General features: G+C 71.0%; 90 protein-coding genes and 1 riboswitch (1 of these 91 cut by a window edge). Of the genes, 48 read left to right on the top strand and 42 right to left on the bottom strand.

Annotated features, from left to right (window positions below; all coding sequences use genetic code 11):
- Positions 1–95: 95 nt before the first annotated feature.
- The gene (locus tag AB0959_RS13090; protein ID WP_366826440.1) at positions 96–1,565 is read right to left on the bottom strand and encodes a trehalose-6-phosphate synthase; all 1,470 of its coding nucleotides are present in this window, start codon (positions 1,563–1,565) and stop codon (positions 96–98) included.
- A 150-nt stretch (positions 1,566–1,715) separates the two neighbouring features.
- Positions 1,716–2,687 carry a glucosyl-3-phosphoglycerate synthase gene (locus AB0959_RS13085; RefSeq protein WP_366826439.1) on the bottom strand — a complete coding sequence of 324 codons (972 nt, stop codon included), beginning with the start codon at positions 2,685–2,687 and terminating at the stop codon, positions 1,716–1,718.
- Positions 2,688–2,865: 178 nt separating this feature from the next.
- A riboswitch (SAM riboswitch) is annotated at positions 2,866–3,012 on the top strand.
- Positions 3,013–3,030: 18 nt separating this feature from the next.
- On the opposite strand from AB0959_RS13085, the gene thrC reads away from it, so the two are divergent.
- The 5 genes from thrC to AB0959_RS13060 all read left to right on the top strand — a co-directional run bounded on the left by thrC (position 3,031) and on the right by AB0959_RS13060 (position 8,815).
- Entirely contained in the window at positions 3,031–4,335 is a 1,305-nt protein-coding gene (gene thrC / locus AB0959_RS13080) for a threonine synthase (protein WP_366826438.1), read from the top strand.
- 106 nt (positions 4,336–4,441) lie between these two features.
- Positions 4,442–4,717, top strand: coding sequence for a MoaD/ThiS family protein (locus AB0959_RS13075; RefSeq protein ID WP_119103018.1), 276 nt, complete (start codon positions 4,442–4,444; stop codon positions 4,715–4,717).
- 462 nt (positions 4,718–5,179) lie between these two features.
- Positions 5,180–5,386 (top strand): cold-shock protein, encoded by a 207-nt coding sequence (locus AB0959_RS13070; protein WP_007382895.1) that lies wholly within the window; start codon positions 5,180–5,182, stop codon positions 5,384–5,386.
- Positions 5,387–5,831: 445 nt separating this feature from the next.
- Positions 5,832–7,454, top strand: coding sequence for a chaperonin GroEL (groL, locus tag AB0959_RS13065; RefSeq protein ID WP_366826436.1), 1,623 nt, complete (start codon positions 5,832–5,834; stop codon positions 7,452–7,454).
- A gap of 236 nt (positions 7,455–7,690) precedes the next feature.
- Entirely contained in the window at positions 7,691–8,815 is a 1,125-nt protein-coding gene (locus tag AB0959_RS13060) for an NADH:flavin oxidoreductase (protein ID WP_366826435.1), read from the top strand.
- A 163-nt stretch (positions 8,816–8,978) separates the two neighbouring features.
- Here AB0959_RS13060 and AB0959_RS13055 read toward each other — a convergent pair whose 3' ends face one another.
- Positions 8,979–9,446: an SRPBCC family protein gene (locus tag AB0959_RS13055; protein ID WP_366826434.1), complete on the bottom strand. Its 468-nt coding sequence runs from the start codon at positions 9,444–9,446 to the stop codon at positions 8,979–8,981.
- Positions 9,447–9,711: 265 nt separating this feature from the next.
- Here AB0959_RS13055 and AB0959_RS13050 point away from each other — a divergent pair, with 265 nt between their 5' ends.
- From AB0959_RS13050 to AB0959_RS13040, 3 genes are all read left to right on the top strand, one after another.
- Positions 9,712–10,566 (top strand): LLM class flavin-dependent oxidoreductase, encoded by an 855-nt coding sequence (locus AB0959_RS13050; protein WP_366826433.1) that lies wholly within the window; start codon positions 9,712–9,714, stop codon positions 10,564–10,566.
- Between the two features lie 100 nt (positions 10,567–10,666).
- Positions 10,667–11,350, top strand: coding sequence for a class I SAM-dependent methyltransferase (locus tag AB0959_RS13045; protein ID WP_366826432.1), 684 nt, complete (start codon positions 10,667–10,669; stop codon positions 11,348–11,350).
- A 256-nt stretch (positions 11,351–11,606) separates the two neighbouring features.
- Complete coding sequence (locus tag AB0959_RS13040; protein ID WP_366826456.1) at positions 11,607–13,091, top strand: subtype B tannase; 1,485 nt, start codon at positions 11,607–11,609, stop codon at positions 13,089–13,091.
- Between the two features lie 88 nt (positions 13,092–13,179).
- On the opposite strand, the gene AB0959_RS13035 is transcribed toward AB0959_RS13040, so the two are convergent.
- Entirely contained in the window at positions 13,180–14,508 is a 1,329-nt protein-coding gene (locus AB0959_RS13035) for a PLP-dependent aminotransferase family protein (protein ID WP_366826431.1), read from the bottom strand.
- Between the two features lie 142 nt (positions 14,509–14,650).
- Here AB0959_RS13035 and AB0959_RS13030 point away from each other — a divergent pair, with 142 nt between their 5' ends.
- Complete coding sequence (locus AB0959_RS13030; protein WP_366826430.1) at positions 14,651–15,469, top strand: alpha/beta fold hydrolase; 819 nt, start codon at positions 14,651–14,653, stop codon at positions 15,467–15,469.
- A gap of 189 nt (positions 15,470–15,658) precedes the next feature.
- Here AB0959_RS13030 and AB0959_RS13025 read toward each other — a convergent pair whose 3' ends face one another.
- The 4 genes from AB0959_RS13025 to AB0959_RS13010 all read right to left on the bottom strand — a co-directional run bounded on the left by AB0959_RS13025 (position 15,659) and on the right by AB0959_RS13010 (position 17,885).
- Positions 15,659–16,198 (bottom strand): DinB family protein, encoded by a 540-nt coding sequence (locus AB0959_RS13025; RefSeq protein WP_366826429.1) that lies wholly within the window; start codon positions 16,196–16,198, stop codon positions 15,659–15,661.
- A 61-nt stretch (positions 16,199–16,259) separates the two neighbouring features.
- A complete protein-coding gene (locus tag AB0959_RS13020; RefSeq protein ID WP_366826428.1) occupies positions 16,260–16,799 on the bottom strand; it encodes a GNAT family N-acetyltransferase in 540 nt (179 codons plus the stop codon).
- Positions 16,799–17,062, bottom strand: coding sequence for a DUF397 domain-containing protein (locus AB0959_RS13015; RefSeq protein WP_366826427.1), 264 nt, complete (start codon positions 17,060–17,062; stop codon positions 16,799–16,801). The genes AB0959_RS13020 and AB0959_RS13015 overlap by 1 nt, the downstream gene beginning before the upstream one ends.
- On the bottom strand, positions 17,046–17,885 hold the full coding sequence (locus AB0959_RS13010) for a helix-turn-helix transcriptional regulator (protein ID WP_366826426.1): 840 nt from the start codon (positions 17,883–17,885) through the stop codon (positions 17,046–17,048). The genes AB0959_RS13015 and AB0959_RS13010 overlap by 17 nt, the downstream gene beginning before the upstream one ends.
- A 113-nt stretch (positions 17,886–17,998) precedes the next feature.
- Here AB0959_RS13010 and AB0959_RS13005 point away from each other — a divergent pair, with 113 nt between their 5' ends.
- The 3 genes from AB0959_RS13005 to AB0959_RS12995 are packed head-to-tail and all read left to right on the top strand — an operon-like array spanning position 17,999 to position 19,354.
- The gene (locus AB0959_RS13005; RefSeq protein ID WP_366826425.1) at positions 17,999–18,406 is read left to right on the top strand and encodes a hypothetical protein; all 408 of its coding nucleotides are present in this window, start codon (positions 17,999–18,001) and stop codon (positions 18,404–18,406) included.
- 41 nt (positions 18,407–18,447) lie between these two features.
- Entirely contained in the window at positions 18,448–18,888 is a 441-nt protein-coding gene (locus tag AB0959_RS13000) for a metalloregulator ArsR/SmtB family transcription factor (protein ID WP_366826424.1), read from the top strand.
- The gene (locus AB0959_RS12995; RefSeq protein WP_366826423.1) at positions 18,857–19,354 is read left to right on the top strand and encodes an SRPBCC domain-containing protein; all 498 of its coding nucleotides are present in this window, start codon (positions 18,857–18,859) and stop codon (positions 19,352–19,354) included. The genes AB0959_RS13000 and AB0959_RS12995 overlap by 32 nt, the downstream gene beginning before the upstream one ends.
- A gap of 84 nt (positions 19,355–19,438) precedes the next feature.
- Here the strand turns inward: AB0959_RS12995 and AB0959_RS12990 are convergent, their stop codons facing one another.
- Positions 19,439–21,994, bottom strand: a complete 2,556-nt coding sequence (locus AB0959_RS12990) for a discoidin domain-containing protein (RefSeq protein ID WP_366826422.1) — start codon at positions 21,992–21,994, stop codon at positions 19,439–19,441.
- 158 nt (positions 21,995–22,152) lie between these two features.
- A complete protein-coding gene (locus AB0959_RS12985) occupies positions 22,153–22,731 on the bottom strand; it encodes a hypothetical protein (RefSeq protein WP_366826455.1) in 579 nt (192 codons plus the stop codon).
- 159 nt (positions 22,732–22,890) lie between these two features.
- Here AB0959_RS12985 and AB0959_RS12980 point away from each other — a divergent pair, with 159 nt between their 5' ends.
- Positions 22,891–23,622: a hypothetical protein gene (locus tag AB0959_RS12980; RefSeq protein WP_366826421.1), complete on the top strand. Its 732-nt coding sequence runs from the start codon at positions 22,891–22,893 to the stop codon at positions 23,620–23,622.
- Positions 23,623–23,652: 30 nt separating this feature from the next.
- Here the strand turns inward: AB0959_RS12980 and murQ are convergent, their stop codons facing one another.
- Together murQ and AB0959_RS12970 are read right to left on the bottom strand one after the other, a co-directional pair.
- Complete coding sequence (gene murQ / locus AB0959_RS12975) at positions 23,653–24,603, bottom strand: N-acetylmuramic acid 6-phosphate etherase (RefSeq protein ID WP_366826420.1); 951 nt, start codon at positions 24,601–24,603, stop codon at positions 23,653–23,655.
- Positions 24,604–24,804: 201 nt separating this feature from the next.
- Positions 24,805–25,728 (bottom strand): MurR/RpiR family transcriptional regulator, encoded by a 924-nt coding sequence (locus AB0959_RS12970; RefSeq protein ID WP_366826419.1) that lies wholly within the window; start codon positions 25,726–25,728, stop codon positions 24,805–24,807.
- Between the two features lie 60 nt (positions 25,729–25,788).
- Between AB0959_RS12970 and AB0959_RS12965 the strand changes: the two genes are divergently transcribed.
- Together AB0959_RS12965 and AB0959_RS12960 are read left to right on the top strand one after the other, a co-directional pair.
- On the top strand, positions 25,789–26,232 hold the full coding sequence (locus tag AB0959_RS12965) for a hypothetical protein (RefSeq protein WP_366826418.1): 444 nt from the start codon (positions 25,789–25,791) through the stop codon (positions 26,230–26,232).
- Positions 26,229–26,501: a DUF4031 domain-containing protein gene (locus AB0959_RS12960; protein WP_366826417.1), complete on the top strand. Its 273-nt coding sequence runs from the start codon at positions 26,229–26,231 to the stop codon at positions 26,499–26,501. The genes AB0959_RS12965 and AB0959_RS12960 overlap by 4 nt, the downstream gene beginning before the upstream one ends.
- A gap of 34 nt (positions 26,502–26,535) precedes the next feature.
- Here the strand turns inward: AB0959_RS12960 and AB0959_RS12955 are convergent, their stop codons facing one another.
- From AB0959_RS12955 to AB0959_RS12945, 3 genes are all read right to left on the bottom strand, one after another.
- Positions 26,536–27,645, bottom strand: coding sequence for a GNAT family N-acetyltransferase (locus AB0959_RS12955; protein ID WP_366826416.1), 1,110 nt, complete (start codon positions 27,643–27,645; stop codon positions 26,536–26,538).
- 20 nt (positions 27,646–27,665) lie between these two features.
- Entirely contained in the window at positions 27,666–28,913 is a 1,248-nt protein-coding gene (locus tag AB0959_RS12950; protein WP_366826454.1) for a Cmx/CmrA family chloramphenicol efflux MFS transporter, read from the bottom strand.
- Between the two features lie 87 nt (positions 28,914–29,000).
- Positions 29,001–29,720 (bottom strand): hypothetical protein, encoded by a 720-nt coding sequence (locus AB0959_RS12945; protein ID WP_366826415.1) that lies wholly within the window; start codon positions 29,718–29,720, stop codon positions 29,001–29,003.
- Between the two features lie 68 nt (positions 29,721–29,788).
- Here AB0959_RS12945 and AB0959_RS12940 point away from each other — a divergent pair, with 68 nt between their 5' ends.
- The 3 genes from AB0959_RS12940 to AB0959_RS12930 all read left to right on the top strand — a co-directional run bounded on the left by AB0959_RS12940 (position 29,789) and on the right by AB0959_RS12930 (position 31,653).
- Complete coding sequence (locus AB0959_RS12940) at positions 29,789–30,466, top strand: maleylpyruvate isomerase family mycothiol-dependent enzyme (protein WP_366826414.1); 678 nt, start codon at positions 29,789–29,791, stop codon at positions 30,464–30,466.
- Positions 30,467–30,534: 68 nt separating this feature from the next.
- Positions 30,535–31,224, top strand: a complete 690-nt coding sequence (locus AB0959_RS12935; RefSeq protein ID WP_366826413.1) for a copper homeostasis protein CutC — start codon at positions 30,535–30,537, stop codon at positions 31,222–31,224.
- 36 nt (positions 31,225–31,260) lie between these two features.
- The gene (locus tag AB0959_RS12930; protein WP_366826453.1) at positions 31,261–31,653 is read left to right on the top strand and encodes a signal peptidase I; all 393 of its coding nucleotides are present in this window, start codon (positions 31,261–31,263) and stop codon (positions 31,651–31,653) included.
- A gap of 82 nt (positions 31,654–31,735) precedes the next feature.
- Here the strand turns inward: AB0959_RS12930 and AB0959_RS12925 are convergent, their stop codons facing one another.
- The gene (locus tag AB0959_RS12925; protein WP_366826412.1) at positions 31,736–33,847 is read right to left on the bottom strand and encodes an ATP-binding domain-containing protein; all 2,112 of its coding nucleotides are present in this window, start codon (positions 33,845–33,847) and stop codon (positions 31,736–31,738) included.
- 425 nt (positions 33,848–34,272) lie between these two features.
- Here AB0959_RS12925 and AB0959_RS12920 point away from each other — a divergent pair, with 425 nt between their 5' ends.
- Positions 34,273–34,464, top strand: coding sequence for a hypothetical protein (locus AB0959_RS12920; protein WP_366826411.1), 192 nt, complete (start codon positions 34,273–34,275; stop codon positions 34,462–34,464).
- Positions 34,465–34,534: 70 nt separating this feature from the next.
- Here the strand turns inward: AB0959_RS12920 and AB0959_RS12915 are convergent, their stop codons facing one another.
- Positions 34,535–36,178, bottom strand: coding sequence for a DNA repair helicase XPB (locus AB0959_RS12915; protein ID WP_366826410.1), 1,644 nt, complete (start codon positions 36,176–36,178; stop codon positions 34,535–34,537).
- A 264-nt stretch (positions 36,179–36,442) separates the two neighbouring features.
- Between AB0959_RS12915 and istB the strand changes: the two genes are divergently transcribed.
- A complete protein-coding gene (gene istB / locus AB0959_RS12910) occupies positions 36,443–37,672 on the top strand; it encodes an IS21-like element helper ATPase IstB (protein WP_366826409.1) in 1,230 nt (409 codons plus the stop codon).
- Here the strand turns inward: istB and AB0959_RS12905 are convergent.
- Both AB0959_RS12905 and AB0959_RS12900 read right to left on the bottom strand, forming a co-directional pair.
- The gene (locus tag AB0959_RS12905) at positions 37,650–37,868 is read right to left on the bottom strand and encodes a hypothetical protein (protein ID WP_366826408.1); all 219 of its coding nucleotides are present in this window, start codon (positions 37,866–37,868) and stop codon (positions 37,650–37,652) included. The two genes, istB and AB0959_RS12905, sit on opposite strands and share 23 nt — an antisense overlap.
- 168 nt (positions 37,869–38,036) lie before the next feature.
- Positions 38,037–40,706: a helicase-associated domain-containing protein gene (locus AB0959_RS12900; RefSeq protein WP_366826407.1), complete on the bottom strand. Its 2,670-nt coding sequence runs from the start codon at positions 40,704–40,706 to the stop codon at positions 38,037–38,039.
- 228 nt (positions 40,707–40,934) lie between these two features.
- On the opposite strand from AB0959_RS12900, the gene AB0959_RS12895 reads away from it, so the two are divergent.
- Positions 40,935–42,002 (top strand): hypothetical protein, encoded by a 1,068-nt coding sequence (locus AB0959_RS12895; protein ID WP_366826406.1) that lies wholly within the window; start codon positions 40,935–40,937, stop codon positions 42,000–42,002.
- 37 nt (positions 42,003–42,039) lie between these two features.
- Here AB0959_RS12895 and AB0959_RS12890 read toward each other — a convergent pair whose 3' ends face one another.
- Both AB0959_RS12890 and AB0959_RS12885 read right to left on the bottom strand, forming a co-directional pair.
- The gene (locus AB0959_RS12890; RefSeq protein ID WP_366826405.1) at positions 42,040–43,095 is read right to left on the bottom strand and encodes an iron ABC transporter permease; all 1,056 of its coding nucleotides are present in this window, start codon (positions 43,093–43,095) and stop codon (positions 42,040–42,042) included.
- Positions 43,092–44,087: an iron ABC transporter permease gene (locus tag AB0959_RS12885; protein WP_366826404.1), complete on the bottom strand. Its 996-nt coding sequence runs from the start codon at positions 44,085–44,087 to the stop codon at positions 43,092–43,094. Before AB0959_RS12885 ends, AB0959_RS12890 begins: the two co-directional genes overlap by 4 nt.
- A gap of 111 nt (positions 44,088–44,198) precedes the next feature.
- Between AB0959_RS12885 and AB0959_RS12880 the strand changes: the two genes are divergently transcribed.
- Positions 44,199–44,855, top strand: coding sequence for a haloacid dehalogenase-like hydrolase (locus AB0959_RS12880; RefSeq protein WP_366826403.1), 657 nt, complete (start codon positions 44,199–44,201; stop codon positions 44,853–44,855).
- Here AB0959_RS12880 and AB0959_RS12875 read toward each other — a convergent pair.
- Positions 44,837–45,166 (bottom strand): hypothetical protein, encoded by a 330-nt coding sequence (locus tag AB0959_RS12875; protein WP_366826402.1) that lies wholly within the window; start codon positions 45,164–45,166, stop codon positions 44,837–44,839. The genes AB0959_RS12880 and AB0959_RS12875 overlap by 19 nt on opposite strands.
- 194 nt (positions 45,167–45,360) lie before the next feature.
- Between AB0959_RS12875 and AB0959_RS12870 the strand changes: the two genes are divergently transcribed.
- Positions 45,361–45,744: a cold-shock protein gene (locus tag AB0959_RS12870; protein ID WP_366826401.1), complete on the top strand. Its 384-nt coding sequence runs from the start codon at positions 45,361–45,363 to the stop codon at positions 45,742–45,744.
- Positions 45,745–45,763: 19 nt separating this feature from the next.
- Complete coding sequence (locus tag AB0959_RS12865) at positions 45,764–46,375, top strand: hypothetical protein (RefSeq protein ID WP_366826400.1); 612 nt, start codon at positions 45,764–45,766, stop codon at positions 46,373–46,375.
- On the opposite strand, the gene AB0959_RS12860 is transcribed toward AB0959_RS12865, so the two are convergent.
- From AB0959_RS12860 to AB0959_RS12845, 4 genes are all read right to left on the bottom strand, one after another.
- Complete coding sequence (locus tag AB0959_RS12860; RefSeq protein ID WP_366826452.1) at positions 46,263–47,090, bottom strand: 1,4-dihydroxy-6-naphthoate synthase; 828 nt, start codon at positions 47,088–47,090, stop codon at positions 46,263–46,265. The two genes, AB0959_RS12865 and AB0959_RS12860, sit on opposite strands and share 113 nt — an antisense overlap.
- A 64-nt stretch (positions 47,091–47,154) precedes the next feature.
- Positions 47,155–47,856, bottom strand: a complete 702-nt coding sequence (locus AB0959_RS12855) for a futalosine hydrolase (protein WP_366826399.1) — start codon at positions 47,854–47,856, stop codon at positions 47,155–47,157.
- A gap of 26 nt (positions 47,857–47,882) precedes the next feature.
- Positions 47,883–48,356, bottom strand: a complete 474-nt coding sequence (locus tag AB0959_RS12850; protein WP_366826398.1) for a DUF2771 domain-containing protein — start codon at positions 48,354–48,356, stop codon at positions 47,883–47,885.
- Between the two features lie 92 nt (positions 48,357–48,448).
- Positions 48,449–49,885, bottom strand: a complete 1,437-nt coding sequence (locus AB0959_RS12845; RefSeq protein ID WP_366826397.1) for an MFS transporter — start codon at positions 49,883–49,885, stop codon at positions 48,449–48,451.
- A gap of 461 nt (positions 49,886–50,346) precedes the next feature.
- On the opposite strand from AB0959_RS12845, the gene AB0959_RS12840 reads away from it, so the two are divergent.
- The 3 genes from AB0959_RS12840 to AB0959_RS12830 all read left to right on the top strand — a co-directional run bounded on the left by AB0959_RS12840 (position 50,347) and on the right by AB0959_RS12830 (position 55,749).
- Positions 50,347–51,273: a DUF3027 domain-containing protein gene (locus AB0959_RS12840; protein ID WP_366826396.1), complete on the top strand. Its 927-nt coding sequence runs from the start codon at positions 50,347–50,349 to the stop codon at positions 51,271–51,273.
- Between the two features lie 272 nt (positions 51,274–51,545).
- Positions 51,546–54,680, top strand: a complete 3,135-nt coding sequence (locus tag AB0959_RS12835) for a molecular chaperone Hsp90 (protein WP_366826395.1) — start codon at positions 51,546–51,548, stop codon at positions 54,678–54,680.
- 223 nt (positions 54,681–54,903) lie between these two features.
- Positions 54,904–55,749, top strand: coding sequence for a DUF5707 domain-containing protein (locus AB0959_RS12830; RefSeq protein ID WP_366826394.1), 846 nt, complete (start codon positions 54,904–54,906; stop codon positions 55,747–55,749).
- 67 nt (positions 55,750–55,816) lie between these two features.
- On the opposite strand, the gene AB0959_RS12825 is transcribed toward AB0959_RS12830, so the two are convergent.
- On the bottom strand, positions 55,817–58,228 hold the full coding sequence (locus tag AB0959_RS12825; protein WP_366826393.1) for an HAD-IC family P-type ATPase: 2,412 nt from the start codon (positions 58,226–58,228) through the stop codon (positions 55,817–55,819).
- A gap of 485 nt (positions 58,229–58,713) precedes the next feature.
- Between AB0959_RS12825 and AB0959_RS12820 the strand changes: the two genes are divergently transcribed.
- The 3 genes from AB0959_RS12820 (at position 58,714) to AB0959_RS12810 (ending at position 61,887) form a co-directional block, all read left to right on the top strand.
- Entirely contained in the window at positions 58,714–60,261 is a 1,548-nt protein-coding gene (locus AB0959_RS12820; RefSeq protein WP_366826392.1) for a VCBS repeat-containing protein, read from the top strand.
- Positions 60,262–60,671: 410 nt separating this feature from the next.
- The gene (locus AB0959_RS12815; protein ID WP_366826391.1) at positions 60,672–61,253 is read left to right on the top strand and encodes a hypothetical protein; all 582 of its coding nucleotides are present in this window, start codon (positions 60,672–60,674) and stop codon (positions 61,251–61,253) included.
- A gap of 22 nt (positions 61,254–61,275) precedes the next feature.
- Positions 61,276–61,887: a hypothetical protein gene (locus AB0959_RS12810; RefSeq protein WP_366826390.1), complete on the top strand. Its 612-nt coding sequence runs from the start codon at positions 61,276–61,278 to the stop codon at positions 61,885–61,887.
- A gap of 395 nt (positions 61,888–62,282) precedes the next feature.
- Here the strand turns inward: AB0959_RS12810 and AB0959_RS12805 are convergent, their stop codons facing one another.
- A complete protein-coding gene (locus AB0959_RS12805; RefSeq protein ID WP_366826389.1) occupies positions 62,283–62,579 on the bottom strand; it encodes a winged helix-turn-helix domain-containing protein in 297 nt (98 codons plus the stop codon).
- A 178-nt stretch (positions 62,580–62,757) separates the two neighbouring features.
- Between AB0959_RS12805 and AB0959_RS12800 the strand changes: the two genes are divergently transcribed.
- Positions 62,758–63,111 carry a hypothetical protein gene (locus AB0959_RS12800; RefSeq protein ID WP_366826388.1) on the top strand — a complete coding sequence of 118 codons (354 nt, stop codon included), beginning with the start codon at positions 62,758–62,760 and terminating at the stop codon, positions 63,109–63,111.
- A complete protein-coding gene (locus tag AB0959_RS12795) occupies positions 63,111–63,446 on the top strand; it encodes a hypothetical protein (protein WP_366826387.1) in 336 nt (111 codons plus the stop codon). Before AB0959_RS12800 ends, AB0959_RS12795 begins: the two co-directional genes overlap by 1 nt.
- Positions 63,447–63,664: 218 nt before the next feature.
- Here the strand turns inward: AB0959_RS12795 and AB0959_RS12790 are convergent, their stop codons facing one another.
- Positions 63,665–65,965: a protein kinase gene (locus tag AB0959_RS12790; RefSeq protein ID WP_366826386.1), complete on the bottom strand. Its 2,301-nt coding sequence runs from the start codon at positions 65,963–65,965 to the stop codon at positions 63,665–63,667.
- A gap of 147 nt (positions 65,966–66,112) precedes the next feature.
- Positions 66,113–66,469, bottom strand: coding sequence for a DUF2530 domain-containing protein (locus tag AB0959_RS12785; protein ID WP_366826385.1), 357 nt, complete (start codon positions 66,467–66,469; stop codon positions 66,113–66,115).
- A gap of 185 nt (positions 66,470–66,654) precedes the next feature.
- Between AB0959_RS12785 and AB0959_RS12780 the strand changes: the two genes are divergently transcribed.
- Positions 66,655–68,112, top strand: a complete 1,458-nt coding sequence (locus AB0959_RS12780) for an NCS2 family permease (RefSeq protein ID WP_366826384.1) — start codon at positions 66,655–66,657, stop codon at positions 68,110–68,112.
- A gap of 93 nt (positions 68,113–68,205) precedes the next feature.
- On the opposite strand, the gene AB0959_RS12775 is transcribed toward AB0959_RS12780, so the two are convergent.
- Complete coding sequence (locus AB0959_RS12775) at positions 68,206–68,388, bottom strand: ribbon-helix-helix protein, CopG family (RefSeq protein WP_366826383.1); 183 nt, start codon at positions 68,386–68,388, stop codon at positions 68,206–68,208.
- Between the two features lie 165 nt (positions 68,389–68,553).
- Here AB0959_RS12775 and AB0959_RS12770 point away from each other — a divergent pair, with 165 nt between their 5' ends.
- The 3 genes from AB0959_RS12770 to thpR all read left to right on the top strand — a co-directional run bounded on the left by AB0959_RS12770 (position 68,554) and on the right by thpR (position 71,457).
- The gene (locus AB0959_RS12770) at positions 68,554–68,991 is read left to right on the top strand and encodes a MarR family transcriptional regulator (RefSeq protein WP_366826382.1); all 438 of its coding nucleotides are present in this window, start codon (positions 68,554–68,556) and stop codon (positions 68,989–68,991) included.
- A gap of 455 nt (positions 68,992–69,446) precedes the next feature.
- The gene (locus AB0959_RS12765) at positions 69,447–70,838 is read left to right on the top strand and encodes an MFS transporter (protein ID WP_366826451.1); all 1,392 of its coding nucleotides are present in this window, start codon (positions 69,447–69,449) and stop codon (positions 70,836–70,838) included.
- A gap of 46 nt (positions 70,839–70,884) precedes the next feature.
- A complete protein-coding gene (gene thpR / locus AB0959_RS12760; RefSeq protein ID WP_366826450.1) occupies positions 70,885–71,457 on the top strand; it encodes an RNA 2',3'-cyclic phosphodiesterase in 573 nt (190 codons plus the stop codon).
- A 205-nt stretch (positions 71,458–71,662) separates the two neighbouring features.
- On the opposite strand, the gene AB0959_RS12755 is transcribed toward thpR, so the two are convergent.
- Positions 71,663–72,664: an aldo/keto reductase gene (locus AB0959_RS12755; protein ID WP_366826449.1), complete on the bottom strand. Its 1,002-nt coding sequence runs from the start codon at positions 72,662–72,664 to the stop codon at positions 71,663–71,665.
- A 208-nt stretch (positions 72,665–72,872) separates the two neighbouring features.
- Between AB0959_RS12755 and AB0959_RS12750 the strand changes: the two genes are divergently transcribed.
- Entirely contained in the window at positions 72,873–75,653 is a 2,781-nt protein-coding gene (locus tag AB0959_RS12750) for a DUF6185 family protein (RefSeq protein ID WP_366826381.1), read from the top strand.
- 18 nt (positions 75,654–75,671) lie between these two features.
- On the opposite strand, the gene AB0959_RS12745 is transcribed toward AB0959_RS12750, so the two are convergent.
- Entirely contained in the window at positions 75,672–76,199 is a 528-nt protein-coding gene (locus AB0959_RS12745) for a Uma2 family endonuclease (protein ID WP_366826380.1), read from the bottom strand.
- A 231-nt stretch (positions 76,200–76,430) separates the two neighbouring features.
- Between AB0959_RS12745 and AB0959_RS12740 the strand changes: the two genes are divergently transcribed.
- Positions 76,431–77,204: a methyltransferase domain-containing protein gene (locus AB0959_RS12740; protein ID WP_366826379.1), complete on the top strand. Its 774-nt coding sequence runs from the start codon at positions 76,431–76,433 to the stop codon at positions 77,202–77,204.
- A gap of 1 nt (position 77,205) precedes the next feature.
- On the opposite strand, the gene AB0959_RS12735 is transcribed toward AB0959_RS12740, so the two are convergent.
- Complete coding sequence (locus tag AB0959_RS12735; protein WP_366826378.1) at positions 77,206–77,880, bottom strand: GDSL-type esterase/lipase family protein; 675 nt, start codon at positions 77,878–77,880, stop codon at positions 77,206–77,208.
- A 199-nt stretch (positions 77,881–78,079) separates the two neighbouring features.
- Between AB0959_RS12735 and AB0959_RS12730 the strand changes: the two genes are divergently transcribed.
- Positions 78,080–79,069: a WD40 repeat domain-containing protein gene (locus AB0959_RS12730; RefSeq protein WP_366826377.1), complete on the top strand. Its 990-nt coding sequence runs from the start codon at positions 78,080–78,082 to the stop codon at positions 79,067–79,069.
- A 38-nt stretch (positions 79,070–79,107) separates the two neighbouring features.
- On the opposite strand, the gene AB0959_RS12725 is transcribed toward AB0959_RS12730, so the two are convergent.
- Positions 79,108–79,884, bottom strand: a complete 777-nt coding sequence (locus AB0959_RS12725; protein WP_366826376.1) for a TetR/AcrR family transcriptional regulator — start codon at positions 79,882–79,884, stop codon at positions 79,108–79,110.
- Between the two features lie 161 nt (positions 79,885–80,045).
- Between AB0959_RS12725 and AB0959_RS12720 the strand changes: the two genes are divergently transcribed.
- The 3 genes from AB0959_RS12720 (at position 80,046) to AB0959_RS12710 (ending at position 83,587) form a co-directional block, all read left to right on the top strand.
- Positions 80,046–81,026, top strand: coding sequence for an ATP-binding cassette domain-containing protein (locus AB0959_RS12720; protein ID WP_366826448.1), 981 nt, complete (start codon positions 80,046–80,048; stop codon positions 81,024–81,026).
- Positions 81,023–81,844, top strand: coding sequence for an ABC transporter permease (locus AB0959_RS12715; RefSeq protein ID WP_366826375.1), 822 nt, complete (start codon positions 81,023–81,025; stop codon positions 81,842–81,844). The genes AB0959_RS12720 and AB0959_RS12715 overlap by 4 nt, the downstream gene beginning before the upstream one ends.
- 189 nt (positions 81,845–82,033) lie before the next feature.
- A complete protein-coding gene (locus AB0959_RS12710) occupies positions 82,034–83,587 on the top strand; it encodes a cellulase family glycosylhydrolase (protein ID WP_366826374.1) in 1,554 nt (517 codons plus the stop codon).
- A 70-nt stretch (positions 83,588–83,657) separates the two neighbouring features.
- Here the strand turns inward: AB0959_RS12710 and AB0959_RS12705 are convergent, their stop codons facing one another.
- Positions 83,658–83,951, bottom strand: coding sequence for a winged helix-turn-helix domain-containing protein (locus AB0959_RS12705; protein ID WP_366826373.1), 294 nt, complete (start codon positions 83,949–83,951; stop codon positions 83,658–83,660).
- A gap of 170 nt (positions 83,952–84,121) precedes the next feature.
- Here AB0959_RS12705 and AB0959_RS12700 point away from each other — a divergent pair, with 170 nt between their 5' ends.
- A complete protein-coding gene (locus tag AB0959_RS12700; protein ID WP_366826372.1) occupies positions 84,122–84,475 on the top strand; it encodes a hypothetical protein in 354 nt (117 codons plus the stop codon).
- Positions 84,475–84,816 (top strand): hypothetical protein, encoded by a 342-nt coding sequence (locus AB0959_RS12695; protein WP_366826371.1) that lies wholly within the window; start codon positions 84,475–84,477, stop codon positions 84,814–84,816. Before AB0959_RS12700 ends, AB0959_RS12695 begins: the two co-directional genes overlap by 1 nt.
- A 100-nt stretch (positions 84,817–84,916) precedes the next feature.
- Here AB0959_RS12695 and serC read toward each other — a convergent pair whose 3' ends face one another.
- A complete protein-coding gene (gene serC / locus AB0959_RS12690) occupies positions 84,917–86,035 on the bottom strand; it encodes a phosphoserine transaminase (protein ID WP_366826370.1) in 1,119 nt (372 codons plus the stop codon).
- A gap of 219 nt (positions 86,036–86,254) precedes the next feature.
- Between serC and AB0959_RS12685 the strand changes: the two genes are divergently transcribed.
- Both AB0959_RS12685 and AB0959_RS12680 read left to right on the top strand, forming a co-directional pair.
- Positions 86,255–86,917: an RNA polymerase sigma factor gene (locus AB0959_RS12685; protein ID WP_366826369.1), complete on the top strand. Its 663-nt coding sequence runs from the start codon at positions 86,255–86,257 to the stop codon at positions 86,915–86,917.
- A complete protein-coding gene (locus AB0959_RS12680) occupies positions 86,914–87,567 on the top strand; it encodes a hypothetical protein (RefSeq protein ID WP_366826368.1) in 654 nt (217 codons plus the stop codon). Before AB0959_RS12685 ends, AB0959_RS12680 begins: the two co-directional genes overlap by 4 nt.
- A gap of 52 nt (positions 87,568–87,619) precedes the next feature.
- Here AB0959_RS12680 and AB0959_RS12675 read toward each other — a convergent pair whose 3' ends face one another.
- The 5 genes from AB0959_RS12675 to AB0959_RS12655 form a co-directional block, all read right to left on the bottom strand.
- Complete coding sequence (locus tag AB0959_RS12675) at positions 87,620–88,876, bottom strand: cytochrome P450 (RefSeq protein ID WP_366826367.1); 1,257 nt, start codon at positions 88,874–88,876, stop codon at positions 87,620–87,622.
- Positions 88,873–90,117, bottom strand: coding sequence for a cytochrome P450 (locus tag AB0959_RS12670; protein ID WP_366826447.1), 1,245 nt, complete (start codon positions 90,115–90,117; stop codon positions 88,873–88,875). The genes AB0959_RS12675 and AB0959_RS12670 overlap by 4 nt, the downstream gene beginning before the upstream one ends.
- A 64-nt stretch (positions 90,118–90,181) precedes the next feature.
- Positions 90,182–90,529, bottom strand: a complete 348-nt coding sequence (locus AB0959_RS12665) for a DUF742 domain-containing protein (protein ID WP_366826366.1) — start codon at positions 90,527–90,529, stop codon at positions 90,182–90,184.
- Positions 90,526–91,005 carry a roadblock/LC7 domain-containing protein gene (locus AB0959_RS12660; RefSeq protein WP_366826365.1) on the bottom strand — a complete coding sequence of 160 codons (480 nt, stop codon included), beginning with the start codon at positions 91,003–91,005 and terminating at the stop codon, positions 90,526–90,528. The genes AB0959_RS12665 and AB0959_RS12660 overlap by 4 nt, the downstream gene beginning before the upstream one ends.
- Positions 91,002–92,867, bottom strand: coding sequence for an ATP-binding protein (locus tag AB0959_RS12655; RefSeq protein WP_366826364.1), 1,866 nt, complete (start codon positions 92,865–92,867; stop codon positions 91,002–91,004). The genes AB0959_RS12660 and AB0959_RS12655 overlap by 4 nt, the downstream gene beginning before the upstream one ends.
- Before the next feature lie 255 nt (positions 92,868–93,122).
- On the opposite strand from AB0959_RS12655, the gene AB0959_RS12650 reads away from it, so the two are divergent.
- Complete coding sequence (locus AB0959_RS12650) at positions 93,123–96,149, top strand: FAD-binding and (Fe-S)-binding domain-containing protein (protein WP_366826362.1); 3,027 nt, start codon at positions 93,123–93,125, stop codon at positions 96,147–96,149.
- A gap of 14 nt (positions 96,150–96,163) precedes the next feature.
- A protein-coding gene (locus AB0959_RS12645) for a metallophosphoesterase family protein (protein WP_366826446.1) crosses the window boundary here: on the top strand, positions 96,164–96,812 show its 5' portion. The gene runs 86 nt beyond the window's last position; the window shows 649 of its 735 coding nt (coding positions 1–649); its start codon is at positions 96,164–96,166; the stop codon falls past the right edge of the window.

The following is a 96,812-nucleotide window of genomic DNA, read 5'->3' as shown; positions in this document are numbered from 1 at the left end:
GGCTGTATTTTTCAGCCCCTCCGGCGTTTGAGGAGCGGGGTCCGGGGCGGAGCCCCGGGGATGGGACGGGTAGGGGCGGCGGGGGCGAGGAAAAGCTAGTCGTCCAGCGCGTGCAGCTGGTCCAGGAACCACCGCGTCGGCGGCAGCGCCGTCGCCGCGGCAGCGAGCCGCTTCATACGCTCTCCCCGCTCACCCACCGGCAGCGACAACGCCTCGTGCAGAGCCCGCGCCGTCCCCACGATGTCGTACGGGTTGACCACCACCGCGTCCTCGCCCAGCTCCTCGTACGCCCCCGCCTCCCGCGACAGCACCAGCGCGCACCCCTCGTCGGAGACGACCGGCACCTCCTTCGCGACCAGGTTCATCCCGTCCCGGATGGGGTTCACGAGCGCCACGTCGGCCAGCCGGTACGCCGCCAGCGAGCGCGCGAAGTCGTCCTTGAGGTGGAGGACGACCGGAGTCCAGTCCGCCGTGCCGTAACGGGAGTTGATCGCTTCCGCGACCCGCCGCACCTCGTCCATGTAGTCCCGGTACACCTTGAGGTCCTGCCGGGACGGGTACGCCAGCGCCACATGGACGACCCGCTCCCGCCACGACGGCTCGTCCTCCAGCAACTGCCCGTACGCCAGCAGCCCCCGCACGATGTTCTTGGACAGCTCGGTGCGGTCCACCCGCACGATCGAGCGGCGCGGGCTCCCGTCCGGCGCCGTACCGATCTGCTCCCGCAGCGAGATCATCCGCTCGTCCACGTCGGCCTCGTGCGCCCGCCCGCGCAGGAAGTCCGCGTCGGCTCCCAGACCGTGGACCCCGATCCGCGTCCCCGACGGGATGCCGGGTCCGAGCACGGCGTGACAGCAGTCCGTGAACGCGTCCGCCCAGCGCTGCGTCAGGAACGCCGCCCGGTCCGCGCCGAGGATGCCGCCCAGTACCTTCGCGGCGATGTCGTCGGGCAGCATCCGGAAGTACTCCGGGGGCGCCCACGGCGTGTGCGAGAAGTGGCCGATGCGCAGGTCGGGACGAAGTTCGCGCAGCATCCGCGGAACCAGGACCAGGTGGTAGTCCTGGACCAGCACCGCCGCGCCCTCGCCCGCCTCCTCGGCCAGCGCCTCGGCGAACGCCCGGTTGTACGTCTCGTACGACGCCCACTGCCGCCGGAACTCCGCGTCGAAGACCGGCTCCAGGGGCGTCTGGTACAGCATGTGGTGCACGAACCAGAGCACCGAGTTCGCGATGCCGTTGTACGCGTCCGCGTGGGTGGCGGCGTCGATGTCGAGCATCCGTACGCCGGCCTCTCCCGCCCGTCGCCCACCACCGCCCTTCTGCGGAGGGGCCTCCGGCCCCGCCCCTACGATTCCGCGCCGTACGGCCTCACGGTCGCCCTCGCTCAGCGCCGAGCACACCCACACCGCGCCGGCCTCCGGCCCGATCGCCGACAGTCCGGAGACCAGGCCGCCTCCGCCGCGCTTGGCGGTGAGCTCGCCGGTCGTCTCGTCCAGGGCGTAGGAGACCGGGCCGCGGTTGGACGCGACGAGGATGGGGGCGCCGTTGGTGGAAGCGGTGGCCATGCTCGTCAACTTAGCCCTCCGGGGAACCGCTCAAACGTGCGGTGCCGCCGCGTGGCCCACGGTGCCCAAGAGCTCGGGGGGAACTGTTGTTGCGCGGGTGCCGGTTCGTCGTGGCTTGTCGCGCCGTTCCCCGCGCCCCTGACGGGGCGCTCACGCCGCCTTTCGTTCCACGTACTCCTCGATCTCCGTCATCGGCGGCCGCTCCTCCGTGTCCACCGAGTACGTGCGCGGCTCGAAGCCCTCCGCGCCCCGTTCGAACTGGGTCAGGGCCGGGCGGATCAGGTGGCCCCGGGCCAGGCGGAGCTGGGCCGTGCGGTAGATCGCGGCGGACATGCGGCCGAGGGCCTGGCCGTCCTGGTGGCGGTGCTTGCGGACGCCGACGTCGACCTGGGCGAGGGCGTCCAGGCCCACCAGGTGGAGGGCGTCGACCAGCATGCCGAGCTCCACCCCGTAGCCGACGGGGAAGGGCAGCCGCTCCAGCAGGCTGCGCCGGGCCGCGTACTCGCCGCCCAGGGGCTGGACGAAGCCCGCGAGCTGTGGCCAGTGCATGTTGAGCAGGGGGCGGGCCATGAGTTCGGTGACCCGGCCGCCCTGGCCCGCGGTCTTGCCGGAGGCGAGCGAATCCAACTCAGTGCCGAGCGGGCGGTCGTACATCGCCTTGACCAGGTCGACGCCCGGGTCGGTGAGCAGCGGGCCCACGATGCCCAGGACGAAGTCCGACGAGAACTCCTTCAGGTCCGCGTCGACGAAGCAGACGACATCCCCGCGGGTGACCAGCAGGGAGCGCCAGAGGACCTCGCCCTTGCCGGGCACGGCCGGGATGCGGGGGAGGATCTCGTCCCGGTGCACCACCGTCGCGCCCGCGGCGGCGGCCACCTCCGAGGTGCGGTCCGTCGATCCCGAGTCAACGACGACGATCTCGTCGACGAGGGGGACCTGGGCCATGAGGTCGTGGCGGATGACGGCGACGATCTCGCCGACCGTCTCCTCCTCGTTGAGCGCGGGCAGCACGACACTCACCGACTGGCCCGAGGAACGTTTGGCGGCCAGGACGCGGTGGAGCGGGCGATCGGTCACGGACCAGGAGCGGGTGCTCAGCCAGCGTTCGACTTCGTTCAGCACGGTCTGCGGCTCCTCACTCTTCGACCACGGTAACTCTTCGTGTGATCCATCTCGCGGTGCGGACGGCTATCTCAACTCTCCTGGCCTTCGGTTACAGTCTTGAGCAAGGCGGATGACCATCGCATTGCGGGGTCGCCGTCGCGTTCCACGATCAACAACCGCGTACACAACCGCATACCGCTCATCCAGAGGGGCAGAGGGACACGGCCCGATGAAGCCCCGGCAACCCTCCAGCCGGTCTGACCACGTTGATGTGGTGAGGCTCCCGGCTTGGGAAGGTGCCAAATCCGTCTCACGGCGAGATGCGTCGTGAGGAAGATGAGGAGAAAGGGCCTCCCCTCACATGGCTGCACAGACTGTTGCAACCGGATCCACCGATTCCGACACCTCCGCCGCCTCCGCCGTGGACCTCGGTCCCGCCGCGGCCCTGAGCTGCCGCGAGTGCGGTCACCGCGTGCCCCTCGGCCCGGTCTTCGCCTGCGTGGAGTGTTTCGGCCCGCTCGAGATCGCGTACGACTTCTCCTCCTACGACACGGAGGAGCTCCGCAAGCGCATCGAGGCGGGTCCCGCGAACATCTGGCGCTACGCGCCCCTGCTGCCCGTCCCCGCCGACGTGGCCGGCAAGCCCAACCTCAACCCCGGCTGGACCGAGCTCGTCAAGGCCGACAACCTGGCGCGCGAGCTCGGCGTGACCGGCGGGCTGTACGTGAAGGACGACTCCGGCAACCCGACGCACTCCTTCAAGGACCGGGTCGTCGCCCAGGCCCTGGAGGCCGCGCGGGCTTTCGGCTTCACCACCCTGTCCTGCTCCTCGACCGGCAACCTCGCCGGCGCCGTGGGGGCCGCCGCCGCGCGCGCCGGATTCCGCTCCTGCGTCTTCATCCCGCACGACCTGGAGCAGGGCAAGGTCGTCATGGCCGCCGTCTACGGCGGTGAGCTCGTCGGCATCGAGGGCAACTACGACGACGTGAACCGCTTCTGCTCCGAGCTCATCGGCGACCCGGCCGGTGAGGGCTGGGGCTTCGTCAACGTCAACCTGCGGCCGTACTACGCGGAGGGCTCCAAGACGCTGGCGTACGAGATCTGCGAGCAGCTGGGGTGGAAGCTCCCCGACCAGATCGTCGTGCCCATCGCCTCCGGGTCCCAGCTCACGAAGATCGACAAGGGTCTGCAGGAGCTGATCAAGCTCGGGCTCGTCGAGGACAAGCCGTACAAGATCTTCGGTGCGCAGGCCGAGGGCTGCTCGCCGGTGTCCGTCGCCTACAAGGCCGGTCACGACGTCGTCCGGCCGCAGAAGCCGGACACCATCGCCAAGTCGCTCGCCATCGGCAACCCGGCGGACGGTCCGTACGTTCTCGACATCGCCCGGCGGACGGGCGGCGCCGTGGAGGACGTGACGGATGAGCAGATCGTGGACGCGATCAAGCTGCTCGCGCGGACGGAGGGCATCTTCGCGGAGACCGCCGGTGGTGTGACCGTCGGTGTCACGAAGAAGCTGATCGAGAACGGTGTGCTGGACCCGGCCCTGACCACGGTCGTCCTCAACACCGGTGACGGTCTCAAGACGCTGGACGCCGTTGCCGGTACGGGGGTGACGGCGACCATTCGTCCCAACCTGGACTCGTTCCGTGAGGCCGGCCTCGCGTAAGTTTTCATGCTGCGGGCCGGTGGGGGCTGGTCGCGCAGTGCCTCGCGCCCCTTTCGGGGCGCGCCCCCCTCAGCCACAGCAGTACCCCACCGGGAGGTCCCACCCCATGAGCGTCAACGTCCGCATCCCCACCATCCTGCGTACCTACACCGGCGGTCAGGCCGAGGTGGCTGCCGAGGGGGCGACCCTCGCCGAGGTCATCGCCGACCTGGAGAAGAACCACACCGGTATCGCGGCCCGGGTCCTGGACGACCAGGGCAAGCTGCGCAGGTTCGTGAACGTGTACGTGAACGACGACGACGTCCGCTTCGAGCAGGGGCTGGAGACGGCGACCCCGGACGGGGCCGGCGTGTCCATCATTCCGGCCGTCGCCGGCGGCTGAGAGAACCGGTTGACCGACCGATTATTACCTTCGGTAACATTGGTTACCGAGAGTTCATCGAATGGCCCCCTCCGTGAGAGAAGCGGAGGGGGCCATTCTCTATGGTTGAGCACGGTACAGTTGGGGAACCCGGTTCGATTCACGCTCCCGATTCCCGCCGGGTGCATATGAGTTCTTGCCGCGCGCCCGCTATGAAGTAGCCAAAGTGGGCGAGGCTTTTGCGCCTTATGTTCCTTTTATGGGGCCCGACTTGCCCCGAATTCGGGCGAATTCTCCGTACATTCCCGACCGGTCGTGTCCAGATTTCTCGTCCGATTGACCTGTTGCAGACGGCAGTTGGACAGATACATTCAGCCGCGGTCGACGCGTTCCGGCGCACACCCCCAACCGTTGGGGGGTGAGGTCTGACCCGGATCCGCGAAGTGTGGGTCTGCGCAAGGGCCAGTAATAGGGGAGTTAGGCATGGCTCAGGGCACCGTCAAGTGGTTCAACGCGGAGAAGGGGTACGGCTTCATCGCGGTCGACGGTGGTGCGGATGTATTCGTCCACTACAGCGCTATCCAGATGGACGGTTACCGCACCCTGGAGGAGGGCCAGCGGGTCGAGTTCGAGATCTCGCAGGGTCAGAAGGGGCCGCAGGCGGACATGGTCCGGCTGGCGACCGGCTGAAGCACGCGCCGACTGAAACAGCAGCGACGCACTTCGTTTTTCTTCGAAGGGCTCGTGCCTTATGGGGAGTTGATCCCCTGGGTACGGGCCCTTCGGCCTGTCCGGGGTCGTGGGGCCGGTCGTGGACGGAGGGGTGGGTGGAGGGGTGGGCGCACGCGGGCGCACGGGTGCGTTCACCTGCGGATCATCCTCAGGCGCTTGCGCCCACCCGTCACCCGACCACCGCCCCTCAAGGAGCTCGCTACGCGAGCGCACCTTGCACTCGGGTGGGTCGAGTGCTAATCATTGGCGTTAGCACTCTGAAGGTGAGAGTGACAACGAAGGACCGGGTCGGTGAGGCCCGCAGGTCAAGTGGGGCAAGGAACCACGAGGCCCGCGAGCCGTCCGTCGCGGGCGCGGGCGCGGTCCGAAGGAATCACCCCCAGTCCTGGAGGGACCACTTCACATGGCCAAGATCATCGCGTTCGACGAGGAGGCACGGCGCGGCCTCGAGCGCGGCATGAACCAGCTCGCGGACGCCGTCAAGGTGACGCTCGGCCCCAAGGGTCGCAACGTCGTCCTCGAGAAGAAGTGGGGCGCCCCCACGATCACCAACGATGGTGTGTCCATCGCCAAGGAGATCGAGCTCGAGGACCCGTACGAGAAGATCGGCGCCGAGCTGGTCAAGGAAGTCGCCAAGAAGACGGACGACGTCGCCGGTGACGGTACGACCACCGCGACCGTTCTCGCCCAGGCCCTGGTCAAGGAGGGCCTGCGCAACGTAGCCGCCGGCGCCAACCCCATGGCCCTCAAGCGCGGCATCGAGAAGGCCGTCGAGGCCGTCTCCGGTGCGCTGCTCGAGCAGGCGAAGGATGTCGAGACCAAGGAGCAGATCGCCTCCACGGCCTCCATCTCCGCCGCCGACACCCAGATCGGCGAGCTCATCGCCGAGGCGATGGACAAGGTCGGCAAGGAAGGCGTCATCACCGTCGAGGAGTCCCAGACCTTCGGTCTGGAGCTGGAGCTCACCGAGGGTATGCGCTTCGACAAGGGCTACATCTCGGCGTACTTCGCCACCGACATGGAGCGTATGGAGGCGTCGCTCGACGACCCGTACATCCTGATCGCCAACTCCAAGATCGGCTCCGTCAAGGACCTGCTCCCGCTCCTGGAGAAGGTCATGCAGTCGGGCAAGCCGCTGCTGATCATCGCCGAGGACGTCGAGGGCGAGGCCCTGTCGACCCTGGTCGTCAACAAGATCCGTGGCACCTTCAAGTCCGTCGCCGTCAAGGCCCCGGGCTTCGGTGACCGCCGCAAGGCCATGCTCGGCGACATCGCCATCCTCACGGGCGGCGAGGTCATCTCCGAGGAGGTCGGCCTCAAGCTGGAGAACGCCACCCTCGACCTGCTGGGCAAGGCCCGCAAGGTGGTCATCACCAAGGACGAGACCACCATCGTCGACGGCGCCGGCTCCTCCGACCAGGTCAACGGCCGGGTGAACCAGATCCGCGCCGAGATCGAGAACAGCGACTCCGACTACGACCGCGAGAAGCTGCAGGAGCGCCTGGCGAAGCTCGCCGGCGGTGTCGCGGTCATCAAGGCCGGTGCCGCCACCGAGGTCGAGCTCAAGGAGCGCAAGCACCGCATCGAGGACGCCGTCCGCAACGCGAAGGCGGCCGTCGAGGAGGGCATCGTCGCCGGCGGTGGCGTGGCCCTGCTGCAGGCCTCCCAGGTCTTCGAGAAGCTGGAGCTCGAGGGTGACGAGGCGACCGGCGCCAACGCCGTGAAGCTCGCGCTCGAGGCCCCGCTCAAGCAGATCGCCGTGAACGGTGGTCTCGAGGGTGGCGTCGTCGTGGAGAAGGTCCGCAACCTCCAGGTCGGCCACGGCCTGAACGCCGCGACCGGTGAGTACGTCGACATGATCGCCGAGGGCATCATCGACCCGGCCAAGGTGACGCGCTCCGCGCTGCAGAACGCCGCGTCGATCGCCGCGCTGTTCCTCACCACCGAGGCCGTCATCGCCGACAAGCCGGAGAAGGCCGCCGCGCCCGCCGGTGGCGGCATGCCGGGCGGTGACATGGACTTCTGATCCGGTTATCCGGATCGGCTCCGTCCGTCCAGTACCGAGGGCGGCACTCCCTGGAGACAGGGGGTGCCGCCCTCGGGCGTGTCCGGGCTCACAGTCCAGGAGGTGGCGGTTGCGGAATGGGGTGACGCCAGGGGCGGTTGTTCTGACGGACGGTCAATGCGCATACACATACCGCCCGGAATGCGCATGCCGTGCACCCCTTCTCGACGTCCCCGATCTCTCCGAGGAGCTTCACCGTGACACTGGCCGCCTCCACCTCCCGAGCCGCCGAGATCCTGTCCCGGCCCGTCTCGATCAACGGGCTGACCGTGCCCAACCGGATCGCGATGGCGCCCATGACCCGGATGTTCTCGCCCGGAGGCATCCCCGGGGAGAACGTGGTGTCGTACTACGCGCGCCGCGCCGCCGCGGGCGTCGGGCTGATCGTCACCGAAGGCACGTACGTCGGCCACGAGTCGGCCGGGCAGAGCGACAGCGTCCCGCGCTTCCACGGCGAGGAGCAGCTCGCCGGCTGGGCGAAGGTCGCGGACGCGGTGCACGCGGCGGGCGGGACGATCGTGCCGCAGCTGTGGCACATCGGCATGGTGCGCAAGGCGGGCGAGCCCCCCTTCGCGGACGCCCCTGCGGTCGGCCCCTCCGGCCTGCGCCTCGACGGCACGCCCGGCACCGGCAAGGAGATGACGCAAGCGGACCTGGACGACGTCATCGCCGCCTTCGCCAAGTCCGCGGCCGACGCCGAGCGCATCGGCTTCGACGGCGTCGAACTGCACGGCGCCCACGGCTACCTGATCGACCAGTTCCTGTGGAAGGGGACCAACCGCCGCACCGACGCCTACGGCGGCGACCTCGTGGCGCGTACGAAGTTCGCGGCGGAGATCGCGGCGGCGGTACGGGACTCCGTGTCCCCGGACTTCCCCGTCATCTTCCGCTACTCGCAGTGGAAGCAGGAGGCGTACGACGCGAAGCTCGCCGAGACGCCGGAGGAGCTGGAGGCGCTGCTGACCCCGCTGGCCGCGGCCGGTGTGGACGCCTTCCACGCCTCCACGCGCCGCTACTGGCTCCCCGAGTTCGACGGCTCGGACCTCAACCTCGCGGGCTGGACCAAGAAGCTCACCGGCAAGCCCACCATCAGCGTCGGCTCGGTCGGCCTGGACGGCGAGTTCCTGCGCGCGTTCGCCGGTGAGGGCTCGACGGTCCGGGGCATCGACGACCTGCTGGACCGTATCGAGGCCGAGGAGTTCGACCTGGTCGCCATCGGTCGCGCCCTGCTCCAGGACCCGGAGTGGGCGGCGAAGGTGCTGGCGGGCCGCTTCGACGAGCTGGCGCCGTACGACGCGGCGTCGCTGAAGTCGCTGAGCTGAACTCCTCAGCTGAGCTGCTGGGGTGAACTCCTGAGCTGAGCTGCTGGGGTGAACTCCTGAGCTGAGCTCCTCAGCTGAGCTCCTGAGCTGAACTTCTGCGCTCAAGTCCTCAGCCGCCCGGCCCAGCCGAACTCCTCGGCTGGGCCGGGCGGCGGGAGCGGACTCAGGGTGTCCGCTTCTGCCGCTGGATGTACTCCTTGGCCTGCCGCACCTCCCCCTGGACGTCGGCGGTCAGCGGCCGTCGCAGCAGCGGTGTCGCGAGCCAGCTCAACGGGGGCCGGAACCGGAAGTTGAGGGTGCGGACGAGGCGGGTCCCGCCCTCGACCGGCGTGCACACGAAGCTGGCGTCGAAGTCCGACGCCAGCTTCGTCAGGCGGTTGGCAGGTGGCGGGGCGAGTTCGATGTCGACGCGGTGACCCGGGGTCAGCCGCGCCCGCGCCACTGTCTTCGGCGCCGGGAGGCCGACCAGTCTGGGCCGGAACGCGAACTCCAGAAGGTCCCCTTCGCGCCGGGTCCACAGCACGGGGCGGAGCTTGCGGTCCACCAGCGCGTACCGCTCGACGTCCATCACGAAGTCGAGCAACTCGTCGGGCGTACACGGAAAGATCTCGGTGACTTCGACCGTGAGCATGCGTTCACGCTAGTGGCCCTCACCGCGATCGTGAACAGCCGCAGGCGGTCTGTTCCCTGACTCTCCTGTCTCCCCTCCGACTTAATTCGATCGCCGGAGGCGGGAGCACCGGGATACCGTGAGCGGACTCCGGCGCCACGCTCCCCAGAACGACGCCGCAGAACGGGAGCGGGCGGGCGCGCACACGGTTCATCGGCCGGTGCGTGACCCAAGGAGGGGCGGCAGCGACTTCCGCATGCCCTTCGCCTCTCTCAGGAGTTCCGCCGTGAACATCGGCCTCGGCCTTCCCATCGACAACCCCAACGCCCTGCTGACCTGGGCCCGTCAAGCCGACGCGAGCCCCTTCACCACCCTCGGGCTGCTCGACCGCGTCGTCTACGACAACCCCGAACCCCTGGTGACCCTGGCCGTCCTCGCCGGGGCGACCACCCGCGTCCGCGTCCAGACCGAAGTCCTGCTCGCCCCGCACCACAACACCGCGATCCTCGCCAAGCAGACCGCCACGCTCGACCGTCTCTCGGGCGGCCGCTTCACCCTCGGCATCGGCGTCGGCGGGCGGGAGGACGACTGCCGGGTCACGGGCACCGACCTACGGCGCCGAGGCCGTCGCCTCGACGAACAGATGGAGTCGTTGCGCTGGACCTGGGCGGGCCGGCCCTACGCGGAGGGCGTCGGTCCCATCGGCCCCCTGCCCGCCACCCCCGGCGGCCCCGAGGTCCTCTTCGGCGGCTTCGCTCCCGCAGCGCTCGAACGCGTCGCACGCTGGGGCGACGGTTTCCTCGGCGCGGCCCTGCCTCCGGCACACATGGACCGGCTCTTCCGCGACGTGGAGAAGGCCTGGCAGAAGCACGAACGGCCGGGACGGCCCCGGCTGGTCGCCCAGGCCAACGTCGCGGTGGGCGAGTCGTCGATGATCGACGACGCCCGCGCCAACCTCCTGCGCTACTACGCCTTCACGGGCCGCGCGGACTACATGGCCGACGGCCTGCTCACGAGCGCGGAGGCGGTTCGGGACACCGTCGCCGGGTTCGCCGGGATCGGGGCGGACGAAGTGATCCTGTACTGCTGGTCCTCGGACGTGGACCAGGTCGCGCGGCTGGCGGATGTGGTGTTCGGGTAGGCGCTGAGCCGCCCACGACGTGCGGGGGCGGCCCGTCGGCGTGGTCCTCCGGTGGTGGACGGCGGCCCGTCGGCGTGTCCTCCTCTGGTGGACTGGCCGTATGACCGAGCTGAAGCACCGCCTCCTCCAGGCCCTGCACCGCTTCAACGCCGCGCACCCCTGGGACCACAACGCGCACTACCACCGCTGGATCCTGCGCCAGTTGCCGCGGCGCTTCGATCGGGCGCTGGATGTCGGGTGCGGGAGTGGCGATCTGGCGCGGCTGCTGGCGGGGAGGGCACGGGAGGTGCACGGGATCGACGCCGATCCGGGGATCGTGGAGCGGGCGCGGGAGTTGACTCCGTCGGGCTCCTCGGCTGCTCCCGTGGCCTTCAGCGTGGCGGACGCGCTGGACGGGGGGCCTGGCGGGTCGTACGACGTCATCACCTGCGTTGCCGTGCTCCACCACCTGCCGCTGAGTGAGACGCTCACGCGCTTCCGGGGACAACTGAGGCCTGGTGGAACGCTGGTGGTGGTCGGTCTGGCTCGTGAGGAGAGCTTCGTGGACCATCTGCTCAGCCTCGCCTCCGTTCCGGCGAACGCCGTCGTCGGTTGGGTCAAGAGCAGGGGGCGTGCGGTGGCGCGGCCGGTCTCGATGACCGCCGTGACGCGGGCGGCGGAGACGGGCTTCGGTGACATCGTCCGGGAGGCGCGGCGTGTGCTGCCCGGCGCTCGGCTTCGGCGCCGGATGTTCTGGCGGTACACGCTCGTCTGGCGCGCACAAGATTTACGCCAAAATTGCTGACAATTTTGTGGGCGATTAGCGCGGTTCGCAGGTGGGGAGGGCGGAACGGAGGTGGTCGGGCCAGCTGGGGCGGGTGGCCGGTTCCCCGCGCTGTCGCCGGGACACAAAGGAGGTCTTAAGAAACGGCTGGTGCACTGGCGGCGTGCCCGCGTCCAGCGGGGCCGCGCCCAACTGCGCACGAGCAAACGGTTGTTGTCCGGCTGCTCGAACGAGTCGCGAAGACAGGAGACGTGAAGTGAAGCGTAGGACAGTGGTCATGGGGCTCAGCGCGACCGCAGCGATACCGGCGGTCGGATTCGCCTCCGGCGCACGCGCGGCGAGCCGGGCGTCCTCGGAGTCCTCGGCGTCCCCGGACCCGTCCCTGGTCTTCGACCCCGACGCCTACACCGAGCTGACCATCGGCATCACCGACACCGAGGGCACCGCCCACGAGGTCGTCTACCACTTCCACAAGGTCGCCTCCTACGTGGCGAACCCGGTCGACGCGACCTACCAGTCCCTCAACGTCAGCGTCCCCGTGAAGATCGACGGCACGGCTGTCGACGCCTCCGGCGCCCCCATCCTCTTCGCCAACTCCGTCGGCGGATACATGCCGTCGAGCGTCGCGAACAACACCGGGATCACGGCCTCGGGCATGGGCGGCGGGACGAGCCGGCAGGCGCTCGCCCTCGCCGCCGGGTACGTCGTCGTCGAGCCGGGAGCCCGTGGCCGTACCCTCGTCGACTCGTCCGGCGTGTACTACGGCACCGCGCCGGCGGCCATCGTCGACCTCAAGGCCGCCGTACGGTACGTGAAGTTCAACAAGGGCCGGATACCGGGGAACGTGAACCGGATCGTCTCCTCCGGCGTCAGCGCGGGCGGCGCCCTGTCGTCACTGCTCGGCGCGTCGGGCGACAGCCCGCTGTACCGCCCCTACCTGGAGGAGATCGGCGCGGCCGAAGCGAGCGACGCCATCTTCGCGACGGGCGCCTGGTGCCCCATCACCGACCTGGAGCACGCCGACATGGCGTACGAGTGGTGCTGGGGAACCAACCCGCTGGGCAGCGGCGCGCAGGTCGACCAGACGATCTCCAAGGAGCTGAGGACCGCGTACGGCGACCACCTCGCCTCCCTCAAACTGCGGGCGAAGGGCTTCGGAGCCCTCACCGCCCGCAACCTGGACGACTATCTGCTGAAGACCCACATGGAGCCGTCGGCGACCCGGTACCTCGCGACCCTGTCGGACGCGGACCGCGAGACGTACCTGGCGGCCCACACCTTCATCACCTGGTCCGGCGGCCGGGCGAGCTTCTCCTGGGCCGACTTCCTCACCCACGTCGGCGCGCGCAAGAAGAACGCCCCGTCCTTCGACGCCTTCGACCTCTCCACCCCCGAGAACAACCTCTACGGCACGGGGACGACGAAGGCCCGCCACTTCACCCTCTACAGCCTCCGCCACGAGGGCGGCAGCGGCGCGCGCCTCGACGAGGACGTCCCCGCCAAGCTCCACCTCATGAACCCGATGTACCACCTCGTCGACAAGGTCAACGGCAACCGGGCCAGGCACTGGTGGATCCGCCTCGGCACGAAGGACACCGACACCTCGCACACGGTCGCCGGCAACCTCGCCGCCCGCCTGACCGGCCTGGGCGACGACGTCAACACCCTCTACTACTGGGACGCCGGACACGGCGCCGACCAGGACCCGGGCGACTTCATCCGGTGGATCGCGTCGGTGACGGGCCACCGGGGCGGGAGGTAGCTCCGGCGCCCGGCGGAGAACAACTGACGAAGCGCATCATGTCCCGTGGACAAGGCCGCAGTTGGGTGTCGGACCGTGAACGTCGAGCTCAGTCCCATCCCGCGTCGTCGGGCGTGCCGCGCGCCAGTTCCGCCAGCACGTCGAGGGCATGGGCAAGGGTGTCGGTGGGCGGGGCGGAGAGCGCGAGTCGTACGGCGTTGGGCGCGTGGCCCGGCCCGACGGCGAACGCCCCGGCGGGCGTGACCGAGATGCCCCTCCGCGCGGCGGCGGCGACGAAGGTTTCGGCCCGCCAGGGTTCCGGCAGTTCCCACCAGCAGTGATAGGCGGACGGATCCGCGCGCACCCGGAATCCCGCCAGCCGTTCGGCGGCGATCCGCTGACGAACGGCCGCGTCTTGGCGCTTGGTGCGCTCGATCTCGGCGGCGGTGCCGTCGCGGATCCACTGCGTGGCCGCGTCGAGGGCGAAGCGCGATGCCATCCACGTTCCTGAGCGGAGGGCGGAGGCGACCCTGGCCGTGAGATCCGCGGGCGTCACCAGGAAACCGAGCGTGAGGCCCGGGGCCAACCGCTTCGACAGGCTGTCGACCAGGACGGTGCGTTCGGGCGCGAGGGCGGCCAGAGGCGGCTGGTCGGGACGCAGGAAACCATAGATGCCGTCCTCGATCGCGTACACGTCCTTCTGGCCCAGCAGCGCCGCGAGTTCGGCGCGCCGTTCGTCGGGCACAGTGATGCCCAGCGGGTTGTGCAGCGTCGGCTGAAGATAGACCGCGCGCAGCGGGGGCGCGGCGGCGAGGGCGGCCGGGAGCAGCCCGGCGTCGTCCATCGCCAGCGGGACCAACGTGACACCGAGGCGTGCCGCGATGCCTTTGACCAGCGGATAGGTGAGCGTCTCGACACCGAGGCGCTCACCGGCGGGCACGAGGGCGGCGATCGCGGCGGCGATCGCCTGCCTGCCGCTTCCGGCGAAGAGCAACTGCTGCGGCTCAGGCGCCCAACCGCTGCGGGCCAACAGTGACGCGGCAGCCCGACGGGCGTTCTGCGTGCCGGCCGCCGTCATCGGCCGCAGCGACGCGCCCAACTGGCCGGAACGCAGCAGGCGCTCCAGGCCCTGCTGGAGGAGACCCGGATGTTCCGGCAGGACGGCGAAATTGAGTTCCAGATCCACTCGGGCGCCGCCGGGTTCGGCCAGCGCGGGCTCGGCGGCAGGCGCGGCCGCGCGTACGAACGTGCCCCGGCCGACCTCTCCGACGGCCAGGCCGCGCCGGATCAGCTCCTGATAGACCCGCGCGGCGGTCGAACTCGCGATGCCCCGCTGGCGCGCGAAGCGGCGCTGCGGGGCGAGTCGTTCCCCTGGGCGGAGGCGGCCGGCGGCGATGTCGGCCGCCAGACCATCGGCGATCAGGCGGTAGTCATCCACGGCACACCTTCGATTCAATTCCCATATTGCACCGAGTGCATTGTTTTCATTGAATCGAGAGATTGCACCCCATAGCCTCGAGGAGTCAAGTCGCCGCACGTGAAACAGCACGTATGACGGCGCGTTGAGGAGGGCCGGGCACATGAGCACGTGGTCTTTGGACGGGGTCACTCTCGGGTACGAGGACGAAGGTCACGGTGATCCCCTGGTATTGGTCCACGGGCATCCGTTCGACCGCACGATGTGGCGTCCGCAGGCCGAGCACTTCAGCCGGACCGGATGGCGGGTGATCACCCCGGACCTCCGGGGTTACGGCGAGAGTACGGTCGTCCCGGGAAAGACCATGCTGGAGACGTTCGCCCGCGACATCGCCGGTCTCCTCGACCACCTGGGGCTCGACCGAGTCGTCCTGGGCGGCCTGTCCATGGGCGGACAGATCGTCATGGAGTTCCACCGGCTGTTCCCGGACCGTGTCCGCGGTCTGCTGCTCGCGGACACCTTCGCCGCGGCGGAAACCGAGGAGGGCAGGAACGCGCGCTACGAGATGGCGGAGCGCCTGCTGCGGGAGGGCATGACCGGCTACGCGGGCGAGGTGCTGTCCAAGATGGTCGCGCCGCACAACATCGAGGAACTGCCCGCGGTCGCCGAGCACGTCCTGGCCATGATGTCCGGTACCGACCCCGAGGGCGCGGCGGCCGCACTGCGCGGCCGGGCCGAGCGGCCGGACTACACCGGCATGCTGCGGGACGTCGCGGTGCCGACCCTGGTCGTGGTCGGCAGCGACGACGAGTTCACCCCCGTGGGTGACGCCCGCCTCATCCACGAACGTGTACCCGGCTCCACCCTCGCGATCATCGACGGGGCGGCGCACATGCCGAACCTGGAGCGTCCGGCCGAGTTCAACGCGGCGCTCGAACGCTTCCTCGACGCGCTGTCCCACACACCCGCCACGGCCCGGTGAACCTCGCGCCTGAGGGGGCTGTGCCTTCCTCGGATGCTGTGGGCGAATGCTCCGCCGAAGGGGCGCCGAGTGGCTCGTGAGTCCCACCGACACGCCGCGTGCAGGGAGTGTCGGTGGGACTGAGAAGCCAATCGGCCTCAGGCCGCGGATTCGCCAACAGCGTCCTTCCTCGACGCGGCCCTCGGTGGGTCAGCCCATGCTCTTGGAGCCGTCCAGGGCCTCCCGGATGATGTCGGCGTGGCCCGAGTGCTGGGCGGTCTCGGCGACGATGTGCAGCAGCACCCGGCGGGCCGACCACCGTGCGTCGGCCTGGAACCACGGGGCCTTGGGCAGCGGGTGGGAGGCGTTCAGGTCGGGCAGGGAGGCGACCAGTTCGTCGGTTCCGCGGGCCACCTCGTCGTACGCGGCCAGCACACCGGCCAGCGTCTCGCCGGGCAGCATCTTGAACTCGTCGGCCCTGCGGGCCCAGTCGGCCTCGGTCATGGCGGTGAAGTCGGGCATCGCCGACGGGCCCTTCCGGATGAAGTCCGCCCAGCCGCGTTCCACCGACGTGACGTGCTTGATCAGGCCGCCGAGACAGAGCTCGCTGACGGTGGTTCGCCGACCGACCTGCTCGTCGGTGAGGTCGCGGGTGGTGAACCGCAGGAAGTGCCGCTGCTTGCCCAGCGCCTCCAGCAGGTCGGTGCGCTCGTCGATGTGCTGGCCGGTGGTGGTCAGGGTGTCGTTCATGGCGTGGGCCCTCCGTGGTTTCCCGTTCGGTCGGTAAGGCACACGCTAGGAGGCGTATAGGTCAGATCTTGTCCTCTTGGGTGCCCGGCGGGCCTCCCCAATGACTTTCTTCCTCGGCGGGTCGGAGTTTGTGGACATAGGTCAGGGCGGGGCGCCCATTGAGCCGCGTCTCGCCGGTGACGCTGAACCCGACACGGGCGAGCACGGCGCGCGACGCCGCGTTGTCGAGCGTGGCCTTGGCCCGCAGCCAGGTCAGTCCGTACCTGCCGGCGGCGAGGTCGCACACCGACCGCACGGCCCGGGTGGCGAGCCCGCGCCCCGCGGCCCGCTCCGCGATCCGGTATCCGAGCTCGGCACCGCCGTCCGCCACGTCCACCAGGTTGACGCGCCCCACCACCTCGCCCGCGGCGTCGACCAGCACGTGGAAGTAGCAGTCTCCCGCCTCCTGTTCGGCGAGCAGGGCACGCAGCCGCTCGTCGAACCGGGCGAAGTAGTCGTCACCCCGGTCAGGGATGGACGCGGCGAAGTAGGCGCGGTTGTCCCGCTCGAAGGTGAGCAGCGCGGGGACGTGGTCCGGTCGGAGCAGCTGCAGTTCCGGCACTAGTCCCGCTTGAGCTCGTCGACGAACGCGGACCAGACCTCCGCCCGGAACGCGAGCCTCGGGCCGTGGGGGTTCTTGGAGTCGCGGACGGGGATGTGGGTGGGGTGGCTGGCGGCGACTTCGAGGCAGTCGCCGCCGCTGCCGCCGCTGTACGTCGACTTGCGCCAGCGGGCGACTTCCAGGCAGTTGCCGCCGCTGCCGCCGCTGTAACTGGACTTGAACCAGACGGCCGCGTCCAGGTCGGACTCAGGGATGCTCCTCATGCTCGTAATCCTGGGCCATCGCCTCAAGCCTGGCCAGGGAGTTCTTCGGCGGGAGCGCGGAGGCCATGAGGAGTTCGTAGTTGAACCTGTTGTGCCTGACCGTGGCCGGGTCGTCCTCCAGCCGTCCGGTTCCGACAGCTTCGAAGTAGACCAGCGGGGGCGCGTCCTCGAAGTCCATCAGCTTGATGGCGCCCTCCATCGACGCGTGTGCGCCCGCGTCGAACGGCAGCACCTGCACGATGACCCGGTTCCGGCGGGCCAGGGCGGCGATGTGGCGCAAGGCCTCGGCCATGACACCGGGGCCGCCCGTCACTCGGCGCAACGCGGCTTCGTCAATCACCGCCCACAACAAAGGCTCTGTTGGACCGTCGAGGATGCACGCCCGCTCCATCCGGGCTGCTACCAACTCGTCGATCTTGTCCTCGGGCGCTGTCGGCCGATACGCACGGAAGACGGCTCGTGCGTACGCGGGTGTCTGGAGCAGCCCGGGGATCAGAAGGGGCGCGTACTCTCTGATCGCTGTGGCTTGAGCCTCCGCCTCCACCGCCTCGGCGAAGTGCTCCGGATGTTTCGACTTCGCCGCCGCCCCACAGTTCCGCTGAAAGAAGTCCTCCGTCCCCAACGCTTCGTCCAGCAATCGCGCGTACTCCCGTTGCATCCGTCGCGTACCCGCCTCCAACTGCCCGATGAACGAGCCGCTCACGAACAGTCGCAGCCCCAACTCCTCCTGGCTGAGCCCCGCTTTCTCGCGGGCGTGGCGCAGCTCGGCGCCCAGCAGGGCGCGGGGCGACGACGACGGGTCGAGGTCCTTCGGTCCTGGCATGGCAACTCCCGGTCGGACGGCTGAGGTTGTTGGGGCGCCCTGTCTGGCCAGGTTAGACGCGTTTTCGCCACTCTGTGTGGCGAACCATCAACTCAGCGTGGAGGTGCGTGGGCGTGCGGTCGACCGAAGAAGTGGTGGAGTCGTTGCGGAAGGCCCTCGTCGGCGTGGGCGTCGGGTTGCCGTCGTTGCGCGTGGACCCGGTGACCGCGGCGAGCGAGGCGCCGTTCGCCCTCGTCGATCTGGGGCGCTGCAACGTGCGTACGGCCGAGCGGCTGGCCTCGGTGCTGCGCGGGGAGGAGCCGGTGGTCGGTGCGCACGTGCTGGACCTACGGGACGGACGGGTGGGGGAAGTGATGGGGCACGTGGGCGGGCGGGTGCGGTTGCGGCCGGTCGGAGGTGGGCCCGAGTGGGACTGTCCGCCGGAGTCGGTGGGGGAGGTGCCGGTGGGGGAGGTGCTGCGGGAACGGGTGCGGCACGCCAACCGGGAGGGGCGGATCGAGAGGTCGGGGCGGTTGCCGTGACGTGTTGCCGGAGTGGGACGCGCCCGGTAACGTACAACTCAATGGTTGTACGTCAGCAGTCCACCGAGTCCACCGGGCCCAGTGACCGCGCCGATCGCCTCTTCCAGGCGCTGGCCGACGCGACGCGGCGCGAGATCGTCGCGCTCACCCTGACCGGTGCGTACTCGGTCTCGGACCTCGCCCGGAGGTTCCCGATGAGCTTCGCGGCCGTGCAGAAGCACGTGGCGGTGCTGGAGCGGGCCGGGCTGGTCACCAAGGAGCGGCAGGGCAGGGAACAGCGGGTGCGGGGCAACGCGGACGCGCTGGGTGAGGTGCACCGGTTGCTGGACCAGCTGACGGAGGTGTGGCGCGGGCGCGTCGACCGCATCGGCGCGATCCTCGCCGAGTCCGGCCCTGCTCCCGACCCCGACCCCGACCCAAGTGACCCACAGCACGGCAAGGAGCACGCTCATGACCGTGATCGACGTCCAGAAGAACCCTGAGGCCCTCACCCTGACCGTCACCGCACGGTTCGACGCACCGCCCGAGCAGGTGTGGAAGGTCTGGCAGGACCCGCGCACGCTGGAGCGGTGGTGGGGCCCGCCGACCTACCCGGCGACCGTGGTCGACCATGACCTGGCGCCCGGGGGTGCGGTCACGTACTTCATGACCGGGCCTGAGGGCGACAAGTACCACGGCTGGTGGCGCGTCCGGTCGGTCGACGCCCCGCACGGGCTGGAGTTCGAGGACGGCTTCGCCGACGACTCCGGCCGGCCCGACCCCGGCATGCCCACCACGACCGTGCGCGTACGGCTCACCGCCGAGGGCGGGGCGGCCACGGTGATGACCATCGAGAGCACCTTCTCCAGCACCGAGGACATGGAGAAGCTCGTGTCCATGGGCATGGAGGAGGGCATCTCCGCGGCGCTGGACCAGATCGACTCGATCCTGGCCGACTCCGCGGCCTAGGGTGCGGAGTCGAACGTGCTGGTCACAGCCACTCGTTGAGGGCTGCGACCAGCACGGTCGCCTCGTAGCCGGGCGCGGCGGTTCTCATTCTCCGTAGACGGAGACCTCGTAGAGCCCGCGGGACCAGTCGGCGTCCTTGCCGTGCGCGAGGTCGAACGACTTGTACACGTCGAGCTTGATGTACCGGTAGGAACCGGTCAGCTCGTGGCTCTGGTGGCCGACCCGGTTGTTCTGGGTGTTGTCGACGAGTTCCGTCCAGCGTTGTCCGTCGGTGCTGGCGGAGACGGTGTAGCGGTGGACGTTGTCGGAACCGCCGACCGTCTTGAACGAGAGCCCGATCCAGGCCAGCTTGTGGCGCCCGCCGAGGTCGACCTGCCAGGAGAAGGGGAGTCCCGCGCTCTTGTAGTACTGCTCCGTGTCGTCATAGACACTGACGTCCCAGTCCTTGCCGTCATTGGCCTCGGTGGCGTCGTAGTGCCGGTAGATCCCGGTCTTCTCCTGTTCCGGTGTGGTCTCCCAGTCGCTCTGGCTGTCGGTGGGCCCGCCGACAGCGGCGCGGACCTTGGGAGAGGCGGTCACCGGCTTGTTCAGGGAGAGCAGCTTCCAGTCCGGCTGCTCGACCTTGCCTTTCTTGGTGTCGACGTCGAGTCGCGGGGTGGGTTGGAGCCTCATCAGGCCCTCCCCGCCGTTGCCGCTGTCGTCGATGGTCAGGGGCATGGCCACGTACGTCGACTTCAGCAGGAGGTCCGGGCGCCAGCGGTCGCCGATGTACACGTAACTCGGCTTGCTGTCGGTGCCGATGTTGAGGATCTTGGTGGGCTGGGAGCCGTAGGTGGTGTTGTCGCCCACGAGTTGCAGGGGACTCCACGCCTTCTGGCCGTTGCGGTAGCCGTAGGCGTCCCGCGGCTCGCCGAAGCCCGCGTCCAGGTCCTCGGTACGCCCGTACTGGGCCTGGTTGGGGTACCAGCCGGACTGGTAGGACGTCATGAGGTACATGTATTTCCCGTTTTTGCCGCCGTGGCGGACGAGGGCGGGAGCCTCGCGGTGCTCGCCGACGTACATGTCGTACTCCTTGTCGGGCACCACGTCCGTGAAGGAGTCGTTCAGCTTCCACACCCGCATGTAGATGTGGTCCTGCGCGGTGACGAGGTAGGCCTCGCCGGTCTTCTCGTCCTGGTGGACGGTGAAGTCACGTGAGCCGTACCCGATGTTGTCGCCCTTGCGCGCGGGGGCCGGCTCCTGACCGTCCATGGTGTAGTACGTCTCCGCACCGTAGGAGGGGGAGAAGATCCGCAGCTCCTTGTAGCCGAAGGTGCCGTAGGAGCCGGGGACGCGGTTGACGACCGGTGCGAACACCGGCACGTCCGAGGCGTTCTCGGCCACCTGGTACGTCACCGACGTCACCTCACTGGCCTTGCCGTCCTTCTCGGTGATCGCCTTGACGACGGTCTGCTTGCCGGGGGCGCCGGCCAGGGATATCCGCATCCCGTCGCGGTATCTGCGGCGCTGGGTGTTGTCCGGCGCGGCCGGGTCGGACCCGTCCGTCGTGAAGTACGAGATCCCGTCGGCGGTCGCACTGGTGATGAACGCGACGTCCTGGCTGTTGACCAGCACCACCGACGGATCGGACGACTCCTTCAGCGTGGGAGACACCACCGGTGCCACCAGCTGATCGTGGGAGGTCCCCGGATCACCGATCGTGTACCGGGCCGTCATCGTGTCGGACGCCGTCGCCGTCGGGTACCGCACGATGTAGCCGCTCGTGGAGACGTTGTAGTCCTTCGCGTAGCGGTCGTACGCCGACGTGTCGAAGCCGGTCATCCGGACCGCCCTCGCCTTCACGGTGGTGTCGTGTGTGATGTCGTTCAGCTGGTACGTCCACGAGTTGCCTGCCTGGCTCGTGCCGTAGTCGTCGTCACCGACGTAGCTCAGCTTCTCGGGGGTGCGGGTGTCCGGGGCCTTGTACTGGAGGATCTTCGCCGGATAGTCGGCCTGCACCGGCTTGTAGGCGTGCTTCTTGTTCGCGGCGTCCTTGGCCGAGGTGTCGAAGTCCTCGACCGGCTGCCCGACGCGGTCGCCCATCGCCTCCGCTTCGGTGTTCCCCGCGCCGGGGCGGAAATGGCCCTTCGAGGTGATCGTGTACGGGCCGTCGATGGTGCTGGAGGTCGCCACGACGACTTCCGAGGCGGAGTAGTCCGCGGCCATCTCCCAGTGACCCCACAGCACGTACTTCTTCGTCTTCTCGTTGTAGAGCAGCTTCGGGCGCTCCACCTTCGCGTGGGTGAGGATCTTGTTGCCCCGGGTGTCCTCGGAGTCCACCGTGAGTATCTGCTTGACCTTCTGCCAGTTCTCCAGGTCCTTGGACCTGTACAGATTCAGCCCGTTGAACCGGGCGTTGCCCTGGGACTTGTCCTCTCCCACCCAGTAGTAGGTGTCTCCTCGCTTGAGGAAGCCTCCTCCGTGGGCCTCGATGGGGTCGCCGTTCGTGTCGTAGTACGTCTGACCGTTCGGGATGGCGTCGTACGGGGAGCGCGAGGTGACGCTTACGGCAGGGGAGGCCCCCGCGGCGGTGGGAAGCAGGCCGGTCAGTAAGGCGGCGGCGGTCACCACCACCGCCGCCGCCCGTCCAGGTCTGGGCATGTCGGAGTCAGATCCCCTCTGTCGTGTGCTCTGCGGGCCGGATCGGGGGGTGCCCGGACGTCATCACGTCCGACTCGTGTTTACGTAAACATGTGTCGTGAGCATGGCACTTTGGGTGGTGCCGGACAAGGGGAAGTGCCGTCCGAACGGACGCGCCGCTAGATGTTCCCCATCGGCTCGATGTCCACCCGCACCGGCTCGCCCCACACCCGCAGCACCTCGTAGTCCGTGAACTCGTGGACCAGGCGGTACGCCATCGCCGGGCGCGGGCCGCGGCGTTGGGCGGCCAGGTACAGCTCGGCCTCGTGGCGGTCGCGGCGTGGGGTGCCGCAGAGCTGCCACGCCTGGCCGTTCCACGCCTCCGGGAGCCAGCGCTGCTGGGGCTGGGGGCGGTCACCGCGTATGCCGTAACGGGACGGGGTGGGCTCCGGGGGAGCCGTGGGGCGAGCTGGTGCGTACGGGGCGTTGTCCTGGTTGCGGCGGGCCGTGCGGCGCCGGGTCTCGCAGAGGAGACAGAGGTCGGGGGCGTCCTTGTCCACCGGGCCGTTCGGGTGCTCGGCGCAGCGTGTCGTGGGCTTCGCGGTCGTGACCGTCTCGTCCAACAGGTCCAGGGCGCGCCGCAGGTCGTCCTTGACCTCGTGCAGCTTGGCGTCGGGGGTGGTGCCCGTCAGGGCTTCGCCGTGCTCGCCGAGGAGGCGCAGGGCCCGGCCCAGGGCGGTCAGTTGTGCGTGGTTCACCATGCTCGTCCCCTCCTCGGGCGGTTGGGCGGTTGGGCGGTCGGGCGGCGTCGTGTTGTCGTGCCGTCGTGATCGAGCATCGCATGCGCCACTGACAGAGAGGGGGTCAGGCGGAACTCGGTGGCCGGTGTTCCCGTGCGCCCGCTACGTTCCCACGTCATGACGACCACCGGATCCCTCGGCCGACGTCCCGCCGTGGAACTGCCCGGCGACCCCGGCATGCTGAACCTGGAGTACCGGCACAACTGCCGTGCGGCCGGGCTCGGCCCGGAGTTCGACACGTCGTACGAGTGGACCGTCTCCGTCACCGAGCTGCACCGGCGCCACAAGTGGGCGGCGCGCTCGGACGTGGTGCCCGGCCCGGAGATCGGGTCGTTCACGTTCGTCCGCTTCTGCGACGACGGCCGTGGGGGCGCGCTGTCCGCCGCCGAGGGCGACGACCTGGAGCTCTACAACACGCTGCTGGCGTTCGTCTCTTGGGACGGCGGCATCGAGGAGGCGTTCCGCGACCTGGTGCGACGGCCCACCCCGGACGTGCTCCTGCTGTTCCGGGCCCGGCTCGACAGGCCCTGGCGCGGATTCGGGCTCGGTCCGGCCCTGGCCGCCGAGGCGATCCGTACGCTCGCGCACGGCTGCGGGGCGGTCCTCGTCGCTCCCCGGATGAAGGAGGATCCGGAGGACGGTACTCCGGTCACCACCGAGTACTGGGAGCACGCGAACGCCAGGATCGCCGCCATGTGGCAGCGCGCCGGTTTCCGGCCCTACGCCGCCGCCCCGTCACTGCTCCTCCTCGACCCGAACGCCGCGGAGTACGACCGGTCGCTGGCCCGGCTGCGCGACGAGCTGACGGATCTGGCGGAGGCGTACAAGGCGGTCCACAGCACCGGATGAGCGGAAGCCCGGTCTCAGGGAGCCTCGGTCTCAGCGGGTGGTGGCCGTGTTGAGCGCCACCCGCAGATGCCCCTCGCTCTCCTCCAGGAGCCGGGCCGCCGTCGGTCCGTCGACCTCGCCGAGGATCGTGAGGATCGCGTTCTTGACCTCCCAGTCCGTCGCCGCGAGGGCCCGCTCGATCTCCTCGTCCGGTGCCCCCGTCGCCAGGGCCACGATGCGGCGGGAACGGGCGCGGAGCTTCTCGTTGGAGGCGCGGACGTCCACCATCAGGTTCCCGTACGTCTTGCCCAGGCGGATCATGGTGATCGTCGACAGCATGTTCAGGACCATCTTCTGCGCCGTGCCCGCCTTCAGCCGCGTCGAACCCGTCAGCAGCTCCGGGCCCACGACGACCTCGATGCCGTGGTCCGCGGCCGCCGCGAGCGGGCTGTTCGCGTTGCAGGACAGACCGATGGTCAGCGCCCCGCGGGCACGGGCGTACTCCACCGCGCCGACGGCGTACGGGGTGCGGCCGGACGCCGAGACGCCCACCACGGTGTCGGCCCCGGTCAGGGCGAGCGCGTCGAGCTCGTCCCGCGCCAGCTCCGCCGAGTCCTCGGCGCCCTCGATCGAGTTGACCACGGCCTCCGGCCCGCCCGCGATCAGGCCGACCACGCGGGACGGGTCCGTGTTGAAGGTCGGCGGGCACTCGGAGGCGTCCAGAACCCCCAGCCGCCCGGCGGTGCCCGCGCCCGCGTAGATCAGCCGTCCACCGCGCCCCATCCGCTCGGCGAGGGCGTCGATGGCGGCGGCGATCCGGGGCAACTGCGCGGCCACGGCACCCGGCACGGTGGCGTCCTCGTCGTTCATGAGCCGCGCGATGTCGAGGGTGGGCAGCCGGTCGATGTCGGCCAGCTCGGGGCGGAACGCCTCGGTGGTCAGGGTCTCCAACTGGGCTTTGAGGTCGGAGTGTTCGGGGGATGCGTGGGCGGGGGAGGCCATGGCGGGGGGCTCTTTCCGTGTGGTGCCATTTGTTCTGTCGGGGTGCTGCGCGCCCCTCAAGGGGCGCGGGGCTGCGTCATCGTGCGGCTCCGCCGCGATGGGGGTCCCCCCGCTCGAGCGAAGCCGAGAGTGGGGGAGCGACCAGCCACAACCAACCCGCAGATCCCCACAACACTCAGTCCTACGGCGCCGTCCTCCGGCTTACCGCTGCGCGCCCCCACTCCGATGCCGATGCGCCAACGCCTCGTACGAAGCCGACAGCGCCGGCGCAGCCCTCTCGTACGTCCGCTGCGCCACCCCGACGAACAGACAGTCCACGACCAGCAGCTGACTCGTCCGGGACGACATCGCCGCCGGCCGCAACTCGCTCTCGCGGGCCGTGGACGTGGTGAGCACATGGTCGGCGTACTGGCTGACGGGGCCGTCGGGGCGCCCGGTGACGGCGATCGTCGTCGCCCCGTGCTCGAACGCGACGCGCAGCGGCTCGATGACATCCCCCGTCGAGCCGGAGTGCGTGATCGCGATCGCCACGTCCTTGGCGGCGAGCTGCACCGCGTTGGTGACGGCGAGGTGGGGGTCGCTGTGCGCGTGGGCTATGAGCCCTATCCGCAGCAGCTTCTGGGTGAGGTCCTGGGCGACGAGCCCGGACGCGCCGACGCCGTACACGTCGACGCGCCGGGCCGCCGCCAGCGCGGTGACCGCAGCGCCGAGCTGGACCGTGTCGAGTCCGGCCGCGGTGTCGGCGAGGGTCTGCTGCTCGTCGTAGGCGAGCTTCGCGACGACGTCCGCGAGGGGGTCGTCGACCGCGATGTCGGCGGTGACGGCCGGGGCCCGGCCCGACTGCTGTTGCGCGGCGAGCCCGGCGAGCGCGAGCCGCAGGTCCCGGTAACCCGGATAGCCGAGCAGTCGGGCGGTACGGACGACCGTCGCCTCGCTGGTGCCGGTGAGCTCGGCCAGTCCGGTGACGGTGAGGGCGGCACAGCCCGCGGGGTCACCGGCGACGGCCTCGGCGACCCGCTGCATGGACCTGGTCATGGACGGGGCGAGGGTGCGCACCTTGGCCGCGAGGGCGGCGGGGGCCGGTGGTGCGCCACCTCCGAAAATTTCCTTCACGTCGTCGCTCACGTTCTGAAAGATATTTTCCGTCCCCGCGTACGGTCAAGAAGAGTGCGCACAATGGGGGGCATGGACCCCAGCAGTAATCCCGGCAGCGACCCGAGCCGTGACGCCGACAGCGATCCCAAAGGCGCCTCCGTCAGCCCCCTGGAGCAGGCGCTGCACGCCGCGCGCGCCCTCGTCCTCGCCGACCTGGTCGCGGGCGAGGTCGCCGAGGCGGACGTCGTGTCGCTGGTCGAGAACGCGGTGGTCGAGCGCCGGTGGTGGGTCGAGCAGTGGCCCGAGGGCGCGGAGTACGTGGCCGGGCTCGTCGCGCAGGACGTCCAGGACGCGCTGCTGGAACGGTACGGCCGCTGGCCCCTGTGCCCGGTGTGCGGCTCCGGCGACCCGCACGCCCTCGACGTCGAGCCCGCGCTGGGCACCGACCCCCACTGGGTGTGTCACAAGGCGGGCGTGAAGGTGGCGGCGGTGGGTTCCCTGGGATCGGCGGCCGGCGGGACGACGTCCTCGTGACGATCTACATCGACCCGCCCACCTGGCCCGGCCACGGCCGCATGTGGTCGCACCTGGTCAGCGACGAGTCGTACGACGAACTCCACGCGTTCGCCCGGAAGCTGGGCGTCCCCGAGCGCGCCTTCGAACGCGACCACTACGACATCCCGTCCCACCACTACGCGGACGCGGTGGCCGCCGGGGCCGTGGAGGTGGGCTCGAAGGAACTGGTGCGCAGGCTCACCGCGGCGGGCCTGCGCCGGCCGAAGGGGCGCGGGAACGCGACGTAGGACGGCCGCGGCGCAGAGCTTCCGCCCGGGCGCCTCAGGACCGCAGCCGCAGTTCGTAGGCGAACAGTTCCCCGTCGTCGCTCACGTCGGCACGCACGCGGTGGCTCACGTCGTCACTCACCCGCGTGAACCCCGCCCGGCCGACGACCCCCTGCGAGGCGGCGTTGTCCTTGTCCACGACCGCGAACAGCGCGCGGACGTCCTCGCGGCCGCGCGCCCAGTCGGCCAGCGCGCGCAGCGCCTCCGTCATGTAGCCGTGGCCGCGGGCCCCCTCGACGAGGTCGTAGCCGATCTCGGTGCGGCCCTCCTCGTCGGGGGCGGAGTGGAAGCCGAGGGCGCCGAGGGCGCGGCCGTCCTGGTGACGGACCAGGGCGTACATGCCCCACTCCGCGCGGAGCGTCCCCGTCTCGTACAGCCTGCAGATCATGCCTGCGCCCTCACGCGTGCCCTCGACCGGGCCGCCCTCGATCCACTCGAAGCCGCCCGTGCCGCCCGCGGCCAGGTCGGCCGCGGCGGCCGGCGTGACGCCGTGCAGGGAGAGCCGTTCGGCGGGGATGACAAGTGGGTTGCTCCACCGCCACTCGGTGACCGGGGCGCGGCCGGGCAGGTCGCCGCGGCCGGTGGCCCACAGGAGGGTGGGCCAGGGCTCGGGGCCCGGCCGGACCTGCGGGAAGAGGCGGCCGAGGATGTCCTGGCAGAGCTCGGCGGGGGGCTCGTACGTCAGGCCGAAGCCCTCGGCGATGTCGTGCGTGTGCAGCAGCACCTCCGTGACGCCCATCGCGGCGAAGCCCTCGCGGTCGGCGAAGCGGAACGGGTACGGGTGGAAGGCGCGCACGTCACGCGGTGTCGTCCGGACGGTCGCCGCGAGCAGGGCGCCCGTCGTCTCGAGCACGTCGAGCACGCCCGCCGTGTCGGTCCCGTCGTCCAGGACCAGGTAGAAGGGTACGTACGCCTCGGTCGCGCGCCCGGCCAGCTGGCCCGCGTACGCGAGGTGGGCCGACGCGACGTGCACGGCCGTCTCGCGGCAATTCCAATCGAGACGGCCGGCCTTGGTGCCCTCCCAGTCGCGGTCCACCACTGTTCGCAGCAGCGGGAGCGCGTGTCCGACGGCTTGCTGTACCTGGTCCCCGCCCATTGGTCGCATGGCGGCGAGGATAGGTGGGATCACGTGTCCGTACGTACCGGATTAACCGCCCGGTCGACCGTCGCGCGATCGGCCGTGCCGTCGGCGCCGGTGACCACGCGCGACGTGGAAGCCCTGGGAGACGTACGGCGGTGCAGGCGCAGCGAGACGGCCGTCGCGGCGATGGCCATGGCCGTGAGGCCCGCGCCCGCCCAGGCCGTGGACGCGAACCCGAACCCGGCGTCGATGACCGCGCCGCCGATCCACGGGCCGCCGCTGTTGCCGAGGTTGAAGGCGGCGGTGGTGGTGGCCCCGGCGAGCGTGGGCGCGGCGGCGGCGACGTTGAACATACGGGCGTTGAGCGCGGGCGCGGTGTAGAAGCAGGAGACGCCGAGGAGGAAGGAGAGGGTGACGGCGAGGACCGCGTACTGGCCGAGGAGCGCCAGCGCGACGAGGAGGACCGTCGAGGCGGCGGTGCCGCTGAGCAGGACGCCGAACAGGTGGGCGTCGGCGATCCGCCCGCCGATCGCGGTCCCGATCAGCGCGCCGATCCCGAAGAGCGCGAGCACGGTCGGCACCCAGCCGTCGTCGAGGCCGGCGACGTCCGTGAGCAGCGGGGCGAGGTAGCTGAACGTGCAGAAGACGCCGCCTGCGGCCAGCGCCACGACGGACACGGAGAGCCAGACCTGCGGATCGCGGTAGATCCGTGCCTCCTGCCCCAGCCGGGGCCGGTCCTCGGGCACGGGGAGCGCCGGGATGAGGAAGACCACTCCGACGAGCGCGATCGCGGTGGCGACGGCGACGGCCCAGAACGCCGACCGCCAGCCGAAGTGCTCCCCGAGGAAGGCGCCGGCCGGGACACCGAGAACATTCGCGATCGACAACCCACCGATCATCACGGCGAGCGCGCGGGCCCGGCTGCTCACCGGCACCATCGCCACGGCCACGGCGGCGCCCACCGCCCAGAACCCCGCGCAGGCCAGGGCGCTCACGATCCTGGAGGCGAACAGAATCGGGTAGTTGGGCGCGAGGGCGCCCGCGATCTGACCGAAGCCGAAGATCGTGATCAGCGTGATGAGGGTTGTACGACGGGGCAGCCGGAGTGTGGCCACGGCGAGCAGCGGCGCCCCGACGACCATCCCGATCGCGAACGCCGAGATCAGCAGTCCCGCCCGGGGGATGCTCACGCCCATGTCCTCCGCGATGGGCGGCAGCAGCCCGGAGAGCATGAACTCGCTGGTGCCGAGGGCGAACACGGAGAGGCCGAGGATGTAGACGGCGAGAGGCATGCGGGCGGGGGCGGTGTCTGAGCGGGTGCGCATGTACGAGGTCAGCCGTGGGGACGGGGACGGGCATTCCCGTCGTGCCGGTCTGTCTCAGAACCTGGCCGTGAGCCGATCGATTTCGGCCCCGAGGTTCCGGCGGGCCGGTGCCTCCCACTCCCGTTGTCCGTACGGCGTCCTGAACAGCCTTGGCAGATCGAGGAGTTGGCGCAGCACGGCCGCCCGGCCCGTGCGGAAGGCGTCGTCGGGGACGAACGAGTACTCCTCGCGAACGGCCCGCGCGTAACGGTCGTACGCCCGCGGGTCCGACGCCAGAATGGCCAGATCCGCGTCGCAGAGGACAGCCCCGTTGGTGTCGTCGTCGGCGGGGTCGTGCGTGAGGGTCAGCCGCACCAGCCGGGCGACCTCGTCCGTCCTCTCCCGCGAGACCCCGGCCTCGGGCAGCGCCCGCTCGGCGAGCCGCGCCGACCGCTCCTCGTTCTCGGACCGGTCCGGCAGGTACACCGCGTCGTGGAACCACGCCGCCAGCCGGACGGCGTCCGGGTCGTCGGCGTAGCCCTCCAAGCACTCCTCCAACTCGTCGACCCGGTCCAGCACGGCCACCAGATGGTCGACCGTGTGATACCGGCGCTGCGGCTCCGACCAGCGCTTCAGCAGGTTGTCCGCGTAGGGGTACGGATCCGGGTGGCGGGCACCCTCGCGGGCCGCGAGCAGGGTGCGCAGCCAGCGGTCGCGGAGGGAGTCGAGCCGGGCGTCGGGGGTGCCGGGGGCGTGAGAGGTGTGGGGGGTGTCAGGGGCGTCGGGGTCGGGCATGGGGTCATTGTGCTCCTGGGCCTCAAAGGTGTTGGCGCGCCCTCCGTCCGGCCGCCTAGCGTGACCCCATGAAACCGGCAGACGCACACGACGCACTGGAACGTGACCCCGAGCTCCCCGGACGACTGCTCGTCACTGAACGGGAAGCCCTGATCCCCCTTCTCCGTGCCCGGGCCGAGGAGGAGTTCGCGCTGCGGACGGCCTGTCCGGGGTGGACGGTGCGGGATGTGGTGGCGCACTGCTCGGCGGTGCTGACGCGGGTGGTGGAAAGGCGGTTCGAGGAGGGCGTGTTCAGCCCCGAGTCGAACGACCGCGACATCGCCGAGCGCGCCGACTGGCCGGTCTCCCGCGTCGTCGACGAACTGGAGAGGGGTATGACCGAAGCGGGCCCCGCCCTCGCGAAAGCAGGGGGCGTGCTGGACGCGGTCGCCCTCGGAGAGTGGATTCACGCGGGCGACGTACGCGAGGCGTTCGGCGTGCCGGGCGCGTACGCCGGTGACGGGCTCCCGTACGCCCTCACCCTTCTGGCCCACCGAGCCCGCGACAAGTCGCCCGTCCCCCTCCACGCCGATCTCGACGACACGGACGAGCCCCTGCTCCTCGGCCCTCCGGCCACCGACGCCCCGCCCGCCCGCTACCTCGGCGACGCCCCGACCCTGATCCGCCTGTACGCGGGACGGCCTCTGGTCGGCACGCGGTACGAACTGGTGGGGGTGGGGGAACGGGAGCTGAACGTTTTCGGATGAGACCCGGGTACTCTGAGATTGGACTAGACCTCTAGTCCCACGGCGAGCGGCTGTCCGAAAGGGGTCCTATGCGTACGCGTGCAGTCCTGGAGGTGATCGCCCTCGGCGTCGAGGACGCGGTCGCCGCTCAGGCCGGAGGGGCCGACCGCCTTGAGGTGGTGGCCGACATGGCCGCGGACGGGCTCACGCCGGACGCGGAGGTGGTGGCCGGGATCCGGGAGACCGTGGAGATTCCCGCCCGGGTGATGGTGCGGCTCGGGGACGGGTTCGCGGCCGGGGACGTCACCGCGCTGGTACGTGCCGCCCGGGAGCTGCGGGCCGCCGGGGCCGAGGAGTTCGTGTTCGGGTTCCTCGGGGAGGACGGCGGCCCGGACCTGGATGCCGTCGAGCGGATCGTGGACGTGCTGGACGGGTGCCCGTGGACCTTCCACCGGGCCGTCGACCGCGCCGCCGACCGTGACGCCCTGCGCAAGCAGCTCGCGGATCTGCCCGGGCTCGACACCTATCTGACCGCGGGGTCCGCCGAGGGCGTCGACGACGGGTCGCCTGTCCTGCTCGCCGAGGCCGCACGGAGAGGAGAGCCCGGGTACACCCAGCAACTCCTCGTGGGCGGCGGCCTGCGGCTGGAGCACGTCCCGGAGTTGCGTGCCGCCGGTGTCGACGCCTTTCATGTCGGGGGTGCCGTCCGGCCGGGCGGCTGGAGCGCGCCCGTCTCCGCCGACGCGGTACGGCGATGGCGTACGGCACTGGATCTCTAGCGGGTGGTGCGAATGTCGGACGACCGGGACGACCCTGTGGACGACGGCGTCTACGTGGGCAACGCGGGCAGGGACGCGGCACTGGACCGCGGATGGCTGCTCGGCCACTTCAAGCCGGTGGGCGATCCCCGGCACAGCGACGCGCTGGAGATCAAGTGGGGCGTCCACCCCCGTGGTGACGAGCGGGCCGAGTGGGTGCGGGGCGAGGAGCGCACGGCGCTGCTGGTCCTGGTCAGCGGTCGCTTCCGCGTCGAGCTTCCGGGCCGCAGCGTTCTGCTGGAACGGCAGGGCGACTACGTCGTGTGGGGCAAGGGCGTGGACCACTCCTGGGTCGCGGAGGAGGAGTCGGTGGTGCTGACCGTGCGCTGGCCGTCCGTTCCCGGATACGCGGTGCCCCAGGAGGACGAGCAGGATGCTTCGTCCGGATGAGCGTGGGGTGAAGCCGGCCGGTTCGTGCTGGTCACAGCCCCCGCGGGGGCGCGTCCCGCGTCCGGCCGGCTTCCCGTACGGCTCAGGCCAGTTGCGGTGGCAGGGGGGCCGCGTGGGTCACGATCAGGCCGGAGACCGCACGGGTGAGCGCCACATACAGGCGGCGCAGGCCGGTGCGTTCGTCGGGTTCGCCGTCGACGACCGCCTGGGGCTCGTCGAGGACCACGTAGTCGTACTCCAGGCCCTTGGCCAGCGAGGCGGGGACCAGGGTGAGGCGGGCCTCGGGGGTCGTCTCCTCGCCGGGGTCGAGGTGGGCGATGCCCGCCGCCGTCAGCGCCTCGGCGAGGGCGGGGATCCTGGCGTCGGCGGCGATGAGGCCGACCGAGCCCTCGTTGCCGAGCAACTCCTCGCAGGCAACCACCACTTCGGTGTCCGACACGATCGCACGGAGCTCGAAGAAGCCCGGGTTCTCGCGGACCGACGCCACGGGGGTCAGCCCGGGCGCGATGTGGGGGAGCAGCCGGGAGGCGTACGTGATGACGTCCGTGGGGACGCGGAAGCCGGCCGTGAGCTCCTCGACGACGGCGTCGCCCTTGCCGAGGTGGGCCAGCGCCTCCTCCCAACTCCGCGTCGCCCAGGGCGTGGTGCCCTGCGCGAGGTCGCCGAGGACGGTCGCGGAACCGGTGGTGCAGCGGCGGCCCACCGCCCGGTACTGCATGGGGGAGAGGTCCTGCGCCTCGTCGAGCACGACGTGGCCGAGCGAGTGGGTGCGCTGGACGAGGTCGGTGGCCTCGTCGATCAGTACGGCGTCGGCCGGTGACCATTTGGCGGACTTCACGCTCCGCGCCGGCCTGGCCCACAGGATCGTCTTCTGTTCGTCGTCGTTGAGGATCCCGTCCGCGTGCGCGGCCAGGAAGTCCGCGTCGGCGAGGAGGCGCAGGACCAGTTTCGCGGGGTCGACGGGCGGCCAGATCGCCTTGACGGCCGCCTTCACCGCGGAGTTGCGGGCCACGGTGTCCTGGACGCGGTCGTCCGGTGCCTCGCCCGAGCGCTCCATCTGGACGAGCACCGCGTGCGCGATCCGCTGCGGCAAGGCCTCGCGCGCGGCTCCGTAGCGGATGTCGCGCTCCAGCAACTCCCGGACGATGTCCTCCAGTTCGTACGCCGGGACGCGCCAGCGACGCGAGCCGCGCACCACGACGACCGGCTCGGTGGGCATCGTGACGTGCGAGCGGACGGCACGGCGCAGCACCTCCGCCATCCGGGCGTCGCCCTTGACGACGGCGGCGGCCGCGTCGTCCGTGCCGCGCACCTCGACGTGCGCCACGAGGTCGTCGACGGTCGCCTGCTTGACCTCCAACTCGCCGAGCGCGGGAAGGACTTGCTCGATGTAGTGGAGGAAGGAGCGGTTCGGCCCGATGACGAGGGTGCCGGTGCGGGCGAGGCGGTCACGGAAGGCGTAGAGGAGGTACGCGACGCGGTGCAGCCCGACGGCCGTCTTCCCGGTGCCGGGGCCGCCCTGCACACAGACCGTGCCGGCCAGCCCGCTGCGTACGATCTCGTCCTGCTCGGGCTGGATCGTCGCCACGATGTCGCGCATCGGGCCGACGCGCGGGCGCTCGATCTCCTGCTGGAGCAGCTTGCTGGTGGTGGCCGCCTCGGAGGGGTCGGAGAGGTGCTCGTCCTCGTACGCGGTGAGGTCGCCGCCCGTGTAGCCGAAGCGGCGGCGCAGGCCGACGTCCATGGGGTCCCGCTTGGACGCCCGGTAGAACGGCTGCGACACGGGCGCGCGCCAGTCGATGACCATGGGGTCACCGACGGCGTCGTGCACATGACGGCGCCCGATGTACAGCGTCTGATAAGCAGCCTCCGGCTGCGGGCTCTCCCCCTCCGCGCCCTCGGCCCGGTCGGCGCCCGGGGTGTGGAGGTAGTCGAGGCGGCCGAAGAACAGGGGTGTGTGGCTGAGGTCCGCGAGGGCTTTGATGCGCTCGTCGATCTGGTGCTGGAGCGCCTCCGCGTTCACCCAGTTCGCGGTGACGTCGCTGATGTCGAGCGACTCCACGTCCTCCCGCATGCTGCGGAGCGCGGCCCGGGACGAGGCTAGGTGGGAACGCTCGCGGGCGAGGGGGTCGGCGGGGTCGGCGGGATCGGTGGGGCCCTGGTCGGCCGTGAGGTCGGCGGGTCGGGTGGACACGGGTTCTGCCTCCGGGCGTGACGGTGCGTCGGCCGGTTGTGCGCGACGCGTGAGGGCGCGCGGGCCGGTCGACTGCCGTGGGACGGCGCGTGCGAATGACGCCTGTGTGGTGGTGACGGTGCCGTCCGGTTCCGGCCGGACGGCGGCACTCCGGAGAGGGAGGCGGGCAAGAGCGGAGATTGTAGGTGAGCCGGAGGGAGGGGCGCGAATGATTTTCCGGCGGCCGGGGCGATCGTGAGGATGCGCGTGGCGTCCCGCGATCTCCCGCGATCTCCCGCGATCTCAGGGATACGGACGCCGTATCCCTAGGGGATCGCCTCCGCCCGGAGGCGTACGGGAGGGCGGACCTGAGAGGTATCGGCGGGCTGCGGAGATTCCGTCCCTGGACCGACGCCGTTCGGGTGGCGCGATTCCATCATGGAGGTATGAGTGCAGCGACCTTCTCCCCGATTCCCTCCCGGCACGGTCCGCCCTCAGGCGCGACCGCCGTCGACGACCGTCATCACCGCCACTGGCTGGGCGACACGCTGCGTGCGATCAAGGTGTTCGCCGGCGCCGCCTTCGAGGTGGTCGTGATGGGTGAGTACACGGACGAGGCGGGCGTGCAGCGCCGGTGAGGCGGTGAAGCGGTGAGACACCGCCGCCTCCGCGAACCGCCCGCCTCCGTGAACCGCCGGCCCGGAGCCCTCAGCTCTCCGCCAGTAGTTCGTCCGCGTCCACGATCCGGTACGCATAGCCCTGCTCGGCCAGGAAGCGCTGGCGGTGGGCCGCGAAGTCCTGGTCGATGGTGTCGCGGGCGACCACCGAGTAGAAGTGGGCCTGGTGGCCGTCCGCCTTCGGACGGAGCACCCGGCCGAGTCGCTGGGCCTCCTCCTGCCGCGACCCGAACGTGCCGGACACCTGGATCGCGACCGTCGCCTCCGGCAGGTCGATCGAGAAGTTCGCGACCTTGGACACCACCAGCACGCTGATCTCGCCCTCACGGAACGCGTCGAACAGCTTCTCGCGCTGGGCGTTCGACGTCTCACCCTTGATCACGGGCGCGTTCAAGTGCTCGCCCAGATCGTCGAGTTGGTCGATGTACTGCCCGATGACGAGGATCTGCTGCCCGGCGAAACGGCGCACCAGCGCCTCCGTCACCTTCCGCTTCGTGTCCGTCGTCGCGCAGAAGCGGTACTTCTCCTCCGTCTCGGCCGTCGCGTACGCGAGCCGCTCGCTGTCGGTGAGGTTGACGCGGACCTCCACGCAGTCGGCCGGCGCGATGTACCCCTGCGCCTCGATCTCCTTCCACGGCGCGTCGAACCGCTTGGGCCCGATCAGGGAGAACACGTCGGACTCGCGCCCGTCCTCCCGGACCAGCGTCGCCGTAAGACCCAGCCGGCGGCGTGCCTGCAGATCGGCCGTGAACTTGAAGACCGGCGCGGGCAGCAGGTGCACCTCGTCGTAGACGATCAGACCCCAGTCACGGGAGTCGAAGAGCTCCAGATGCGGGTAGACGCCCTTCCGCTTCGTCGTCAGCACCTGGTACGTCGCGATGGTGACCGGGCGGATCTCCTTCCGCGTCCCGCTGTACTCGCCGATCTCGTCCTCGGTCAGCGAGGTCCGCTTCACCAGCTCGTGCTTCCACTGCCGGGCGGAGACGGTGTTCGTGACGAGGATGAGGGTCGTCGCCTTGGCCTGGGCCATGGACCCGGCTCCGACCAGGGTCTTTCCCGCGCCACAGGGGAGCACGACCACGCCGGACCCGCCGTGCCAGAAGTTCTCGACCGCCTGCTTCTGGTACGGGCGCAGCGCCCAGCCGTCCTCGGCCAGCTCGATGGGGTGCGCCTCGCCGTCCACGTACCCGGCGAGGTCCTCGGCCGGCCAGCCCAGCTTCAGCAGCACCTGCTTGATCTGCCCGCGCTCGGAGGGGTGCACGGCCACGGTGTCCGGGTCGATACGGGTGCCGACCAGCGGGGCGACCTTCTTCGACCGCAGGATCTCCTCCAGGACCGGGCGGTCGGTGGTGGCGAGGACGAGTCCGTGGGCCGGGTGCTTGCTGAGGGTCAGCCGGCCGTAGCGGTCCATGGTCTCCGCGACGTCCACCAGCAGCGCGTGCGGCACCGGATACCGGCTGTACTGCACCAGCGCGTCCACGACCTGCTCGGCGTCGTGCCCGGCCGCGCGCGCGTTCCACAGGCCGAGCGGGGTCACGCGGTAGGTGTGGATGTGCTCGGGGGCCCGCTCCAGCTCCGCGAACGGCGCGATCGCCCGGCGGCAGTCGTCGGCCTGCTCGTGGTCGACCTCGAGCAGGAGGGTCTTGTCGCTCTGGACGATGAGGGGACCATTCACGCGCGGCTGCCTTTCGGGATGGCCGGTTGGCCTTCTGGGTGGCCTTCGGGACGGCTCTGCTCGGCCAAACGTCCAGTGTGCCCGATCGGAAGGGTCTGCCGACATGGATGCAGGGTGACGTCCGCGTCACGTCGTATTGGATGTCTATCCACTCCAATGAGTGGCGGGAATTCAGATATGCGGCACTTGTCGCGAAGAATGGCGCACCGTGCGGGTCGCAGTCGCACAGGTCACTGCCCGTGCCGTAGCCCTGGAGTGAGCCCCTTGCCCGGTCGCAGCCAGTCCCTCGCGCCCACCACGTCCCCGACGACCGCGACGCTCGGGTACGCCCTGTTCGCGACCCGCTGGCTCCAGGCCCCGCTGTACTTCGGGCTGGTGGCGGCCCAGGGCGTGTACGTCTACAAGTTCTTCAAGGAGCTGTGGAATTTAATCCTCCGCTGCGTGACCGGGCAGGCGACCGAGACGTACGTGATGCTCGCGGTGCTCAAACTCGTCGACGTCGTCATGATCGCGAACCTGCTGATCATGGTGATCGTCGGCGGCTATGAGACCTTCGTGTCGCGCATCGGCCTCCAGGGCCACCGCGACCAGCCCGAATGGCTCTCGCACGTCAACTCCAACGTGCTGAAGGTCAAGCTCGCCACCGCCATCGTGGGCATCTCCTCCGTCCATCTGCTCCAGATGTTCGTGGACGTCCACCACACCTCGCGCCACGCCCTGCTGTGGGGCACGGTGATCCACATGGCCTTCATCGCGTCGGCGGCGATCCTGGCGTACATGTCGGGGCCGATGGCCGCGCACGGCGCGCGGGGCGCTCAGCAGGCGGTGCAGGTGCACCGCGCGGACACTCCCGAGGAGCCCTCGACGAAGGTCTTCGTCCCGGCGCAGGCCACCTCGCGCGACGACGAACCCAGCGCCGAGGACCGGCTGCGCGCCGCCGGGTTCCCCGCCCGGAAGCTGCTGGAGGACTTCGACTCCGAGCACCCCCGCGCCTTCGACCGGGAGGCCGTGGCCCGGCTCGGCAAACTGGACTTCGTCGCCGCCCGTCGCAACGTCGTCCTCGTCGGCCCGCCCGGCACCGGCAAGACGCATCTGGCGGTCGGCCTCGGGATCCGCGCCTGTCAGGCCGGGCACTCGGTGCTGTTCGCGTCCGCCGCCGAATGGGCCGCCCGGCTGGCCGGCGCCCGGGACGCCGGCCGGCTCGCCGAGGAACTCGCCGCGCTGGACGACCACCCCCTGCTGATCGTCGACGAGGTCGGCTACACCCCCTTCGGCGCGGAGACCACCGCGCTCTTCTTCCAACTGGTCGCGCACCGCTACGAGCGGGGCTCGCTGATCGTGACCGGTGACCGTCCGCTCGGCCGCTGGGACGAGATCTTCGGCGGCCCCTCCGCGCTCGCGATGGTGGACCGGCTGGCCCACCACGCCGAGTTCGTGCGGATCGACGGGGACAGCTACCGGATGCGGCGGGCTACCTCAGCGTGGGCAGAGTGAGGTTGTTGATCAGCGGTCCCTCCACGGTGACGCCCTCGGTGACCAGCGACTCGGCGGCCGCGACGGGCAGCGGCAGCGGCGCCTGAGCCGCCACGGCCCCGGGCGCGAGGGCGCCCAGCACGGCGACCGCGGCGGTCGCCGCGGTCGCGGAGGCGAGGATGGCGGCTCGGGTACGGGCGCAGGGCTTGGGGTGCATAGGGGGTGCCTTCCGGTGCTCGGGCTGAAGGTTGCGAGGGCTGGCTGCCCAGCGGCCCGGACCGCGATGCGGGATGCTCCGCAAGGTCAGCCGAGAGAGCGAACCGTGGGGCACGGCGCGCATGAAGTGGCGCCTACGCCCGGACGAGTGAGTGGCCGTCGCGCCGGCCTACAGCGCGTCGTCGGCCAGCTCCGCCACCCCGGTCACCCGGTGCAGCGGGTACGTACGAACCTCGTCGGCCGTGTGGTCGTACGCCGTGACGAAGCCGCCCTCGACGCGGACGGGGGCGATGACGCGCTGGCTGGCGCTGCCCTCGGCGTTGACGTAGCCGATCCACAGGGCCTCGCCGGTGAGGACGGCGGCCTGCATCGTGGCGAGGGTCTCGGCGGAGCTGGTGCGCGGGAGGGAGCCGTTGGGGGCGGGGGACGGCGTCCTGCGGGGAGCCGTGGACGCGAGGTCGCCCGCGCGGATGGCGCGGAGAGCGGCCAGGAGGAGGGTGTCGTCCGGGGGCGGCGGGCCGTCCGGGACGGGCTCCGGGGCCGTGCGCGGCGGGGTGCGGTGGGCGTGCGCGCGGGTGATCAGGACGTCGCCCTCGGCGGACTCGGCGGCCGGGGCGTACCCCAGGGAACGCAGGCCGTCCAGGAGGGTCGCCGGGTCCGTCTGGGCGGCCAGCACGGTCGGGGCCAGGCGGCGCAGGCGCAGGGGCGCGGACCGTTTGTCGGCGAGGATCTCGCCCAGGATCGTGTCGTCGTCGCAGCGTACGTAGGCGGAGGCCGCGCCGACCCGGAGGTGGCCGTGCCTGCGGGCCACGTCGTCGATCAGGTACGCGAGCGGCTGCGGGACCGGGGTGCGGGAGTGGGCCGTCAGGAACGCGTGCAGGTCGGAGGCCGAGCGGCCCGCGTCCAGGGCGCGGCGCACCGAGGCCGGGGTGAAGCGGTAGACGGTCGCCCCGCCCTTGGACTCCACGTCCGCCAGCACGTCGAGCGTGTCGGCCAGCGGGCGCTGCAGCGGGCCGGGCGCCACCGCCGTCAGGTCGGCCTGGAGGAGGACGTGGTCCAGGGGTTCGGGCAGGAGCGGGGCGAGCAGCTCGGCGGCGTGGAGGGCGGCCGCGGCCTGCTCGGCCGTGCCCAGGGACTCCGAGGGAGCCGTCTGGGTGTGCTGGTGGTGTGCCGGGAGCTTGTCGCCGGGCTCCTCCGGCAGGTCGGCGGCGTCGGCCGCGGCAGCCGGGGGCAGACCGAGCAGGGCCCGGCCGTGCGAGGACAGCGCGCCGCGGCCCGTGACGCCCAGCATCTCCGCCTCGGACAGGGCCCAGCGGGCGAGCCGGGAGCGCAGGTCCTGCCGCTCGTCGTCCTGCGTGGCGCGTGGCGCGGCCTGGGCGTGGGCGCCGGGTGGGCTCGGGGTCGCGCCCTGCGGGCCCCGCGGCGGGCGTTCCCAGCGCATGCGGGCGAGGACCGAGTCCGCCGTGGCCGACGTGCCCTCGGGGAGCTCGGCCAGCAGCGCGAGCACCCGGTGGCGGACCTCCGGCGCGGCCGACCGGTCGAGGCCCGGGCCCAGCGCCGACAACGTACGGTCCTTCGCGTCCCGCCCCCCGACCAGTCCCGCCGTACGGGTCGCCGTCAGCCACGCCGTGGCCAGCCGCGTCCAGCGCTCGGTGGTGGGCCGCTCCAGCCACTCGTCGTACGCGGGAGTTGCGGCGTACCGCTCGTCCGCCTCGCCGTCGGACGCCAACAGGCCTGCGGTGTAGGCGAGTTCGACCCAGAAGGCGGCGACCGGCTCGGGCACGTCGAGGGCCACGGCGGTGCGTTTGAGGTCGCGTACGCTCAGGCCGCCGGCCCGCAGCACGGCCGGGCCGCCCTCGTCCCAGTCCTTCAGGAGCTCCTCGACGGTCGCGAGCGCCGTGTACGCCTGGCCGGCCGCCGCGGCGTCCACAGCCTGTGGACGGTGCGTGGCGGCGGCCTCCAGGGGCGGGGCCAGCGGCTGCGTCTCCCGGTGCGCCCGGCCGTCCCGCAGGTGCAGGGCGACCTCGCGGGGCAGGACGACCGTGCCCGGCGCCGTCGGGACGAGCAGTCCGTGGTCCAGCAGCCAGCGCAGATGAGGGGCCGGGTGGGCGGTGACCTGGCCGTAGGGCGGGCCCCAGACCAGGCGGGTGAGCACGTCCAGCGACTCGGCGGGCGCCGTGGTCAGGAGCGCGGCCATGCGGGCGCGGTCGGTGAACAGGGCGGTGAGGGAGGTGACGGCCGAGACCGAGTCGTGGGTGGTGGGGAGGCCCGCGGTGGTGACGATCTCCTGGACGCGGCCCGGTGACATGCCGGAGGTGGCTTCGGCGACGGTCGGGCCGAGGCCGGTGGGGGACGGGTGCTGCGGGGACGGGGCGAGCAGTTCGCGGGCCGTGCGGACCAGGCGGAGACGGTCGTCCGGTCCCCAGACGAGGGCCTGCTCGCGGAGGGTGGCGAGGGCGTGGGGGAGTGCGGTGGTGACCGGTTCGTCCACCGGTTCGCTCACCGGTTCGTTCTCGTCGAGGGTGTCGTCTGAGGTGTCGTCCGAGGCGTCGTCGGGGGTGTCGCCCGCCATCAGGGCGAGCAGCGCCTCGTACGGTGCCGGGTCGGGGGCCACGGCCAGGGCCTCGGCGGTCTGGAGGGCGAAGCGGTCCAGGCGCTCCAGGGCGCGGACGACCGAGGCGCGGGTGCCGGCTCGGGTGGCGAGCTGGGTGAGGTCCGTGGGGACGGGGGTGATGAGGTCGGGGCGCGTGCGGAGGAGTGTGGACAGGGAGTGGTCGTCCCTCGTGCGGAGGGCTTCCGCCAGGGAACGGGGGGTGCGGTCCGGCTCCTCGGTGCTCATCCGTTTCACGGTACCGGGTGTGGTTCGGGTGCCGGTGGTGTGTGGGCGCCGTTACACGGGGCAGGGGTGGCAGCCCCGTGATGTTGTGGGGTACGTGCGGGTCGTTTGTGGCTGGTCGCGCAGTTCCCCGCGCCCCTTGTGGGGGGCTGCGCCCCCCACACCCCCCTGGTGGGGCGCGGTAACGTCTGTCGTGCTCGTCCGTCAACGCACCCGCCCCGGAGGGGACTCGTGGGGATTGAGAGTGATCAGGTCGTCTTCGAGTACCTGAGCCGGGTCGGAGACCTGGCCCAGCAGCGGCAGTTGCCGTCGGCGGCGCGGATGCGGCTCGTGGCGGAGTTGCGGAACGAGATCGACCGGCGGCGGTCGAAGACGACGGTGGACAGTCCGGCCGCGGTGCGCCGCATTCTCGCCCGCATCGGCACCCCGGACGAGGTCGTGACCTCCGCGGGTGGGGCCGGTGGCGGGGCGGAGGTGCCGGAGGAGCCGCGGGCCGCCGTTCCCGTCCAGCGGGAGCGGGAAGTGGAGGAGCGGCCCAAGCGGTTGCGCCGGGTCGTGCCCCGGCCGCGCCCCGCCGATCCCGCACCGCCGCCACCTCAGGACGACGGGCCCGCCCCGCCGCACCTCGCGGGACTCGACGAGCTCGGGGACAGCTCCGTACAGGCCGACTGGTGGCGGGTGGACGGCAACCCCCTGGCCCGGCCTCAGGGCGGTGTGCACGGGAGCAACTTCGACCTCGGCGACAGCGTGCCCGGCTTCGTCGGGGGTGTGGAGATCCCCGAGCTGCTGAAACCTCCTCCGAAGACGGAGAAGCCGAAACCGTCCGATGAGTCCGAGCCCCAGTCCGAGCCCGAGGCCGAGCAGGATGCGCCCAGCCTCGAAAAGGTCGAGGAGAGCGGTGGGGACGGCTCGGGCGTCCGGCGTGGCCGTCGGCGGGTGCTGCCGCGGGTGCGGCCCGGAGGTGGCTGGACCAACCCCCTGCTCCTGCTGGCCGCCGCCCTCCTCGTCGCGGGCGCCGTCGTCGGCAGTCTCCTTCCCCTCGCCCTCGGCTGGCTGATCGCCTATCTGTCCCGCCGTCTCTCCCCCAACGAGTCCAAGTGGGCCGTCCTGGGCGTCCCCGGAACGGTCGGCGCCGCCTGGATCGTCTGGCTGTGGGGCCGTACGGAGGGCAAGTGGCCCGAGCCCATCGCCGAGGGCCACATGAACGACGCGATCAGCGAGACCTGGCCCTGGGCCCTGCGTGCCGCGGCCGTCGCCTCCGCTCTCTACCTGCTCTGGCGTTCCCAGCGGTCGCGGTAACGGTCGCGGTAGGGCCCCGGCCCGGTCACGCCCGGTCTCACGCCCCCGCCGCACGCACCGTACGGCTGCGGATGATCAGCCAGATCAGGTACGGAGCCCCCACGGCGGCCGTCAGCACCCCTACGGGCAGTTCCGTGGGGGAGAAGAGGCGGCGGGCCAGCAGGTCCGCCAGGACCACGACACAGGCTCCGAGCAGGGCCGAGGAGACGAGGGGGATCTGGGGCGTGCGCGTCAGACGGCGGGCGATCTGGGGGGCCAGCAGGGCGACGAAGTCCACCGGGCCGGCCGCTCCGGTCGCCATCGAGGCCAGCACCACGCCCAGGGCCACCAGACCGAGCCGTACCCGCCCGAGCCGTACGCCCAGTGCCGTCGCCGTGTCGTCGTCGAGGCCGACCGTCCGCTGGGCGTGGGCCGCCCACACCACGGCGGGCAGCAGGAGCAGGAGTGCCAGGCCCAGGGGTTGCGCCTCGGCCCAGCCACGGCCGTTCAGCGAGCCCGTCATCCAGATCTGCGCCTGCTGGGCCACCAGGTAGTCGCCCTTGGTCATCAACAGGGTGGTGACCGAGCGGAGCGCGATCGCGCAGCCTATGCCGATCAGGACGAAGCGCGTCGCCTGGAGGCCGCCCCGCCAGGCCAGCACGTAGACGAGCGCGGCCGCGAGCAGGCCGCCCGCCACCGACAGGTACGGCAGGACCGCGTACGACGTCACCCCGAACGTCATCGCCGCCACCGTCACCGCGCTCGCGCCCTGGCTGATCCCGATGACGTCGGGGCTGGCCAGCGGGTTGCGGGCGACCGTCTGGATCAGACCGCCCGCCACACCGAACGCGGCGCCCACCAGGAGGCCCACGGCCAGGCGCGGCTCCCGCAGCGTGCCCACGATCAGTTCGGCGGACGAGGGCTGCCCCGTGAGGACCTTGAGGACCTCACCCGGGGGGACGAAGCGCTCGCCCACGCACAGGTACGCCAGGCTCGTCGCCGCCAGGAGCACGGTCAGGGCCAGGGCCACCAGCGTGGCCCTGCGGTGCAGGAGGACCGAGGTACGGCCCGCTCGTACGACCGTGTATCCGGCCGGGTCCAGGACCGACGTCATGCGGGCACCGCCCTGCTACGCACCAGGAACACCAGGAAAGGCACCCCGATCAGCGCGGTCATCACGCCCGCCGGGACCTCGGCCGGCGGGAACAGCACGCGTCCGGCCGTGTCCGCGACGAGCAGCATCGTGGGGCCGAGCAGCGCCGACAGGGGCAGCACCCAGCGGTGGGCCTGGCCGACGAGGGCGCGGGCCAGGTGCGGGACGGCGAGGCCCACGAAGGCGAGCGGGCCGGCGGCCGCCACCCCGACGCCGGTGAGGACCGTGGCGCCGAGCCCGCCCACGGCCCGTACGGTCGCGACCCGGTGCCCGAGGCCCCGCGCCACGTCGTCGCCCAGCGCGAGCGCGTCGAGCCCGCGGGCCACGGCCAGCACGAGCAGGGCGCCCGTCAGCAGGAACGGCCACACCTGCGCCGCCAGCTCCGCGTCCCGCCCGGCGAGCGAACCCACCTGCCAGAACCGGAACTCGTCCAGCGCGGAGGCCTTCGTCGTCAGCACGGCCGTCGTCACGGACACCAGCAGCGCGTTGACCGCCGCGCCGCCCAGCGCCAGCTTCACGGGGGTCGCCCCGCCGCGCCCGCTCGACGCGATCGCGAACACCACGACCGAGGCGATCCCCGCGCCCGCGAACGCGAACCAGACGTAGCCGGTGAGCGTGTGCACCCCGGCGAAGGCGATGGCCAGGACGACGCCGACCGACGCGCCCTGGCTGATGCCGAGGATCCCGGGGTCGGCGATGGGGTTGCGGGTAATGCCCTGGAGGGCGGCTCCGGCCAGCGCGAGGCCCGCCCCGACCATGAGCCCGATGAGCGTGCGGGGCAGCCGCAGGCTCCGTACGACGTCGGCGGCGTCGCTGTCCCCGCCGTGCAGCAGCGCGTCGAGCACCGCCGACGGAGCCAGGGCGCGGGCGCCGACCGCGAGGCTCAGCAGCAGCGCGAGGGCCAGCGCCACCACGGCCGCCGTCATCACGAGGACGCGTCGGGCGGCGGGCATGGGGGCTCCGGGGTGGGGGGAGGTGAGGCTTGCCTGAGTCTATGGGCCGGATGTGCGGTGACTGTGCCGGGGTGTGGACAACCCGATCAAGCGCCGCGCGGGCTGGGCACAATGACCCATATGGCCTCGACGACCTCCGCGACCACCGCGACCTCTCCCGCGCCGACCATCGGCTTCGACCTCGACATGACCCTGATCGACTCGCGCCCCGGCATCCACGCCTGCTACCAGGCGCTCTCCGAGCGGACGGGCACGTACATCGACGCCGACCTGGCGATCACCAGGCTCGGGCCGCCCCTGGAGCTGGAACTGGCGAACTGGTTCCCCGAGGAGCGGCTCGCGCCCATGGCCGACCTCTACCGTGAGATGTACCCCACGGTCGCCATCACCGCGACGCCCGCGCTGCCCGGCGCCCGCGAGGCGATCCGGGCCGTCCAGGAGGGCGGCGGCCGGGCGATCGTCGTCACCGCCAAGTACGAGCCGAACGCCAAGCTCCACCTGGAGCACCTCGGCATCGAGCCCGACGCCGTGGTCGGCGACCTGTGGGCCGAGCAGAAGGCCCTGGCGCTGCGCGAGCACGGCGCGACCGTGTACGTCGGCGACCACACCGGCGACATACGCGGCGCGCGCACGGCCGAGGCGTACTCCCTGGCCGTGGCCACGGGGCCGTTCGAGGCGGAGGCGCTGAGCGCGGCGGGCGCGGACGCCGTCCTTCCGGACCTGACCGCGTTCCCCGCCTGGCTCGCCGGCTACCGCGCGGCGGCCTGACCGTCGCTCGTGCTCGTGCTCGTGGCCGTGTTCCTGGCCGTGGCCATGCCCGTGGCCGTGGCCGTGCCCGCGCCGCGGGCACGGCGGCGGCCCGCCGCGATCGACTGGAGGACACCTGCCCCGGCGATCAGGAATCCGACGCCCATGAGCATGCTCAGTCCGAACATGTAGGTCGGGAAAGGCGTCGTTCCGAGGAACAGCGGGGCCACCGTGACGAGAGTGGCCACGGTACCGAGGAAGAACACGACGGAACCGGCACGGATCAACCTGTCACCGGGTTCGGCGGAATTCGTTTGGGTTTTGTCACGCACCCGACCAGGGTAGTTCCCAGCGCGAAGGAACAGCCGGGTGACGTCTTGTCACCGGGCCCGTGAGCATTAGCCTTGGTACCGGCGGGTCCCGGCGACCCGCTGTACTGCTATAAGAGCGGTTTCCGCACACCCGGATCACACCGAGCACACTTTTCAGACGCAGTTTCCGACGAGTAACGAGGACGAGGACAGACGTGCCTACCGGCAAGGTCAAGTGGTTCAACAGCGAGAAGGGCTTCGGCTTTCTCTCCCGCGACGACGGCGGCGATGTCTTCGTCCATTCCTCGGTCCTGCCCGCCGGAGTCGATGCTCTGAAGCCGGGCCAGCGCGTGGAGTTCGGCGTCGTCGCCGGGCAGCGCGGTGACCAGGCGCTTTCGGTGACCATCCTGGATCCGACGCCGTCGGTCGCGGCCGCGACCCGTAAGAAGCCGGACGAACTGGCCTCGATCGTCCAGGATTTGACGACCCTGCTCGAGAACATCACGCCGATGCTCGAACGGGGCCGTTACCCCGAGAAGACCGCGGGCAAGAAAATCGCCGGGCTGCTGCGCGCGGTCGCCGACCAGCTCGACGTGTGATGCCCGGGGAACGCCAGCGGTGACCGGCATACCGACCGACATACCCTCCGCCGAACTCCTGGAACGGATCAGACGGCAGCGGCGCCACACTCTGGAGCTGCTGACCGTCTGTGCCGTCGGTCTGGTGCCGTGGACGGTCCTGCTGGCGTTCACACTGCCGCACGGCTACACCGTCCGTCAGTGGCGCACCACGTGGGTCGGGTTCGACGTGCTGCTCCTGCTCGCGATGGCGGCCACGGCGCTGCTCGGCTGGCGCCGGCACCGGGCCGTCATCGTGGCGGCGGTCACAACGGGGGCGCTGCTGGCGTGCGACGCGTGGTTCGACGTGTCCCTGGCCCTCGGCACTCCGGGGGTGTGGCTGTCGGCGGCGCTCGCGGTGTGCGTGGAACTGCCCCTGGCCGGCTTCCTCATCCGGAAGGTGATGGGCATGTTGTCGCTGGCCCAGTGGCCGCCCCGCACGCCGTTGGGTGGCGGTCACCAGGAGCGGGCCGACGGGGACGGCCAGGCCGGCGGGCGGCTCAGGGGAGCACCAACGCCTCCGGCCCCAGCGCCGGCACAAGCCCCTCCGCCGCCGCCCGCGTCAGCAAGCCCCGGATCGCCGCATACCCGTCCTCACCCAGGTCCGCGGTGAACTCGTTCACGTACAGCCCGATGTGCTGATCGGCGACCGCGGGATCCATCTCCTGCGCGTGCTCCATGACATACGGCCGGGAAACCTCGGGTTCGTCCCAGGCCGCCTTCACGGACGCCCGGATCGCCTCAGTCAGTCCGGTGAGCGTCCCGGAACCCAGCGACCGCTTCGCGATGATCGCCCCCAGGGGAATCGGCAGTCCGGTCGTGCTCTCCCAGTGCTCACCCATGTCGGCGAGCTTGTGCAGCCCGTAGTTCCGGTACGTGAATCGCGCCTCGTGGATGACGAGCCCCGCGTCGACCTTCCCGTCCCGCACGGCCGGCATGATCTCGTGGAACGGCATGACGACGATCTCGCCGACCCCACCGGGCACCGTGTCCGCGGCCCACAGTCGGAAGAGCAGGTACGCCGTCGACTTCTCGGACGGGACGGCGACCGTACGGCCGGCCAGCTCGACGCCCGGCTCCCTGGTGAGCACCAGCGGTCCGCAGCCCCGGCCCAGCGCGCCCCCGCACGGCAGCAGCGCCCACTCGTCGAGGACGTACGGCAGCACCGCGTACGACACCTTCAGCACGTCGAACTCGCCGCGTTCGGCCATGCCGTTGGTGATGTCGATGTCCGCGAACGTCACGTCGAGCGCGGGGGCCCCCGGCACACGGCCGTGGGCGAGGGCGTCGAAGACGAAGGTGTCGTTCGGGCAGGGGGAGTACGCGATCTTCAGCGGATCGGCCGACGGGAGCGGTGAGTCCCGCCGTTCGTTCCGCGGTTCATGCTGCGGTTCATTCAGCGCGGTCATGTGAAGTCCAACTCTCCAGTACGGGCGCGAGCTTCCCGAATCCCTCGGTGAGTGCGGCGAGGGCGTCCCCGATGCGCCAGGCCGCCCGGTCGCGGGGGCCGACGGGGTTGGAGACGGCCCGCAGCTCCAGTACGGGCGTGCCGTGCGCGGCGGCCGCCTCGGCGACGCCGAAGCCCTCCATGGCCTCCGCGAGGGCGCGGGGGTGGCGGGCGCGCAGTTCGGCCGCGCGTGCGGCGCTGCCGGTCACCGTCGACACGGTCAGTACGGTTCCGACGAGTGCCCCCGTGGCGGCCGCGGCCTCCCGTACGAGTGATTCCGGTGGACGGTGGTGGACGGTGCCGAAGCCCAGTTCGGTGACGGGGAGGAAGCCGTCGGGCGTCTCGGCGCCCAGATCGGCGGCCGTGACGGTGTCGGCGACGACGAGGGAGCCGAGGGGCGCGTCCGGCGCGAACCCGCCCGCGATGCCGGTGGTGACGACGAGCCCGTACGGCGTGCCGCGCAGAGCCGCCGCGGTGAGCGCGGTGGCGGTGCAGGCGGCGGCCAGGGCGGGACCTACGCCGACGGCGAGGAGGTCGAACCGGTCGCCGACGCGGTGCAGCGTCGCGCCGGGAAGCGCCACCTCATCAGCCCGCGTCGCGAACGCCCCGGCCACCGCGTCCCTCTCCGCCGGGACGGCGGTGGCCACGAGTACGCGCGGCCCCGCGGCAGCGATCAGGCGTCCTTCTTGAGCTTGAACGACCACAGTCCGGTGACGTTGGTCTCGCCCTGACGGATGGAGACGACCGTGGTGTTGCCCTGGGCGCCGTACTGGGCGTTGAAGAACACGCTGCCCGGGATCGTGCGGTACGTCTTCTTGCTGGCGTCCGTCAGCGGCTGGCCGTTCATGAGGATCGTCCAGCCCTTGTCCGCGATGTCCGGGTCGACACCGAAGCGGACCGTCTCGTCCGGGTCGACGTCGATGGACTTGATGTCCTTGGACTTCAGGCACTTCGCGAGCTCTTCGGTGGAGACGGTCTTGCCGTCGTTGTAGCAGTCGGTCTCGGAGCTCACCGAGTTCTTGCCGACCGTGATGGTGGCCAGCGGGCTCGGCTTGTCGCAGGCCGACAGGGCGAGAAGGCCGGCGGACACGGCGCCGACGGTTGCCACGGCGCGACGTCGGCGCGCTTCGGAACGCAGGGAGGTCATGGCCGAAGGCTATCTGGCACGGCCGACGGCCCCTCCATGAGGGTGGCGGCGTGCCGTGCGCCACGGCACGCCACTGAGAGCCGCCCCGGTGCTCAGGCCACCCGCGATGTGGGCGTACTGCCGTGCCGGGCGGAGGAGAGCAGTCCGCGGACGGTCGTGAGCCATCCCGCGGCCACGATCGCGGCGGCCACCGAGAGGCCGAGGACCCCGTTGAGCGGCAGGACGATGCCGATGGCGCCGCCCAGGACCCAGGCCACCTGCAGCAGCGTCTCGGAGCGCGCGAACGCGGACGTACGGACCAGCTCCGGCACGTCCCGCTGGATCATCGCGTCCAGCGACAGCTTGGCGAGGGCCTGCGCGAAGCCGGCGACCGCGGCGAGGAAGGCCACGAGGACGGCACTGAAGAACACGGCCGCCGTGATCGCGGCACCCAGGACGACGGCGACGACGGTCACGATGATGATCTCGGGCGCCCGCGATTTCAGCCATGCCCCCACGGCCGTACCCAGCGCGTTGCCCGCGCCCGCCGCGACGCCCACTATCCCGAGCGACACCGCGGCACTCTGCCCGGCCATCGGGTGCTCCCGCAGCAGGAACGCCAGGAAGAAGATCAGGAACCCGGAGAGACAGCGCAGCGAGGCGTTGGCCCCGAGGCCGTGGGTCACGGCGATACCGACGGTCCGCAGCCCCGGCCGCTTCAGCGTGCTGGGGCGGTGCGGCCCGTGCAGATGCTCGGCGTCCGCGGCGAGCAGCGCCCTGTCCTCGCCCTTGGCCGAGTCGACCTTGGGCGGCAGTGAGAAGGACAGGAACATTCCGGCGATGAAGATCACGAACGCGCCGTAGAGCGGCCACCGTGGCCCGAGTGCCTGCAGCCCCGCCCCGATCGGCGCGGCCACCCCGGTGGCGAGCAGCCCGCCGAGGGTGACGCGCGAGTTGGCCTTGACGAGGGAGAACCGTGGCGGGAGCAGCCGTGGCACGACGGCACTCCTGACGACGCCGTACGCCTTGGACGCGACCAGCACGCCGAGGGCGGCCGGATACAACTCGATACTTCCCGTGACGACGGCACCGGACAGGATCAGAGCGAGCAGCGCGCGAGCGAGCATGGCCCCGGCCATGGCCGCGCGGCGACCGTGGGGGAGCCGGTCGAGCAGGGGCCCGATCACCGGGGCGAGCAACGTGAACGGCGCCATCGTGATGGCGAGGTAGAGGGCGACGCGGCCCCGGGCCTCGTCGGTGGGCACGGAGAAGAACACGGTGGACGCGAGCGCCACGGTGATCATCACATCCCCCGCGCCGTTCACCGCGTGCAGCTCGATCAGTTTCCCGAGCCCGGATTCCCCCGCGCCGTGCGCGTGTGTGGCCTTTCTGATCCCCCTCGCCGTACCGGTCACGGGGAAGCGCAGCGCATGCCCGACGGAACGGACGGCTCCGGTCACCCGGCCCGATCCGCCACTCCGGCTGCTCCCCTTGTTCCCCTTGGCCCCACCGATCCCGGTAGCACCCTGGGACGACCTCGCGGCTGCCACTCCGTCATAGTGCCCCGAGTCGGGCCGGGTAGTGCGGTTGGGGCACGGATGGCTTTCGGCGGGTCGCGTCCGTGGGCGCGGGCTGTGCCGATGTGCGGCGGCGCCGGGGGGGGTGCTGTTTGATCGGGGGTGTGGGGGCGCAGCCCCCACAGGGGCGCGGGGAACTGCGCGACAAGCCACCGATGACCCGCAGCCGGATCTACGACATGATGGGGCAGGTGCTGACCGGGGGTCCGGGGCGCAGCCCCGCGTGGAGGCCCCTCACTCCGGGCGCCCGAACAGTCACGGCGCCCTACAGGACCGTCGGTGCCACGCAGTGCCCCCGCATGGCGCAGAATGGATGATGTAAGTGCGCCCGAGCGCGGACGCACGGACGTCGACGCGGTCCTTCGGTCCGCTCCGTCCGCGCCCCCGCCGAGGGATGGCGCGCTATGAGACGGCGTAGGAGAGAAGCGATACCTGTGAGCGCAGCGACAACGCGAAGCCGTACCCCCGACCGTCTGTGCGCGGAGGCCGTCGACCTCGCCCGGGCCGCCGCCGAGGAGGCCGCCGCGCCAGGTGTCGTCGGCGAGCACGCGGGGCTCGTCTCCGAGGGGGACCGCGTGGTCACGCACTACTTCGAGTGCAAGGAGCTCGGCTATCGCGGCTGGCGCTGGGCTGTGACGGTCGCGCGTGCGTCTCGTGCGAAGATCGTGACGCTTGACGAGGTCGTCCTGCTGCCCGGCCCCGACGCCCTCCTCGCCCCCGAGTGGGTGCCGTGGAGCGAGCGCCTGCGCCCCGGTGACCTGGGGCCGGGGGACCTGCTGCCCACCGACGCCGAGGATCTGCGTCTGGAGCCCGGCTTCACCGGCGAGGACGAGCCGGCGCCGAACGCCGCCGTGTCCCACGACATGGCCGAGCTGGTGGAGGCGGAGGACGCGGACGTCACGGCCGGGGTGCCCGCGAACCTGCCGATCGCGCCCCTGCGCGGTTCGATCTCCTCGGTCGCCGAGGAGCTCGGCATGCGCCGGGCCCGGGTCCTCTCGCGCTACGGGCTGCACAGCGCGGCCGACCGCTGGGAGGAGACGTACGGCCCCAAGTCGGCCATGGCGCAGGCGGCGCCGGCGGCGTGTGTGAGCTGTGGCTTCCTGACCCCCATCGGGGGTTCGCTGGGCCAGGCGTTCGGTGTCTGCGCGAACGAGTTCTCCCCGGCGGACGGCCGCGTCGTGGCGTTGTCGTACGGCTGTGGGGGGCACTCGGAGGCCGCGGTCATGCCGAAGCCGCCGCGGCCGGCTCCGCCGGTGATCGACGAGACGAAGGTGGACCACTTCCCGCTGCGGCCGTCTCCGGACTCGGGGTCGGTGTCGGTGACGACGGACGAGGTGTCGGCGGAACTGGGTCATTCGTAGCGTGGGGGCCGACCCTGGAGTTTGTTCCGTCCCCACCGCCCCTACCCGTCTCATCGGAGGGGCTGGAGAATCCAGCCCGTCCGGCGTTTGAGGACGAGGCCGCAAGGCCGATTGCGGGGGTCTGGGGGCGCAGCCCCCAGGGACAGGATGGGACGGGTAGGGGCGGCGGGGGCGAGGAAAACCAGGCCGCACACACCCCGACCACCCTCCAGAAATCACCGCACCCCCCACACGCGGTACCTTCGTCCCCCACCCGACATGGAAGGTGCACCGTGAGCAAGTTCGTGCGGCCGGCGGCCGAGGGCGCGGACCCCTTCGGGACGGCCCGCCTGCGGCGGGGCGTGCTGGACGCCTGGGCCACCAGCCCGGCCCGCTTCCGCGAGGACGCCAACGCCGAGGAGGACCTGGTACTCGGCGGCTACCGGGACCGGCTCGTCGTCGAGCTCGCCCAGAACGCCGCCGACGCCGCCGCCCGCGCCAAGGTGCCCGGCCGCCTGCGTCTCACCCTCCGCGACGGCGTCCTCGTCGCCGCCAACACCGGCGCACCCCTCGACGCGACCGGCGTGGAGTCCCTGTCCACGCTGCGCGCCTCCGCCAAGCGGGACACGCATGAGGCCACCGTCGGCCGGTTCGGCGTCGGCTTCGCCGCCGTGCTGGCCGTCACCGACGAGCCCGCCGTCGTCGGACGGCACGGAGGCATCCGCTGGTCCCTCGCCGAGGCACGCGAGCTGGCCGCCGACACCGCCCGCCACAGCCCGGGGCTGGGCGACGAGATCCGGCGGCGCGACGGGCACGTACCCCTGCTGCGGCTGCCGTTCGCGGCCGAGGGCAGCGCCCCGGAGTCGTACGACACGGTCGTGATCCTGCCGCTGCGGGACGCCGCCGCCGAGGATCTCGCCGAGCGGCTCCTGAACGGTGTGGACGACGCGCTGCTGCTCGCCCTGCCAGGGCTGGACGAGGTCGTCATCGAGGTCGGGGACAGCGCTCGTACGCTCCGCCGTCGCGCCCGCGAGCACGGCGTGACCGTCGAGGACTCCCGCGAGGGCACCACCTACTGGCGTACGGTCTCGGGGGCCGGGCCCCTCGATCCGGCGCTCCTGGCCGACCGGCCCGTCGAGGAGCGGCTGCGCCCGTACTGGTCCGTCACGTGGGCCGTACCGATCGACGCCGACGGCACCCCGGTCCGCCCCCGCACCGCGCCCGTCGTGCACGCGCCCACCCCCAGCGACGAGCCGCTGGGCGTGCCCGCGCTGCTCATCGCCTCGCTCCCGCTGGACACCACGCGCCGCCACGCCGCGCCCGGCCCGCTGACCGGCTTCCTCGTGGAGCGCGCGGCCGACGCGTACGCCGAACTCCTCGCCGACTGGCGGCCGGTGACCCCCGGGATCATCGACCTCGTGCCCGGTCCGCTGGGCAAGGGCGAGCTCGACGGGGCGCTGCGCCAGGCGATCCTCGACCGGCTGCCCCGCACCGCCTTCCTGCCCCCGGCCATCGACCCGGGCACGATCGAACCGAGCCAGAGCGACGAGCTCCCCGAGGCCCTCCGCCCTCGTGACGCGGAGGTCGTCGAGGGCGGCGGGGCCGATACCGTCCGTGTCCTTGCCGAGGTGCTCCCCAGTCTCCTGCCGGCCGGGCTCGAACGCCGTGTCGAGCTCCGCACCCTGGGCGTGGCCCGGCTGCCGCTCACCGAGGCCGTCGACCGTCTCGCCGGTCTGGAGAAGAGCCCCGGCTGGTGGCGGCGGCTCTACGACAGCCTCGCCGGCGTCGACCCCGACCGGCTGTCCGGGCTGCCCGTGCCGCTCGCCGACGGGCGGACGACGATCGGGCCCCGGCAGGTCCTGCTGCCCACCCCGGACTCCTCCGACTCGGCCGCTCCCGAGGCCCTGGCGCGGCTCGGCCTCAAGGTCGCCCACCCGGACGCCGCCCATCCGCTGCTGGAGAAGCTGGGTGCGCTGCCCGCGACACCCCGCGCGGTGCTCACCACCCCGCAGGTGCGCGCGGCCGTGGCCGCCTCGCTCGACGAGGACACCGGCGCCTGGGAGGAGGACGCCCCCGACGCGGAGGAGCTCGCGGACATCGTGCTCGGGCTCGTCCGGGACGCCGGTCTGGAGCCGGGTGACGAGCCGTGGCTCGGTGCCCTCGCCCTTCCCGACGAGGACGGCGAACTGTCGCCCGCCGGCGAACTGGTCCTGGCCGGCAGCCCGTTCGCCCAGGTCATGAGCGAGGACGAACTCGCCTCGGTGGACTCCGAGTTGGCCGAGCGCTGGGGAGAGCAGCCGCTGGCCGCGTGTGGTGTGCTCGCGAACTTCCTTCTCGTACGGGCCACGGACGTCGTCCTCGACCCCGACGAACTGGAGCCGCGGGAGGGCGACTTCGCCGAGCCCGACGACGCGGGGCTGCTCGACGCCGTCGACGTGTGGTGCGAGGACGTGCTCGACCGGCTCCCGGACACGCCCGTGCCGCCGGTCGCGACCGAGATCGTCGCCGTGCGGGATCTCGACCTCGTGGACGACGACCGCTGGCCGCAGGCCCTCGCCCTCCTCTCGCGGCCCCCGCTGCGCGACGCGCTCACCCAGCCCGTACGCGTCCTGCTGCCGGACGGGACGCACGAGATCGTCCGGTCGTACACGGCGTGGTGGCTGCGCGGGAACCCGGTGCTGGACGGCCGCCGCCCGGCGGGCCTGCGCGCCGCGGGCGGTGACCCCCTCCTGCACGGCCTGTACGACGAGGCCGACGCCACCGGCTTCGACGACGAGCAGGTCCTGCGGGCGCTCGGCGTCCGCACGTCCGTGGCCGCCCTGCTGGACGAGCCCGGCGGTGCAGCCGAGCTCCTCGACCGTCTCGCCGACCCGGAGCGGCACGTGTCGTCCGTGCAACTGCACGCGTTGTACGGCGCGCTGGCCGACCTCGACCCGGAGCAGGTGACCCTGCCGGACGAGCTGCGGGCCGTGCTGGACGGGGAGGTCGTCGTCGTGGACGCGGGCGACGCGGTGGTCGTCGACTCGCCCGACCTGCTGCCCTTCACGGGCGGGGTGCCGCTGCTGCCCGTACGGCCGTCCAGGGCCGCCGAGCTCGCCGAGCTGTTCCAGGTGCGGCGGCTGAGCGAGTCGGTGACGGGCGAGGTGGACTCCGAGGGCACCGAGCACGACGTACCGGAGTCCGTGCGCGTGCTGCTGGGTCCCGCCACGCCGTCCTCGTACGTCGAGCACGAGGAACTCGTCGTCGACGGCGTCGAGTTGGACTGGCGCCGTACGCGGGACGGTGTGCTGCACGCGTCCACCCTGGAGGGCGTCGCGGCGGGCCTGGCCTGGGCCGCGAAACAGTGGCCGCGCCGTTTCGAGGTCGCCGCGCTGCTGGAGGATCCGTCGAGGACGGAGGAACTGGCGCGGGACCGCTGGTTCGACTAGGGCCCGGCGGTTGTTCGCTGTCTGCTCGCCCCGTCACGCGGCCGTGGCGGGGCGAGCGCATGTGATCTACGCAACATTCGCGAAACATCTCCACAACTCGTACAACTATTCCCACCCGGCACGGATCTGATCACGCGAGCCGTCTGGCTCACCAGACCAGTCGGACCCCGCGTGACAGGTTTCTGCCGCGGGGTCCCCTTTCCAACGTGGGGAACACATGCGCATGCGTGCCACCCTCGGCGTCGTCACCGGCGCCCTGGCACTGTCCGCTCTCGCCGTCCCGGCCGCGCAGGCCGACGAGGCACCCGGTGTCACCGCGGTCACCAGGGCCGCCCAGTCCGCCCAGGCCGACGCGGTGCGGGGCCCCGCCGACGACGCCACCGGCGACACCACCATCTCGAACGTGGTCGTGAACGGCGGCAAGCCCGTCGTCCTCGGCCCCACCACGAAGAAGACCTTCTCGGTCACCTTCACCGCCAAGGACAACTCCGGCATCGACTGGGCCGACGTCATCCTGTGGCACGGCCCCGACTTCGACAACCTCGACGGCGGCGCCCTGGCCAACGAGGACGAGTCCGTGTGCACCGTGGTCAACAGCACCACGTCGACCTGCAAGTCGACCTTCACCGTCGACGCCGACCTCGACCTGCTCAACAAGCTGGCCGGCACCTGGAAGGTCTGGGCGATCGCCCAGGGCACGGACGCCGACTACGTCCAGAAGGACAACGCCAAGTCCTTCAAGATCCAGCGCGCGACCAAGCTCACCGGCACCAACGCCTCGCCGGAGCCGATCAAGAGGAACAAGACGCTCACGATCACCAGCAAGCTGACCCGGGCGAACTGGGAGACCGCGAAGTACCAGAACTTCGGCGGCCAGCCCGTGAAGCTCCAGTTCAAGAAGAAGGGCACGTCCACCTACACGGACGTCAAGACGGTCACGACGACCTCCACCGGCGCCCTGAAGACCACCGTCAAGGCCACCGCCGACGGCTACTTCCGGTACAGCTTCACTGGCTACACCGGCACCGGGGCCGTGACCTCCAAGTCCGACTTCGTCGACGTGCAGTAGTCACCACCAGGTAGTCACCACCAGGTCGCTGAACAGCTGGGCAGCTGGGCAGCTGGCAGCCGGGCAGTCAGACAGGCGGGCGGCGGTCGACCCACTTCCACAGGAACTCCAGGGCGGCCGCCGCCACCGCCGCGATGCCCACGGCCAGCCAGGGCATCGCGGCGCCCACCAGCTTCAGTGCGAAGAAGTGCTGCAACCCGGGCACCATGAGCACCAGCACGAAGCACAGCCCCATCGACGCCACCAGGCCCAGGCGCCACCAGGTGTACGGGCGGGCGATGATCGCCAGCACCCACATGGAGATCAGGAACAGGGTGAGGGTGGCCGCGCTCGTCTCCGCGTCCAGTGAACCGGGGCCCGTGTAGTAGTGGCGCGCGATCAGGTACGTCACGAAGGTCGCCACCGCCGCGACCACGCCACCCGGGACCGCGTACCGCATGACCCGCCGGACGAAGTCCGGTCGCGCCCTCTCCTTGTTGGGCGCGAGGGCGAGGAAGAAGGCCGGGACGCCGATCGTCAGGGTGGACAGCAGCGTCAGGTGCCGGGGCAGGAACGGGTACTCGACCTGCCAGCACACCACCAGGATCGCCAGCAGCACCGAGTAGACGGTCTTCACCAGGAACAGCGTCGCCACGCGCGTGATGTTGCCGATGACCCGCCGACCCTCCGCCACGACCGACGGCAGCGTGGCGAAGCTGTTGTTGAGCAGCACGATCTGAGCGACGGCCCGGGTCGCCTCCGACCCCGACCCCATGCTCACCCCGATGTCGGCGTCCTTGAGGGCCAGCACGTCGTTCACGCCGTCGCCGGTCATGGCCACGGTGTGCCCCTTCGACTGCAGGGCGCCCACCATGTCCCGCTTCTGCTGCGGGGTGACCCGCCCGAACACGGTGCCCGCGTCGAGCGCGTCCGCCATCTCCGGGCGTTCGGCGGGCAGCCGCCGGGCGTCCACGACCTCTCCCGTGAGCCCCAGCTTCCCGGCGACCGCGCCGACGGAGACCGCGTTGTCGCCCGAGACGACCTTGGCCCGTACGTCCTGCTCCTCGAAGTAGCGCAGCGTGTCGGCGGCGTCCGGGCGCAGCCGCTGCTCCAGGACGACGAGCGCGACGGGCCGGGCTTCCTGGGTGACGTCCTCGGCGTCGAGGTCCCGCTCCGCCCGCACGAGCAGCAGCACCCGCAGCCCCTCCTCGTTCAGCCGCTCGGTCTCGGTGAGCGCGGGGTCGCCGTCGGCCAGCAGCACGTCGGGGGCGCCCAGCAGCCACGTACTCGACACGCCGTCGCCCTCGCTGCTCTCGCTGAAGGAGGCCCCGCTGTACTTGCGGGCCGAGGAGAAGGGCAGTGACGCGGTGCAGCGCCAGGTGTCGTCGCCGTCCGGGTAGGCGTCGATGATCGCCCGGAGGGAGGCGTTCGGACGGGGGTCGGACTCGCCGAGAGCGCCCAGCACCTTCCGCACGTACGACTCGTCGGCGCCGTCCAGCGGCCGCAGCTCGGTGACGTCCATGCCGCCCTCGGTGAGCGTGCCCGTCTTGTCGAGGCAGACCGTGTCGACGCGGGCGAGCCCTTCGATGGCGGGCAGCTCCTGCACGAGACACTGCTGGCGTCCGAGCCGGATCACCCCGATGGCGAAGGCCACGGAGGTGAGGAGCACCAGTCCCTCCGGAACCATCGGCACGATGCCGCCCACGGTCCGGGCCACGGAGTCCTTGAAGTCGTTGTTCTTCACGAACAACTGGCTGACGACGAGCCCGATCGCGGTCGGGATCATCATCCAGGTCACGTACTTCAGGATCGTGGAGATGCCGGACCGCAGCTCGGACTGCACGAGCGTGAAGCGGGACGCCTCCTCGGCGAGCTGCGCCGCGTACGCCGCGCGCCCGACCTTGGTCGCGGTGAAGGCCCCGCCACCGGCGACGACGAAGCTGCCGGACATGACCTGGTCCCCCGGCTGCTTGACGACGGGATCGGCCTCCCCGGTGAGCAGCGACTCGTCGACCTCCAGACTGTCGGTCTCGACGCACGCGCCGTCGACGACGATCTTGTCCCCCGGCCCGATCTCGATGAGATCCCCCAGCACGATCTCCGACGTACCGACCTCGGCGGTCACCCCGTCGCGCCGTACCCTCGGCCGTGCCTCCCCGATGACGGCCAGCGAGTCCAGGGTCTTCTTGGCCCGCCACTCCTGGACGATCCCGATACCCGTGTTGGCCAGGATGACGAACCCGAACAGGCTGTCCTGGATCGGCGCGACGAACAGCATGATCAGCCAGAGCACACCGATGATCGCGTTGAACCGGGTGAAGACGTTGGCCCGGACGATGTCCACGGTGGAGCGGCTGCTCCGCACGGGAACGTCGTTCACCTCACCGCGGGCCACCCGCTCGGCCACCTCGGCAGCGGTCAGCCCGACCGCCCGCCCGGAGGGAGGAAGCGGAACGGGATGCACGGGATCGAGCTCCGCGCCCGCGTTGATGTGGGTCATGCGTTCGACGTTACGTGCGGATTTGGACCTTCACCCCCTGAGTGGGCGAAAGATCCGACCTGGGGAGGACGGGGGGTGGTGCCGTGGTTGTACGGGGGTGTGCCGGGGGTACGGGGGCGGTACTACGGCGGTGGACCGTCGGTGCGACGGCTTTCTTCGGTCGCGCCTGGGGTGGGGGCTTGCTGGTAGCACTCGGTAATGCCTTGAGGAGGAGCCCCTGAGAGGCGTGGCTCGTTCTGATCTGCGATGGCGTCGCGGGGAACCAAGGTGGCGGGTTTCCGACCCTTGCGACTACAGAGAGTGGCGTGGTCAAGGCAGGTTAACGAAGGATGAACAAACGGGCAAAGGCGTGCGTTTTCCCAGCTCGATGAGGGGCGTTCAAGCCTCACTGTGACGCAATGCTCTTGACGCGATGCGTGCTGTACGCATTAACTCACTCCGCTCGTGAAGCTTTCGTGACTCTGGGTGGGGACTGTGGAGTTGGGGTGGCGCGCGCGTCGGGGTACGCGTGTGATCAGTTGGGGCTGGCGGCCGGGTTATGGGTCGCGGTCGGCTCGTTCTCGCTGGGGGCACAGCCGGCGACGGCCGATGGCTGCTCCGGTGGGACGGAGTCGGATTTCAACGGTGACGGCATCCGGGACATCGCGGTCGCCGACCCGCTGGCCACGGTGGACGGCCAGGCCGAGGCCGGGCTGGTGCGCGTGGTCCTCGGCGGGGGCAAGGGAGTCTCCGAACTCTCGCAGGCGCTGAGCGGGATGTCGGCCGAGCCGGAGGCGGGGGACAAGTTCGGCTACTCGATCGCCGCCTATGACGCGGACCAGGACGGGTGCACGGACCTGGCGGTGGGGGTTCCCTATGAGGACCTGACCTCCGCCGACGAGTCCCAGATCGACGCGGGCGCGGTGTACGTGATCCACGGGACACCGTCAGGTATCGGCGCCGGATCCCCGGTCGACGGATACGCGCAGACCACGCTGGACGACACGGCCGCCGTCGAAGCCGGCGACCTGTTCGGACTCGCACTGGCCGCGGGTGACACCTCCGGGGGCGATGCGTTCCTCACCATCGGAGTGCCGGGCCAGGATGTCGGTTCGGCGCAGGACGCGGGCGCCATTCACTACATGCGGGGCGCGAGCAGGGCCACGGTGCACGAGGGCGCCCCGGGGGTGCCCGGTGTCGCCGAAGCCCATGACCGTTTCGGGTACGCCCTTGCGGCCACCAGCAGTTACATCGCCGTGGGCTCGCCGGGCGAGGCGGTCGGCGGCAAGTCGTTCGCCGGAGGGGTCACGCTGTTCCAGCACGCCTTCAGCGACGGTCGGCCGACAGCTCTGGGAGCGCTGGACGAAGACCGGGACGACCTCGTGTCCGGCGTCGCGGAGGCGGGTGACCGTTTCGGGACCGCGTTGTCGATGATTCCCTACCGGTCCTCGGACGCCATGGATGAGACGGACGCCCTGCTGGCGGTGGGCGCGCCCAATGAGGATGTCGGCGACGCGGCCGACGCGGGTGCCGTGACGGTCGTCCGTATCGAGCCGAGCGGTGCGGTGTCCGAGGCCAATCTGGTCGATCGGCTCGCTGCCGGTGTCGAGGGTGAGCCGGCCGCGAGTGCCTTCTTCGGTCAGCGGGTCGCGCTGGCCGACACAAGCTCCGAAGGTGCGAGTACCGCTTCCACCGTCAAGCTCGCGGTGAGCGTGCCGAACCAGCAGGTGGGGGCTGCGCAGTACGCCGGGGCGGTCCATGTGTTGCCAGGGGTTGGCGCGCCGGGCTCCGGGGACCGGATCCTCACCCGAGGCGACGGCGTGCTGCCGGACGCGGCCGAGGCACGGGACTTCACGGGGATGGGGCTCTGGGCCACGTCGACGGATCTGTACGTGGGGGTTCCGCACAGCAAGACCGCCGGCGCGTCGAAGGGCGTGGTGTACGTGGCGCCGTGGAGCCTCATCGGCGGGGGCACCGGGACGGTCCGTACGCTCAAGCCGGGTGCGGACGGGATCCCGGACGAGGGCAAGGGCTTCGGCTCGGTGATCCGCTGAAGAGTGCAGGAGCGCCTACGCGCTTACCGTTGGAGTGCTGCGGTTCAGGGGGTGTGGTGTCGACGGTCGTCGCGATGCAGAGGGTCTGGAGGCCACCTGCTACGGATCTCTGGGCATGGCGACGCCCTCTGTGGTGGACCGTTGGCCCGACGGGAGAACTTGCTGTTCTGCTCGTCCATCGGAAGTACCTAGGCCGAAGCCGATACGTCAAGGGCTGGGTGGGGTGGGTCCCGAAGGTCCCGTTCGACGGGGTGCTGGTGATCCGCCAGGCCGACGGGTCAGCTCAACGTCGACTGATCAAGGACGTACAGGTCCGGCCCAGTCACATCGCCCTTCTCCCGGACTCTCGACTCCTCATCGCAAGCGGTCGCTCGCGCAGGGAGGAAACGGGCTCGTGGAGGCCGAACGCTGTGGTGGTCTCCCTGACGAGCGGCGAGCAAGAGGACACCTTCTGCATGGGCGACGACATCGCTGCCTTGGTGACTGATCACAGCGGTTCAATATGGATGGCCTACGGGGATGAAGGCATCTACGGAGGGCATGCGAAGTCGGCAGCCGGCCTTGCTGGCTGGAGTGCAGAAGGGGAAGCGATCTGGGACCCGGGAGGTCGCCTTCCAGACGCGCCTTTGGAGGGCTGCACCGCCGCTACCGAGGACGACCGGGTTTGGCTGATCTGGTACTCCGGCACTCGGCGCGGCGGCACGTTCCTGACGCGGATCACCTCTTCCACGGGAGAGGTGACCAGTTGGCCCAGCCCCGTACGGGATCCGGACGGATTCGCCGTACGCGGCCATCGAGCAGTTCTGACCAAGCGCGTTCACAACCAGCGGGCAACCGAAGTGGTCCGAGCCGAGCTGGTCGGCGATACCTGGAGCGTGACCGAGCGGAGCAGGACACGAGTGCCCGGCCGGGTTGTCATGCGCTGCGGTCAGGGACGTGATGGCTTTCTGTGGCTTCGCGCCGGCGACAACTGGCTCCGCATCGAAGCCTGATAGACCACGGAACGTCGCGACCGTGGTCCAGAATCAGGGTGTGGATGTGCCCAAGCTGCTGGAAGCCGCTTCCCTGCTGGTTCCTGAGGAGATCGCCACCCGGAACGACATCACGGTGAACGACGTCTGGGAGTACCTCACTCAAGATGAGTGGGAAGTGGCCCTTGGGCTGCTGGAAGAACTCGGTGACGTCCAACCGCTTCCGCTCGGCTTCTGGGAAACCCTGGCCACTGCAGCCGAACAGTTGCGGCTGACCAAGAGCGCGGCCTGGTGCCGTTGGCGCTGTTACGAGACGGGCAACGGCATCATCCGGGCCGATCTCACCCTCCGCCCGGCCACCGAAGCGCGACGGCAGACGCCCATCTCCGGTGCTGGCGTCCTGCGACCCATGTGGAACATCGGAAACCGAACCCCGACGGGCGGGCCGGACCTCAACGTCGCCGCGCTTTGGGTGGAGTTCACGCCATTTCTGGAGCCCGGCGGGCGAGCATCGGTACGACTTGCTCCCCTTGCCCCGGCGCGGTGGCAGCACCTTCAGCCCGGCCAAATGATCATCATGCACGAGGACCGATCCGTGGCAGGCACAGCGGTTGTCTTGGAGGTTCACCGCCCCACGACCACGTCCATCGCATAGAAAACGAGCACTGCCAGCGAATGCGGTTACGACGGCTCACACGATGATGTGGAACGGTACCGATTGGCCGTGCCGGTGCTGAGAGTCGAGTGCCTGCCGACGTTGCCGTGGACTCGGGCTGGCGACGGGATCCCGGACGAAGGGAAGTCTTCGGCTCGGTGATCCGCTGACCGGGACGTGGCGTACGCGGGCCGCGTCCACGGGCGTGGTGTGCGGCGACTGGGCGCAGGCAGTCGAATCAGCAGGCGTGACACATTCCCCAAATGTGTCACAGTTCAGCGGGTACACCACCTTCGAGGACACGACCCATAGCGCCTCCTTGACCATGTTGAGGTCGACGCTTTGCTCCAGGACACCATGCCCTGGGTCTAGTTCGGCGGCTGTGGCGGGGACCGTTAGCCAGTGGTCCGGTTCGTCTCTGTGGTGTCGGTGGGTGGTTCGGGCACTTCGATGATGAACGTGCCCTTCGCGGGCACAGTGTCGGCAACGCCTCGCTCCCGGAGTTCCCGGATCGCGCGCCGGAGGGTGTTGATACCGACGCCGTACTGGGCCGCGAGATCGGGCTCCGAAGCCAAGCGCGCGCCTACGGACAGGCTCCCTGCACGAATCTGGTCTGCAATGTGCTCGGCGATCTGCACGTACACGTAGATCCGGGATGCGGGATCGGGGCGCCACTCCTGGTCTTCGGTCATGAGGGCACGCTAGGCGGTCAGGGTTGATCATAGGTAGGCAGTGAGAGTCATGCCTCTCCCTACCGAGTCATAGGGCTACCTGACTCGTCATGTTTCAGTTTACAGTCAGAGTCAGCAAAAACCCCCGCGACGCGGCGAACGTCCGGGGGCACGGCCGATCTGAATGGAGCAGACCGACATGCACGACCTTATCTCCCGCGCCCTCCAATGGCTGCGTGTCCTCTTCGCCCCCGGCACCGGGAAACGGCGCCGCCGACCCCACCGTCACTCCTTCCCTCATCTCCACCTCACCCTCGTACGCTGCCCCTCGGCGTCCCAGCCGCAGCCCTCGCACCTGCCCGCTCACCGTTCCCCGTACGGCCTCCCCACCCCGCTCGACGGCACCGCCTCCGTCCTCGTCCGGCCCTACCTTGCCGCCCACGAACGAGAAGCCGCTCTACAGCAGCGCCGCCTCCTTGCCCTCGTGCTTGCCGCCGACTTCGGGATTGACCTCGACCGGCACTTGATCGGCGCGCAGGAGGTGGCCGCCTGATGGAACACGCAAACGGTCCCGCAATGGGCCACGCGCACGGCACGCCTCCGTCTCGTCTCCTGCCCTGGCCCTCCCCCGAGGGCAAGCCCTGTTTCCTGGTCACCGACAACAACGGCAGCCGCCTCTCCCGTCTCGCCGACAACCTGGAGGCCGTCCAACTCGCCACCGGCACCGACGTGCTCGGTCTCGCCCGCAAGGTGCTGGACGATCCGGCCTCGCCGTACACCGAGGTCCGCTATGCCGGCCTTCGCCTCGCCGAATGCCTGACCGATGTCCTGCGCGTCGCCGAGTCACGGGGATGCGCCTGCCCGCACCGGATGAGGTGGACGACGTAAAGGGAGAGTCGGCCCCTGGCCGCGGACGGGCCACACGGAACGCGGGGGGCGGATCCGCGTCGTAACCACGACGATCGAAGGAGTTCACCCTTCATGACCGGTGAACTCCTTCGAACCGGCTCCCGGCACGGGCGTTCATGCGGAGCTCGGTGACGACTCTCCAGGTCTTCAGGTTCGCGAAGCCGTGTTGGCAGGCGGCGCATTCGCGGCTGAAAAGGTCACACGCGCATCGCCCACAGCGTGCCGCTGCCGTCGAGGACCGCGATCGAGTCGCCGCTCGCGGCAGGATCGCTCACGGCCGTGCTGTCGAACTGGCCTGTCCAGAGGGTGCGGCCGTGCTCCACTCCGACGAGCCGCGCGCTGGTCCAGCGCTGGAACACTCGTGCCTGTTCTGTGCTGGAGAGCAGGGCGTATTTGCCGGTGGTCCGCACGCTCTGTGCATCGGCGTGCCACCGTTTCGTGCCGTCGGCGGCGGCCAGGCACACCAGTCCCGATGCCGTGGGCAGGACGAACCCGCCCGCCACGCTCGTCGTCGCCCTTTCCTGCAGGCCAACCTCTTGGTACGTACTGCCGTAGGTCCAAGTCGGCTTGCCGGTGAGTCCGTTCAGTGCGGTCGGTTTCCGGCGGGGCCCCGCGGCCAGCGGAAGGAACACCGTGGTGCCCGACACCAGCTCGTCGAGCGGCTGGAACTCCCCGACGACGTCGGGTCTTGGTTTGGTCTTCTGGAACGGGCTGCGCCACATCACCTCACCTGTGGCCGCCTTGCGGCAGACGAGGTCGACGGGGGCCGTCCTGCCGTCCTCGTAACAGAGCAGGCCCTCACCCAGGGGCTGCGCCAGGTCGCCCAGCGGCTCGAAGCCGGAGCGTGTCCACAGCTTCTTGCCCGTCTTGCCGAGTAGTGCGGTTCCGCCGGAGCAGAGGATCAGGTCGCCGGCAAGGATCACTTTGGATTGGTAGGGGGAGGATGCGTCGAACGTCCATCGCGAGGCGCCGGTGCGCGGATCGTCTCCTGACACGTAACCGTCCTCTACGGTGATCAGCAGGCCGCTGGGCCGATGCACATCCAGCGACATGGAGGCGCCGTAGGAGACCGACCGCTGCCGCAGGCGCTTTCCGGTGGCAGCGTCGAAGGCGTGGACCAGTCCGCCCTTTTCGTCGTAGTCCTGGGTCAGGGCGAGTACCGTGCCGCCGACGACCGCGAAGCGTGTGTCCCGGGACCAGGCCACATCGAGGGACCTCTTCCACAGACGCTCACCGGTGGCCAGGTCGAAGGTGTGGAGCGCGGCGGTCTCCTTGTAGTAGTGACCGGCGGCCACATGAACCCGGCCGTCGGCCAGGACGACGTCCGGACCGTCGGAGTTGATCAGGTCGACGTCCGCGATCTTCTGCGACCAGGCGACCGGGTCCCGCTCGGGGGCGCCGGTCAGGTACACCGCCGCCGCCCCTCCGGCGACCGCGACCGCGGCGACGCCCGCGCCCCTCCGGAGCAGGCTGCGCCGGCTCAAGTCCGTACCACCCGACGGTCCTGTTTCACCGGACGGCCCGGCGGGCGCCTGAACCGTGGCTGCCGCCGCGAGATCGTCGGATGCGGCTGGAGGCGGTGAGGCCGCTCGCTGCTCCTCCCGGTCGGCGACGGTGGGGGTGTAGCGAACCGCGGGTGCGGCCTGTCGCACATCACCCAAGCGCCGCAGCTCGTCGGCGAGTACGGCGGCCGATTCGTATCGCTCGCCCGGGTCCTTGGCCAGCAGTCGACCGACCAGGCGGTCCCACGGAGCGGAGACGCCGGGCACGAGGCTGCTCGGCGCGGGGGGCGGATCGTGAAGGTGCGCTGTGACGTACCCGAGGGTGTCCGGGGCGTCGAACGGCAGCCGCCCGGTGAGCAGTTCGAACAGCACACACCCGAGGGAGTAGAGGTCGCTGCGCTGCTCGGGGCGCCCGCGTGCCTGCTCCGGTGCCATGTACGCGCCCGTACCCACCATGAACCCGGTCTGGGTCAGCCGGTCACCGGTGGCCGAGGGGTCGGCGGCGCGGGCGATCCCGAAGTCGAGCACCTTCAGGCTGCCCGAGGCCGCGACGAACAGGTTCGCGGGCTTGATGTCGCGGTGGAGGATGCCGGCGGCATGCGCCTCGCCCAGCGCGTCGCACACCTGCGCTCCCCACCACGCCACGTCCTCCTCGCTGACGGGTCCGCGTCGGACAACGGCGTCCAGGCCCTCGCCTCGTAGCAGTTCCATCACGAGGAACGGCGTCGTGCCCTCGCGGGTGGTTGCCTCACCGAGGTCGTGGACGGTCACGATGTGGGGATGCTGAAGCGCGGCGGTGATCCGCGCCTCCCGCAGAAACCGGGCGCGCGCCTCGTCGGCCCGACTGCCGCCACCCGCGAGGACCGAGATCACCTTGACCGCGACCGGCCGCCGCAGGCTGGTGTCCTGCGCCTCCCACACCTCACCCATCCCCCCGCGTCCCAGCGGGCGCACCAGGCGGTAGCGGTCGGCGAGTATCAGGTCCTGGTCGTCCACAGCCCGAAGTCCCCCGGTGGTGAGCGGTTTGCACTCGGCAGCGTTGATCGTAGGCCGCGCCCTGCGATGACCCAGGACCGGGCGACACCCCTTCACGAGGCCCTTTCAACCCGCACCCGCGGCGGAGCCGCATTCCCGGCAGCGACGCTAAGGCTTCTCGGTGACCGCCGTGTCCGGGGTGGTCTCCGAGGTCGGCGTCCCGTCGGGGCGCGAGGGCTGCTCGGTGGTGTGGGAGGCGTCCTCGGTCGCCGCCCGTTCGGTCGCCGCGTCCCGCTTGATCGCCGCGTCCCGCTTCCGGACGAACCAGATGCCGTACAGGCCCAGGACGCCGCCGGCCAGGCAGGTCCAGAGCCACCAGGTGCGGCCGTGGTCGTCGAACCAGCCGTAGAAGGGAAGCTGGACGACGAAGAGGACGAACCACACGATCGTGCCGCCGGTGATCGTCGCGATCACGGGGCCCTCCAGGGGCTCCGGTGCCTCGTGCTTGGGGGTCCACTTCGCCATGGGGACAGCTTACGAGGGTGGTTCCGGAAGGTGCGGAGTGGTCCTTGTCGTACCCGAGTGGTCTTCGGTGTCGATTTTGTTCGGCTGGATCATATGTTCATACTGAAACCGTTTGTGTCCGGCAGCTTTTCTTCGTAGGAAACGCCAACAGCATCGGGAGAGCGCTGCTGGTGATGAGGTCTCGCATGTCCAGCTCGGCCCCCGCCAAGGGCACCGCGTCCCAGTCCCAGGAGCCGGGTTCCCGGCCCGCGTTCGGCGCACTCGACCGCTACTTCAGGATCTCCGAGCGGGGCAGCACGCTCTCGCGGGAGGTCCGGGGCGGTTTCGCCACCTTCTTCGCGATGGCCTACATCATCGTGCTGAACCCGATCATCCTCGGCAGCGCGAAGGACATGTACGGGCATCAGCTGGACAACGGCCAGCTGGTCACCGCCACCGCCGTCACCGCCGCGTTCACGACGCTGCTCATGGGGGTCGTGGGCAATGTGCCGATCGCCCTCGCGGCCGGGCTGGGTGTCAACACCGTCGTCGCGCTTCAGCTCGCCCCGCGCATGTCGTGGCCCGACGCCATGGGCATGGTGGTGCTCGCCGGGTTCGTGGTGATGCTGCTGGTCGCGACCGGCCTGCGGGAGCGGGTCATGAGTGCCGTGCCGCTGGGGCTGCGCAAGGGCATCTCGATCGGCATCGGTCTGTTCATCATGCTCATCGGGCTCGTGGACGCCGGGTTCGTGTCCCGGATCCCCGATGTCGCGCACACCACCGTGCCGCTCCAGCTCGGCGGTACCGGGCATCTGACCGGCTGGCCCGTCCTCGTCTTCGTGCTCGGCGCGCTGCTCACGCTCGCGCTGATCGTGCGCAAGGTGCCGGGGGCCATTCTGATCTCGATCGTCGCGATGACCGTCCTCGCCGTCGTGATCAACGCTGTCGCGCACGTGCCGTCCTGGGGGCTGACCACCCCGAAGTGGCCCGGCAACCCGGTGGCGACGCCCGACTTCGGGCTCATCGGGCAGGTCAGCCTCTTCGGCGGGTTCGACAAGGTCGGCCTGCTGACCGGTCTGCTGTTCGTGTTCACCGTGCTGCTGTCGTGCTTCTTCGACGCGATGGGCACGATCATGGGGGTCGGGGACGAAGCGAAGCTGACCGACGCGCGGGGCAACATGCCCGGTATCAACAAGGTTCTCTTCGTGGATGGGATCGCCGTCGCCGCGGGCGGTGCGAGCTCCTCGTCCGCCACCACCTGTTTCGTGGAGTCCACGGCCGGTGTGGGTGAGGGGGCCCGGACCGGGTTCGCGAACGTCGTCACGGGTGCGCTGTTCGGCGTGGCGCTCTTCCTCACGCCCGTCGCCACGATGGTTCCCTCGCAGGCGGCCACTCCGGCGCTGCTCGCCGTCGGCTTCCTGATCCTCGCCGGCTCGGTCGGGGAGATCGACTGGGCCGATCACACGATCGCGATCCCCGCCTTCGTGACCATGGTGATGATGCCGTTCACGTACTCCATCACCAACGGCATCGGCATGGGCTTCATCACCTTCGTGGTGCTGCGCCTCGCCGCCGGCCGGGGACGGGAGGTGCCGGTCGCGATGTACGTGGTGGCGGCGGTGTTCGGCTTCTACTACCTGATGCCGGCGCTGGGGCTCACCTGACCGGCTGGGGCTCTCCTGACCGGCTGGGGCTCACCTGACCGGAACGCGTCCGGCTCGTCGGCCGGTGACCCGGGGCTTGGGTGATGCCCCGGGTCAGCCGACTCCGTAGAACTTCTCCGTCTCCTCGACGGCGGTCTGGAACCGCTGGTCGAAGTCGTCCCGAATGAGCGTCTGGATCACGTAGTCCTGGACGCTCATTCCGCGTTTGGCGGCGTGCCGTCGGAGGCGTTCGAGCAGGTCACGGTCTATTCGCAGGCTGAGCACACTGGTCCCCATGAACACGAGGGTCGGGCCGGTTCGGTGGTGGTGGGTAACGTTCCGCGTCCGACTCACCCATATGAGTGATGAACGCTTGACGTAGGGCGCGAGTGGTCGGTGTCACGGGTGTTCGGGTGGCGCCACGGTGGTCTTTAGCGAGAGTAATGAGTTAAACTAAAGAACATGTCCGATCTGACCCATGGCGACGACGACGCCGCCGTGAACGCCCTACGCTCCGCCGTGATGCGTCTGTCCCGCCGGCTCAAGCACCAGAGGGTCGACGAGTCGCTGAGCCCCACGGAGATGTCGGTGCTCGGCACCCTGGCCCGCTGCGGTACCGCCACGCCGGGCGAACTGGCCCGCAAGGAACATGTGCAGCCGCCCTCGATGACGCGCATCGTCGCGTTGCTGGAGAGCAAGGGGCTGGTCAGCCTGGAGCCGCATCCCGAGGACCGGCGCCAGAAGGTGGTCAGGCAGACCGAGCGTGCCGAGGCGATGCTCGAGGAGAGCCGCCGCAAGCGCAACGCCTTCCTGACCTCCCTGGTGCAGGGGCTCGACGAGGACGAGTGGGCCAAGCTCCGCGAGGCCGCGCCCGTCCTGGAGAAGCTGGCGCATCTGTGAGCCGCCCCGGGGGCGCCCGCGGCGCGCGTGTCCCCACCTTGATGGGGCGCGCTTCGGCGAGACCCCCTGGGCGCCCTCCCCAGGACCCCACCGAGGACGACGATGACGATCGTGACTGCCGAAGACGGGCGTAGTCCTGGGGCAGTCCTGGGAACGGCCGACCACATCCGCGACAGCCGAGGAGGCGAACCCCTTTGAGTTCGGGACCCGGAGCAGATTCCGCCCCCGCGCCGATCACCTACAACACCTTGCCCACCCGCAACGCCCCGCCCACCCGCAACACCCTGCCCAAGCACGAGCCCCTGCCTACGCACGCCACCCTGCCCACGCGCGACACGTCTCGCCGCCCCGAGGGTGACGTCCCTGGCACACCCCGCACCGCCGAAGCCCCCGGCACCGCCGAAGCCCCCGGCACCACCTCACCCCACGAACCCGGCACCACCACACGCGGTGACGTGGCCGCGCCCGCCGAGCCCAAGAGCACCCGGACCTCGATGTTCCGGTCGCTGAGGGTCCGGAACTACCGGCTCTTCTTCGTCGGGCAGGTCGTCTCCAACACCGGCACCTGGATGCAGCGCATCGCCCAGGACTGGCTGGTGCTGAGCCTCACCGGGTCGTCCACCGCCGTCGGTATCACCACGGCCCTGCAGTTCCTGCCGATGCTGCTCTTCGGCCTGTACGGCGGCGTCCTCGTCGACCGTCTGCCCAAGCGGCCCACGCTGCTGGTCACCCAGGCGTCGATGGCCGTCACCGGTCTCGCGCTGGCCGCCCTGACCCTCTCCGGTCACGTCCAGGTCTGGCACGTGTACGTCGCCGCCTTCGCCGTCGGCCTCGCCACGGTCGTCGACAACCCGGCCCGCCAGTCCTTCGTCTCCGAGATGGTCGGCAAGGACCAGCTGCAGAACGCCGTCAGCCTGAACTCGGCGAACTTCCAGTCCGCCCGCCTGATCGGCCCGGCCCTCGCGGGCGTCCTGATCACCGGCGTCGGCACCGGCTGGGCGTTCCTCTTCAACGGCCTGTCCTTCGTCGCGCCCATCGCCGGCCTGCTGCTGATGCGCGCCCGCGAACTGCACGTCGTCGAGCGCGCCCCGCGCGGCAAGGGCCAGCTCCGCGAGGGCCTGCGGTACGTCGCCGGCCGCCCGGACCTGCTCTGGCCGATCGTCCTGGTCGGGTTCATCGGCACCTTCGGCTTCAACTTCCCGGTCTGGCTCTCGGCCTACGCCGACGACGTCTTCCACGTCGGCGCCGGCGGCTACAGCCTCTTCAACACCCTCATGGCGGTCGGCTCCCTCGTCGGCGCCCTGCTCGCCGCCCGGCGCGGAACGGCCCGGCAGCGCGTGCTGATCGCGAGTGCCGTGGCCTTCGGCACGCTGGAGATCGCGGCCGCGCTGGCCCCGTCGTACTGGCTGTTCGCGCTGCTCATCACCCCGATCGGAATCTTCGGTCTGACGGTCAACGTCACGGCGAACACCACGGTCCAGATGTCCACCGACCCCGCCATGCGCGGCCGGGTCATGTCCCTGTTCATGATGGTCTTCATGGGCGGTACGCCGCTGGGCGCGCCCGTCGTCGGCTGGATCACCGACACCTACGGCCCCCGCATCGGCTTCGCCCTCGGCGGCGTCATCTCGGCCGTGGCGGCCGTCACCATCGGTCTGATCCTGGCCCGCGCGGGCGGCCTGCGCCTGACGGCCGGCTGGAACCACGGGCACCCGCGGGTGCGGTTCGTACCGAAGGAGCCGAAGGAGCCGAAGGAGCCGAAGGAGCGGAAGGCGCGGAACGAGCGGAAGGAGCAGGAGGAGCGAGAGGAGCGGGAGACGCCGGCGACGGTGAGCAGCGCGGCATGAGGCTCCGCCGGGGCGTGCTCGCCGCACCATGGTCATCATGGTCACCATGAGACTGTTCGCGGCGGTGCTGCCACCCTCCGACGTGGTCGACGAACTGGGTCACGCCGTCGGAGCGTTGAAGGAGCTGCCGGGGGCGGACCGGCTGCGCTGGACCGGGCGGCCGGGGTGGCACTTCACGCTCGCCTTCTACGGCGAGGTCGACGAGAACCTCGTCCCCGAGCTGTCGGAGCGGCTGGAGCGCGCGGCGCGGCGTACCGACCCGTTCCCGCTCGCGGTGCGGGGCGGCGGACAGTTCGGGCGCGGGCGGGCGCTGTGGGCGGGGGCGGAGGGCGACCTGGACGCCCTGCGGCTGCTGGCCGGCCGCGCGGAGGCGGCGGCGCGGAAGGCGGGGGTGCCGATGGGGGAGCACCGCCGCTACAAGCCCCACCTGACGGTGGCCCGCAGCTGGCGGACGGCCGACGTCCGGTCGTACGTCGAGTGTCTCGCCGACTTCACCAGCCGAACGTGGACGGTGTCCGAGCTGGCCCTGGTGCGCAGCAACCTGCCGAGGTCGGGGGCGGCGGGGGAGCAGCCGCGGTACGAGACGGCCGCCCGCTGGGCGCTCGGGGCGGCCGGTTAACCTCGACCACGTGGACCCGAAGACCCGTAACCGGATCATGGCCAGTGTTCTTGTGCTGATGTTCGTCGTCGTCGCGCTGGCGGCCGCCCTCGGCAGGTAGAGGCTCAGGGGGCGACGGGGAACTGCGCGTTGTTCGTCGGCTGCCGGTCGTGTGTGGCTGGTCGCGCAGTTCCCCGCGCCCCCTGTGGGGGCCCCTGACGGGGCTCTACCAGGCGAACGCCTCCGGCGACGGCCCCGGGCCCGGGAAGATCTCGTCCAGGGAGGTCAGCAGCTCCTCGCTCAGCTCCAACTCGGATGCCCGGATCGCCGACTCCAGCTGCTCGGCGGTGCGCGGGCCCACGATCGGGCCCGTGACGCCGGGACGGGTCAGCAGCCAGGCGAGGGCCGCCTCGCCGGGCTCGATGCCGTGCTTCTCCAGCAGGTCCTCGTACGCCTGGATCTGCTTGCGGGACGCGGGGTCGGCCAGCGTGTCGGCGGCCCGGCCGGAGGCCCTGCGCCCGCCCTGCGCCTCCTTCTTGATCACACCGCCCAGCAGCCCGCCGTGCAGCGGCGACCACGGGATGACCCCTAGGCCGTACTCCTGCGCGGCCGGGACGACCTCCATCTCGGCACGGCGCTCGGCGAGGTTGTAGAGGCACTGCTCGCTGACGAGGCCGATGGTCCCGCCGCGCCGGGCGGCGATCTCGTTGGCCTGGGCGATCTTGTACCCGGGGAAGTTGCTGGAGCCCGCGTAGAGGATCTTGCCCTGCTGGACGAGGACGTCGATGGCCTGCCAGATCTCCTCGAACGGGGTGCTCCGGTCGATGTGGTGGAACTGGTACAGATCGATGTAGTCGGTCTGGAGGCGCTTCAGGCTGGCCTCCACCGCGCGCCGGATGTTGAGCGCGGAGAGCTTGTCGTGGTTGGGCCAGACGGAGGAGGCGTCGGGGTCCAGGTCCATGTTCCCGTAGACCTTGGTGGCGAGCACGACCTTGTCGCGCCGCTCTCCGCCCTTGGCGAACCAGTTGCCGATGATGGATTCCGTACGGCCCTTGTTCTCGCCCCAGCCGTACACGTTCGCGGTGTCGAAGAAGTTGATCCCGGCGTCCAGCGCCGCGTCCATGATCGCGTGGCTGTCCGCTTCGTCCGTCTGCGGACCGAAGTTCATCGTGCCGAGGACCAGTCGGCTGACCTTGAGACCCGTGCGTCCGAGCTGCGTGTACTTCATGAGGTCCCAGCCAACGCCTTCGAGTCCGCTCAAGGCAAGCGATCCCGAAGCTGACCAAGAAGGCGAGGGGTGCAAAGGCAAGGGGCGTATTGGAGCGTACGGCTTCCCAGTGGTCGTCCGTGCACTCGGCAGGTGTCCGTGGCGTCGGTCATGATGTGGGCCGCGGATTCCAGTCGGGGGGCGGATTGTGTGCAGAAGTCGTGCGTCGGTGTCGGTTCTGGCGGCTCTGTCGGCCGTGTTATGTGTCCTGGCCGCGTTGAGCGTTCTGGCCGCCTCGGGTCCCGCGCGGGCGGCGGAGGCGGCGGAGGCGCCGTCGGACGGAGCGTGTGCGAGTGCCCGGCTCGCCGGGACGCGGGTCAGCACGTCGATCGTGTTGCAGCACGACGAGCGCACGTACAGCAGGATCGTGACCGAACTGACCGTCCGGGTCCCCCGCCACTGGCCGTTGGCGGACGACCTGTTGCTCAGCGAGGACAGTCCGAGGTACATCCGGGCGCTGTCCTGTCTCGTCCCGAGCGAGCCGCAGGACCACAGGGACGACCGGTTGCAGGGCCGTTGGTCGGAGTGGCCGACCGGGCGTCCTGTCGTGACGTCGAAGGGTGATCGCCTCAAGGTCGTCTACCGCGCGCACTCCTGGGTCAACGAGTACCGGTCGTTCATGGAGGTGGGTCTCTGGCGCGTACGGGCCGGTGCGGAGCGGTGGTCCGTACGGCTGCGCGTGCCACCCGCGCTGGCGGGCGCCCGCTGGGACGAGGTCACCGTGGATCCCGGAGATCCGGGATCCGAGTCGGCTACTCCGGGCCACCGCCAGGGGAAGGGCACCACGGCGCTCGTCTGGCACCCCTGGGAGGCGGCGACGGCGGGCGTGGGCCGGGACGTGGAGAGGGCGAGGACGGGCTCCCTGGCCGCGCTGCGCGCAGCGGCCCTCGCCGCCGCGGCCTCGGCGGCGATCCCGGCTCCCCTGGCCGAGGCGCTGAGCGGGAGCGCGCGGTCCGGCATGGTCCGAAAGGCGGTGAAGACGCCGTCCGCACCCGTGGTGGCCGTCGAACTCCGGCCGTCCTGGCAGCGGTCCTGGGCCGCGCAGAGCGACCGGCTGATCGCTGTCGGGCTGAACCACGTCGGTGCGCTGCTCTGGGACGCGACGATGTCCGCGTTGCTGATGGTCGCGGCCCTGCGCCACCACCGGCGCCCGAGACTGACCACCGGGCGGCAGCGCGGCACGCTGCGCAATCTGGTCCTGTGGGCCGGGCTCGCCGCCGCTCTCCCCGTGCTGACCGCCGCGAACGACCTGTTCACCCGATACGAGGCGCGCAGGGGAGACGGTCAGTGGTTCGACGAGTTGGTCGTCCAGAACCATGCCTTCGCCCTGACGACCGCCGCCCTGTTGTTCGCCTTCGCGAGACCGACGCGGCGTATCTGGGCGGGGGCCGCCGTGCTGGCCGTCCCACCGCTCGTGACGATGGCGTGGCCGGAGACGTTCGGTCTGCGGCCCGAGCGCAGCGCCTGGCGGTACTACGCCTCGGACCCGGCGCTCGTCGCACAGACCTCCGCCGCCTGTTGCGTCATGGCCCTGACCCTGCTCGGGTTCGCCGCCGTCGCCTGGCGGCTCGCCGCCGACGGAGGTCTGTTCCCGGAGAGCCGCAGTCACCCGGGGCACGACCGGGTCCTGCGGCTGCGCATGGCCGGACCGGCGGTCGTCGTGGCGGCCTTGGTGATCGCCGTGTGCTATGCGCTCGCGGAGGAACGCAACTGGCAGCGGGCGAACTGGCTGAGTGACCCCCTGGCCGCCGAGTACGGGTGGCAGCACCGTCTCGACTTCCTGTGGGAAGGGATGTGGTCCGTCACAGGCGGACAGGACTGGATCCTCGCTTACACCTGGTTGCTGACCAGCGTGGCAGCCCTCGCCGTCCTGCGTACCTGGCGCTCCCCGTCCGCCCTGTCGCCGTTCGACGACGAGGCGGACCGCCTGCTGCTGCTCGTGTTCTTCCCGCTCGCCGTCGGCCTGGGCGGCGGGTACCACCTCGCCGACGCGCTTCCCCAAGTTCTCTGGATCCCCCTCCACATGCTGGCTCTGTACGGCGTGGTGATGCTCTTCAGGAGCAGGTCCGTCCTGGCCCGGCCCTTCGAGGCGTCCGGGCGTTCCTTCACCACGGTCGCGGGCTCCGGCGCCCGGGAGACCCTGCTGGACAGGGCGCGTTCCTACCGTGAGATCCACGCCGTGCTGCGCCGTCTCGACCAGGGACTCTTCGCCGGCGATCAGCCACCTGAACGGGAGGAACTGGAAGACCGGTTGAGCAAGCTGCACGACTGGCCCGCGAGCGGATCCGCCGCCCCTGACCGGCTGCCCGCCGGGGCATCGGTGGTGGACATGGCGCTGGCGCTCGGCCCGCGCGACGACTGGTGGGGCAACGGCAGCAGGGGCGCCCGCCTCGCGTTGATACCCGGCGTGCCGGCCGCCGTGCTCGGCACCTGGGCCTGGACCGTCCGCGGGGAGGCGTGGCAGGACACCCTCTGGGACCAGCTGGGCCTTCCCGACATGGTGCTCACCTTCGTCTTCTGGCTGACCACGTGCGTCGGGGCCGGTTTCGTACTGGGCGCTCTGTGGCGGGAACTTCCGGGGCGCCGCGGACCCGCCAAGGCGGTCCCGGTCGCCCTGGCGTTCGCGTTACCCGTGGCATTCGACGCGCTGGCGGGCTGGCTCACCGACGAGGGGGCGGCCAATATGGCGCTCCACGTGTCCGTGATGCTCTTCGTCCTCACCGTCACCGGCATCGCGCTCGACCTCGAGACGTTCCAGGGAGAGCGTCGCTACTGGCAGAGCCGCCTCGGACTGCTCCTGTCCGTCTACCAGATGCGCTACTACTCCCTGCAGGTCGCCTATCTGATCGCCCAGGTCCTGGCCATGATCGCGATCTGGGAGTTCTTCGCGGAGCCCTCGGCGGCACCGGGGCCGTCCGACCCACCGAGCCAGTCGGGTTCGCAGGGGTGAGGGGGGAGGCCGCGGTGGTCAGTCGCGGGGGAACTCGTCGGTCCTGAGGGTGAGGCCGAGGTGGGTCGTGGTCATGTCGACGTCCGCACCGAACGCGACGGAGATGGGGTCGGCGATGAGGTAGACGGGGACTTCGGCGAGCGCGTACGCGGTTTTTTTGGGGCCGTAGTCGTTCTGGGCTGTGCTCTTCGAGATGACCTCGGCGACGAACGCGACGTCCTGGTGGTGCCAGAGCTCGCCAGGGGTCTTCTCGGCACCTTCGGCGATGAGCGTCACGTCGGAGGCGAACCCGTTGAGGTGGCCCGGGTAGTCGACCCGGACGTCCGACTTCAGGCGCTTGCGCGGGTACTTGGTGCGCAGTTGCTCGATGATGTCCAGGATGGTCTCCCAGTGCGTGTCCCGCTGCGGCGACACGAAGATGGCCCCCTCGACGATCTCGACCTTGTATCCCTCGGGGGTGATCCGCTCAAGCGACTCGAACAGCCCGTCCAGAGTCAGCTCGTCGTTTTCCTGGGCCATCTCGATCCTCTCTTCAAGGACGGTCATCGTTGGCGCTCCTCCCCGGCTGCCCCAACGGACGAGCGCAGCCGCGCAGTACAACGATACGCACGGTGACCAGGGCACGGACGGCCTACACGGCCCAAAGGGCCCGCTCGGCCCACACCGCCCACACCGCCCACACCGCCCGCTCGGCCCACACCGCCCGCACGGCCCGCACGGCCCGCACGGCGAAACTCCCTTGCGCGGACCTCGGCCCATCCGCTTGGGTCGGCCCCTGTGACGACGACCACCGCCCTTGAGGCCCTCGTGCGCCCCGGCCGCTACCCGCGCTCATCCGCCTACGATCCCGCCTGGCTGCTGGGGCTCGACATGGGCCCGAACCCGCTGTGGCTGCTGGAGGACCTCGCGCGGGACCTCGAACTCACGCCGGGGATGCGGGTGTTGGACCTGGGATCGGGGAAGGGCGCCACCTCCGTCTTCCTCGCCCGGGAGTACGGGGTCGACGTCGTCGCGGCCGACCTGTGGATCGCCCCGGAGGAGGCGGCGGCCGTCTTCCGCGAGGCGGGGGTGGCCGACCGTGTCGAGGCCGTGCGCGCCGAGGCGCACGCCCTGCCGTTCGACGAGGAGAGCTTCGACGCGGTCGTCAGCATCGACGCCTTCGAGTACTTCGGTACGGCGGACGGCTATCTGCCGTATCTCGTACGGTTCCTGCGGCCCGGTGGGCAGATCGGTGTCGCCACGCCCGGGATGACCCGGGAGGTGCGCGACCTCGGGTCCATACCGGGGCACATCAAGGACGTCGTCGGGTGGGAGGCCCTCGCCTGGCACACCGCCGAGTGGTGGCGGTTCCAGTGGGCGATCACGGAACTCGTCGACGTCACCTCGGCGCGGCTCCAGGAGGACGGCTGGCGGGACTGGCTGCTGTGGGCCCGCGCGTGCGCCGAGCGGGAGCCGGGAGGGAGCAACCAGGCCGTCGTCGAGATGCTGGAGGCCGATCGCGGCGAGTTCCTGTCCTTCGCCCTGCTGACCGCGCGGCGGCGTCAGGGCTGAGTCACGACCACGAGTACGGCTCGGCCAGGTCCCATCCCTGGTACATGGCGTCCGCGAAGGCCGCCGCGATCCGGTGCTCGCCGCTCGCGTTCGGATGCGTGCCGTCGTAGGTGTCGCGGTGGATGTCGTACGACGGGGGTGAGGCGAGGAGGAGGGGGGAGCGGGGTTCGTCCAGGTCGGCCGTCGCCTTGCCGAGGAGTTCGTTGAAGCGCGTGACCTCGGCGGCGAAGGGGGCGTCCGACTCGGCCCGGATATTGGGGATCACCGGCAGCACGGCCATGCGGACGCGCGGGTTGCCGAGCCGGGCCGCGGCCACGAAGCCGCGTACGTTCTGCGCCGTCTGGTCCGCGTCCGTGTAGAAGCCCAGGTCGATCAGGCCGAGGGAGACCAGCAGTACGTCCGCGCGGTGGGTCCGTACCGCCTCCGTGATCAGCGGGGCCATGTGCAGCCAGCCCTCGCCCCACCCGGCCAGGTGAGCACGGGGGAACTCGGGGTCCGCGTAGGCGTACGACGTGGGCGTGTCCGTCACCTTGTCGTACAGCGTCTCCCGGGGGCCGACGATCCTGAAGGGGCCGCCGTACGTCGCGCACAGGTGCTGCCACAGCCGGTAACGCCACGTGTGTTCGCCCGCGCTGCCGATGGTCATGGAGTCGCCGACGGGCATGAACCTGAGCATGGGCTCATCATGATTGATCCGTACTGGGTGGTAGCGGCTCGGAGGCGATTCCGTGCTGTGAACCTCGCCACGGAGGGTCGCGCCCCGCGCGGGGAACCGCGCGACCAGCCATCCCCAACCCGCACCCACAAGACGGCACACGCACCCCCGCACAGTGGTCACCGTAAAACCAGCGGAGCGCCATGGCAGGCTGGGGGGTATGCGTCGTCGATCGCTTCCCCTCCTCGCCGGCCTCGCCGGGGTCCTCCTCGCCGCCGTGTCGGCCGCGCCGGTCGTCGCCGACGACGACGGCGGGTTCACCATCAAGGACCCGAGGATCACCGAGTCCAGCGGCCTCGCCGCCTCACGGCAGCACCCGGGCATCTACTGGACCCACAACGACCAGGACAAGGGCGCCTACCTCTACGCGGTCGACAGCCGCACCGGCAAGACCGTCGCCACCATCACCATGACCGGCGTCGGCACGCCGCGTGACGTCGAGGCCATCTCCATCGGGCCCGACAACCAGATCTGGGTCGGCGACATCGGCGACAACGACGGCGTCACCTGGCCGTTCGTGTGGGTCTACCAGCTGCCCGAACCCAAGGAGCTCAAGGACCAGACCGTCCGGGCCACCCAGTACGTCGTGAAGTACACCGACGGCTCCCGTGACGCCGAGTCCCTGGTCGTCCACCCCAGGACCGGGCGCGTCTACATCATCGACAAGCAGGAGGACGGCGGGCATCTGTACGAGGGGCCCGCGAAGCTCTCCCCGTCGGGGACGAACGTCTTCAAGCCCGTCGCCCCCGTCGACCTGTGGGCCACCGACGCGGCCTTCTCGCCCGACGGCAAACGGCTCGCCGTACGCGGGTACTTCGGCGGGATCCTCTACGACTGGAACGACGGAAAGATCAAGCGGGTCCAGCAGCTGAGCGTCCCCCTGCAGAGACAGGGCGAGTCGGTGACGTACACGACCGACGGGGCCAAGATCCTGTACGGCACTGAGGGCGAGGGCAGCACGGTCGTGGCGCGGGACGCGCCCGGCGGGGGCGGGTCCGACTCGTCGTCCGGGAGCGGGGGTTCGGAGAACGCCCAGGGGAGCGGCGGGGACGGCACGAGCTCCGGGTTCAAGACCGGCGCGATCGCCGTGGGTGCCGGTCTCGTCGTGCTGTGGGGGCTGAAGAGGCTGTTGCGGCGGCGCCCGTCGTAGGTCGGGAAACCCGCCCGGTGGGGGTGCGGGCGCCGGCGTCACCCTTCGCCGCGCTGCGGCGTCCGCTCGGCGACCAGGACCTCCAGGCCGTCCAGGAACCGCCGCAGGCCGAAGGCGAAGTGGTCGAAGTCCTCCGAGAAGGTGTCCTCGGCCAGCGCGGCCATCATCGGGAACTGTCCGCTCTCCATGGCCCGTTCGAGGTACGGCCGCTGCTCCTCCCAGAACTCCTCGTGGCTCAGGCCCGTTTCCTTCGCGGCCTCGTCGGCGTCGATCTCCGTGCGGGCGATGCCACCGGCGAAGGACTGCACCGAGATGATCAGTGAGATCAGCTCGGGGTCGCTGAGCCCCATGCCCTGAAGGCGGATCAGGGCGGCCTCCAGGGAACGCAGGGAGCTCGGGCCCATGACCGTGCGGGCCTGGTTGACCCGGAGCAGCCAAGGGTGGCGCCGGTAGTGGTCGAGGTAGCCGCGGGCCAGTGACGCGACGGCTCCACGCCAGCCCGGCTCCGCCGTCAGGTCCTCCTGCTCGTCCTCCAGCGCCTCGCGCTGCACCCGTTCGAGCATCAGGTCGAGCAGCTCGGCCTTGCCCGGCACGTACCGGTACAGCGACATCGTGCCGACGTCCAGCGCGGTGGACAGTCGGCGCATCGAGACCGCCTCCAGCCCTTCGGCGTCGGCGATCCCGACGGCCGCGGCGACGATCCGGTCGAGCGTCAGCCCCGGTTTGGGCCCTCGGCTGGGGCGCTCGCCGCCGCCCCACAGCAGCTTCAGACTGAGCTTGATGTTGCCGCTGCCGCCGGTCTCGGTCCTTGCCATGGAGACCAGCGTAGCCCTCCTGACATGGCTCTTTGCCGAGCCTTTGAAAAGAACTGGACAGAAACTGAGTACGGCGTACTCTCTATCGGGTACGCCGTACTCAGTTACTCGGTTGCTCAGTTATAGGGGAGGAACAGGTGAACGTGAAGGGGGAGGTGGCGGTGGAAGGCGACGGATACGCCGTACGGGCCGAAGGGCTCGTGAAGCGGTACGGCCCGAAGCGCGCGCTCGACGGCTTCGACCTCGCGGTGCGCGAGGGCACCGTGCACGGTCTGCTGGGGCCGAACGGAGCGGGCAAGACCACCGCGGTACGCATCCTGTCCACGCTCGTACGACTCGACGAGGGTCACGTCACGGTGGCCGGACTCGACGTGGCGCGCCGCCCGCGTGACGTCCGGGCGCGGATCGGGCTCACCGGCCAGTACGCGGCGGTGGACGAGGTGTTGACGGGACGTCAGAACCTGGAGATGTTCGGCCGGTTGTTCCACCTGGGCGGGAAGCGGGCCGGGCGCCGGGCGGGCGAGCTGCTGGAGCGGTTCGACCTCGTGGACGCCGCCGACAAGGGGGTCGGCGGCTACAGCGGCGGTATGCGGCGCCGGCTCGACCTCGCCGCCTCGATGATCCTCGCCCCGGCGGTGCTGTTCCTCGACGAGCCGACGACGGGGCTCGATCCGCGCAGTCGGGGTGAAGTCTGGGAGTCCGTACGGGCGTTGGTCGCCGACGGCACGACCGTCCTGCTCACCACGCAGTACCTGGAGGAGGCCGACCGGCTGGCCTCCCGCATCACCGTCATCGACCAGGGACGGGCCATCGCGGACGACACTCCGGACGGACTGAAGGGGAGGGTCGGCGGTGACCGTATCGAGGTCGTCGTGACCGAACGGTCCGACATCGCCCGGGTGGCGAAGGTGGTCGCGCGCGTCGCGGACGGCGAACCGGAGGCGGAGGAGACGGAGTCACGCGTCCACGCCCCGGTGACCGACCGCGTCGCCGCCCTGACGGAGGTGGCGCGGACGCTGCAGGACAAGGGAGTGGCGGTCGAGGACATCGGACTGCGCAGGCCGAGCCTCGACGACGTGTTCCTGCGCCTGACCGGACACCGCACGGAGACGTCCGGCACCGACGAGGAGGTGGCGGCATGAGCGCCCTGGACCTGACCGAACGGCCCGTCCGCGGACGGGCGTACTGGGCCCTGGCCGACTGCTGGAACATCGTCCGCCGCGGCCTCACCCACTACCAGCGCCAGCCGGTCAACATCGCCTGGCAGCTCGGCTTCCCGATCCTCTCGGTCCTCCTCTACGGCTATGTCTTCGGCAGCGCCATGAAGGTGCCCGGCGGCGGGGACTACCAGGACTTCCTGATGCCGGGCATGTTCGTGATGACGATGGCCTTCGGCTTCATCAACACGGCGACGGTCGTGGTGTACGACTCCACCAAGGGCGTCATCGACCGCTTCCGCTCCATGCCGATGGCGTCGTCGGCGGTGGTCGCGGGACGCGGGGTGACCGATCTGATCACCGCCTGCGCGGAGTTGGCCATCATGATGCTCACCGCCGTCGCGATGGGCTGGCGCCCCGAGGGCGGTGCGGGTTTCCTGGCCGCCTTCGGTCTGCTGCTGTGGCTGCGCTTCGCGCTGATCTGGATCGGCGTGTGGCTCGGCCTCATGGTGCCCAACCCCGAGGCGGCGGGCGGCCTGTTCGCGGTCGCCTTTCCCCTGACGATGATCTCCAGCATCTATGTCGCGCCCCAGCTCATGCCCGACTGGCTGGGTTTCGTGGCCGCGTGGAACCCGATCTCCTCCACGGCCGCGGCCGCCCGCGACCTGTTCGGCACGCCGGTGGGCGGCGGTGACTCGTGGGTGGAGCGGCACGCGCTGCTCATGGCGGGGCTGTGGCCGCTGATCCTGACGGCGATCTTCCTGCCGCTGGCGGTCGGGAGGTTCCAGAAGCTGAGCCGCTGAGCCGCTGAGCCGCTGAGCCGCTGAGCCGCTGAGTTGCCGAGTTGCTGAGTTGCCGAGTTGCTGATTCGCCGAGTCCGGTCATGCCCAGCGTCTTGACGTGTTCATGTTGCTTTACTTCCATGGGAGGGAGGGCTTGTGGGAGCGCTCCCACTCGTTCCGGGCCCGCGCCTCCCGAGAGGAAGCAGCGACATGTTCCGCAGCTTGCGAAGAGTGCTGTGCGCAGCCGCCGCGGCGCTCCTGTTGCCGCTGGCCGCCGTGCAGACGGCCGGCGCGGCCGACGCCGGGGTGGGTGCCAGGGCGAACGCGGTGGACGCCGGGGCGGGCTACTGGCACACCAGCGGCCGCCAGATCCTGGACGCGGCCGGGCAGCCGGTCCGAATCGCCGGGATCAACTGGTTCGGCTTCGAGACCGGCAACCACGTGGTGCACGGCCTCTGGTCACGCGACTACAAGAGCATGATCAATCAGATGAAGTCGCTGGGCTACAACACCCTCCGGCTGCCCTACAGCGACGACATCCTCAAGAGCGGCACCACACCGGACAGCATCAACTTCTCCGACGGCAAGAACGCCGACCTGCAGGGCCTGACCTCGCTCCAGGTCATGGACAGGATCGTGACGTACGCCGGGCAGAGCGGACTGAGGGTCGTCCTCGACCGGCACCGCCCGGACTCGGGGGGACAGTCGGCGCTCTGGTACACCTCGGCCGTCCCGGAGTCGACGTGGATCGCGAACCTCAAGTCCCTGGCGGCGCGCTACAAGGGCAACTCCACCGTCGTCGGCATCGACCTCCACAACGAACCGCACGATCCCGCCTGCTGGGGCTGCGGCGACACCACGAGGGACTGGCGACTGGCCGCGCAGCGGGCCGGCAACGCGGTCCTGTCCGTCAACCCCGAGCTGCTGATCATGGTCGAGGGCGTGCAGACGCACAACGGCGTCTCCGGCTGGTGGGGCGGCAACCTGATGGGCGTCGCCCAGTACCCGGTGCAGCTCGACGTGCCGAACCGGGTGGTGTACTCCGCCCACGACTACGCGACCAGCGTGGCCCAGCAGCCCTGGTTCAGCGACCCGTCGTTCCCTGCCAACATGCCCGGGATCTGGGACAAGTACTGGGGCTACATCTTCAAGCAGAACATCGCGCCCGTGTGGGTCGGCGAGTTCGGTACGACCCTGCAGTCGACGGTGGACCAGAGGTGGCTGGCCGCGCTGGTGACGTACCTGCGGTCGACGTCGTCGTACGGCGCCGACAGCTTCCACTGGACGTTCTGGTCGTGGAACCCCAACTCCGGTGACACCGGCGGCATCCTGAAGGACGACTGGTCGACCGTGGACACCGTGAAGGACGGGTATCTGGCGAGCGTCAAGGCGCCCGGGTTCCCCGGCACGGGCGGTCCGGGCGGGGGCGACCCCGGTGACCCCGGTGACCCCGGCGGGGGCACGGCCACGTGCAGCGCCGCGTACACCGTCAGCAGCGACTGGGGCGGTGGCTTCAACGCCGAGGTGAAGGTGACCAACACGGGCACGACGGCGCTCAAGTCCTGGAAGGTCACGTGGACCTGGAGCGGGGCGCAGCAGGTCACCAGCATGTGGAACGCGACGTACACGCAGAGCGGGGCGAGCGTCACCGCCGCGAACGCGGCCCACAACGGGAGCGTGCCGGCGGGTGGTTCGGCGAGCTTCGGCTTCGGCGGTGCGCCCGGGGGCGGAGGTGCGCCGAGCGTGAGCTGTACGGCTACGTGACTGTGGGGTGAGACGGGGCGCCCGGTGCGTGCTCGCCGAGCGTCCTCATCGCCCACAACGCGCGACCCGTTCAGGAGTTCGGTTCGCTCCCTTCGGGCGCGTCGCTGGACGGCTGCTCGGCCTGAACGAACGTGCCCTTGATAGGGACCGTGATGACGAGGCCCTGGTCGCGGAGTTCACGGACAGCACGGCGGACCGTGTTGACGGCTACGCCGTATTGCTCGGCGAGATCACGCTCTGCGGGAAGCCGGGCACCGACAGGCAGGCGTCCCATGCGGATCTGCTCGGCAATGTGGTGCACGACCTGGAGATACACGTAGATGTGGCTCGTTGGGTCGGGACTCCACTCGCGATCGTCAGCCATGGCTGCACGCTAAGGCGGCTTGTAGCAGCGCACCACATGCGGGAACGTCCCCATGCAACCTGATGCTTCCAGTTGCTACCTACCGCGTCCTAAGGCAACGTAGCCGTTGAAGACCCCGGCGAGGCTGCAACCTCCCGGGGCACGGCCAACGCTGAACTAGGAGCGTCGACATGCACGACTTTATCCCCCGCGCCCTCACATGGCTGCGCCTCCTCTTCGCCCCCGGCACCGGCAAACGGCGCCGCCGACCCCACCGTCACTCCTTCCCTCATCTCCACCTCACCCTCGTACGCTGCCCCTCCGCGTCCCAGTCCCAGCCCTCGCACGTGCCCCGCCACCGTTCCCCGTACGGCCTCCCGACCCCTCTGGACGGCACCGACTCCGCCCTCGTACGCCCCTACCTCGCCGCCCACGGACACGAAGCCGCCCTCCAGCAGCACCGTCGCCTCGCCCTCGTACTCGCCGCCGACTACGGGATCGACCTCGACCGGCACCTGGTCGGCGCGCTGAAGGTGGCCGCCTGATGGGACACGCAAAGGAACACGCAGACGGCCACACCCACGGCACGCCCCCGCCCCGGCTCCTCCCCTGGCCGTCCCCCGACGGCAAACCCTCGTACCTGGTGACCGACAACGGCGGCAGCCGTCTGTCCCGCCTCGCCGACGACCTGGAGGCCGTCCAACTCGCCATCGGCACCGACGTGCTCGGTCTCGCCCGCAAGGTGCTGGACGACCCCGCCTCGCCGTACACCGAGGTCCGCTACGCCGGGCTCCGCCTCGCCGAGTGCCTGACCGACGCCCTGCGCGTCGCCGAGTCCCGGGGCATACGTCTGCCCGTACCGGACGCGAACCGACCTCGGCCCTGACCACCCTGAGGCGCAAGCCGCGCGGAGGCGGGCGCCGAACGCAAGACGCTCGGCCGGGAGACCCCGGCCGAGCGCCTGGCTGAACGTGTACGGGCGACCGTTACAGCTTCTCGATCACGTAGTCGACGCACTTCGTCAGCGCCTCGACGTCCGCCGGGTCGACCGCCGGGAACATGGCGACGCGCAGCTGGTTGCGGCCGAGCTTGCGGTAGGGCTCCGTGTCGACGACACCGTTGGCGCGCAGCACCTTGGCGACGGCGGCGGCGTCGATCTCGTCGGTGAAGTCGATGGTGCCGATGACCTGGGAGCGCTTGGCGGGGTCGGTGACGAAGGGAGTCGCGTACTTGCTGTCCTCGGCCCACGAGTACAGGCGGGTGGACGAGTCCTTGGTACGGGCCGTGGACCAGGACAGGCCGCCCTGTCCGTTGAGCCACTCCAGCTGCTGGTTGAGCAGGAAGAGGGTGGCGAGGGCCGGGGTGTTGTACGTCTGGTTCTTGCGCGAGTTGTCGATCGCCGTGGGCAGCGAGAAGAACTCGGGGATGTGGCGGCCGCTCGCGTGGACGCGCTCGGCGCGCTCGATGGCGGCCGGGGAGAAGACACCGATCCAGAGGCCGCCGTCGGAGGCGAAGGACTTCTGCGGGGCGAAGTAGTAGACGTCGGTCTCGCTGATGTCGACGGGGAGGCCGCCGGCGCCGGAGGTGGCGTCGACGAGCACGAGCGAGCCCTCATCGGCACCCTCGACCCGCTTGAGGGGCATGGCCACGCCGGTGGAGGTCTCGTTGTGGGTGAACGCGTACACGTCCACGCCGGCCTCGGCGGTGGGCTCCGGGTGCGTGCCGGGGTCACTCGAGATGACGGTCGGCTCGGCCAGCCAGGGGGCGAGCTTCGAGGCCTTGGCGAACTTGGAGGAGAACTCGCCGAACGTGAGGTGCTGCGACTTGTTCTCGATGAGTCCGTGGGTCGCGATGTCCCAGAACGCGGTGGAGCCGCCGTTGCCGAGGACGACCTCGTAGCCGTCGGGGATCTGGAACAGCTCGCTGATGCCCTCGCGCACCTTGCCGACCAGGTTCTTCACCGGGGCCTGGCGGTGGGAGGTGCCCATCAGGGAGGTACCGGTGGCGGCGAGGGCGTCCAGCGCCTCGGTACGCACCTTGGAGGGGCCGGCGCCGAATCGTCCGTCGGCGGGCTTGATGTCAGCGGGAATCTGGATATCAGCCACGGGTGGGAGGGTATCCGGTTCTGGAAACCTGGGCGAAACGTCGTCCGTCGGGTGAGACGGGGTGTGGGGTCCGCCGTTGAGGGGCGGACGGTCCGGCCGGCAAAGCCGCGTGCGGTCGGCCCTTACGGGTGATCGTGCAACTCGCCTACGAGGTAGCCGAGATGGGCCTCGAAGAGCCGGATATATGATGCACGTCACATGGAACCCCCGGGTGGCCGCATGGCAGAGCCAGGTATGGAGCCACCATTCCGGGCCCGCGTCCGAGCGGGCGACGAGAACTCCTTCAGAGTGCTTTTCCAGGAGCACGGGCGGGCCGTGTACAACCACTGCTTCCGCCTGACCGGGGACTGGTCGGTCGCCGAGGACTGCGTCTCGCTGGTGTTCCTCGAAGCCTGGCGGATACGAGGGAAGGTCGAGCCGCACGGCGGCAGCCTGCTGCCGTGGCTGCTGGGGATCGCCACGAACGTGGTGCACCACCGAAGACGCACGGCCTGGCGGCATCGGGCCCTGATGGAGCGCGTGCCCCCGCCCGACCTGTTGCCGGACTTCGCCGACGAGGTGGTCGGCCGACTGGAGGACCAGGAGCGGATAGCCGCGGTGCGCAAGGCGCTGGACCAACTGTCGAGGCCGGACCGCGAGGTCCTGGCGCTGTGCGTGTGGGCCGGGCTGGACTACGCCGCGACCGCCGAGGCGCTGGGGGTGCCGGTGGGCACCGTCCGTTCCCGGCTGTCCCGCGCGCGCCGGAGGCTGGAGAAGCTGGCGCAGAAGAATCTGAAGAACCTTGAGCAGGACCCGGAACCGGCGGCTGCGAGACGGCAGCAAACAGGTGACCGCCACGAGGCGGTCCGGCCGAGCAGAGGGAACGGAAGGGGACCGCGGTGAGCCGGGATCGGGAGCAGGACGGAGATGTACGAGCACTGCGCCGGTTGCTGGCCGTGCCGGCCGAGCGGGACCTTCCCGCCGGCCGACGGATCCAGCGTGAGGAACACCTGATGCGCAGTTTGCGGACGATGACAGAGGAACGCACCGGCTGGCGCGGGGGCTGGGTACAGAAGCGGTTCGCCCTGGGACTGGCGGCGGCGGCGATCGCGGCAGGCGCGATAGTGGCGGTGCCGGGCGGGGCGGTGCCGGGCGGGACGGAGTCCGAGGCCTACGCGGTCGAGAAGAATTCGGACGGCACCCTGAGCGTCTACCTCCGCGATCTCGACTGGTCGGGGGACCCACAGCATTTCGACCAGCTCGCGGCCAGGATCCGGGCAGCCGGCTTCACCGCGATCGTCGACAAGGTTCCCCCGGGAAAGAGGTGCCGGTTCGACCGGGGAGAACACCTGAAGCAGGAGAAGTCCGGTGACGGCAAGTGGGACTACAGGTACGTCATGACGCATGCGGACGCGTATCTGGTCGAGGAGAACCTGCCCGGCCGCGCGACGAAGGGGTGGGAGTGGGCCCACAGCTTCAGGAACACGTTCATCAAGGGCCCGGTCAAGCCGTGCGACCCCGTGAGCATGAAGCTGCCGAAGCCGTCACGGTGACGTGGTGACGCGTCCGCGCGGTACGGCCCTGGCCGTACCGCGCGGCTCCGCCTCACCGGCCCAGACGGACCGGCAGCTCGTACAGGTCGTTCTGCGTCACCACCGGCTTGTTGCGGAGCGCCTCCGCCGGGACCGCCAGCTCCAGGGCCGGGAACCGGGCGTACAGGGCGGGAAGGGCCACCCCCGCCTCCAGGCGGGACAGGGCGGCCCCCGGGCACACGTGCGGTCCGTACCCGAACGAGATGTGCCGCCCGGCCGTCGGACGCGTGATGTCGAAGGCCCCGGCCGACCCCCCGTGCGCCGCCTCGTCCCGCCCGATCGCCGCGTACGACACGATCAACGCGTCCCCCGCCGGAAGCACCGTGTCCCCGACGGGCACGTCCTCCGTCGCGAACCGGATCAGCACGTGCGACGTCGGCGTCGAGTAGCGCAGCGTCTCCTCGATCACCGCCGACCAGTCGGCCTCACCCGAGAGGACCATCGCGCGCTGCTCCGGATGCGTGGACAGGTTCACCACCGCGTTGACGATGAGCGAGATCGTCGTCTCGTGGCCCGCCGCCACCATCAGCTGCAGCGTGGAGACGATCTCCTCGTCGGTGAGGTGGTCGCCGTCCTCGGAGGCCTGGATCAGCGCGGAGGTCAGGTCGTCACCCGGCCGCGCCCGTTTCACCGGCACCGTCTCCGCCATGATCCGCGCCAGCTCGGTGAGCGTCGCGACGACCTCCTCCGGAGGTGTCTGCGTCGAGAAGAACTTCTCGAACAGCACCTTGATCCGGGGAAGCCGGGACCGGTCGAGGCCCATGAGGTCCGCGACGACGTACATCGGCAGCGGGTACGCGAACTCCGCCTTGAGGTCGACCACCGACCCGTCCGTCGGCAGCCGGTCGAGCAGGTCTTCCGTCAGCTTCGAGATGTTCTCGCGCATCCCCTCCACCCGCCGCGGCGTCAGCGCCTGCGCGACCAGGGTGCGGAGACGACGGTGATCCACTCCGTCGACCGTCAGCATGGAACGGCCCGGGTTGGCGAGCCCGATCAGCGGCCAGTCCGGCGGGATCTCGCCGCGCTGCCAGGCACCCCAGACGTTGATGTCCTTCACCAGCCGCGGGTCGGTGAGCAGTTGGCGGGCCTCCGCGTGGTGGGTGACCGCCCACACGGGGACACCGCCCGGGAGTTCCACGGCTGCCAGCGGTCCGGCCGCACGCAGTGCGTCGCTCTCCCCGTCCAGATCGGAGACGAAGGGGTCGAGCACGATACGGGTCTGTTCGGTGCCGGTGCCGGTGCCGGTGCCAGTGCCTGTGTCGGTCGTCATGCGCGCGTGCCTCCAACGGCGGGAGTGGGCGTGAACGTCACCGGCAGCTCCGTCAGTCCGCGCAGCCACGGTGACGGGCGGCGGGCCAGGGACCCGGCCGGTACCGCGAGATCGATGTCCGGCAGCCGGTCCAGTACGACCTCGATGCCCGTCCGCGCGATGACCTCCGCCACCTCCTGCGCCGGGAACGGGCACCGGTGCTCCCCGTGCCCGAACGAGAAGTGGGCGTTGTTGCCGCCGGTCAGGGCGGAGCCGTGGGTACGGACCCGTGGGTCGGAGTTGGCGCCCTGCAGGCCGAGCAGCAGCAGGTCGCCGGCGCGGATGCGGCGGTCGCCGAGCCGGGTGTCGCGGGACGCCCAGCGGCCGGCCACGTTCTGGGTGGGGGTGTCCTCCCACAGGACCTCGTTCATGGCCTCGGCCACGCTGTTGCGGCCACCGAAGAGGGAGGCCGCGAAACGGTCGTCGGTCAGCACCAGCCGCAGCGAGTTGCCGATCCAGTCGGCGGTCGGCTGGTGCCCGGCCGCCGTCATGACCATGAGGTCCTGGACGATCTCCTCGTCCGTGAACTCCTCTGCGAGGGACGAGGAGTTCACGAGCATCCGCGACACCACGTCGTCCGCCGGAGCTGCTCTCCGGTCGGCCACCAGCCGGGCCATGGACGAGGCCAGGTGGGCCTGGCCCGCGAGGGCGCGCTCCCTGCCGTCGATCATGTCGTTCAGGGCGGCGACCAGCCCGGGGCCCTGTTCCTCGGCGAAGCCGAACAGCGCCGCCAGCACCCGTACCGGCAGCAGCATCGCGTAGTCGGCGACGAGGTCCGCCCGGCCCTTGTGGCACACGGCGTCGATCAGCTCGTCGGCCAACCGCTCGGCGAGAGCGCGCAGTTGGAAGGGGTCGGCGGCTTCGACGGCGTCGCTGATCACCGCGGCGCGCTCGCGGTGGCGCTGGCCGACCGTGTAGAGGATCGAGGGCTGCCCGCGACCGATCATCGGCAGCAGCGGCCAGTCGTCGGGGATGTCCGGCCACTGGTTCCACAGGCCGGAGTCGCGGCTGAACAGCACCGGATCGCCGGTCACCTGGTGCAGCTCGCGGTAGCCGAGCACCAGCCACGCCGGCACACCGCCGTCGAGCACGACGGGCGCCACGGCACCGTACTCGCGCCGCAACTCCCGGTACAGGGCATCCGGTTCGCTCTGGAAGCGGGGGTTGCCGAGAGGAACGGGGGCGGGGGCGGGAGTGGTGATGGGGGCGGGGGCCGGAGGGTCCGTGACGCCGGGGGACACGAGGTCGGAGGTTCTCGTGCCGTCTTCAGAGGTTGCGGAGTCCAACGAGCACCTGCTCCAGGATGTCGGGATCGATGACCGCGGCCATGTGCGGGTGGCGGGCGCTGACGCGGCCGGCGGCGAGGAGGTCGGAGAGCAGGACCTTGGTGATGCTCACCGGCAGCCGCAGTTCGGCGGCGATCTCCACGACGGCCGTGGGCTTCTCGGCCAGCCGCAGGATCGCCGTGTGCTCCGACTGCATGCCGGGCGCCGGATCGCACTCGGCGACCACGAGCGTCACGAGGTCGAACGGGGTGTCGGGCGCGGACCGGCTGCGCCCGCCCGTGAGGGTGTAGAGCCGGTCGGGCGCGTCGTCCCTGCCGGGCCGGCTCATGCGGTGCGTGAGGCCGTACCGGGTGCCGGGCCGCTGACCGTGCGCGGCTGTGCGCTGAGGTGCTCGCCGAGCTGTTCCACCAGCTCGCTCATGTTGTGCCCGACGAGGCCCGCGTCCGCGTCCTCGTCGGTGACGACGGCCAGATGCGCGCCCCGGCCGGCCTCCACGATGAACAGGACCCCGCCGTAGAACTCGGCCATCGCCGACCGTACGCCCCCGGTGCCGTCGCCGAACTCCACCGACGCTCCGTGGGACAGCGACTGGATCCCGGCGGCGATCGCGGCGAGCTGGTCCGCCTGGTCGAGGGAGAGCTCGGGCGTGCGGCAGAGCTTCAGGCCGTCCCGGGAGAGCACGAGCGCGTGCCGTGCGCCCGCCGTGCGTTCCAGCAGGCCCTCGATGAGCCAGGCGAGCTTCTCGTCGGCGGTGCTGGTGCCGGTGGAGCCAGGGGAGCCAGTGGTGCCGATGGGGCCGGTCATGAGGTGGGGTCACCTTCCGGGTACGAGTGCGACTGCGACTGCGACTGCGACTGCGACTGCGATTGCGGTTGGGAGGGGGTGGGGGTGAGGGCGGGGGCGTCTGGGGTGACGGGTGTGTCTGGCGCGTCGTCCCGTGGGGCGGCTTTCGGGGCACGTACGGGCTCCCGTACGGCGTCCTCAGAGAGCTCGCGTACGGCCGGTACCTCTGTCGTCGTGCCCTGGACCAGCGCCTGGTCCGGCGCCGTGCCGCGTACGGCGCTGCGGAAGCTGCTGAACCGGGCGGCCCTGGCCCTGGGATCGGCGGCGGGGCGGGCCTCCGGCTCGGGCCGGGCCGGGGTGCGGCCGCGGGTACGGGCCTGGGCGGCGGCGAGGCTCTGCCCGCGGCGGCGCCTGGGCAACCCGTTGGGCAGGCCGCTGGACAGATCGCCGGGCAGATCGGCCGGGGGTGGAGGGAGCGACGGGGAGCCGCTGGGTGCCAGGTCCTCGGGAGTCGGGCCGTCCGGCATCGCAGCGGACTCGTGCGTGGGTACGGGCTCGGGGTCCACGTCCTGGGGCGCGCGGGCGGTGGCGTACGACGACGCCGCGGGGGACGACGCCGCGAGGGACGGCGCCGCGAGGGTCGGTGGGGTGATGGACGGCGGGGCGAGGGACGGTGGGGCGAGGGACGGTGGCGCGGGCTCCGGCTGAGGGTCCGGCGCCGGGACGGAGGCGCCGGCCAGCAGGTCCTGCGGGATGAGCATCAGCACTCCGGTGCCGCCGCGCGCGGACGGGCGGAAGGACACCCTCAGACCGTGCTTGACGGAGAGACGGCCGACGACGGCGAGGCCGAGCCGGGTGCCGGAGAACCCGCCGAGGCCCGCGCCCTCGCCGGAGACGGCGCGTTCGGCGCGGCGCAGCTGGACGTCGCTCATGACGAGGCCCGCGTCCTCGACGGAGACGATGACGCCGGAGGGCACTTCCTCGACGTACACGTGCACTTCGGCCGTGGGAGGGGAGAAGTTCGCGGCGTTGTCGAGGAGTTCGGCGAGCGCGTGCATGACGGCCTCGGCGGCGTGCCCGGCGACGGCGGTCTCGCTGGAGGAGTGCAGGCGCACGCGCTGGTAGCCGCCGATGCGGCCCATCGCGCCGCGCAGGATGGACTCCATGGGGATCGGCCGCGCCCAGCGGCGGCCGGACCGCGCGCCCGCGAGCACCGCGACGGAGTCGGCGAGACGGTTCGCCTGGGCGGTGCGGTGGTCGAGGTGGAGGAGGTCGGTGAGGACGTCCTCGTCGGTGTGGCGCTCCTCCATCTCGCGCAGGTCGGCGAGGGTGCCGGTGGCGAGCGCCTGCATACGGCCGGCCGCGTTGGCGGTGGCGGCGACGGCGGCGGCGCGTTCGCGCTCGGCCTTGCGGGCCTGTTCGGCGAGTTCGGACTTCTCCTCGGCGAGGCGGGCGCGGTCGGAGGTGAGCCGGCGCCGTTCCTTCTCGGACTCCTCGGCGAGCCGGGTTCTCTCGCGCTCGAAGTCCTCGGAGAGACGGGCCCGTTCGCGGACGAAGTCATCGGTGAGCCGCGCCCGCTCCTGGCGTAACTCCTCGGCCAGCCGGGCCCGGTCCTGCAGCAGCCGGCCCGCGTCCTGGGAGACGGCGTCGAGGCGGCGGCGGAGAAGCTTGGCGGTCTGCGTGGCGTGCGCGGCCGTCGCGACGGCCGCGGTGAGCAGGAGGGCGGCGGCGCCCGCGCCCCAGGCGAGCGCCGGGCGCACCGACTCGGGCGCCGTCGCGACCGATCCGCCGACGGCGAGCGCGGCCAGCACGGCGGTGAGCAGGGTCGCGGGCACCAGGGTGCGGAGCGCGGGCCGGTCGCCTGGGGGGTGGGGCGGCGTCATGAGTTGTCCTCGGTCGTGGCCTCGGGAGTGCCTGTCCTCTGCCTGTCTCTTCTTGTCGATCACGTCCCGCCAGAGGAGTGACACCTGGTGCTCAACTGGCGGTCACTATATGGGAGTTCGTGATCGGGTTGGGCGGGTTCCGGACGCGTTCTCGGAATCCGGTCGGACGTCTCGGTGGGTGACACGTGGCGGTGCGTGTCGCTGCGAGGTGTCACCGGACTGTCACTGTCAGTGGCGGGAGGCATGCTGGAGGACATGACGGATCTCGGGGAAGCCGGAGAAGTGCGGGGCGGGCTGGAGGCCGGGCTGCGGGCCGCCGTGCGCGGTGAGGTCGCCTTCGACGCGACCGCGCGGGCGCTGACGACCATGGACGCCTCCAACTACCGCCGGGTGCCGCTGGGCGTGGTGGCGCCCCGGGACGCCGACGACGTGGCCGCGGTGCTGGCCGTGTGCCGCGAGCACCGGGTGCCGGTCGTGGCGCGCGGCGGAGGCACGTCGATCGCGGGCCAGGCCACGGGCACGGGCGTGGTGCTGGACTTCACCCGCCACATGAACCGGATCGTGTCGCTCGACCCCGAGGCACGCACGGCCGTCGTCCAGCCGGGTCTGGTCCTCGACCGCCTCCAGGAGGCCGCCGCCCCGCACGGCCTCCGCTTCGGCCCCGACCCCTCCACCCACAGCCGCTGCACGCTCGGCGGAATGATCGGGAACAACTCGTGCGGGTCCCACTCGGTGGCCTGGGGCACGACGGCGGACAGCGTGCGGGAGCTGTCGGTGATCAGCGGCACGGGCGAGCGGCTGCGACCGGCCCGGGACTGGGCCGGCGCGCCGGACGGCCTCCGGGCCCTGGCCGAGCGGGAACTGGCGCTCCTGCGCACGGACTTCCCCTCCCTCTCCCGCCTCCCGCGCCGCATCTCGGGCTACGCCCTGGACGCCCTGCTGCCGGAGAACGGCGCGGACGTGGCCCGCTCCTTCTGTGGTTCCGAGGGCACGCTCGGCGTGCTGACGGAGGCGGTCGTACGACTCGTCGAGGCACCCCGCGCGCGGGCGCTGGCCGTGCTGGCGTACGCCGACGAGAGCGCGGCGGCGGAGGCGGCCGCCGGGCTGCTGGAGCACGGGCCGCTGACGGTGGAGGGCATGGCGGCGGACCTGGTGCGCGAGGGGGCGGGGCTGCCGCGGGGCAGGGCCTGGCTGTTCGTGGAGACGGGCGGTGACTCGGAGGCCGAGGCGCGGGCGCGCGCGGAGAGCATCGTCCGGGCGGCCGACGTCGTGGACGCGCTCGTCGTCGCCGACCCCGCGGCCCAGCGCACCCTGTGGCGCATCCGAGAGGACGCGAGCGGCACGGCGACCCGTATGCCGGACGGTGCCGAGGCGTGGCCCGGCTGGGAGGACTGCGCGGTACCACCACCTCAACTGGGGGTGTACCTAAGGGACTTCCGGTCCCTGCTGGCGGCCCACGACCTGCGCGGCACGCCGTACGGCCACTTCGGGGACGGCTGCATCCACGTCCGCATCGACTTCGACCTGATGTCGGAGGCGGGGGTGGCCCGCTTCCGCCGCTTCTCGGAGGAGCTGGCCGACCTGGTGGTCTCCCACGGAGGCTCCCTGTCGGGCGAGCACGGGGACGGCCAGGCACGGGCCGAGCTGCCGCCGAGGATGTACGGGCAGGAGGCGGTCGGGCTCTTCGAGCGGGTGAAGGGCGTCTGGGACCCGGACGACCTGCTCAACCCCGGCATGCTGGTCCGCCCCGCACCGCTCGACTCGAACCTCCGGTTCGCGGTCCTGCCCCGCGAGCCGGTCGACGTGGCCTTCGGCTATCCGGAGGACGGCGGGGACTTCTCGGCGGCGGTGCGCCGGTGCGTGGGCGTGGCCAAGTGCCGCGTCACGGCCGCCGGTTCGGGTTCCGGCTCGAGCTCGGGCCCCGGTCCCGGTCCCGGTTCCGGGGTCATGTGCCCGTCCTTCCGCGCGACCGGGGAGGAGGAGCACTCCACACGGGGCCGGGCGCGGCTGCTGCACGAGATGCTGGCGGGCGAGGTGGTCACGGACGGCTGGCGCTCCACGGAGGTCCGCGACGCCCTCGACCTGTGCCTGTCCTGCAAGGGCTGCCGCTCGGACTGCCCGGTCGGCGTGGACATGGCCACGTACAAGGCGGAGTTCCTCCACCACCACTACGCCGGCCGCCGGCGCCCGGCGGCTCACTACGCGATGGGATGGCTGCCGGTGTGGCTGCGCCTGGTGGCCCGCACTCGGACGGCCCGGCTGGTCAACTCCCTCGCGTCGCTCCGCCCGTTGGCCTGGTCCGCCAAGCGGGTGGGCGGGCTCGCGGTGGAGCGGGGGATACCCCGGCTGGCGAGGGAGCCGTTCAGCCGCTGGTTCCGGCGGAGGTTCCGGGAGCAGGGTCCGTCCGGCGCAACCGACGGGGTGGGCCTCAGCGGGGACGTTCCGAAGACGGTCCACCTCTGGGCGGACACCTTCACCGAGTACCTCTCGCCGTCCGTCGGGCAGGCCGCGGTGCGGGTGCTGGAGGCGGCGGGCATCCGGGTGCTGCCGACGCCCGCCATGAAACCGAGGCAGTCGGCCGACGGCGACCACGACGCGCCCGCGCGCCGCCTCAACCCGTACGGGGTCCTCGGGGGCCGGGCCTGCTGCGGACTGACGTACGTCTCGACGGGACAACTGGACCGCGCCCGCAAGGTGATGCGGCGCACCCTGGACCTGCTGGACCCGCTCCTCGCCCCGGAACTGTCCCCGGAGCCCCCACCCATCGTGGTCCTGGAACCGAGCTGCGCCGCCGCCCTGCGCACGGACCTTCCGGAGCTGCTCCACGACGACCCGCGCGCGGCCCGCCTGGCCGCCTCCGTCCTCACCTTCGCGCAGGCACTGGAGCGTTACGCCCCTCAGTGGGCCCCTCCCGTGCTGAACCGCCCGGTCGCCGGCCAGACCCACTGCCACCAGCACGCGGTCCTCGGCGACGCGGCGGAGCGCCGCCTGCGCGAGGCGGCGGGCCTGACCGGTGAACTGAGCGGCGGCTGCTGCGGTCTCGCGGGTAACTTCGGCTTCGAGAAGGGCCACCACGAGGTGTCGACGGCATGCGCGGAGGAGCAACTGCTGCCCGCGGTCCGGGCGGCGGGGGAGGACGCGGTGATCCTGGCGGACGGTTTCTCGTGCCGTACGCAGCTGGAACAGCTCGCGGGACGAAAGGGGAGGCACATGGCGGAGGTACTGGCAGAGGCGTTGGAGCGGAACGAACCGAGTGAACGCAACGAGAGGGCGGACCTGTGACGGGTCGCGAACGCGTGCCGCTGCGCGTAGCCGTCCTCTCCGACATCCACGGGGTGCTCCCCGCACTGGAAGCGGTCCTGGCCGAACCGGACGTCAGGTCGGCGGACCGCATCGTGCTGACCGGCGACATCACGGCCGGTCCGCAGCCCGCGGAGGTCCTCGACCTGCTGGGCACGCTGGGCGAGCGCGTCGTGTGGGTGAGCGGGAACGCGGACCGGGAGCTGGTGGAGTACCGCCGGGGCGAGCGCGACGAGATCCCCGACCCGATCGGCCCGTACGCGGCGGGCCGGCTCACGGACGAGCAGGTCGACCTCCTCGCGACCCTGCCGAAGTCCCGGACCCTGGAGATACACGGCCTGGGCCGCACCCTCTTCTGTCACGCGACCCCACGGGACGACGAGGAGATGGTCCTGGTCGACTCGCCCCTCTCCCGCTGGGCGGAGGTCCTCGCGGACGTCCCCGCCGACACCCGGACCGTCGTCTGCGGCCACACCCACATGCCGTACGTCCGCCTGGCCCACGGCCGCATGATCGTCAATCCCGGCAGCGTGGGCATGCCGTACGGCCGTTCCGGCGCGCACTGGGCCCTGCTGGGCCCCGGTGTCGAACTCCGCTCGACGGCCTACGACATCCCGGCCGCGATCGACCGCCTCACCCGCGCGT

The organism is Streptomyces sp. NPDC046862 (genome assembly GCF_040704615.1).
Classification (GTDB): domain Bacteria; phylum Actinomycetota; class Actinomycetes; order Streptomycetales; family Streptomycetaceae; genus Streptomyces.
Note: the sequence above shows the minus strand (reverse complement) of the source record. Positions and strands in the feature narration are given on the sequence as shown.

What these genes read in the sequence shown, in the direction of transcription:
- AB0959_RS12990 (WP_366826422.1), bottom strand. Translation starts at nt 21,994, where the DNA reads ATGCCCAGACCTGGACGGGCGGCGGCGGTGGTGGTGACCGCCGCCGCC.
- AB0959_RS13070 (WP_007382895.1), top strand. Translation starts at nt 5,180, where the DNA reads ATGGCTCAGGGCACCGTCAAGTGGTTCAACGCGGAGAAGGGGTACGGC.
- AB0959_RS13055 (WP_366826434.1), bottom strand. Translation starts at nt 9,446, where the DNA reads ATGCTCACGGTCGAAGTCACCGAGATCTTTCCGTGTACGCCCGACGAG.
- AB0959_RS13075 (WP_119103018.1), top strand. Translation starts at nt 4,442, where the DNA reads ATGAGCGTCAACGTCCGCATCCCCACCATCCTGCGTACCTACACCGGC.
- thrC (WP_366826438.1), top strand. Translation starts at nt 3,031, where the DNA reads ATGGCTGCACAGACTGTTGCAACCGGATCCACCGATTCCGACACCTCC.
- AB0959_RS13030 (WP_366826430.1), top strand. Translation starts at nt 14,651, where the DNA reads ATGAGCACGTGGTCTTTGGACGGGGTCACTCTCGGGTACGAGGACGAA.
- AB0959_RS12965 (WP_366826418.1), top strand. Translation starts at nt 25,789, where the DNA reads ATGGACCCCAGCAGTAATCCCGGCAGCGACCCGAGCCGTGACGCCGAC.
- AB0959_RS12695 (WP_366826371.1), top strand. Translation starts at nt 84,475, where the DNA reads ATGGGACACGCAAAGGAACACGCAGACGGCCACACCCACGGCACGCCC.
- AB0959_RS12705 (WP_366826373.1), bottom strand. Translation starts at nt 83,951, where the DNA reads ATGGCTGACGATCGCGAGTGGAGTCCCGACCCAACGAGCCACATCTAC.
- AB0959_RS12880 (WP_366826403.1), top strand. Translation starts at nt 44,199, where the DNA reads ATGACCCATATGGCCTCGACGACCTCCGCGACCACCGCGACCTCTCCC.
- AB0959_RS13090 (WP_366826440.1), bottom strand. Translation starts at nt 1,565, where the DNA reads ATGGCCACCGCTTCCACCAACGGCGCCCCCATCCTCGTCGCGTCCAAC.
- AB0959_RS13010 (WP_366826426.1), bottom strand. Translation starts at nt 17,885, where the DNA reads ATGCCAGGACCGAAGGACCTCGACCCGTCGTCGTCGCCCCGCGCCCTG.
- AB0959_RS12685 (WP_366826369.1), top strand. Translation starts at nt 86,255, where the DNA reads ATGGCAGAGCCAGGTATGGAGCCACCATTCCGGGCCCGCGTCCGAGCG.
- murQ (WP_366826420.1), bottom strand. Translation starts at nt 24,603, where the DNA reads ATGGCCTCCCCCGCCCACGCATCCCCCGAACACTCCGACCTCAAAGCC.
- AB0959_RS13040 (WP_366826456.1), top strand. Translation starts at nt 11,607, where the DNA reads ATGGGGCTCAGCGCGACCGCAGCGATACCGGCGGTCGGATTCGCCTCC.
- AB0959_RS12935 (WP_366826413.1), top strand. Translation starts at nt 30,535, where the DNA reads ATGCGTACGCGTGCAGTCCTGGAGGTGATCGCCCTCGGCGTCGAGGAC.
- AB0959_RS12785 (WP_366826385.1), bottom strand. Translation starts at nt 66,469, where the DNA reads ATGGCGAAGTGGACCCCCAAGCACGAGGCACCGGAGCCCCTGGAGGGC.
- AB0959_RS12825 (WP_366826393.1), bottom strand. Translation starts at nt 58,228, where the DNA reads ATGACCCACATCAACGCGGGCGCGGAGCTCGATCCCGTGCATCCCGTT.
- AB0959_RS12715 (WP_366826375.1), top strand. Translation starts at nt 81,023, where the DNA reads ATGAGCGCCCTGGACCTGACCGAACGGCCCGTCCGCGGACGGGCGTAC.
- AB0959_RS12755 (WP_366826449.1), bottom strand. Translation starts at nt 72,664, where the DNA reads ATGAAGTACACGCAGCTCGGACGCACGGGTCTCAAGGTCAGCCGACTG.
- AB0959_RS12700 (WP_366826372.1), top strand. Translation starts at nt 84,122, where the DNA reads ATGCACGACTTTATCCCCCGCGCCCTCACATGGCTGCGCCTCCTCTTC.
- AB0959_RS13015 (WP_366826427.1), bottom strand. Translation starts at nt 17,062, where the DNA reads ATGAGGAGCATCCCTGAGTCCGACCTGGACGCGGCCGTCTGGTTCAAG.
- AB0959_RS12890 (WP_366826405.1), bottom strand. Translation starts at nt 43,095, where the DNA reads ATGACGTCGGTCCTGGACCCGGCCGGATACACGGTCGTACGAGCGGGC.
- AB0959_RS12830 (WP_366826394.1), top strand. Translation starts at nt 54,904, where the DNA reads ATGCGTGCCACCCTCGGCGTCGTCACCGGCGCCCTGGCACTGTCCGCT.
- AB0959_RS12900 (WP_366826407.1), bottom strand. Translation starts at nt 40,706, where the DNA reads ATGAGCACCGAGGAGCCGGACCGCACCCCCCGTTCCCTGGCGGAAGCC.
- AB0959_RS12950 (WP_366826454.1), bottom strand. Translation starts at nt 28,913, where the DNA reads ATGCCTCTCGCCGTCTACATCCTCGGCCTCTCCGTGTTCGCCCTCGGC.
- AB0959_RS12920 (WP_366826411.1), top strand. Translation starts at nt 34,273, where the DNA reads ATGAGTGCAGCGACCTTCTCCCCGATTCCCTCCCGGCACGGTCCGCCC.
- AB0959_RS12945 (WP_366826415.1), bottom strand. Translation starts at nt 29,720, where the DNA reads ATGCCCGACCCCGACGCCCCTGACACCCCCCACACCTCTCACGCCCCC.
- AB0959_RS12775 (WP_366826383.1), bottom strand. Translation starts at nt 68,388, where the DNA reads ATGGGGACCAGTGTGCTCAGCCTGCGAATAGACCGTGACCTGCTCGAA.
- AB0959_RS12665 (WP_366826366.1), bottom strand. Translation starts at nt 90,529, where the DNA reads ATGAGCCGGCCCGGCAGGGACGACGCGCCCGACCGGCTCTACACCCTC.
- AB0959_RS12850 (WP_366826398.1), bottom strand. Translation starts at nt 48,356, where the DNA reads ATGACCTCCCTGCGTTCCGAAGCGCGCCGACGTCGCGCCGTGGCAACC.
- AB0959_RS13045 (WP_366826432.1), top strand. Translation starts at nt 10,667, where the DNA reads ATGACCGAGCTGAAGCACCGCCTCCTCCAGGCCCTGCACCGCTTCAAC.
- AB0959_RS13025 (WP_366826429.1), bottom strand. Translation starts at nt 16,198, where the DNA reads ATGAACGACACCCTGACCACCACCGGCCAGCACATCGACGAGCGCACC.
- AB0959_RS12660 (WP_366826365.1), bottom strand. Translation starts at nt 91,005, where the DNA reads ATGACCGGCCCCATCGGCACCACTGGCTCCCCTGGCTCCACCGGCACC.
- AB0959_RS12800 (WP_366826388.1), top strand. Translation starts at nt 62,758, where the DNA reads ATGCACGACCTTATCTCCCGCGCCCTCCAATGGCTGCGTGTCCTCTTC.
- AB0959_RS12675 (WP_366826367.1), bottom strand. Translation starts at nt 88,876, where the DNA reads ATGACGACCGACACAGGCACTGGCACCGGCACCGGCACCGGCACCGAA.
- AB0959_RS12745 (WP_366826380.1), bottom strand. Translation starts at nt 76,199, where the DNA reads ATGACCGTCCTTGAAGAGAGGATCGAGATGGCCCAGGAAAACGACGAG.
- thpR (WP_366826450.1), top strand. Translation starts at nt 70,885, where the DNA reads ATGAGACTGTTCGCGGCGGTGCTGCCACCCTCCGACGTGGTCGACGAA.
- AB0959_RS12770 (WP_366826382.1), top strand. Translation starts at nt 68,554, where the DNA reads ATGTCCGATCTGACCCATGGCGACGACGACGCCGCCGTGAACGCCCTA.
- AB0959_RS12735 (WP_366826378.1), bottom strand. Translation starts at nt 77,880, where the DNA reads ATGCTCAGGTTCATGCCCGTCGGCGACTCCATGACCATCGGCAGCGCG.
- AB0959_RS12905 (WP_366826408.1), bottom strand. Translation starts at nt 37,868, where the DNA reads ATGCACCCCAAGCCCTGCGCCCGTACCCGAGCCGCCATCCTCGCCTCC.
- AB0959_RS12980 (WP_366826421.1), top strand. Translation starts at nt 22,891, where the DNA reads ATGACGACCACCGGATCCCTCGGCCGACGTCCCGCCGTGGAACTGCCC.
- AB0959_RS12805 (WP_366826389.1), bottom strand. Translation starts at nt 62,579, where the DNA reads ATGACCGAAGACCAGGAGTGGCGCCCCGATCCCGCATCCCGGATCTAC.
- AB0959_RS12955 (WP_366826416.1), bottom strand. Translation starts at nt 27,645, where the DNA reads ATGCGACCAATGGGCGGGGACCAGGTACAGCAAGCCGTCGGACACGCG.
- AB0959_RS12940 (WP_366826414.1), top strand. Translation starts at nt 29,789, where the DNA reads ATGAAACCGGCAGACGCACACGACGCACTGGAACGTGACCCCGAGCTC.
- AB0959_RS12730 (WP_366826377.1), top strand. Translation starts at nt 78,080, where the DNA reads ATGCGTCGTCGATCGCTTCCCCTCCTCGCCGGCCTCGCCGGGGTCCTC.
- AB0959_RS12885 (WP_366826404.1), bottom strand. Translation starts at nt 44,087, where the DNA reads ATGCCCGCCGCCCGACGCGTCCTCGTGATGACGGCGGCCGTGGTGGCG.
- AB0959_RS12995 (WP_366826423.1), top strand. Translation starts at nt 18,857, where the DNA reads ATGACCGTGATCGACGTCCAGAAGAACCCTGAGGCCCTCACCCTGACC.
- AB0959_RS12655 (WP_366826364.1), bottom strand. Translation starts at nt 92,867, where the DNA reads ATGACGCCGCCCCACCCCCCAGGCGACCGGCCCGCGCTCCGCACCCTG.
- AB0959_RS12710 (WP_366826374.1), top strand. Translation starts at nt 82,034, where the DNA reads ATGTTCCGCAGCTTGCGAAGAGTGCTGTGCGCAGCCGCCGCGGCGCTC.
- AB0959_RS12795 (WP_366826387.1), top strand. Translation starts at nt 63,111, where the DNA reads ATGGAACACGCAAACGGTCCCGCAATGGGCCACGCGCACGGCACGCCT.
- groL (WP_366826436.1), top strand. Translation starts at nt 5,832, where the DNA reads ATGGCCAAGATCATCGCGTTCGACGAGGAGGCACGGCGCGGCCTCGAG.
- AB0959_RS12650 (WP_366826362.1), top strand. Translation starts at nt 93,123, where the DNA reads ATGACGGATCTCGGGGAAGCCGGAGAAGTGCGGGGCGGGCTGGAGGCC.
- AB0959_RS12780 (WP_366826384.1), top strand. Translation starts at nt 66,655, where the DNA reads ATGTCCAGCTCGGCCCCCGCCAAGGGCACCGCGTCCCAGTCCCAGGAG.
- AB0959_RS12725 (WP_366826376.1), bottom strand. Translation starts at nt 79,884, where the DNA reads ATGGCAAGGACCGAGACCGGCGGCAGCGGCAACATCAAGCTCAGTCTG.
- AB0959_RS13000 (WP_366826424.1), top strand. Translation starts at nt 18,448, where the DNA reads ATGGTTGTACGTCAGCAGTCCACCGAGTCCACCGGGCCCAGTGACCGC.